The following is a 115,343-nucleotide window of genomic DNA, read 5'->3' on the forward strand; positions in this document are numbered from 1 at the left end:
GAAACATTTTTTAAGTATGTATGAGCAAATAAAAAGACGCTGAGAAATAGGATACCATATAAAATAGGCTTTACTAACTTTTTAGACATAAGCTCCCCCGTAAATATCTTTTTCTCTATGTAAGTAATTTTGTAAGTAGTATAAAAAACTCCTCTCTCCGTTGTATCATGACCGAAAGAGGAGTTCAATCATTATCTTACATTTTGAGGAAACTATATCTCCTATTATTCGATTACACCTGAATTTGTAATATTAACCTCATACTTTACTGTGATAGGTACGTCTTTATACATTTTTTGCCATTCTGCTAATTTAAATGGTCTATAGTGTTGTCTAAATTGAGCTCCTAGCCCAAGGGGATCAACATTTAGAGATTTAAATTTTTTGATAAGTTTTGCGGCTTTAGCATTTAAGCGTTGTTCAACTTCTCGTGATATTTTTTTTGTGTTTTTTTTATTTTCTAGGTTTATTTGTTTCGAAAGTTCTAGAATGCGTGCATCCATTTTTACTTTAATTAAAAAGGAAGGCTTTCCAGCTTTTACATTTACAGTATACGTTGGCTTGGAGCGTATATTATTGATCATTACATATCCATTATTACTTTTAAATTCGTGTGAATCTAACCGATGTTTTTCCGATAATCCCTTAAATACGAACATATCTTGTTGATCAATTTTTCCGACATACTTATCATTTTTTAAAAGTCCAATGCCAGTGATTTTGATTTTGTCTTTACTCTTTTTTAGGATAGGCATATAAGAATCTTGGCCTTCACGATAATAACGAAATGCACCTAAATGTAAATTATCAGTTGGTAAGGGGCCTGTTTGCATGTTATGCTCTAACATTTTTGTTATATAAATAGCAACATTAGCTGAAGTTGTATATTTTCCTTTAAACAGCTCAGGTCCATTTCCTTCTAATAATCCAACATACAATGAGTTTCCGATGCTGACATCACGAACCAATGTGTCAAAGGAGGTCGACAATCCCTTTTTGGCAATTTTTGTAGTAAACAAAGCAATGCGCATTTGTCCGCTTGCAAATGGTTGAGAAGATTCCAAAGAAGTATCAGCTTTTACTTGTTTAACAGCATTTGCTACTCCTTCATAGACCTGTACTTTATTTCCTTTTCGTTGCACCGGACAAACCGATGTCACCTTTATTTTATTGTTTTTTGCTGTATCAAAAACAACCCCTTGAATTAACTGAACATCATCAACAATATTTTTTTGCAAACAGCCTGTTATGGTGAATAAACAAATACATGAAAGAAGAATTAGTTTTCTCTTGATTTTTTCCATTTTCTTTTCACCCACACGATAAGAAATAAGATTGGGATGTAAACATACATAAGCCAAAGACTAATTTTGGAAATATAACTAATAAAATCGTTGATATCGTGCCTGTTTGTTAAAAGTTGTGAAACAATAATGGTAATTAGTATGAAAGAAAGTAAAATGTATTTTTGCTTTACATGAAAGATTTCATGCGTTCCTCTTGTAGCGGCCCATAATGGAAGAATAGAACTTGTAAGAATTACAAGTGCATAGCCAGAGATGGCAATGTATTCTAGTCGTTCGATAAAGGGTAATTTAATAACTTGTGTCATGGAAAGTTGAGACCAAATTGTTTTTGATAACTGTTTTTCGCTAAAAAAAGCGAATGCCAAAATCGTGCTAAATAAATATAAAATGTTAGAGAACAATACACCATATTGTGCAAATTTATGAGATTTTTCGGGATTCTTCACAAATGGGTATATCATAAGCAAGATTTCAAAGCCTGTCATACTATAAATTGAAAATTGAGATGCTTTTAAAATATCTCCGAAAGAATGTGAAAAAACAGGAAGTAAATTTTCCCAATGTGCGTATCGCAACATAAAAAAACTAAGAAAAATATAACCTAATGTTCCCACGATTGAAAGTACACAGATACCGGTCATGACGCGAAATCCTGATGAGATGACGTAGTAACTTAATAAACATAAAAAGATTGTGAACATCCAAGTGGACCCGGTAGGAAACATCCATACTTGAACAATCTCAACATACGTTCGAACAACGGATATACTCAAAGCGAAAAAATACAACATGAATACAATACTAATGCCATTACCGAGCCATTTTCCAAAAGTTTGCTGATGAAGATCTATTAGGTTGCCGTTTGTATTTTTTAATAAGTAATACATCACCCAAACGAGAATATGAATGATGATTCCAGTGATAAGAACGCCAATCCAAGCATCATAGCCTGCAACTTTAGCAATAATGCGTGCAAACCCGAGAACTCCAGCACCGAACTGTGCACTATGAACTAAGAAGAAAACAAAGATGGGAGATATTTGATATTTTGTTTTGACTTTACTCATAGGTGCACCTCGTTTCTTATTCATCAAAATCAGATGTATGTTTTATTGAAATTCCTGTTGCTGATTTTTTTACGTGTTGCGGTCTTGCTTGAATATCCCTTGTATCAATCATAGATAACGGAAATCGGACCCAAGAGTCTTTTATTGATTGCTTCCTTGCTGGATAAAAGAGCGCGAATGGTTTCCGTAAAGAAGAAAGCCTGAATAGATGAGTAAATAAAAAGATAAAACCTAGTGAAATTCCAAATAGTCCACCTAATTCTGCAAATAAAAGGAATGGGAATCGTAGTAAGCGAACTGCGTTCCCCATCTTATAAATCGGTGTGATAAAGGAAGCTAACGCGGATAAGGCGACAATGATTAACAAAATATTACTTGTTAGTCCTGCTTGTACAGATGCTTGTCCGATTACGATACCGCCTACAATACCGAGTGTTTGCCCTACTTTCATTGGCAGCCTAGCCCCGGCCTCTCTAAGTAAATCAATAACTAGTTCTAGAAAGAGCGCTTCTATTAAAGGTGGGAAAGGAACTTGTGCTCTTGATAAAATTAATGTTTCGAGTAAATCGCTTGGAATTAATTCGTAATGATAACTTAAAATGGCAACATATAATGGTGCTGCGCAGATGGAAAATAGAACAGCAATGAGTCGTAAAAGTCTTGAAAACGTAGCGTAAAGCCAAGATACGTTGTAATCCTCTGGTGAAACGAAAAAATCAAAGTATGAAACAGGAGTGAGTAAGACGCTCGGTGAACCATCTACAAAAATAGCGATTTTCCCATCAATTAATGCGGTCGTTACTCGGTCTGTACGTTCTGTATTAATATATAGTGGGAAGATTGATTTTTCTCCCATTAATTCTTGAATATAGGAGCTGTCGTTGATTTGATCGTATTCAATTGTACGAAGTGATTCTTCTAAATAATCAACACTGTCTTTTTCAGCAAGATTCTCTAAATACATCATGACAACTTTTGTTTTAGAGAACGTCCCAATGATAACTTCTTTTGTTTGTAGTGCTAACACCGGAAGGCGTTTACGTACTAAGTTAATATTCGTATCAATATCCTCTACAAATCCCTCTTGTGGACCAATAACTGTAGATTCATTTAAGGGAATAGATGGTGCCCGATAATTATCAATTGTGATATTTGCTAAGATACATTTTTGATCTTGTTTATGTAACTGTACAATCGCATGCCCTTTTAAAACCATATCTTCAATTTTTTGAAGGTCGTTTGTAATCGTAATCCCGCTCATCGGAATATGTTCTTTTAATTCTTCTAATGTAGAGTATGTACGCTCTAGTAATGCTGGCATTAAATATTTTTGTAATTTTTCCCCATCAAGTGATGGCCGATAATAAGAAATCCAGTACGGCATTGTTTCATCATCTGACGTATGATAACTTACAAAATCACTAGATGCTTTTAGGTTTTCTAATAAATCTTGAAGAGAGTGAGCCTTTTCTTTCTCAGGTTTACTGAAATCATAAATGCTATTGCTATTATTATTTTGCTGCGTTTGTGTATCTTGTTTCGTATCTTGAGCAGCTTGCTGTTGTTTATTTTGTGTTTGCTTGTCTTGCTGAGCAGCTTGCTGTTGTTTGTTTTGATCTTGCTTGTCTTGCTGAGCAGCTTGCTGCTGTTTGTTTTGTGTTTGCTTGTCTTGCTGAGCAGCTTGCTGTTGTTTGTTTTGATCTTGCTTGTCTTGCTGAGTAGCTTGAGCTTGCCCTTTTGAATCTGTTTTACTTGATTTTTTTTTCTTGCGAAACCATTTCCATATCATATGTATTCCCTCTTTAATGATGTTAGATAATGTTAGTTTGTGGGTATTTTTGTATATTATGCACTTATTTAAGAGAGTAAGAAGGAATTTCATTTTATATATATAAATTTCCTTTAAGAGAAAGTTTCTCTTTTTATAAGCTGAAAAATATATGAATGAACATGTTGGAAGAAATGTAGCGAAGGAGGGAAAAAATTGTTACATGTGAAAAAAGAAAACTTTTATTTAAAAGAATTCACATTTGAAAACGGCATGAAAATTCCCGTTCAGATTGGATATGAGACATACGGTAAATTAAATCGGGAAAAATCAAATGTGATTTTAGTCTGTCATTATTTTAGTGCAACAAGCCATGCCGCGGGAAAATATACGGAAGAGGATCCATTTCCTGGATGGTGGGATGGACTGATTGGTCCGGGGAAAGCAATTGATACAGATCGCTATTTTGTAATATGTACCGATAATATTTGCAATGTACAAGTGAAGAATCCTTACGTAATGACAACGGGGCCAAAATCAATCAATCCAATAACAGGATTTGAATATGGGATGGAGTTTCCGGTATTTACGTTTTTAGATGTGGCACGTGTGCAATATGAATTAGTGAAAGCCATGGGAATAACAAGATTGCATGCTGTCATAGGGCCTTCAGCTGGTGGAATGATTGCACAGCAATGGGCTGTTCATTATCCGGATGTGGTAGAGCGGATGATTGGTGTAATTACGAACCCGCAAAATCCGGTTGTAACGTCGGTTAATGTTCTGCAAAATGCAATCGAAGCTATTCAGTTAGATCCGAAGTGGAATGATGGAAATTATGGGGAAGAACAGCCAATGAAAGGATTACATGTAGCAGGAAAAATGATGTTTATAAATGCATTTGATGCTCACTATTATGAAACGACATTTCAGCGTAATAGTGCAGAAACAGCACCTTATGAGAATTTCTCGGCATTACTGTCATTTGAACAAAATATAAATGCGTTGACACTTCAAAATATTACTTTTGTTGATGCGAATTCATGGATGTATACAGCAAAGGCCACATTATTACATGATCTTGCCCACGGCTTTTCTTCTTTAGAAGAAGCACTTTTTCAAATCGAGGCAGATGTGCTTATGATTCCATGCAAACAAGATTTGTTGCAACCTTCTCGTTATAATTATCAAATGGTAGACGTGCTTAGGAAGCAAGGGAAGTATGCGGAAGTGTATGAGATTGAAAGTATAAATGGTCATATGGCTGGAGTAATAGATGTTCATTTATTTGAAAAGAAAGTGGATGAGTTTTTAAGGAGAAGAGTGTCTAGCCATGTGTAAAAGAAAAGGTGCAAGTCGTTAAGCAGGCACCTTTTTTTAGATGATTTTTAAACGGAAGAGGTATGTTGCAATGCACAATCCTAAACAAGCAATGCCGATTAATAAATAGAGGAATGATCGTTCTTGAGAAGATTGTGTAGGCTTACTTTTGTTAAATACACCAAGTGAAATGATAGCAAGAGTTAAAAAAATGAGACCTATAATGAAAAGAACAAGTGTCATTTCAAGTGACTCCTTTCGTAAAACAAGTATATTGAGGATACAATGTAAAAGCTATATTTGTAAATAGATTCATTTGCAATTGTGCTGAGAAACAATAAAAAGATAAGAAGTTTCAAGTGTTTGCGTTCGTAATTTTGCATGCTAAAATTGGAGATGAATAGATGAGTAAAGAAAAAGCTGATTACTTAGAGTTACATTGTATATAAGGAGGAATTATGGATATGACGGAAGTAAAAACAATTACAACAGAAGAATTGAAAGAACGTTTAGAAAATGGAGAAACATTATTTTTAGTAGATGTGCGTGAAGATGAGGAAGTAGCACAAGGGAAAATTCCAGAAGCTGTACATATTAAAATGGGTGATATCCCAAATAAAGTTGACTTCTTTGATAAAGAAAATGAATATATTTTTATTTGTAGATCAGGAATGCGTAGTGAAAATGTATGTCACTATTTAAATGAACAAGGGTTTAAAACGGTAAATATGGTCGGCGGTATGCTGCAATATGAAGGTGAAATTCAATAGTTCGTTCTTAAAACTTGAAACGTGTTTGTTTCAAGTTTTTTTTTTTTGCATACAGTGTACAAAAGAATCCTTTTCTTAGAAAGGAGGTTACTTATGAGTGCATTTCTTCGGAAGATTAAAATTATAAATAATCGAGGAGCGGTAAATGTAGGCGATTGTTTTAGTATCGAACCATTTGCTGTAGCGAAAATATATGCTGGTTCTGGGGCTTCAAGCGTTGCCACCTTTTTAAATGGGAAGCGCATGCCAGCAGAGGTGCCGAGGGGGACTGTATTTATTCCTCCGTTAGAAACAAGTGAATTAACATTAGGTTCGTAAAAGAAAGGTTGACTGGTAATGCCGGCAAATATTAAAGAATTTATTATTGTTAATAACTATGGAAATCTATTTACGGGAGATAATTTAAGGGATACTTCATTTAGTGCATCAAAGACGTATAGTGGAGCATCTGGGCCAACTTATATTGATGTTGTGACAGTAATTGGAACAACAACAAAGGTTTGTTTACAGCCAGGAGATACAATAACTACAACGTATACGAAAGGAGCACCTGCAGGAGCAAGTGGAAATACAGATTCCGGTATAAGCGCAACTGGCATCTTACAGGCTGCACCCAATACGGATAATTTTGATTCGGCGCCTGGTCTATAGAAAACCCTCCTGCCAAAAGCGGGGGGTTTTTCACATACTTATAACATATCATCCGTTTTCGTCTGCTCCGTTTACAAGGGAAACAGGGAGAAGAGCAAGGATAATAACATGAGAGGACACTCGCAATGATTCTTATATATTGCGCAAATTTGTTCTAATGTTAGACAACGAGTGGAGTCTTTTCTGTTGCAAACAGGTTGGCAACAAATCGGTGGAGTGTGGTATAAATCCGGTAACAATGATGCTTGGGATTCAAGTGTTGTAAGATAGTAAAAACAACAAACATAGAATATGAATGTAAAAAACAGCACCTATCCTCCTATTATGAGATAGGTGCTATTTTTATTAAATTTTTGCTTTTTCAGATTCAATAGGCTGTCTTTTACGATAAATCACATAACTGCGTTGTAAATATTTCATAGGAACGCTGAAGACATGTACAAGTCTTGTAAATGGCCATGTTGCAAAGAGCCCCATCGCTGCAATGATATGGATTTTAAACCAAATAGGTACTTCTGCCATATATTCTGCTTTCGGCTGGAAAACAAAGAGGCTGCGGAACCATGGGCCGATTGTTGTTCGATAATCAAATCCTTTTGCATCAATATTGAAAAATGTAGAGGATAGTCCTGCTAACATTACGATGAATAAGAGGACAAGGGCCACGTAGTCTCCTTTTGTACTTGTTACGATAATGCGTTTTACTGTAAAGCGGCGGTACATTAAAATGACTAATCCGACGATAGAAGCGATTCCAGCAGGAAGACCGAAGCCGATAGCGACCATATGATACGTATGCTCTGAAATACTGAAAGAGCTGTATACGGATTCTGGAATTAATATTCCCATGATATGTCCACCGATTACGAACATAATGCCAAAGTGGAAGAGCAAGCTTCCGATTCGGAGCATTTTCTTTTCTAATAGTTCGCTAGATTTTGATGTCCAGCCAAATTGATCATAGTTGTATCTGAAAATGTGTCCGCCGATAAAGATTGCGAAAATGATATAGGGAAACAGTACCCATAAAAATTGATTCATCATTTTGACGACACTCCTTTCTAATTCGCTTGTACTCCCCAGGCATCGATAGCGAGGAGAATGGCAGCGATAATTGGTTCGTACATACAATTTGCTTCTTGTAGCTGCTTGTGCAATGCTTGTATATTTTTCGTGTATTTACTCATAATCGGTTCGCTATCTTCTTCATTCGCGTTTGCAAGAAACTCAAGTAGAAGTGGTAAATAATCAGGTAGTTCTTTGTCTGTTGCTGCAAAGCCAGCCTTTTGATAGTGCTGTTTTAACTCTAATAATTCAATTCCTCGTTCTCTTTGTTCACCTGTGTTCATGTAAGTAAGGTACATATTTGTTTTCTTTCCGAAGTCGAATGTATATACGTAAGAATCAATAAGTTGATCGTTTGTTTTTTCTAGTGCTTGTTTTATAAATGTTGTAAGTGATGCGCGGATTTCTTCGTGTTCAATCGTTTGAATCGCTTCCTGTAATTCTAGTAAAGCTTCTCTCCAACCTAGTTCAGGATAGGAGAGAAGAAAGGAAGAACAAGAAAAAGCGGTTTGTAAACTTTGTTTCATATTTGCCTGCCTCCTTTATTTAAGAGATCGTCATACAAGAACCTGGACCACCTGCGAAGGAAAGACCGCAGCTTCCTTGCTCACTATATAAATCTGCAACTTGTTCGCGGTGAGATGTAGGGATAACGAAGCGATCTTTGTATTTTGCGATAGCAAGAAGGCGATACATATCTTCCACATCTTCTTTCGTTAAGCCTAAGTTTGCTAATACAGCTTCATCTGGTTCTTTATTAATTTGCAGTGCTCTCATATGCGTTCGCATAACAGCCATTTTTTTCAATGTAAGACGAATATGTGATTCATCGCCTGCTGTCAGTAAGTTGGCCAAATATTGAATTGGAATACGCATGTTATCAATAGCAGGGAAAATTTCTTCTGCTTTCCAGTTGCTTCCTTTGCCTTCCACCATATTCATAATTGGACTGAGCGGTGGGATATACCAAACCATGGGCATTGTACGATATTCTGGATGAAGAGGAAGGGCGATTTTCCAATCAATGATCATTTTATAAATAGGTGACTCTTGAGCCGCTTTAATCCATTCTTCAGGAATACCTTGTTTTTTCGCTTCAGCTGCTACTTCTGGATCGTTTGGATCTAGGAAAACAGTAAGCTGAGATTCATATAAATCTTTTTCGTCTTCAACAGAAGCAGCTTCTTTTACTTTGTCAGCGTCATATAACATAACTCCGATATAACGAATACGTCCTACACATGTTTCAGAACAAATTGTTGGCATACCAGCTTCAATACGCGGGAAGCACATTGTACATTTCTCTGCTTTATTTGTTTGCCAATTGAAATACACTTTTTTATATGGACAAGAAGATACACAGAATCGCCAAGCACGGCATGCATTTTGGTCGACAAGGACAATCCCATCTTCTTCACGTTTATACATTGCGCCAGATGGACAAGAAGAAACACAAGATGGATTCATACAGTGTTCGCAAATGCGAGGTAAGTACATCATAAAGACGTTCTCAAAATCTGTTTTAATATCTTCTTCCATTTTCTTGACGTTCGGATCTTGTAATCCTGTTATATGTCCACCTGCTAAATCATCTTCCCAGTTTGGTCCCCATTCAATTTTGTCGATAAATTCGCCTGTAATTGCTGACTTCGGACGAGCTACTGGTTGATGTTTTCGCTGCGGGCTGTTTGTTAATGTTTCATAATCATAGTTCCAAGGCTCAAAGTAATCATCGATTGTAGGCTGATCTGGATTATGAAAAATGTTCATAAGACGTTTCATTTTTGAACCAGACTTTAGCTGGATTTCACCGTTTTTTAATTCCCAGCCGCCTTTATATTTTTCTTGATCTTCCCATTGTTTTGGATAACCGATACCTGGTTTTGTTTCCACGTTGTTGAAGTACATATATTCAGCACCTGGACGATTCGTCCAGGTGTTTTTGCATGTTACGCTACAAGTATGGCAGCCGATGCATTTATCTAGGTTCATTACCATTCCGACTTGCGCTTTAATCTTCAAGCCAATCTACCTCCTTCAGTTTGCGGATTACGACGTTTAAGTCACGCTGGTTACCGGTTGGACCATAGTAGTTAAATCCATAGCTTAATTGGCCGTATCCACCAATCATATGTGTTGGTTTGACATGAATGCGGGTTGGACTATTATGCGTTCCTCCGCGGTTGCTTGTTAATTTCGTACCAGGCACGTTAATATGACGATCTTGTGCGTGGTGCATAAAGGCCATTCCTCTTGGTATACGGTGCGTTACGACGGCACGTGCCACAACAACACCGTTACGGTTGAAGCATTCGATCCAGTCATTATCATTAACGCCAGCTTCGGCAGCGTCGTCTTTGTTCATCCAAACAGTTGGACCACCTCTAAATAGCGTTAACATCGGTAATGAATCGAAGTACATACTATGAATTGACCATTTATTATGTGGTGTTAAATAGTTCAGTGTAATTTCTTTCCCTTCTACTTCAGGGCGTGATTTACGGAACGGTTTATGTTGCAAGATTGGTTTAAATGTTGCCATCGTTTCACCAAATTCTTTCATCATATCGTGATCTAAGTAGAAAGATTGTCGCCCTGTTATCGTTCTCCAAGGGATAAGACGCTCGACATTCGTTGTAAATGGTGAGTAACGACGTCCTCCTTTTTCGGAACCAGTAAAAGCAGGGGATGTAATTACCGTTTTTGGCTGCGCTGTAATTTGTTCGAATGTGAAGCATTCTTCTTCGCGTTCTTCAGCTAAATCACGAAGCTGTAAATCTGTTTGTTTTTCAAGAGCTTCCCAAGCTTTTACGGCCATATGACCATTTGTTGTAGAAGAAAGGGTTAACACTGCTTCGGCAGCATTGATTGCCTCTGTTATGTCAGGGCATCCTTTTGCGATAGAATCAGTACGAACAACACCTAATCTACTCTTTAATTGTTCATATTCTTTTTCTGCTGACCAGGAAATTCCTTTCGTACCAATAGGCTGTTTTCCAGCGTTTGGTCCAAGCGCTGTCATCTTGTCATAAATCGTTTTATAATCTCGTTCTACAACATGAATTTGCGGCATTGTCTTTCCTGGTATTGGTTCACACTCACCTTTGCTCCAGTCATTAATCTTGCCAAGTGGTTGTGCTAATTCTTGCGGTGTATCATGAAGAAGTGGTGTTGCAACAACTTCTTTCATTGGTTCAAGGTCAAGTTCTGTTGCTAAATTAGAGACTGCTTTCGAAAGGGAACAGAAAATATCCCAGTCAGAGCGAGCTTCCCACGGAGAACCGATTGCTGGATTAAATGGATGCACGAACGGATGCATATCTGTACTGCTTAAATCGTGTTTTTCATACCAAGTTGAAGCAGGTAAAACGATATCAGAATAAAGTGCTGTTCCAGCCATACGGAAATCTAAGTTGATTAGTAGATCAAGCTTTCCTTCAGGTGCTTCCTCATGCCATTTTATTTCTTCTGGTTGTAATGAATCGCTATCGTCATTCATTAATCCGTTTGTTGTACCTAATAAATGTTTTAAGAAATATTCGTGTCCTTTACCGGAACTTGAAATTAAGTTTGCGCGCCATACGAATAAGTTGCGCGGGAAGTTATTTTTGTTATCAGGGTCTTCAATGGCAAATTTCAATTCTTTATCTTTTAGCTTCTGCGCAACGTATTTCCCGATTTCTTCCTGTGTTGTTGCGCCACTAGCGACAGCTTCTTTATAAATTTCAATTCCGTTTTTCTCGAACGTTGGATACGAAGGTAGCCAGCCAAGGCGAGCAGCTAACACATTGTAATCACCGTGATGTTGATAGCGTGAGTTACCGACAACTGGCGATGCTAAATGTCCGACTGGTGTATCTTCATAACGCCATTGATCTGTTACGAAATAGAAGAAGGATGTACCGTTTTGTAGTTTCGGCGGACCTTGCCAGTCTTTTGCCATTGCGATGGTTTGCCAACCTTCTGCTGGTCGTAGCTTTTCTTGCCCAACATAATGCGCCCAACCACCGCCGTTTACACCTTGTGCACCAACGAGAAGAACAAGATTTAGAACCGCACGGTAAATCGTATCAGAGTTAAACCAATGGTTAATACCAGCGCCGACAATAATCATCGAGCGACCGTTTGTATCAATGGCATTTTGAGCAAACTCGCGAGAGATTTGAATAATAAGTTCTCGCTTTACTCCAGTCATTTTTTCTTGCCATGCTGGTGTAAATGGAACATCATCATTGAAATCTTTCGGTTCCTGCCCGCCAAGTCCGCGATTAACACCGTAGTTTGCTAACGTTAAGTCGTACACGGTTGTAACGAAAACGTCGCCTTCTTCTGTAGTGATTTTTTTCACTGGAATTGTTCGTTCTAATACTTTGTTTCCATCATCAGAGAAGTATGGGATCTGCACAGTTCTCACTGCATCTTCCATACCAAGTAAGGAAAGACGTGGATCAATTTTTTCGCCTGTTTGTTCATCTTCTAAACGCAAGTTCCATTTCTTTTCATTATCCCAACGTGAACCCATTGTGCCATGAGGTGTTGCGAAATCTTTCGTGTTATCGTTCCAAAGAACAGGTTTCCATTCGCCAAGTTTTGTTTCACGGCCGATATCATTCGCATTTAAGAAACGATCTGCAACGAATTGGTCTCCTTGTTGTTTGAGTGTGACAAAGAATGGGAAATCAGTATATTGTTTTGCGTAATTTGTGAAGTATTCCACTTGTTTATCTACGTAAAACTCTTGTAGGATGACGTGCCCCATTGCCATCGCAAGTGCACCGTCTGTACCTTGTTTTACGCTAATCCAGTCATCAGCAAATTTTGTGGATTCCGCAAAGTCAGGGCTTACGGAAACAACTTTCGTTCCTTTATAGCGCACCTCTGCTAAGAAGTGGGCATCTGGTGTTCTTGTCATTGGTACGTTTGAACCCCAAGTCATAATGTAACCTGAGTTATACCAATCACTACTTTCTGGTACGTCGGTTTGATCACCCCAAATTTGCGGGGAAGCTGGTGGCAAATCAGCGTACCAATCGTAGAAGCTAAGCATCGGTCCACCCATAAGCTGCATAAAGCGACTACCAGCAGCATGGCTCAGCATTGACATGGCTGGAATTGGTGAGAAACCAACGTTTCGGTCTGGACCGTACTTGATTACTGTATAAAGTAAAGAAGCGGCAACAAGTTGTAATACTTCATCCCAATTTGCACGGATGAATCCACCTTTACCACGTGCCTGCTTGTAAGTACGTGCTTTTTCAGGGTTTTCTACGATACTTTTCCAAGCGTCTAATGGTGATTTATGATTTTGTAGCTCCTCTTGCCACATATTCCAAAGAACACCGCGTACATATGGATATTTCACGCGAAGCGGACTATAGATGTACCAAGAAAAACTTGCTCCACGCGGACATCCCCTTGGTTCGAAGTCTGGCATATCAGGACCAGTGGATGGGTAGTTAAGTTCTTGACCTTCCCAAGTCACAATTCCATCTTTTACGTAAATATTCCAACTACAAGAGCCAGTACAGTTAACGCCGTGTGTAGAACGGATTACTTTATCGTGTTGCCATCGTTTTCTATACACATTTTCCCATTCGCGATCTTCGTATGTTTCTTGTGTATGATTATCGTTATAGCGATCTATTGGAGAAAAATATTTTAAACGTTTCATTAATGCTGAAGGTTTCTTTTTCATACTGTTCACTCCTTTATTGCGTCTCTTTTGCTTACTTTCACTATAAGAGAGCGTGCAAAATAGAGATGTGATATCTATCACAGTTCAACAGATTGTCAAAAAATCAGATTCGTAACATTTTATGGGAAAGGTGTGATATTTTACACATCACAAAATGTAGGTTTTTTGTAGAATCAAGGAGAAAGAAAAAAGAGTAGCATCTCAAATAGAGAGGCTACTCAATACTACAAATAGAGGCAGGACAATCTTCACAAGCAATTTCACATTTTAAAAATTGCAAATTATGAATCGTAATCTTTCCCTTATGAATAGAAATAATTCCTTGTTTTTTTAAATCATTTAACATACGGTTTACACTTTCACGTGAGGTTGCACAGAAATTCGCAAGCTCTTGGTTTGTTAAAGGTAGATCGATAAGAATGCCATTCTCTTTTAATATGCCATAACTGTTTGTCATGCGAATAAGTGTGGAGTAAAGAGCTCCTTTTTTTCCATGTAACACTAAATCACGAAATTTTGTTTGCATTCTTCGTAAATGTTCACTAATCCATTTCATAAATTCAAATGCGAGAGCAGGTTTTTGAAGCAATGCCTTTTCTAAAGCATCCCGTTTAATGACGCCAACCTCAACATCCTCGAGGCATTTCGAATTCAATAAATATTTTGCATTCTCCGTAAATAATGTTAATTCTCCAATAATATCGTGTTTCGAACAAATGCGAAGTGTTAACTCTTGGCCATCAGCGCTAATTTTACTAATTTGTACTTTTCCAGAGTGAATAATATAGAGTTCTTTCGCTTCCACGCCTTCTTGGAAAATATAATGTCCTTTATTAATCTGTGCTTTATATTCAACAGATGCAAGGAGTTCTTTTAAATCGTTTGATAATGCCGTACGGTTTGTCACAGCAATCACCTTTCTTTTTAAAGCAGTCTACTTCTTATTGTGGATGTAAACATGGTGAAAATGCAAGAAATTTCTTTTTATTTATAAGTGATAAAGTGATTTTTAGCTGTGAACAAGTTTGCTTTTCATGCGGAAAAAAGAGTGTCTTTTGTAGACACTCTTTTACATTACTTAATCCATTCAACAATCGTATCCATTGATTGACGAGTTTTATCATGTTTCTGTTCTTCTGCGCGATAACCGAAAGCAACTAGAACAGAAACACCGAATGATTCATCTGAAAGAATACCTTCTTCCTTTAAAACAGCTTCTACTTTTTCTTTATTGAATCCTTCAATAGGACAAGAATCAATGCCGATTTGGGCAGCGGCAGTCATCATATTTCCGAGAGCGATATAGGTTTGTCTAGAAGCCCAATCAAACATGGCACGGTCGCTTTCTAGTAATTGAAAATCAGACTCTTGAAATTCTTTATAAAAACCACGTTTCATCGTTATCACTTCTTCAGGGAGGTGTTGAATGTTTTTCATAAAGTTAGAAATATAGGATGAGTTATAAATCATCTCTTCTTTTTTACGAGCTAATATAATGACAAAGTGACTTGCTGTTGGTAATTGTTTTTGTGCACCCCATGCTACAGGGAGTAGTTTGTTGCGCAATTCTTGGTTTTGAATGACAACAAATCTCCAAGGCTCGAAGCCGAATGAACTTGGAGAAAGACGACCAGTTTCTAAAATAAAATGAAAATCCTCATCAGAGATTTTTTTATTTACATCAAATTCTTTACATGCATGTCTAAATTGATACGCTTTTAAAATTTCTTCTTTTGTAGGTTTCATTTAAACAACCACCTTTTTTAATTTACTTTTTTATAGTAAGTTGATTACAAAATTGATTCTACAATAGTACAATGGATGATGTAAGTACGCACATTTTTAGCATATAGTATCAATTTGTATACTAATGGAGAGTGAAAATATGGAACAGAAACATATAAATCGTTGTTCAGTAGAAGTAACGCTTGATGTAATCGGTGGAAAATGGAAAGGTGTTATTTTGTTTCATTTGATGAATGCTGAAGAGATACGCTTTAATCAATTTTTAAGATTGATGCCTGGTATTACACAACGCATGTTAACAAGGCAGCTTAGAGAGCTCGAGGCTGCAGGTGTCATTCACCGTGAGGTATATAAAGAAGTTCCACCAAAAGTGGAGTATTCTTTAACGAAATTCGGAAAATCTCTTACACCAATTATTACTCTTATGCGTGAGTGGGGAGAAGAATATCGTACACAAATAAAGTAGTTGTATCTGAAATGTGAATAAAATTTGAACGAATTTGTGAAGAATTTTTGAATGAAGAAGGCGATGTGAGAAATATCACAACGTACCTTCTTCTTCTTTTCTATGATGGAGGCAACTAAAAAACATAGAAAATGAATAAAGAGCTTAAGCAAAAACATCGCAGTTTAAAAATATATTATAATAGAATGAAGACAGATAGAATTTAGCAGAAAAGGAGGGGTGACGATGCACGAGAAGATTACAGATTCTTTAGGGCGTCCACTTCAAGATTTGCGCATCTCTGTCATTGATCGTTGTAATTTTCGGTGTACATATTGTATGCCAGCTGAAGTATTCGGACCTGATTATGCATTTTTGCAAGAAGAATTTTTGCTTACATTTGATGAGATTGAACGATTAGCAAAATTATTTGTAAACCTAGGTGTAAAGAAAATTAGATTAACAGGCGGTGAACCGCTGCTCAGAAAAGATTTACCAAAGCTTATTGAACGGCTTGTGAAGCTTGAAGGTTTAACGGATATTGGACTTACAACAAACGGTATTCATTTAACAAAACAAGCAAAGGCGTTAAAGGAAGCGGGATTACACCGAGTGAATGTTAGTTTAGATGCGATAGAGGACGAGGTATTTCGCAAAATTAACGGCCGGAATATTAGTACAAAACCTGTGCTAAAAGGGATTGCAGCAGCAAAAGAAGCTGGACTTGATGTGAAAGTGAATATGGTTGTGAAAAAAGGAATGAATGATAGTCAAATTCTTCCGATGGCCTCTTATTTTAAAGAGCAGGGAATTCCGCTTCGCTTTATCGAGTTTATGGACGTTGGCAGTACGAACGGATGGAATTTTGAACAGGTCATTACGAAACAAGAATTGATTGAAAAGATTAGCAAGGTATATCCGATTGAACCTGCAGAACCTCATTATTTTGGAGAGGTTGCGAAGCGCTATCGTTATGCCGGAAGTGATGCGGAAGTTGGATTCATTACCTCAGTTTCTGAATCTTTCTGTTCTTCTTGTACAAGAGCACGGATTTCGGCAGAGGGGAAATTTTATACGTGTTTATTTGCAACGAAAGGAAAGGATTTACGGACGCTCCTTCGAACAGGAATTTCTGATTCCGATTTATTAGAGGCAGTGAAAGCTGTATGGGAATACCGGACAGATCGGTATTCTGATGAGCGGACTGAAGAAAGTGCAAATAATCGTCCGAAAATTGAAATGTCTTATATCGGAGGATAAGAAAGGGGGATGCAGCGTGCAGGAGCGTTATTCAAGACAAATATTGTTCTCGGGAATTGGCGGGACAGGACAAAGGAAAATAAGAGAAAAGCATGTACTCATTATTGGTGCCGGTGCACTAGGAGCAGCAAATGCAGAGGCGATTGTGAGGGCGGGAATTGGAAAACTGACGATTGCAGACCGCGATTATGTTGAGTGGAGCAACTTACAAAGGCAACAGTTATATACAGAAGCAGATGCAAAAGAGTATAAGCCAAAAGCAGTTGCAGCGGCTGAACGTTTAAGGCAGATTAATTCTGAAGTAGAAATCGTACCGGTTGTAACGGATGTAGCGGTGCAAGAAATGAAAGAGCTCATTCAGAATGTAGATTTAATATTAGACGCGACTGATAATTTTGAAACACGTCTTCTCATTAATGATATTTCACAAAAATACAATATTCCTTGGATATACGGAGGATGCGTTGGAAGCTACGGCGTCACATATACAATTATTCCGGGGAAAACACCGTGTTTCCGTTGTTTGATGGAGCATCCATCAAGCGGCGTGACATGTGATACGGCTGGAATTATACAGCCAGCTGTACAAATAGTTTCCAGTCATCAAGTGACAGAGGCACTTAAAATATTGGTAGAAGATTTTGGGGCGCTTCGTGAAACGATGCTGTCATTTGATCTTTGGAACAATCAGTATATGGCGTTTAAAGTAAATAGACAGAAAAAAGATACGTGTTTATCTTGTGGAAAACTGCGCACGTATCCAAGTATAGCGTTTGAATCGCAAATGAAAACCGAAGTATTATGTGGACGAAATACGGTGCAAATCCGTCCGGGAGTGCCACAAATTCTTAACCTAGAAGAAATTAAAAAGCGCTTACAAAAAAGTGTGGATGTACAAATGACACCGTACTTATTATCGTTTCTGATTGATGAATATCGTTTTGTGCTATTTACAGATGGTAGAGCGTTTATTCACGGAACGAATGATACGACGGTGGCGAAGGGATTATATGCAAGATATATAGGATGAACCTAAAGGAAAACCTTTAGGTTCAAAGGATTAGGAATGTGGATTTCTCGCGTAGTCTCCACTCTTCCCGCCTGTTTTTTCAAGTAAATATGTCTCGCCGATAATCATACCTTTATCAACAGCTTTACACATATCATACACAGTAAGAGCGGTCGCAGAAGCTGCTGTTAAAGCTTCCATTTCAACGCCAGTACTACCTTCTGTTTTGACCTTTACTTCAATAAGCAGACGATATTGTTCTTTCGCTGTTTCCCAGTCGAAGGAGACATCTACTCCTTTTAGAAGTAAAGGGTGGCACATCGGAATAATATCAGAAGTGCGTTTTGCAGCCATAATACCAGCAATTTGTGCGACGGCTAATACATCGCCTTTACCAATTTCATTACGGGAGATTTTATCATAAATTTCTTTTGTAACTAAGATGCTAGAACGAGCAATTGCTGTTCGCACTGTTACTTTTTTATCGCTAATATCGACCATTTTTGCACGGCCTTGGTCATTAAAGTGAGTGAATGAAGACATGGGATTCCTCCTTGAAGTAATTGCTATTATGATTAGCATTGTACAATATAAAGTGTAATCAAGATGTGATATTTTGCAAATATGGGGTGAAAACAATGTTAGAAAAACGAGTACCAATTCCAGTTGCTGAAGCAGTAGCGAGGGTGATGAGGTATGCTGAGCAAGGTGAAACAGAAAAAGTTTCTATTACCGAAAGCTACGGGAAAATTCTTGGAGAAGATGTTGTAGCAGATCATGATGTCCCTCATTTTGATCGTTCTCCCTATGACGGATTTGCGATTCGAGCAAAAGATACGAAAGAGGCGAGTCAAAATCATTCGATTGAGTTTGAAGTGATAGGAGAAATCGGAGCTGGTTCTGTTTTTACAGATGAAGTAAAGAGCTTCGAGGCAGTTCGGATTATGACCGGGGCAGCGATTCCAAAAGATTGCGACGCAGTTGTTATGTTGGAGCTGACAGAAGGATTTGAAAGAAACGGAAAAACATATATGAAGTTAAAACGTTCTTTTCAAGCTGGTGATAATGTTTCATTTAAAGGTGAAGATGTAAAACAAAATCAAATACTTGTGAAAAAAGGCACGAAGATTAACCCTGGTGTAGCGGCGCTTTTAGCTACATTTGGCTATAGTTCAGTAAACGTGATAAAACAGCCTGTAGTTGGGATTATAACAACTGGAAGTGAATTGTTAGAAGTACATGAACCACTTCAGCCAGGAAAAATTAGAAATAGTAATTCTTATATGATTGCAGCTCAAATCACTAAAGCCGGCGGGAAAGTCAAATATTATGGGCAACTTGCTGACGATTTAGAGGTTTGCTATGAAGCTGTAAAAGCGGCACTGGATGAAGTGGATATATTGATTACAACGGGCGGTGTTTCGGTAGGTGATTATGATTACTTGCCTGAGATTTATGAAAAATTAAATGCCAATGTTCTTTTTAATAAAATTGCGATGCGACCAGGGAGTGTAACGACTGTAGCTGAAGTAACTGGGAAGCTGTTGTTTGGGTTATCCGGTAACCCGGCCGCTTGTTATGTCGGATTTGAATTACTTGTTCATCCGGTTATGCAAACATTCCTTCATGCGAAAGAACCACATGCATATCGTACAGATGCCGTATTACAGAAAGATTTTCCAAAGGCAAATCCGTTTACACGATTTGTAAGGGGAAAGGCAGAGTTTATGAATGGCCAGCTACAAGCTATGCCAGTAGGACTCGACAAATCAAGCGCAATTTCTTCTCTTGCGGAAAGCAACGCTTTAATTGTACTACCAGGAGGAACAAGAGGATTTGAAGCTGGAATGATAGTTTCAGTGTTATTACTAGAATCAAGCCAAGGAAGTGAGTGGCCGTGGGCAGAACCGCTCCAATCTTACAAATAGTCGGCTATCAAAATAGCGGCAAAACGACGCTCACTGAGAAATTGATTGAAGCTTTTTCACATGAAGGTATGAAAGTTGCCACAATTAAGCATCACGGACATGGGGGCTATCCTGAGGTACCGCAAAAGGATAGTGAACGTCATAGGCAAGCGGGTGCGATTGTTAGCAGTGTAGAAGGAGCTGGATTACTATCACTTTCTTCTCTTCGGGATAAGTGGTCTTTGCAGGAAATCATTCGATTATATGAGTTTTTTGAAATAGATCTTATTTTAATTGAAGGATATAAAACAGAAAATTATCCAAAGGTAGTTTTGCTTCGTTCAATTGAGGATATTTCTTTATTAAATCAAGTAGAAAATGTGATGGCGGTTATCACCTGGAATGACGCCATAGAAGGTTTACGAGAAACATATAAAACTTTCCATATAACAGAGGAAGAAACTTATATGAAATGGCTCGTACAAACAGTAAGGGGTGCAAGATGACACATAGGTATTATGAAGTAGTAGATACACCAATTTCAATTGAAGAGGTTACAAATAAAGTCATTCGCCGTGAATGTGGTGCTGTGACAACTTTCACCGGTACTGTAAGAGAATTTACGAAAGGGCGCCGTACGTTATATTTAGAGTACGCAGCCTATAAGACAATGGCTGAAAAAATGCTTGCAAAAATTGGAGATGAAGTGAAAGAGAAGTGGCTTGGGACACACGTTGCGGTTACACATCGCATCGGCACACTTCAAATTTCGGATATCGCCGTTGTTGTTGCTGTATCAACACCGCACCGGAAAGCTGCGTATGAAGCGAATGAATACATCATGGAACGCATTAAACAAATTGTTCCGATTTGGAAAAAAGAGTTTTGGGAAGATGGCGATTCATGGATTGGTGATCAATTAGAAAAAACGCCTTATCCAAATGGAGAACCTGGAAAGGAGATGAGAAAATGATTCAAGTATTATTATTTGCGCATTTACAAGAAGAAGCCGGAACAAACGAGCTAAAAATGGACTGTGAAAATATTACCGTTGCAGAATTAAAGGATATGATTGCAAAAGAACATCATATCGCAGTTTCAGAGCAAATTATGGTTGCTATCAATGAGGAATATGCAAATGAAGATGACAAAATACAATCTGGTGATGTTGTCGCATTGATTCCGCCAGTGAGCGGTGGTTGATTTTTTCCAGTCTAATCACGGAAGTACGTGATTAGACTGGAGGGAATTAACACATATTGTGAAATATTGAACAATATAGGAGGCGGAAAGGATGAAAAGTCCGAATTTTCAGTTAGGTTTACAAACTTCTAATCTTATTATTGGCTTTATGGTATGGGTGATTTTATCTTCGCTAATGCCATTTATTAAAGCAGACATTGCGTTAACAGCAGGACAAATTTCCCTTGTTACAGCAGTACCCGTTATTTTAGGATCGGTGCTTCGAATACCAATTGGTTATTGGACCAATCGTTACGGAGCGAGAAAATTATTCCTTATAAGCTTTATTATTTTACTATTCCCTGTCTTTTATATTAGTATTGCGAATTCGATGATGGATTTAATTATTGGCGGTTTATTTGCAGGGATTGGCGGAGCTGTATTCTCTGTAGGGGTAACGTCCTTACCGAAGTATTATCCAAAAGAGCGTCACGGTTTTGTAAATGGTATTTACGGTGTAGGAAATGCAGGGACAGCAGTTACATCTTTCTTAGCACCTGTTATTGCGACTTCATTTGGATGGAGAGCAACTGTCCAATCCTTTTTAATCTTACTTGCTATTTTCGCACTTCTGAATTTTTTACTAGGTGATCGTAATGAGAGAAAAGTGAACACACCATTAATGGAACAGTTAAAAGGTGTATACAAAAATGAAAAACTTTGGTTCTTATGTATTTTCTATTTCTTAACTTTTGGCTCATTCGTTGCATTTACAGTATACTTACCAAATTTCCTAGTATCTCATTTCGGACTTGAAAAAGTAGATGCAGGTATGCGGACAGCTGGATTCATCGTATTGGCAACGATTATGCGCCCAATTGGTGGTTGGCTCGGTGATAAATTTAATCCATTTAAAATTTTAATCTTCGTATTTATTGGTCTCACATTATCTGGAATTATTTTATCGTTTATGCCAAGTATGAACGTATATACATTTGGTTGCTTACTAGTCGCATTCTGCGCTGGAATTGGAAATGGAACAATCTTCAAACTAGTACCAATGTACTTTTCTGAGCAAGCAGGGGTTGTAAATGGACTTGTCGCAGCTTTAGGGGGGTTAGGAGGATTTTTCCCGCCATTAATATTAACGTTACTATTCCAACTAACAGGTCATTATGCAATTGGATTTATGGCACTGTCAGAAGTGGCGCTTGCATGTTTAATTATTACAGTGTGGATGTACAGTCAAGAGAAGTTGTTAGTGATGTTAAATGGTAAATAATACAAGAAAAAGATGTCTGTAAGTAGACATCTTTTTCTTGTTTAGGCAAAAAAAAATAGCCGAATGCTATTTTAAATTTGTATATTAATGATTGATTGTATCTTGAAGGAAATCAGTTGCTTGATTTTCTGAAAGATCTTGCACAAGTGCAACTTCACTAACTAAAATTCTGCGCGCGTTGTCTAACATTTGCTTCTCACTTGCATTTAACGCTCTTTCTTTATTGCGGTGAATTAAATCACGAACAACTTCAGCGCCGTCTAGGAGATTCCCGTTTTTCATCTTCTCCATGTTTATATTGTATCTTTGTTTCCATGAGAGTGAGTGGTCAGGTTCGCCATTATGAACATCAACTAATACATCGTTTAATGTATCTTTGTCAACAACAAAACGTATACCTGAACTTTTAACTTTATCCACAGGAATCATCACTTGCATATCACTAATAACCATGTGTATTACACAGTACTGACGTGTTTGTCCTAACACTTCTTTATCCTCAATTGCTTCGACTATTCCTGCTCCATGCATAGGGTAAACAATCTTATCACCAATTTGAAACAAATCATCCACCTCCATATGTGGTAACTACTCTTAATGATAACACATGTGTATAAAAATGTCAAATTTTATATAATATCATAAAAATGACATTCGAGTCAATAAGTTTTGTGGCGATTTTTAGGGTGTTTTTTGTAAAAGATAATTGTTCGTAAAAATAAGAGGCATATCCACTCATTTTTAATCATAAAATGCAAAATCGTTAATACAATATACCTAAATCCGTTCTTTTTAAAGGAGGGAGAGAAGGTGGGGCGCACAATTAAAATTGATATTACGAATAGGGTAGTAGCAAGATTTAAATCAAATTATTTAGAATTATATACAAGTAAATTTATGATAGGTAAGTTTTATGTCTATACTGAAGATAAGCAATATGTATTAGAAGACGGATATATATATGAAGATGGTAAGTTTTATCGCATCATAGATACGCACCGTGGCAATAATCGAGCGGCGGAGAGCTGTGATCTAGGATGGTGTTAACATGATCCGCGTTAAGGTGTTTGATGAAAGTCATGAAAAGGACTTAGAAGATTCCGTAAATGTGTTTTTGAAGAAGCTGGATGATGAACAGTTTGTAGATATTAAATATCAGGTTGGTGTATCGATTAATGACGATGAAAATCAAATTTATTGTTTCTCGGCGATGGTAGTCTATAAAACATAAAAAAGAGCTGNNCAGCTCTTTTTTATGTTTTAAGTAGACATTATATGGATTGGTAAAGTGTTTATAATGGATTGTAGGGCCAGTTTTTCTTTTCTAGCTGGAACTGTTTCACTGGTGTTTGTCCTGTTGAAAAAATGTTGAGAATTTCTCAACAGGCAAATGGAGATCTCTTGACGTGAAACTAAAAGGTGTTATATTATAAAGTGAAACCAAAAGGTGTTATATTGTAACAGCCTATATAAAGGAGAAATAGTATGGATCAGCAAAATACATTACAAGATATTAAACAAACAGTTATTTTTGAAGCGCCTATTCAAAAAGTATGGAATGTAGTATCAACTTCAGAAGGGATTACGTCTTGGTTTATGCCAAATGACTTTGAGCCGAAGGTAGGACATGAGTTTCATGTACAATCACCTTTTGGACCATCTCCATGCAAGGTGTTAGAAATTGATGAGCCTTATCGTTTATCTTTTTCATGGGATACAGATGGTTGGATCGTTTCATTTATTTTGAAAGATTTAGGGGATAAAACGGAGTTTACTCTTATTCATGGTGGATGGAAGCAGCCTGATACAATTCTTCCGAAAGCAAACGAGAAAAGTTCTGTTATTCAGGGTAGAATGGCAGGCGGCTGGGTAGCGATTGTAAATGAAAAACTGAAAAGGGTTGTTGAAGGATAAGTGTCCTCATCAGCAGCGAAATATGATGTCTTTCAAGCAATTGCTGATCCAACCCGTAGAGAAGTACTCCGGTTATTAACAGAAAAAGAATTACCAATTTCTAAAATAACAGATCACTTTCCAATGAGTCGTACAGCTGTAGCGAAACACCTTCACATTCTTTCAGAAGCGAAATTAGTAAGCGGAAGAAAAGTTGGGAGAGAAAAGATATATAGGTTGCAACCTGAGCCGTTAGCTGAATTACAAGAATGGCTTTCCTATTATGAACAGTTTTGGAACAATAAATTGTCCATGCTGAAATATGTGGTGGAAAATGAGGAATAAGTGTTGTGAAATATGAACGCTTGATAAATAGAAAAGGATGATCGTTATATGCGATCATCCTTTTTTTTACTGTTCAGCCGTCTGACTGCTAGGCTTTAATAGAAGCCAACCGATAAATAGTGTAAGAAGTGCGAGCACAAATGTACTCATATAAATAACATGGACACTAGAAGCTAATGCTTCTTGTGATTTTGTTACGACATTTGCTGTGCCGTGCCCGCCTGAGATAAGGTCCACGTTTTGTATTCCTTGTTTATGAATCATCGTATTAAAGATTGTTCCGAAGATAGCGGCACCTAATGTTTGGCTAAATGTATTAATAAATGTGTTTAAGCCGACTGCTGTACCGCGTGTATGTGCAGGAACAGCTGCTTGTATGGTTACCATATAAATTGGTGTAATAAGCCCCATTCCTAGGCCGAATAGTCCAACAGCAACATAAATTAGAAATGCTGGTGAATGAATTGATAATGTGAATAATAAGAAGGTAGCGACTGATAAAATGCTAGCTCCAAGTAAAATGATTTGTTTCGTTTGTAACTTACCAACTAAATTCCCAGAGAAAATTGCACCGAATGTCCACATAACAGGAATTGGCATAAGAATAAGTCCTGCTTCTGTTGCATTTTTTCCTAATACACCTTGGCTCCAAATTGGAAGGTACATTGTAATACTAATAATCATAGCGCCAGCAATCAATGTTAGGATGTTTACAGTTGATAACGTACGATTAGAGAAAAGTGTTAACGGAATTAATGGTTCCGGGGATTTTCTCTCAACGAATAAGAAAATAAGGAATGAAACAGCCGCAAAGATTAAAAGACCTATAATTGTAATGTCGCCCCAGTTTTGCTTACTGCTTCCTGTTAAGAGTGCATAGAGTAACGCGATTGTACTTAGTGAGAAGATGATTGCACCAGGATAATCGATATGGTGTTTTGCTGGTTTGATTGACTCTTTGTAAGAAATTGCAATCATCGCACAAGCAAGAATTCCAAATGGAACGTTTAAGAAAAAGATGTAGCGCCAAGAAAGAGAATCAACTAAAAATCCACCTACTAGCGGTCCAACAACACCTGAAACGCCCCAAACAGCACTCATCCAGCCTTGTGCTTTTGCACGGTCTTTCGCTTCACTATATAAGTCTCCGATAATCGTCATTGTAATTGGCATAACAGCGCCGGCACCTATACCTTGAAGAGCGCGAAAGAAGATTAATTGTTCCATCGATGTCACGATTCCGCATAGTGCAGAACCGATTAAAAAGATGGCTGCGCCGATGAGCAGTACTTTTTTACGTCCGAATAAATCGGCTAGTTTTCCGTAGATTGGAGTCGAGACTGCAGTTGCGAGCATATAAATCGCATATACCCAGCTAACAAGTTCAACGCCTGATAAATCACTCGTTATACGAGGGATTGCTGTACTAACAATCGTTCCTTCCACAGCGGAAAGAAACGTCATTAACATTAAAGATATCATGACTTTTTTTCTCATATGTTTTCCCCTTTATAATATTCAACAATATAAAATATAAAGCTACTAAGCTACATAAGGCAACAAAAAAGAAACAGGAGTGGAAAAAATCCCCTCTTGTTTCTTTTTTAGTACTGCACTTTTGCATTTTGCCCAGCAGTTGTTCCGGCAATCCGGCCTGTAACAAGAGCGGAAGTAATATTATAGCCGCCTGTATAGCCATGAATATCAAGAACTTCTCCGCAGAAGTATAAGCCATTCATTAATTTAGAAGCCATTTCTTTCGGGTAAATTTCTTTAACAGAAACGCCGCCGCCTGTTACGAAAGCTTTTTCAAGTGGCTGTGTACCGTTTACTGTTACTTTGAATTCTTTAAAGTCTTTCACAAGTGCGCGAATCTTTTCGTGAGAAACTTGCCCAGCTTGTTCGCTACCGTCAATTCCGTTTCTTTCTAATAAGAATAGGAAATAACGTTCAGGAACATATCCTTTTAACACATTTTTGATTCCCTTTTTCGGTTCTTCTTTCATTTGTTTCATCATGCGCTGGAAGAGCTGTTCACTATTTTCTTCTGGCAGTGCATCGATGCTCATTTCGACCGCACGCATTTTAAATTTTTTCATCGTTTTTACAACGAATTGGCTACAGCGAAGAGCAGCTGGACCAGAAATACCAAAGTGGGTAAAGAGCATGTCCATTTTATGAGAAATGACAATTTTTCCTTTTGGATTTAATACGCTTAAGTTTACATCGCGTAAAGCAAGACCCTGCAGTGTACGGTCACGGATAAATGGTTCATTTGAAGTAATTGGAACTTCTGTTGGGAAAAGCTCAGTAATTGTATGCCCAGCTTTTTCAGCCCAAGCGTAACCATCTCCAGTTGAGCCAGTATGAGGAACGGATTTCCCGCCAACAGCAACTACCACATGATTTGTTTCAAGCACTTCACCTGTTTGGAGTACAACGGCTCTCGTTTGTCCGTTTTCATATTCAACAGTTTCAACGGGTGTATTTGTACGCACCTTAACACCGAGTTCTTTTAGACGTATTAATAACGCATCAACAACAGATTGCGCTTTATTAGATACAGGGAACATGCGGCCATGGTCTTCTTCTTTTAGCTTTACGCCAAGCTTTTCGAAGAATGTAATAATATCTTCATTATTAAAAATAGAGAAAGCGCTGTATAAAAAGCGACCGTTTCCTGGTATATGTTTTACAATTTCATCAAGTGGTAAACGGTTTGTGACATTACAGCGCCCGCCGCCAGAAATTGCAAGTTTACGTCCTAATTTATTTCCTTTATCAAGAAGCAAGACACGCGCGCCTTCTTCCGCAGCACCGATTGCGGCCATTAATCCTGAAGGGCCGCCCCCGATGACAATCACATCATAATGCATAGTATATCGACCTCATTTTCTACATTTCCTGCCTAAAAGAATAGCATGTTTTCGTAGAAAAGAAAAATTCAGTGAGGTACTGTTTCTCTGAAAAATTGTGGTACAATACAAAGGTTAGAGTTCAGCGTTATATATGTAGGAGGATCATCTATGTCCGATTCAAAATTTCTGCGCGGAACGCTTATTGTGACGTTAGGAACTTTTTTAGTTAAGTTCTTAGGCATGATTTACGTCTTTCCATTTCATGCATTAGTTGGCACAGAAGGCGGAACGCTCTATACGTATGGATACATTCCATATACAATCTTTTTAAGTATTGCAACGGCGGGAGTGCCGCTTGCTGTTTCAAAGTTTGTTTCCAAATATAATGCACTTGGAGATTATAAAACGAGCCGGAGAATGTTCCGTTCGGGAATGGTTATGATGATTGCAACAGGGATTCTTTCCTTCCTAGTGCTTTACATGACTGCGCCATTATTTGCACACGCAATGCTCGGGAAACAAAGTGTACACAATAATATAGAAGACGTTACAATGATTATTCGTCTCGTAAGTTTTGCGCTTATTGTTGTACCTGCAGCAAGTTTAATTCGTGGTTTCTTCCAAGGTCATCAATCAATGGGACCGACGACAGTTTCACAAATTATTGAACAAATTATCCGCATTGTCTTTTTACTAGCGGGTAGTTTTATTGTTATTAAAGTGATAGGTGGCTCGGTAGCAACCGCTGTTGGAGTGGCAACTTTTGCAGCATTTGTTTCAGCTGTGGGAGCGCTGGGTGTGTTGATTTGGTACTGGTTAAAACGTAAAAAACATCTCGATCAATATTTAATTGAACAAACTGTACCAGAATCAACAGTAAGTACACTTCAATTATTTAAAGAATTATTTGCATATGCAATTCCTTATGTTGTCATTGGATTAACAATTCCTTTATATCAACAAATTGATACATTAACATTTAACTCTATTATGCAAGCGATTGGACAAGGGGATATTGCAGAGAGAGCACTTGGTATTTTTACGATGTGGACGCATAAGTTAATTATGATTCCTGTGTCGCTTGCAACGGCGTTTAGTTTAACGCTTGTTCCAGCAATCACAAAATCATTTACAGAAAAACAATTTCGTTATTTAAAATTACAAATTACGCAAACATTCCAGGCAAATATGTTTTTAACATTACCAGCGGTAGTTGGTATTTCTACGCTTGCGTATCCAATTTATACAGCGTTTTATGAAAAGGATCCATTAGGTGGACAAATCCTTATGTGGTATGCACCAGTTGCGTTATTATTTGCTTTATTTACAGTGACTGCGGCAATCTTACAAGGGATTAACCAACAAAAACATGCGATTATTGCGCTTGGCATGGGCGTTGTTTTGAAGTTTTTATGTAATGTGATTTTAATCCGTTACTTCGGTACAATTGGAGCTGTTTTAGCAACAGGTATTGGATTCTTAGCTTCTATTTTATATACGAATAAACAAATTCGAAAACATGCACACTATTCATTCGGTGTTGTATATAAACGAACATTCCAAATTGCAATATTAACAATTGTGATGGTCGTTGTCGTAAAACTATCACAAGGACTTCTATCCTTTGTGATTTCACCTGAGACCCGATTTGGTGCACTTATTACCGTTGCAGTTTGTGCAGGGATTGGTGGCCTTACTTACGGACTTTTAGCAACCCGCACAGGAGTACTAGAAAGAGTATTTGGCGGGGAAGCTTTAGAAAAGATACAGCGTAAACTTGGTCGTAGATTGAAATTAAAGATGAAGTCAAAAGGGGCGTAATACACGTCCCCTTTTCTATGATAAATAAAGAAGGTGAAAGAATTGAGATTAGATAAATTGTTAGCAAACATGGGATACGGAAGTAGAAAAGAAGTAAAGAAATTATTAAAGGATGGCGTTGTAAAAATTGATGGAACGCCAGTAAAAGATGCGAAGTTTCATGTGAATGTAGAGGAGCAAGAAGTTACAATTCATGGAGAAGTTGTTGAATACAAAGAATTTGTATATTTAATGATGCATAAACCACAAGGCGTTATTTCTGCAACAGAAGATGACAATCATGAAACAGTTGTTGATTTATTAGAACTTGAAGATGCGATTTTTGAGCCGTTTCCAGTTGGAAGACTTGATATTGATACAGAAGGTTTTCTACTATTAACAAATGACGGTAAATTAGCGCATCAGTTATTATCTCCGAAAAAGCATGTGCCGAAAAAATATTATGCACACGTAGCTGGAGTTGTAACAGAGAAAGATATAGAAGAATTTGCAAAAGGTGTTATTTTAGATGATGGCTATGAAACAAAGCCGGGCGATCTTACCATTTTGAAAAGTGACGATGTTTCTGAAATCGAGCTTGTGATTACAGAAGGGAAATTCCATCAAGTGAAGCGTATGTTTGAAGCGGTTGGGAAAAAAGTTGTCTACTTAAAGAGAACAGAGATGGGACCTTTAGTATTAGATGAAGAATTAGAGCTTGGTCAATACCGTGAATTAACAGATGAAGAAGTAGAAATGTTAAAAACGTATCAAATTCAAACAGAGAGTCAAGAGTGAGACCGATTCCAAAAATAGAAAGAACCCCTTTCTGATTTCACAGAAAGGGGTATGTATTATATTTTAGATACAATTGTTTTCGTTATGAGGTCATTCTCACTTTCTTTCCTGTTGTTGTCCACTTACCGCGGCAAGGGCTATACACGAGTTCATTAAATTGCAACACATTCAGATCACGTTGTATCGTTCGCGGTGTGATCCCGAACTCATCTACAAGGTCTTTCGTCGTTACCGTACCATTCTCATTGATGTACATATAAATTGATTTAATGCGTGTTAGCATACGAGTAGTCGTAGGTTTCAAGAGAAAACCACTCCTCTACTAGTTTTTTTGACCCCATTCAGGAAAGAAGGTCTTTACTTCCATTGTACTCCACTAGACAAATTTCATGCTTAAACCTAGTTAAATTTTACAAAAGTTTAACAAATATGAAAATAGAAAAATATTGGTAGTTGACATTCTATGTCTCTTCTATCAACTATCACATAAATTTCTACGTAAACCGCCAAATTCCTGCAAATTTTTTTAAAAAATAAAAGAAAAATTAATGTGAAATATCTGAAATGTTGTAATTGTTCGTCATTTATTCTTCTCTTATTGGCATATCTGATTTTCGTTTGCTATGATGAAGGGGAGAATATAGAAGAAGGTGAATACGTGATGACAGCAATTAATTGGACAGAAGAAGTTGAAAAAAGAAAAAATGAATTAATTCATGACGCACAACAATTTTTGCAAATTAAAAGTGTATGGGAAGAAGAAACAGCAAAAGAAGGTGCACCGTTTGGAGAAGGTGTAGCGAAAGCACTATCCTTCATGTTACAGAAAGGGGAAGTAGAAGGATTTACTTCTAAAAATTTAGAAGGGTATGCAGGGCATCTTGAAATGGGACAAGGAGAAGAATTGGTTGGTATTCTTTGTCATGTTGATGTTGTTCCAGAAGGAGATGGATGGACAACACCTGCATATAGCGCTGATATTCGTGATGGAAAGATTTTTGCACGTGGTGCAATTGATGATAAAGGGCCAACAATGTCTGCCTACTATGCAATGAAAATTGTAAAAGAATTAGGCTTGCCGCTTTCAAAACGCGTACGCATGATTTTAGGAACAGATGAAGAAAGCAACTGGAAATGTGTCGATCATTATTTTAAAAATGAAGAAATGCCAACGCTTGGGTTTGCACCAGATGCTGATTTTCCTATTATTAATGCGGAAAAAGGGATTTCTGATATACAAGTTGTGCAAAAGAATAGTGAAACACAAGGCGGGGAATATGAACTTGTTTCATTTTCTTCAGGGCGTCGTTTAAATATGGTTCCTGATTTTGCAGAAGCAGTGATTACGACTGAAAAGGTAACGGAACTTCGCGCTGCTTGCGAACAATACTTACAAACTGTTAAGAAAACAGGAAAAGCAAATGTAGAAGGAAATACTGTGAAGTTACAAGTAGAAGGGATTTCAGCTCACGGTTCTACTCCTGAAAAAGGTGAAAATGCAGGTCTCTTATTAGCGAACTTTTTAACAACGCTTGCTCTTGACGGTAAAGGTGCTTCATTTGCGGCATTTGTTACAGAAACATTTACGAATGATACGCTTGGAGAAAAAGCAGGAATCGCTTATAAAGACGAAATTAGCGGACCGTTAACGATCAATGTAGGTCGCCTTTCTTATACAAAAGAAGAAGGTGGAAACTTAGGTTTAAATGTACGCTATCCAGTAACAACTAATTTTGAAGAGACAGTGCAGAAATTAAAAGACTATGTCGGTCAGAAAGGCTTCCAAGTAGCTGATTACTCTAACTCACGTCCACATCACGTTGATAAAGATCACGTTTTAATTCGTACATTGCAACGTGTATATGAAGAACAAACAGGAGAGAAAGCAGAGCTATTAGCAATTGGTGGCGGTACATATGCTCGTTCATTAAAAGCTGGTGTTGCATTCGGTCCACTATTCCCTGGAAAAGAAGAACTTGCGCATCAAAAAGATGAGTATATTGAAATTGAAGATCTATTAAAAGCAACAGCAATTTATGCGCAAGCAATTTATGAATTAGCGAAATAGGCTGATTGTATATTGAGATATGACCGCTCTCCATTCGGAGGGCGGATTCTTTTTTGAATGAGATACAAAAGAAAAGCAACAATAACAAGAAAGGAGAAGATATAAATGGTTCCACATTATTTTTTAGCAGTTACCTTACCGGATCATATAAAAGAAATACTTGCAAATTATAAAGAGGAAGTGAAGGACAAGTTACCATTTCGCTCGTGGGTACATAAGGAAGACTACCATATTACACTTGCTTTTTTAGGGAGTGCGGCGCAGGAACAATTGCAAGGAATAGAGAAAGGGTTACAAATCCTTGTGAATACAGCAGAATTAGATCTGACGCTACAAAATTTTTCTACATTCGGTCTAGTGGAGAGTCCACGTATATTTTGGGCTGGATTAAAAGAAAATCGAGCATTATTTGATTTGCAAAAACAGGTGCATGCTATTTGTGAGAGAAATGGTTTTTCACTTGAAACACGTCCTTATCATCCGCACATTACTGTTGCTCGTAAGTGGGGTGGAGAAGAAAATTTTAATCTTAAGGATCTGAAGCAACTGGATGCAGTGTTGTTTCAGGCGGATACCATTACATTGTACGAGTCTCACGTCCATCAAATTCCAAAGTATAAGCCAATTTATGAAATAAAGTTACAGAAACTTAAAGTATAAAAACGTTTCTTACGAATGTGAATATACTATAGAAAATAGTAAGCTTGTGTGTACATGAATACGAATTGAAAGACCAACATAAAACTATTCCTTATAGGCGGGAGAGAGGATCTGCTTAAGGATAGAAGCGGACAGTGCCTTTTTTAGCCCCCCTGCCATGTGAAAACAGAAGTAGAAAATGAGTGGAAATCTCTTTCTGTTCGACATAGATGCAATTTATCCCCTTTATACGCGGGCGGAAGACCTCTACCTCAAGATTCAGAGAGAAATAAGAAAGACAGGTGGGGGATGAATTCTCCCATCCCCGCTTATGGGAGTTTCATTTTAATTTCGAGAATGATGGTGATTTTTTATGCTGAAAGTAAAGCGTCCATTTGAAGCCTATTTAGATGAAATGAATAAAATTACAATTTTGCTCCCGCATGCGTACGGAATCAGCCGAACATTTTGTATGCAGGAAGGAAATCATGTATGGGAGCTTAAAGTTTCTCAAATCATTTCTCTTCCAGATGCAACGAAGTATGAATGCTGTGTAGAATATCCACTTGATGTGGGAAAGTATTACACAGTGAGAGATGAGCGAAATGAAGAAACAGACTTACAAATTGGAGCGGTTATTCGAACGGCTGTATTTGATGAAAAATACTATTATGCTGGTGGAGACTTAGGAGCTTGTTATAGGAAAGAAGAAACAGCTTTTAAAATGTGGGCACCCACTGCAAGACTTGCGAAGGTAAGGATTTATAAAAATGATAAAGAGTATGCGGATTATGAGATGCAAAGAGGAGAAAATGGTGTTTGGTCTTATATTTTACAAGGAGACTTGGAGCTCGCTAGGTACACATTTCTCGTTTGTATTAATTTAATTTGGAATGAAGCTGTAGATCCATATGCAAAATCCGTATCAGTCAATGGTAAGTATGGAATTGTGATTGATCCTCTAAAGACATATATAAAAGAACAAACTGCATTACCTAAACTGGAATCTTTCGCTGATGCAATCCTTTATGAATTGCATATTCGTGATGCCACTATGCATCCAAATAGTGGCGTAGCAAAAAAGGGGACATATGCAGGGTTAACAGAAGAGAATACGAAAGGAAAACTTGGGACAAAAACGGCCTTCTCCTATATAAAAGAATTAGGAGTTACACATGTTGAAATTTTACCTCTTCATCATTTTGCTGGAGTAGATGAAAAACGGCCGTTTGCGGCGTATAACTGGGGCTATAATCCACTATATTTCAACGTACCAACGGGAGTATATGCAAGCGATCCTATCGATCCTTATAATCGAATCAAAGATTGTAAAAAACTTATTGAAAAATTTCATGAACATGGAATCCGTGTGGTTTTGGACGTTGTATATAATCATGTATATGAACGAGAAACATCATCTTTTGAAAAGCTTGTACCAGGATACTATTTTAGACATGATGAAAATGGCATGCCATCAAATGGAACAGGAGTTGGGAATGATCTAGCATCTGAGCGGAAAATGATGCAGAAGTTTATAATAGACTCTGTTTTATATTGGCTTACTGAATATAATGTTGATGGGTTTCGATTTGATTTAATGGGAATTTTAGATGTAGAAACGATGAATGAAGTAGAAAAGGAAGTAAGAAACATAAAAAAGGATGCGCTGTTATTAGGGGAAGGCTGGGAGCTACAAACACCGCTTCCGGCAGAAGAGAAGGCTACGCTTAACAATGCGAATAAAATGCCACAAATCGCGCAGTTCAATGATCAATTTCGTGATGCGATAAAAGGCAGCACGTTTGATGTAAGTAAACGTGGCTTTGCATTTGGAGGAAGCGTAGACCCTGTGCATTTGCAATATGTGTTAATGGGAAGTCTGGCAAATGAAAAAGGAGATGGGTTATTTTTAGAACCGATTCAAAGTATTAACTATGTGGAATGTCACGACAATATGACGATGTGGGATAAACTCGTGCGCAGCAATCAGGAAACGGAAGAAGTGCAAAAAAGGCGTCATCGTTTAGCCACCGCGATGACATTACTCTCACAAGGAATTCCGTTTTTACATGCAGGACAAGAGTTTTATCGTTCTAAGAAAGGAAATGAAAATAGTTATAATGCGCTTGACGAAATTAATCAACTCGATTGGGATCAAAAAGAGAAAGAAATAGAAACAATTGCTTATATACAAGGGTTAATTGCAATTCGTAAGACGCATGGAGCGTTGCGCTTACAGTCAGCGAATCTTATAAAGAAGCATATGACATTTTTACAAACATCTCCTACTGTTGTTGCTTATCATTTACAAAATGTAGGGGAGTTTGGTCCTTGGAAGGAAATTGTGGTGTTGTTTCATAGTGGTATGCAAATAGAAACGATTTTACTGCCGAAACATGAAATGTGGTGCGTATTAGCAGACAGTGCAAAAGCAAAAGTACAGCCGATTTCTTCATTTCAAGGAAATGAACTTCAAATGGCTCCGATTAGCTCGTATATATTGGCGATAATGTGACAAATCGCTACTTGACGATGCGAATATAATAAATGTAGAATTGACAAAGGTGACGATTTTGATAAGTTGTCATTGTATTATTGGTTTTGTAAAATATAAAAGAATAGACGGTTAGTTTGTCTTGATTTCTTGGCCCATACCAAGTTTTCTTTTATCAAAAAAAGCAGGAAAACTCCATCCTTAAGGAATATGCGTAGTATAGTTTTGGTGGATGAAGATGAATTGCTAGTAACTGTCTTTATATAAAATATTAAAAAAGTAGTTCCAGGGGGCATTTGCCAGTGGAATAGAGGGATTGTGCCATCAGGCAATTAACTCCACTTGTGTTAACCATCTGTTAGTGTAGGTGCACGAGAAATCATCGCTTCAAGATTCAAAGGATCTAGGTCGCGGGAGTTTTCATATGAATCCACAACATGTTCAAAAGGTGTTGCGGTTTTTCATTTTATGACTATAAAAGATAAGGATTTGTTAACGGGTAATGAATATGGAATGGTTGGAACAATTATTAGGAGAAGAGTGGAGTCTTATACCCGCTGGTGGGGCAACGGGCGATGCATATATTGCGCAAAATGGACAACAAAAGCTATTTTTAAAGCGGAATACATCGCCTTTTTTAGCGGTATTGTCGGCAGAAGGAATTGTTCCAAAATTACTTTGGACAAGAAGAGTGACGAACGGTGATGTGATTTCAGCTCAAAAATGGCTTCCAGGACAAAAGCTAGAGCCAGAGGATATGAAACTTGAGCGTGTTGCGAAGCTTTTAAAAAAAATACATTCGTCTAAAGCACTTGTGCAGATGATACAAAGGCTTGGAAAACAGCCCCTGCATGCGCAGGAGTTATTCGAGCAATTGTATTTTGTTTTAAGAGGAGACTTAAGAACGGATGAAACGATTCAGACAGGACTTCGATATTTAAAAGCTACATTGAAAGATGTTGAATATGATGAGTTTGTTGTGTGCCACTGTGACGTCAATCATAACAATTGGTTATTATCGGACGAAGATGAATTATTTTTAATTGATTGGGATGGAGCGCTTATTGCGGATCCTGCTCTCGATCTTGGCATGTTATTATATTGGTATGTTCCGCGTCACGAATGGGACGAATGGTTAGCGTATTATGGAATTGAAATGAATGAATCATTGGTTCATCGTATGAAGTGGTATGTAGTGGCACAAACTATTTTATCTGTTCAATGGCATACAACAAAAAAGCAGCAAGCAGAAGCTGAATATTGGCATCAATATTTACAGCAACTACTTGCTTCAGAGTAAATACTTTAAGAAAAATTGTCCATTCCAGAAATCCATTGCGTAAGTTGTTCTTGATTACTAGAAATATGGTTGTCTAAATCAGGAGAATATTTACCCGATTGACTATAGTAATATACATCATTTAGCATCGCTTTTACGTCGCTGTTCACATTATCGTTTGCAAGCAATGATTGAATGAGCCGTTCTAATTGTTCGCATTCAGAAACCGTTCCACAGCAATCACTTTGGTGATTGACTAGAATATCTTTTAAAATTTCTAATTGATGTTGTTGATTAATCGGCACGATTGGATCATCCTTTCGATTGTTGTTCAATTTGAACAAGTAAGAGAAATTTTCTATTTCGCCAAGGAGTAGCTAATCATTGGCTAACGAAACGTTTCAGCAGGAAAGTTTCGTTCTATGCTCTTTGTAGTTTGTATCAAAATGGAACACCTTATACTTGAAAGAAACGGACCGAGTGCTCGTACGTACTTGGTTTTTTGTTTGATAGAATAATTAAAAAAGAAAGAAGGAAGGAACCTTCTACAAATAGTCTAGTAAAGAGAGGAAGACATCTATGCGTTTAAGACATAAACCATATGCAATGGATCAAATTAATGAGTATTCACAGTTTGTAATTGGAAACCCAGAGGAGCGTTGTGGCAATTGGAAAGAGGTATTTGGAAATGACCATCCAATCCATATTGAAGTAGGAACAGGTCGCGGTCGTTTCGTTTATGAGATGGCAAAAGCAAATCCACATATTAACTATATTGGAATTGAAAAATTCACAAGTGTTATCGTAGATGCGCTTGATAAGTTAATTGAAGAAGAAGTACCAAATTTAAAATTAATTAATAAAGATGCTGAAGATTTAACAATTTTCTTTGCAGAAGGCGAAATTGATCGTGTATATTTAAACTTCTCAGATCCATGGCCAAAAAATCGTCACGAGAAGCGTCGTTTAACGTATAAAACGTTTTTACGTAATTATGAAGAAGTGCTAGTAACGGGCGGGGAAATTCATTTTAAAACAGATAACCAAGGTTTATTTGAATACTCGCTTATGAGCATGGCCGAGTATGGTATGTTGTTAACGTTCTTGAGCCTGGACCTTCATAACAGTGACTTTGAAGGAAATATTATGACCGAATATGAAGAGAAATTTTCTAATAAAGGACATCGTATTTATCGTGTTGAAGCGAAATATCGTACGGAACCTGTGCAATAATGCACAGGTTTTTTGTTGCGGAAAACATTCTGAATTTTGTGTTAAAATTAAAAGGGAAAAAAGGGGGAATAGAAATGGAATGTTTACAAATTGGAGAAATCAAAGTGACATGGCTAAGTGGTGGGAATACCCACTTAGACGGAGGTGCAATGTTTGGTGTTGTACCAAAAGTCTTATGGTCACGTAAATATAAATATGATGATACAAATCATATTTATTTAAGAACAGATCCGTTGCTTGTACAAACGAAGAAAGGAAATATGCTCATTGATTCAGGAATTGGAAATAATAAAATGACTGAAAAAATGAAGCGGAATCAAGGTGTAACAGAAGAATCGTCAGTTGAACATTCTCTAGCGGAGCTCGGTCTAACAGCCGAAGATATTCATTACGTATTAATGACACATCTTCACTTTGATCATGCATCAGGATTAACAAAATGGGAAAGTGATGAGCTTGTTCCGACGTTTCCAAATGCAAAAGTGTATGTGTCAGAGACAGAATGGAATGAAATGAGAAATCCTAATATTCGCTCTCGTAATACATATTGGAAAGAAAATTGGGAGCCGATTGTAGAGCAAGTTGTTACTTTTAAAGAGGAAACGCAAATTACAGATGAAGTAAGCATGGTGCACACAGGTGGGCATAGTGATGGACATGCTGTTATTGTTCTCGAAAGTCAGGGAGAAACAATGCTTCATTTAGCTGATCTACTGCCAACACATGCTCATCAAAACGTATTATGGGTGATGGCATATGATGATTATCCAATGACTTCAATTGAACATAAGCAAAAATGGATGAAGTATGGCGCAGAAAAGAAAGCGTGGTTCACCTTTTATCATGATGCATATTATCGCGCTGTGAAGTGGGATGAGGAAGGGATTATGATTGAGAAGGTAGAACGAATAGAGGAAAAAGTATCAAGTGAAGTGTAAGTGACTGCCTTTCTACTAAAAAATTGAAACTGCTTATGTTCTCTTTCAATTACAAAATACTTTGTTGTAAGAATTTGTCCTGCTATTCAAGAGAAGTAAGGCCCTTATCTCAACGTTCAGCTAGAGCAAAAAAGATAGATAGGGCGGGCTAATAATCAGTGGGAGATGAAAAAACCCACTGATTAAAGTTCCGCGTTATCGAAAGAATTACTTTTAAAATATTCTGAAAATTGATATAATATCTCCGAGTTACTACATTGCTACATGCTCTATATGAGAAGCGTTTTATTTGAAAGGGGGAAATATATTGTATATAACGATTGGAAAATTACTTGAACTGACTACTGGAAAGTATCCGAATCAAGAAGCAATTGTTGAACCGCAAAAAAATATTCGCTGGACGTATACAGAATGGAATGAACAGGTAAATAAGCTAGCTCATGCACTCCAAAAAAGTGGTATACAAAAAGGTGACCGCGTTTCGACATTTCTCTTTAATAGTAGCGAACTAGCAACCACATGTTTCGCTTGTGCGAAAATTGGAGCCGTATTTAACCCAATTAATTTTAGACTAAAACCACAGGAACTTATTTATATATTAGAAGATGCTTCTCCAAAAATCGTACTTTTTGAAAAACAATTATCCTCTCAAGTACAAAGTATTCATAAGCAATTCCCTCATATTCAGTTCTGGTACATTGATCAAAATCGTCCATCGTTTTCTATTTCCTATGAAGAGAAACTATCCAATGCGTTACCGAAATTTGAAGCAGTAGAGGTAAAAGAAGATGATATTTGTTCTATTATGTATACAAGTGGAACAACCGGTTATCCGAAGGGTGTACTTCACCGTCATCGAGAAATTATTGACCACAGTTTGATGGGAATTGCGTATTTACATTACAACGAGAATAGTCGTGGTCTTGTAACAGCACCGATGTTTCATTGTGCGGAGCTGCATTGTTGTTTCGTGCCAAGGGTGCATAGCGGTGGTACAAATATTATTCTGCACCATTTCGATGCCAAGAATGTTCTTGAAACGATTGAAAAAGAAAAGATTACTGTTATGTTTGCAGCACCTACAATGTGGAATATGATGTTGCAGGAAGACTTAATACAGTATGATCTATCATCTCTTCGGTACGGTTTATATGGAGCAGCTTCAATGGCACCGGCACTTGTAAAAGCATGTGATGAAAAATTGAATGTTTCATTAGTACAAGCTTATGGTATGACAGAAATGGGGCCTGCAATTACTTTTTTACGAGAAAATGAGCAGATTACTAAAGTAGGTTCTGCAGGAAAAGCTGCCTATAATCATGAAATTCGCGTTGTTCGTCCAAATGAAGAAGGGCCATCTGAGCCAGATGATATATTACCACCGTATGAAATTGGAGAAATTATTGTGCGAGGTTCCTGTTTGATGAAAGGGTATTACAACAATGAAGAGGCGACAGCAAAAGCGCTCTATAAAGGATGGTACCATTCAGGTGATTTAGGTTATGTAGATACAGATGGTTATTTGTATGTTGCAGATCGTGTTGACGATATGGTTGTTAGTGGCGGAGAAAATATTTATCCGCGTGAAGTCGAGGACTTTTTGTATACGCATGAAAGCATTTTAGATGTTGCAGTGCTCGGCGAGAAAGATGAGCTTTGGGGAGAAAGTGTTCTAGCATACATCGTTTCAAAAGATCAGTCTCTTACCGAAGAGATATTAGATGAGTACTGTAAATCAAGTGATAAGCTTGCTGATTATAAACGTCCACGTCGCTATATATTTGTTGAACAACTGCCCAGAAATGCGAGCGGTAAAATTCAAAAATTTATTTTACGTAGCCAAGTGACAGAAGTGGAATCCAAGGAGAGGATATGATGAAGAATAAGTATTTACAGGAAGAGCATCACATTTTTCGTGATGCTTTTCATAAATTTTTAAAAAAGGAAGCATATCCATACTATAACGAATGGGAAGAAGATGGGATAATTCCTCGTTCTTTCTGGACGAGTATGGGGAGTAAAGGTTTTCTTTGTCCAATGGTAGATGAGCGGTATGGTGGAGCTGGTGCTGATTTTGGGTATTCGGTTATCGTCAACGAGGAACTTGAAAAGGTTGGATCGAGTCTAATCGGAATTGGTTTACACAATGACATTGTCGTTCCATATTTCATGCAGTATGGAACGGAAGAACAGAAGAAGCGCTGGTTACCAAAATGCGTAAGCGGTGAATATATAACTGCAATTGCAATGACGGAGCCAGGAGCAGGTTCGGACTTGGCGAGTATTCGAACAACGGCAAGGAAAGAAGGGGATTATTATGTCGTAAATGGTGAAAAAACATTTATTACAAATGGTATTCATGCAGATTTAGTTATCGTTGTTTGTAAGACAGATATCAACGCTGCTCATAAAGGCATGAGTTTACTCGTTTTAGAAAGAGGAATGGAGGGATTTAAGAGAGGGAAACAGCTTAAAAAGGTTGGCTTACATAGTCAAGATACAGCAGAACTTATTTTTGAAGATGTAAAAGTCCCTGTTTTGAATTTGTTAGGGGAAGAAGGAAAAGGTTTTTATTATCTTATGGAAAAGTTGCAACAAGAACGTCTCATCGTTGCAATCGCCGCGAAAACAGCAGCGGAAGTAATGTTACATATAACGAAAAAATATGTCCAAGAGCGAAAAGCGTTTGGGAAAAGTATAAGTGATTTTCAAGCGGTACAATTTCGATTAGCAGAAATGTATACGGAAATTGAGATTGGTAGAACATTTGTAGATGACTGTATTATAGGTCATATGAATGGTGAGGACATCGTAACGAAAGTATCGATGGCAAAGTGGTGGTTAACAGATCTCGCAAAAAAAGTGTCAGCAGAGTGCATACAACTACACGGTGGATACGGATATATGGAAGAATACGAGATTGCGCGGCGTTATCGTGATATTCCAGTCAGCGCGATTTATGCTGGAACGAATGAGATTATGAAAAATATAATTGCGAAAGGTATGGGCTTATGATGTTGAAAGGAATAACAGGTGCTGATTCTTCTCACTACTTACCAGGCCTATATGCATTGTTTGCTAATATTCAACACTATTTCAAAACATATTGTCTTGTTGTTGGAATGTATGCTGTGGAAACAAAAAGAAAATGATTAAAGGGGGAAAATAATGATTCAAAATATCGCGGTAATTGGTGTAGGAATTATGGGAAGTGGAATTACCCAAGCGTTAGCAATGGGCGGTAAAGATGTGAAAATGTATGATGTATCAGAAGAAAATTTACAAAAGGCTTATGAAACGATCAACAAAAGCCTGAGTCGTTTCGTGCATGCAGGGCGTATGACTGAGGAAGAGAAAAAACACATTCTAAATCATATTACTCCTACAGTTATATTGGAAGAAGCTTGCCAGAATGTAGAACTTGTTATTGAAGCAGTACCAGAAATATTACAGTTAAAGAAGGAGATTTTTCAAAAACTAGATTCGTATACATCACAATCTACTATTTTAGCAACGAATACATCTGAGTTAAGTGTAACTGCGATTGCAAGTGTGACAAGTCGTCCAGAGAAAGTAATAGGGATGCATTGGTTTAATCCCGCTCCTGTTATGAAGCTCATTGAAATTGTACGAGGAGTAGTTACGGCGGAAAGTACGATACAAGCAGTAAGAGCAATCTCAGAAGAAATAGGGAAAGAAACAGTTGTTGTAAAAGATACGCAAGGATTTGTGACCACGCGGGCAATTGCTATTCATATGTTAGAGTGCATGCGTATGTATGAAGAGGGAATTACAAGTAAAGAAGACATTGATAAGGCGATTAAGCTTGGTTTGAACTATCCAATGGGGCCATTTGAATTAGCGGATTATATAGGACTCGATACGCTGTTATTTGCGAGCGAAGGGCTAATAGAAGCATTTGGTGAGAGGTTTAGAGCGCCACAAATACTTGTGAAACTTGTAGAGGCGGGGTATCTTGGAAGGAAGACTGGGAAAGGTTTTTATGATTATTCAAAAGGGAAAGTGAGGGAGAAAATATGAAGCGAGACGTTGTTATTGTTGAAGCTGTACGTACGCCAGTTGGGAAAAGAAATGGTGCGTTTCGTGAGTTACACCCAGTACAGCTTGCGGCAGTTGCGCTGGATGCAGTAACAAAACGGGGGAATATAGAAAAAGGTCTCATAGAAGATATTGTTATGGGGTGTGTAACGCCAATTCACGAGCAAGCATTTAATATTGGAAGACTTTCAGCACTTGAAGCAGGTTTTCCTATAACAGTTCCAGCGGTAACGATTAATCGACTTTGTGGTTCTGGACAACAGGCTATTCACTTTGCGGCGCAAGAAATTAAATCAGGCGATATGGACATTACGATTGCAGCTGGTGTTGAACATATGACAAAAGTTCCTATTTTAACTGATGGAAATGAGCGAACCATCCCAAGTAGTCTTCATGAAAAATATCAAATTGTACATCAAGGTGTATCTGCTGAGATGATTGCCGAAAAATATGGAATTACCCGTGAACAGTTAGATACTTACGCGCTAGAAAGTCATAGACGAGCAATTCAAGCGATTGAATCTAGACGCTTTCAGCGAGAAATCGTACCACTGAGTGGTGTAGATAAAGAAGGCAACGAAATATTAGTTGAAAGTGATGAGGGACCAAGAAGAGATACTTCGTATGAAGCATTAGCAAATTTAAAAACAGTGTTTAAAGAAAATGGAGTGATTACAGCAGGGAATGCAAGCCAAATTAGCGATGGTGCTGCAGCAATTTTGCTGATGGATAGTGAAAAGGCGAAAGAACTAGGTTGTAAAGCACGTGCTCGTATTGTGAATCAAGTAGTTGTTGGTTCTGATCCAACGACAATGCTTGACGGCGTTATCCCTGCAACGAAAAAAGTACTGCAAAAATCCAATTTAACAATTCAGGATATAGATGTTATAGAGATTAATGAAGCATTTGCATCGGTTGTTTTAGCATGGCAAAAGGAGATGGAAGCAGATTTACAAAAGGTAAATGTTAATGGTGGTGCGATTGCACTAGGTCATCCACTTGGGGCAACGGGTGCAAAATTAATGACTTCTCTTCTTCATGAATTGGAGCGGAGGCAGGGAAGGTACGGTCTGCTGACAATTTGCATTGGACATGGGATGTCAACAGCGACGATAATTGAAAGAATATGAAAAGGCGTGCAGAAATTCATCTGCACGCTGTTATCCTTCTACTGTCTGTAAATACCCCGATGGGTGAGGCGTACTAATCATCAAATGATATGGAAAACCACTACTAATCAAAGTTTCGCTTTATTTAATACTGTCTCTTCGGATTAGCCGAGTTCCTTTACGCCGCCGTTACTTCTAAAACAGTACCTGTTTTTGCATCTACTAAAAATTCAAATCGTTCTTGTATATCATTTAAAATTGTTGTAAGACCGCCGCGATATACTTCGTATGCGACATCATATTTTTCAAACGTCTCTGGAACCATATGTACCCAAGAGCCAGTAATTTCGCCTTTATGACTGAGTGCTTGTTTCACCATTTTCAATGCTTTTTCTGAAGAAATATGGGATTGTTCTTGAACTTTGTTTGCAACAAGATAACCAGCCGCAAAACCAATGCCAACCCCAGCTAGTAAACCTTTCCAGTTCATATATTCACCTCAATTCTATAAAATAGTGTATCGATGATAATTATAATGCAATTTTAACTAAAAAAGAAGAAACTAGAAACATTTCGAAAATTTCGTTACAATAAAAGAGGAATTCTACTAAGGTTTGAAAGAAGGGAACTTCGTGAATAAAGAGACATTAGAATTATTTCGTACGTTAACAGAACTACAAGGTACATCAGGATTTGAACATGATGTACGCCGTTTTATGAAACAAGAACTAAGTAAATATGCAGATGAAATTGTTCAAGATGGTTTAGGTAGCGTGTTCGGTCTTAAAAAAGGGGATGAAAATGCCCCGCGCGTACTTGTAGCTGGTCATATGGATGAAGTCGGCTTTATGGTTACGCAAATTACGAAAAACGGAATGATTCGTTTTCAAACGCTAGGCGGTTGGTGGAGTCAGGTACTATTAGCACAGCGTGTACAAATTATGACGAAGAATGGCCCGGTTATTGGGGTTGTTGGATCTATCCCCCCTCATTTATTAAGTGATGCGCAACGTGCAAAACCGATGGATATAAAAAATATGTTAATTGATATTGGTGCAGATAGTTACGAGCAAGCACTTGAAATTGGTGTGAAACCAGGACAACAAATCGTTCCAATTTGCCCATTTACACCAATGGCAAATGAAAAGAAAATTATGGCGAAAGCTTGGGACAACCGTTACGGCTGTGGCCTTGCGATTGAATTATTAAAAGAATTAAAAGATGAAACTCTGCCGAATACATTATATTCTGGTGCAACTGTACAAGAAGAAGTTGGTCTTCGCGGGGCACAAACGGCTGCAAACATGATTCAGCCAGATATTTTCTATGCGCTTGATGCAAGTCCAGCAAATGATGCATCTGGAGATAAAACGCAGTTCGGTCAATTAGGAAAAGGGGCGCTTCTTCGTATTTATGATCGTACAATGGTAACACATAGAGGAATGCGTGAATTTATTTTAGATACAGCAGAAACACATAACATCCCGTACCAATATTTTGTTTCACAAGGTGGTACAGATGCGGGCCGGGTACATACGAGTAACTCTGGTATTCCGTCAGCAGTAATTGGTGTTTGCGCTCGTTATATTCATACACATGCTTCTATTTTACATGTTGATGATTATGCTGCAGCGAAAGAATTGATTACGAAACTCGTGAAAGCAACGGATAAAACAACATTAGAAACAATTAAAAATAACGCTTAAAAGAAAGGGCCAGTTTTGGCCTTTTCTTTTCGTATAAATATAAAACCCCTTTTTTTAGGTGGAAGAGAGTGTCCGTTCATGCATAGTAGCGGTTTAGTCTCAGGGCATGTGAATCTAAAAAGAGGAAACGAGATGGGATTTCTTTTGTTTTCATAGTCGCAAATTATATGTTGTGAAAACGAAGAGGATATATCATGAAGGGCGGAGATAAAGTCATCCTTTTTCCTACATACAGAGTTAAAATCAAAGAAAGAACAAGAATGTTAATTACCCTTTGTTCTTTGTAGCGCTGATTTATATAGAGGTGAAGAATATGAAAGTAGTAGTTGGATCGAAAAACCAAACAAAAGTAGGTGCCGTAAAAGAAGTATGGAAAGAGGCGAACATTACAGCCATTTCTGCTTCTTCAGGAGTAGCGGCACAACCATTTTCTGATGAAGAAACGATGCAAGGGGCAATCAATAGAGCCAAGCGAGCACTGGAGAAAGAACAAGCTGACATCGGTATCGGTCTAGAGGGCGGCGTCATGAAAACAGAGCATGGCTTGTTTATGTGTAACTGGGGCGCTTTAGCAACAAGTACAGGTAAAATATTTGTAGCGGGCGGGGCACGTATTAAGTTGCCAGATGATTTTGTTGCTCCTCTTGAAAGTGGGAAAGAGCTAAGTGAAGTTATGGAGGAATTTGTAAACCGAAAAGACATCCGTAGTCATGAAGGTGCAATTGGAATCTTCACAGATCATTATGTGGATCGTACAGGATTATTTGTCCATGTTGTAAAGTTGTTAGTTGGGCAATATAAGTATGACGAAAAACAAGCATAAATCTTGCAGCATACGTGATGTATGGTAGTATAAAAGAAAGATTACATATGAAAAGATACACTTCGTTAGAGGAGGAAATATAGATGAAATCATTAGAAAGCATGGAGCAATTCCAAGAACTAAAAAATGAAGGGAACGTTATTTTTATGTTCTCAGCAGAATGGTGTCCAGATTGCCGTTTTGTTGACCCATTTATGCCAGAAGTAGAAGAGAAATATAGCGATTTCTCATTCTACTATGTAGATCGTGATGAATTTATTGATCTATGTGTAAATTTAGACGTATTTGGCATTCCGAGCTTTGTAGCGTACAATAAAGGAGAAGAAACTGGGCGCTATGTAAACAAAGATCGTAAAACACAAGAACAAATCGAAGCGTTTATTGAAGGTTTAAAATAAGGCGATCAGCCAATTAAATTGTAAAAACAACCTCTACCTTCGCGGGGGAGGTTGTTTTTTTGGAAGGGAGGCAAACGAGATGAAAATGACAAGCAAAAAAATGAAAGAAGCACTAATGAACAGGCTAGCTCGTCCAGAATGGGACTTTCATTATGATAGCGAAAAAGATGTGCTTCGTATTGAACAAAAGGATACGAAGAAGGGAATTAATGTATCGCTTCCAGGAGTTGTAGCAAAATGGGAAGTCAAAAAAGAAGTAGCGATTGAAGATGTCGTCTATTACGTACAAGAGGCATTAGTTGCGATGCATAAAGAAGAAAGTAGCACAGCAAAAATTCTGCCGGTAATTCGCTCTACATCTTTCCAGAAACAAGCGGAAGAAGGCAATCCCTTTATCATGACAGATCATACAGCAGAAACGCGCATTTATTATGCATTAGACTCTAATAAAACATATCGATTAATTGATGAGCGTTTATTACAAAAGCTAGGACTTACTGAGCAGCAAGTACGTGAAATGGCATTGTTTAATGTCCGCTCATTAAGCTATACATTTAAACAAGATGAAGTGGCTGGGAATACATTTTATTTTTTAAACACAAATGATGGCTATGATGCGAGTCGTATTTTAAATGAATCGCTATTACAATCGATGCGCGAGAAGATTTCAGGTGACATGGTGGTGGCTGTTCCGCATCAAGATGTATTAATTGTTGCTGATATCGTCAACGAAATCGGTTATGATATTATTGCACAAATGACAATGAAGTTTTTTGCCGAAGGTCATGTTCCGATCACATCACTTTCATTCGTATATGAAGATGGCAACTTTGAACCAATCTTTATTTTAGCGAAGAATCGGAAGAAGACAAATGGAAAAGAGAAAGGATGAACATAGTGAACGTTTTTTATAACCTTGAAGGAATTGGCGACACATTAATCGTTGCCTTACAAGATATTACATTAGAAAACCGTACATTTGACCGCAAAGGAGATGTTGCTCGCGTTTATGATCGTGAAAGCAACGTAACAGGAGGATTTAACATCTTTAATGCTTCTTCTTATGTAGAAGTAAAAGAAACTGGGAATATTACTTTAACAACTGAGCTTGTAGAAAAAATCAATGACATTTTAGTGAAAAACGGCTTTGAAGAAAAAGTAGAAGCAGACCTTACGCCAAAATTTGTTGTTGGCTATGTAGCTGAAAAAGAAAAACATCCAAATGCAGATAAATTAAACATTTGTAAGGTAGAAATCGGTACAGATACATTACAAATCGTATGTGGTGCACCAAACGTTGATGCGGGACAAAAAGTTGTTGTTGCAAAAATCGGCGCTGTAATGCCAAGTGGTATGTTAATTAAACCAGCCGAGCTTCGCGGTGTTCCATCTTCTGGAATGATTTGCTCTGCACGTGAATTAGAGCTTCCAGATGCTCCTCAGGAAAAAGGGATTCTTGTACTAGAAGATAGCTATGAAGTTGGACAAGAGTTTAAATTTTAATTGATATAGAAAAAGTGGCCTCATTATAAAATGAGGCTATTTTTTTTGGGCTTAAATATTCTTATATTGTAACGCTTTTCCTAAAAATCCATGTTGTATTTCAAAAACAAATTAGTTAAAATTTAGAAAAAATAGAAGGTAAGAATATATGAAACAACATCCAAAAGTGAAAGAACTTCTGGGGCTTTATGTTGAAAAATTGGTAGAGTATGCACAAAATAGATGGGAGAGAAACGATGAAATATATAAAAATGATGTGTGCAGTTATATTACTTGGAATATATATGAGCGCATGCTCGAAGGAACAAGAACAGAAAACATCATCTCCTGTACAAGAAGAGAATAAAAAAGTTGTAGAACAAAAGAAAGAAGCACCAATAGAGAAGCAACCTGAGGAAAAAGAGAAGAAAGCAGAAACAGAATTACCGGTGGGACAAAATGGAGACCAAGAGAAAAAAGTTGAACAAGAGGCACCTGTGGAGCAAAGTAAAGAACAATTGCCGCCAGCTGAACAAACTGAAGCAAAAACAGATGCTGAGAAAAAACAAGGAAAGTTTCTTATTGTGATTGATCCAGGGCATCAAGAGAAAGCAAATTTAAATTTAGAACCAATTGGTCCAGGTGCAACTGAGAAAAAATATAAAGTGACTGATGGAACGACAGGTGTTGTGACGAAAAAGAGAGAATCCGCTCTTACACTTGAAGCTGCTTTTATATTAAAAGAGAAGCTTGAAGCAAAAGGCATGCAAGTACTTATGACAAGGACAACACATGATGTTGATATAAGTAACAAAGAGCGAGCTACATTCGCGAATGATCATCAAGCAAATGTATTTTTACGCCTTCATGCAGATGGATCTGAAAACCAGGCACAAAAGGGTTTTGCTGTGTTGACGCCAGCCGAAGGAAATCAATATACAAAAGATATTTATGCAGAAAGCTTACAAGTTTCTCAGATTATCGTGGAGAAAATGAAAGAAAATAGTCAGGTGAAAGTAAATGGGATTAAGTTTCGTGATGATCTTTCTGGTTTCAACTGGTCAAAGGTTCCAGGAGTTTTACTTGAGCTAGGGTTTATGTCGAATCCTGAAGAAGATCAAAAACTATCAGATAAGCAATATTTAGAAGCTTTACTGCAAAGTGTAACGGAGAGTATAGAAGAATATCGGAAGAGTAAAGTTTAGGTATATATTAAGCAGTTCAGATAACATAGAGAAACTGTATAAAATAAAGAGTTAAATTGTTTTTTGAATTCTACGGTGAGGATATGGAAGAAGAGTATTTGGAGATAGTATTGCTACGATTAGAAGGGGTATGTAAATACATGAAAAGAAAAGCAAAAGAAGGCGATATAAATTTTCAAAAGATGATAGATGAAGGGCACCTTGAACATTATTAAAATGATATTAAATTCATTCGTGAACATGGAAAAGAGTGGATTTAATGAAATAAGTCTTATACAAAAGTAAAGCTCAGAGTCATATAGGGACTTTGAGCTTTTTTTGCGTGTTATTTACTACGCCAATTAACCCGTGAATGAATATGTTATGTAGCTCGTTATTTTAGATTTTCTCCACAATAACTGAACTACTTATATATAAATATAGATGAAAACATTTCTTTTTGTTTAGAAGAGGTTAGTATCTTGTTTTGCTCCATGCCGAGTGAAACCAAAAGGAGAAAACAAGTGTAGGTCTTCTTTTATCCTGCATTAAAGAGCAGCAAGACCTCTGCCTCAGGATTCAAAGAGAAACAAGGAGGATAGGTCTGGGATGAAGAAAATCCTCACTGATTAAAGTATCACTTTATATTGTACTTACTGAAAACTGGAATATGATGGACAAAAGGCAAGGGCGTAATTTTACCTGCACTTTTTGCTGAATGCTGATACAATAAAGGATGTTACTATTTAGTAGAAAGAGTGGTAAGCATGTTAGATTGGATGAAAAAGCTGTTTAACAAAGAGGAACATCAAGAAGAAAAAACAGCGGTGAATAAAGAAGTACCGAAGAACACTGAAAGTAAGTCGAAACGTCCTCGTGTAAACCACTACACTGAAGCAAGAGAAGCGCAAATGGCTAGTCGGAATTCAGGTGTGAAATGTCGATTTCCGTTAGTGCCTGATGATGGATTTGATGAGGAGAATGTGGAAGAATCAACACATGTTGAAGAATCAGCATATGTTGAAGAGCAGCCACTGCCGAGAGTAATAAACGTGGAGAGGCGCGGGCCGAGATATGTAGAAGAACCAATCCATACATTTGCCCCTCAACAAGTTGAACAAGAAATTGAGCCAAAGCCTTTCATACCAAAAAAATCTGTGCCAACACAAGAAAGCAATCGAAGACCATTTCGCCCAACAGAGATGATTTCACCGATCTTTGGATATAAACGTCCGTCTATGGAGAAAGAAGAGGTGAAGACGGAAGAAAAAAGGCAGGAAGATCTTGAAATATCGGTTGAAGGAAAATCGGTCGTCGATGCATGGCTAGAGAAAAAAGGATACTCACTGGCGAATTTATCAGACGAATCTTTTATTCCTTCAAAGGAACGAGAGCAAAGCTTTGATGATGATCGACAACAAGAAAGTAAAAAAGAAGAAAAATCCGTTGTTGATCAGTGGCTAGAGAAAAATGGTTATGATTCTGAACGTTCATTTATTGCGGTAGAGGAGAAAGAAAAGACCGATGTTTCTCCAGACTCTCGTCCATTTGCAACGGATGGCTCGTTACATAAAGCAGTTGGACAGGATAACAAGAAGGAAGAACATGCTCTTCATAACGGACAGGTAGTTGGACAAGAGCCAGATGTAGTGGTGTTATCACAAGATGATATCGGAGAAAATGAAGAATCTCTACAAAATCAATTACAAGACTCTATTGTCAAGAACATCGATACAACGTCAATGGAAGAGATTGAATATAAGAAAGAAACAGAAGAACAGCTAGTAGAGAACACTGTTTTAACAGAATGTGTTATTGAGGAAGCAGAACCAGCGGCTGAAGTAGAAGAAGAGGAAGAAGCAGAACCAGCAGCTGAAGTAGAAGAAGTGAAAGAAGCAGAACCAGCGGCTGAAGTAGAAGAAGAGGAAGAAGCAGAACCAGCGACTGAAGTAGAAGAAGTGAAAGAAGCAGAACCAGCAGCTGAAGTAGAAGTAGAAGAAGAGGAAGAAGTTGAACCAGCACTGGAAGTTAAAGCAGAGGAAGAAGCTGACATAGCAGAAGCAACTGCTCAAGTAGTAGTTGAAGAACCAGCAGAACCACAGAAGGTTGTTTCTAAAGTAGAAAATGATATTTGTGAAACATCTTTAGCAGCAGACGAGCACACGAAGGAAACTGTTCAAAGTTTTGCAAATGTATTAATTGAAGAAGCAGAAGAAAAGCAAGAAGTGACTGTAGAAAAGCCCGTTGAGAAAACTGTAGAACCAAAACGTGAGAAAAAGCGTCATGTGCCGTTTAATGTTGTGATGTTAAAACAAGATAGAAGAAAGTTGATGGAGAGACAGGTGGCAGGAATGAAAACGCCGCAGACTCCTGTACAACAAGTAGAAGAAGCATCACAAAGAAAAGAACAACTAATGCAGCAAGTTGTAGCGGAACCGCAAGCGGAAGAGAGACCAATACAGCAAGTTGTAGCGGAACCGCAAGCGGAAGAGAGACCAATACAGCAGGTTGTAGTGGAACCGCAAATGGAAGAGAGACCAACGCAGCAAGTTGTAGTGGAACCGCAAATGGAAGAGAGACCAACGCAGCAAGTTGTAGCGGAACCGCAAATGGAAGAGAGAGCAATGCAGCAGGTTGTAGCGGGACCAGAAGTAGAAGAGAGACCAACGCAGCAAGTTGTAGCGGAACCGCAAATGGAAGAGAGAGCAATGCAGCAGGTTGTAGCGGGACCACAAGTAACAGAGAAGCCAGTTCAGCAACCGGAAGTGAAGGTACCTGTTGCAAATGCAGGAGTACAAGAAAAAGCATATGTTGTAGCTAAAAGAGAAAATGATATGCGTAATGTGCTGCAAACACCGCCTGAATATACAATGCCACCATTAACCTTGTTGACGATTCCAACTCAAGCAACATTGGATAATACAGAATGGTTAGACGAACAGAAAGAATTATTGGATACGACGTTTAATAATTTCCATGTTGGGGCTCAGGTTATCAATGTTTCACAAGGACCGGCTGTAACTCGCTTTGAAGTACAACCAGACCCAGGTGTGAAAGTAAATAAAATTACAAACTTAAGCGATGATATTAAGTTAAGTTTAGCAGCAAAAGATATTCGAATTGAAGCGCCGATTCCAGGGAAAAGTGCAATTGGAATTGAGGTTCCAAATAAAGAGAGTAAGCCAGTATTTCTAAGAGAAATCTTGAGAAGTCCTGTGTTCACGAAGAGTGAATCACCGCTTACAGTTGCACTTGGACTTGATATTTCTGGAGCGCCGATTGTAACGGATATTAGGAAGATGCCACATGGACTGATTGCTGGTGCGACTGGTTCAGGAAAAAGTGTGTGCATTAACGCGATTTTAACAAGTATTTTATATAAAGCGAAACCGCATGAAGTGAAATTGATGTTGATTGATCCGAAAATGGTTGAGCTTGCGCCATATAATTCTGTTCCACATCTTGTGGCACCTGTTATTACAGATGTAAAAGCAGCTACAGGGGCGTTAAAATGGGCTGTAGAAGAAATGGAGCGCCGTTATGAATTGTTTGCCCATGCTGGTGCACGTGATTTAACTCGTTATAATACAATTGTGAGTGAGCGAGAAGTTCCAGGGGAGACATTGCCATATATCGTCATTGTAATTGATGAGTTAGCGGATTTAATGATGGTTGCACCTGGTGATGTTGAGGAAGCGATTTGTCGTATCGCTCAAAAAGCGCGTGCTTGTGGTATTCACTTATTAGTTGCAACGCAGCGTCCGTCTGTGGATGTTATTACAGGGTTAATTAAATCAAACATTCCAACGCGTATTGCGTTTACAGTATCATCTCAAGTAGATTCCCGTACAATTATTGATATTGGGGGCGCGGAAAAATTACTTGGCCGCGGTGATATGTTATTTTTAGGAAACGGTACGTCTAAACCAGTTCGTGTGCAAGGGGTATACGTATCGGATGATGAAATTGAAAAAACGGTTGACCATGTGAAAAAGCAAATGAAGCCGAACTATTTATTTAAGCAAGAAGATTTATTGGCGAAAACAGAGCAACATGAGGCCGAAGATGAACTGTTTTTTGATGCATGTCAGTTTGTTGTAGAACAAGGGGGAGCGTCCACATCTTCTGTACAGAGAAAATTCCGCATCGGCTATAATCGCGCGGCACGTCTTATTGAAGAGATGGAAGCACAAGGAATTATTTCCGAAGCAAGGGGAACAAAACCGAGAGATGTCCTTATTTCAGAGGATGAGTTTGCTGCGATGCAGGAAACGAATGTATAGGAAGTGGTTTTGCTGTATACTAAGAGAAAATGTTGGATAGTAAAGTAGGGAGTAAACGAAATGAAAGAAATTGAATTAAAATTAAAAGGTGAAATCAATCGACTAACAAATAAAACATTTAAATTTGATGAACGAGTTGGAGAAGGCTGGTTTTCTGCCGTTTACTTTTTAAAAACTCGTGATATTATTCAAGAATTTCGCCCAAAAAGTATTGTAACAATGCAATTTTTCCAGAAAGAGCATGCGGTACTTTGCGGAACAGATGAAGTAATCGCATTGTTACAAACGTTTGCTACACATCCTGAAGAACTTGAAATTCATTCTTTAAAGGATGGTGACAATATTAATCCATTTGAAACAGTTTTAACAATTACAGGGCCTTATGAATATTTCGGGTTTTTAGAAGGTGTAATTGATGGGATTTTAGCTCGTCGTACATCTGTTGCAACAAATGTGTATAATGTTGTACAGGCTGCTCGCAGCGGTGAAAAAGAAAAACCTGTTATTTTCATGGGAGACCGTGATGATCATTATACACAGCAAGCTGGTGATGGGTATGCTGCGTATATTGGTGGTATGAGCGCACAAGCAACGCATGCAATGAATGAATGGTGGGGCAAAAGTGGAATGGGGACAATGCCTCACGCGTTAATTCAAATGTTTAATGGAGACGTTGTAGAAGCTGCAAAGGCGTATCATAAAAAGTTTCCAGAGGATGATTTAGTTGTACTGATTGACTACAACAATGATGTTATTACAGATGGGCTTCGCGTTGCACGCGAATTTGGTTCAGAATTAAAAGGTGTACGCATCGATACATCACGTACAATGATTGATCAATATTTCATTCGTCATCCAGAAGTGCTTGGAACATTTGACCCACGTGGTGTCAATCCATCACTTGTTTTCGCTCTTCGTAAAGCGCTTGATGAGGAAGGATTCCAGCATGTAGATATTGTTGTAACTGGTGGATTTGATGAAAAGCGTATTCGTGAATTTGAAGCGCAAAATGTTCCTGTGGATCTATACGGAGTAGGGAGCAGTTTATTAAAAATGAACATTGGTTTTACAGGTGATAATGTAGAATTAAATGGAAAACCAGAAGCAAAAGCTGGACGCAAATATCGTCCAAACCCACGTTTAGAACGTGTTCAATTAGAAAAAAGATAAGATATGTAAGAAACAGAAAAACTGATAGGTGATTGACCCTATCAGTTTTTCTGTTATCATAGTATAACGGATTGTTTTTTGCTATAATAAGTTTGTTGTGGACATATAAGAAGTACGTACGTGTTTATCCTGATTGGCGAGAGCTGATGAAAGTTCCGCTGTATCAAAAATGTATGATGATTACCAAAATAAGAAAAGATTCATATACTGTCTTATAGATAGGCCGTTGTATTAGTTCGAAATGTTGGAGGTTCTTTAAGATGACAGTTTACCATTTTGTAGGAATTAAAGGAACAGGAATGAGTTCATTAGCACAAATTCTTCATGATATGAAGCATACTGTTCAGGGTTCTGATTTTGAAAAACGTTTCTTTACACAAGTTGCTTTGGAAAAGCGTGGTATCTCCATCCTTCCTTTTGATAATAATAATGTAAAAGAAGGACAAGTGATTATCGCAGGAAACGCGTTCCCTGATACGCATGAAGAGATTGTAGCAGCGAAAGAATTAAATATTCCAGTACATCGTTACCATCACTTTTTAGGGGATCTTATGAGTAAGTATACAAGTGTTGCTGTAACAGGTGCACATGGAAAAACATCAACAACTGGTTTGTTAGCCCATGTAATGCAAGGTGCACACCCGACGTCTTACCTTATTGGAGATGGAACAGGGCATGGGGTAGAAAATAGTAAGTATTTTGTGTTTGAGGCATGTGAATATCGTCGCCATTTCTTGTCGTACTATCCAGACTATGCAATTATGACAAATATTGATTTTGACCATCCAGACTACTTTACAGACATCAATGATGTATTTAGTGCATTCCAAGAGATGGCACTTCAAGTGAAAAAAGGAATTATTGCATGTGGTGATGATGAAGAACTTCAAAAAATTCAAGCGAAAGTACCTGTTATTTTCTATGGATTTGGTGAAGATAATGATTTCCAAGCTCGTAACATTCAAAAGAGAACAGATGGCACTGTATTTGATGTGTTTGTTCGTAATACGTATTATGAAACATTCAAAATTACAGGATACGGCAATCACAGCGTATTAAATGCATTAGCAGTTATTGCGCTTTGTCATTATGAAAATGTTGATGTAGAAGCAGTGAAACATCAATTAACAACCTTTGAAGGTGTAAAACGTCGCTTTAATGAAAAGCCGATGGGAGAACAAGTCATCATTGATGATTATGCGCACCATCCAACAGAAATTAACGCAACGATTGAAGCGGCTCGTCAAAAACATCCAGAGCGTGAAATTGTCGCTGTATTCCAGCCGCACACATTCTCACGTACAGAAAAGTTCTTAGATGAGTTCGCAGAAAGTCTAAGCAAGGCTGATCAAGTATACTTATGTGATATTTTCGGATCAGCACGTGAAAACAAAGGTGAATTAACGATTCAAGACCTGCAACAACGCATTGATGGTGCAGAATTGATTACAGATACAACAACGGATGTATTAAAGAAACATAAAAACGGCGTTCTTATTTTCATGGGCGCAGGCGACATCCAAAAATTCGAAGCAGCTTACGTGAAAGAAGTGCAAGTTGCAGAGAAGTAATAAGGAGGAGACGTGCAGCGGTGGTTGCACGTCTTTTTTTGTTTCTATAGCGAATGTGGGTTAACAGATTCTTCGGAAAAATGTTAGAATAATAAGAAAATAAAAAGGGGATGGAGAAATGTTCACACTTCGAGTCGATGATGAAATTGAACTTCAATTACTAGAAAAACATCATAAAGAGGAACTATATCAATTAATTGATGAAAACCGTAATCATTTAAGAAGGTGGCTTCCATGGGTGGATGGGACAAAATCTGCTGATGCGTATGATGAAATTTTTCCAATGTGGCTAAAGAAATTTGCAGAGGGAGACGGTTTTGAGAGCGGTATACGTTATAAAGGAAAGCTTGTTGGGATGGTAGGTATTCATCCAGTGACCTGGAGCAAGAAAGCGACGAGCCTTGGATATTACCTTGCAGAAGATGCAGGAGGAAAAGGGATTATGACGCGAAGTGTAAAGGCTGTACTTCGCTATGCGTTTGAAGAATTAAAATTGAATAAAATAGAAATACGTTGTGGGGTAGAGAATCAAAAAAGTCGTGCGATTCCAGAACGTCTTGCTTTTCAATTAGACGGCATTCTGCGTGAGGAAGAATGGCTGTATGACCATTTTCATGACATTGCTGTATACAGTGTACTAGCTTCAGAATGGGAGAAAATCCGATGAACGATTCGATTTGTATTACTCCGTATGAGAGTAAGTTTCAAAGTGAAGTAGTGGGTCTCATTGTTCACATTCAGCAAAAAGAGTACAATGTGCCAATTACGAAAGAAGAGCAACCTGATTTATTAGAAATAGAAAAGTTTTATCAAAGGGATAATGGGGATTTTTGGGTAGCGACGTATAAAGGGAAAGTTGTGGGAACAATAGCCTTATTAGATATTGGAAACAATCAAGTAGCTTTAAGAAAAATGTTTGTGAAGAAAGAATTTCGCGGGAAGATGTGGAAGACAGCAAGTTTGTTATTACAAACAGCAATTTCTTGGGCAAAGGAAAAGAACTTAGAAACTATCTATTTAGGAACAACAGTCCAGTTTTTAGCGGCGCATCGCTTCTACGAAAAAAATGGATTCCAAAGTGTGAGTGTGGAAGAGTTACCGAGGAATTTCCCAATACTTGCAGTGGATAAAATATTTTACAAATATCCCCTTTAATTAATAGGATAATTAGGAAAGGGGTGATGATATGAGCTTTCCTATCCAAAGAAGCAAGCCTATAATGATTTTTGTAAGTGTGATGTTGATTCTTATGGTTGCTTTGCCAGTTGGAATGCTCATTGTAAACAAAGAAAACTGGGGATCAGCACGAATTGGGATGGCCTTTGCATTTGTCGATAGCAGTAGGCATTTTAGCAGTTGTACTTTTGTTTTATTACCATTTTCGTCAAATTTGAAGCAAAGGGTAGGAAGTAGAGAAATAATATCGCTTTTTTTAATATATCGACCATCTCTCGCAATATATCGATAACATGGACTATTCGACAAAACAAGTGAAAAAAGCTCCTCCCGTCAAAGGAAGAGCTCTTTTTCACTTATTTTAAGTTCTCAGGATTTAAAGCTTCTAATTCAGATACAACGAAGCGTCCGTCTTTACGGATTAATACATCGTCGAAGTAAATTTCACCGCCGCCGTATTCAGGGCGTTGGATACATACTAAATCCCAGTGGATGTTAGAGTTGTTGCCGTTCCATGCATCGTCGTAAGCTTGTCCAGGAGTGAAGTGGAAGCTACCATCAATTTTTTCATCGAATAGGATGTCGCCCATTGGATGTAAGATGTATGGGTTTACGCCGATTGCAAATTCACCAACGTAGCGTGCGCCTTCATCTGTATCAAAAATTTTGTTAATGCGTTCTGTATCGTTTGCAGTTGCTTCAACGATCTGTCCATTTTTAAATGTAAGTTGTACGTTTTCAAATGTATAGCCGTTATATGGTGACGGTGTGTTGTAAGAAACTGTACCGTTAACAGAATCGCGAACTGGTGCAGAGTATACTTCACCGTCTGGAATATTTAAATGACCAGAGCATTTAATAGCTGGAATGTCTTTAATAGAGAATGTTAAGTCAGTTCCAGGACCAACAAGGTGAACTTTATCTGTTTTGTTCATAAGTTCAACAAGGTTATCCATTGCTTTGTCCATTTTACCGTAATCTAAGTTACATACTTCAAAGTAGAAGTCTTCGAATGCTTCTGTGCTCATTTTTGCAAGCTGTGCCATAGATGCATTTGGATAGCGAAGAACGACCCAGCGAGTTTTCGGAACGCGAATGTCTCTATGAACTTTTTTGCCAACTGTTTGACCGTGGATTTTCATGCGTTCACTTGGAACGTCAGCTTGTTCATTAATGTTATCACCAGAGCGAAGGCCGATGTAAGCGTCCATATCTTTCATTACGCTTGCTTCATAGGCAGCGATTTGCTCGAAGTGTTCTTCAGTGGCACCCATTAATAAAGAGCGATCAACTTGATGGTCTTTCAATGAAACGAATGGGAAACCACCAGCTGCATATGCTTCTTTCACAAGTGCAGTTACAAGTTCTTTTTGCAAGCCAAAGTTTTCAATCAATACTTTTTCGCCTTTTTGTAGGCGAATGGAGTAGTTAATTAAATTATACGCTAACTTTTCAATACGTGGGTCTTTCATATGTAAAAGCCTCCCTACTAATTATGTATCCTTTCTTATTGTAACCTACTTAGTGGAATTTGTTGAATAATTTATGTTACAGTTAACAAACAAGTATGAAAATTCTAATGAAAATGTAAGGGTTAGAACGAAACGGAAAATGATTGTATAATAGGAGAAAGTATGAAAAATATAAAGGAAGTGATGAAATGCAAGTTCTTTTATATGTAAGTGCAGCTATTATCGCAGTTGCTTTTGCTATATTAGTGGTATATGTATGTAGAACACTACTATCAGTTCAGAAGACATTAGAAAACGTTGCAGGTACACTAGAAGGCTTAGAAAAGCAAATGCAAGGAATAAGCGTAGAGACGGAGCAATTATTACATAAGACGAACGCGTTAGCTGATGATATTCAGCAGAAATCTCAGTCGTTAAATAAAGTAGTAGAAGGCGTAGATGGAATTGGAACGACAATTCATTCTTTAAATACGAAACTTCGCAATGTATCAGATTCTGTAACAAATGAAATTGAGAATAATGCAGACAAAGTTGCGCAAGTTGTACAATGGAGTAGCGCAGCGATTGAAGTGTATAATCATTTTCGAGCTACTAGACAAGAAAAAAAACTAGAAAAAGCAGAGAAGAAGTTAGAGAAGGTAGAGAAAAAAGAGAAGCGCTCTAGACTCCCAATTCGTATGAGAGGTGAATAACATGGACATGACAAAAATCGAAACAATGGAAGAGTTTGAAGCATTAGTAGAAACAGCGGAACCATATATTCTTTTTAAACATAGTATAACGTGTCCAATTAGCCAAGGAGCGTATGCTGAATTTGAGGCATATTGTCATGATGAAAAAGAAACGCCTGCTTACTATTTATACGTGCAAGATGCAAGAGATGTTTCGAATCGTATCGCAGAGCATTTTGGTGTTAAACATGAGTCACCACAAGTATTATACATAAAAGATGGTATGGCGGTATGGCATACATCCCATTGGAATATTAAGAAGCAAACTTTAGAAGAGAATGTGAAGTAGGAAGAAGGAAGAAGCAAGCGTAGATGCTTGTTTCTTTTTTTAGGATTTATAATTAGCAATCATAAACTTGATGTATCTAACGATAAATTCGACTTTAGGAATCAATAATGAAGTTATATAAAAGCCATATAAAAAAGTTGTGGAGCATATTTTCTTTAAGTGAAAGAGAACGATTTTACCTGTAGTGTATATCATGTGACAACCTAACATCTATCGGATATAATAAATTATCTTAACTACGATAATAAGGTAATTTCATATATATACAACTTTGAAAGAGGTGGCTATCTTATGGCATCACAAGAATTAGATCTTTTACGTTCTCAAATTGATCAAATAAACCTACAAATTTTAGAATTACTAAACGAGAGAGGTCGTCTTGTTCAAGAGGTCGGTAAATTAAAAGAAGTGCAAGGTGTGAAACGATTTGATCCTGTACGTGAGCGTAATATGCTTGATTTAATCGCTGAGAAGAATGATGGGCCGTTTGAAACATCGACTCTTCAACATATTTTCAAACAAATTTTTCAAACAGGTTTAGAATTACAAGAAGATGATCACCGTAAAGCGCTTCTTGTTTCACGTAAGAGAAAATCAGAAGATACAATTGTTGATATAAAAGGTGAAAAAATTGGTGATGGCAATCCGCATTTTATTATGGGACCATGTGCGGTGGAAAGTTACGAGCAAGTGCGCCTAGTTGCTGAAGCAATGAAGGAGCACGGATTAAAGCTAATGCGCGGCGGTGCATTCAAGCCTCGTACATCTCCTTATGATTTCCAAGGTCTTGGCTTAGAGGGCTTGAAGATTTTACGTCAAGTGGCGGATGAATATGATTTAGCGGTTATTAGTGAAATTTTAAATCCAAATGATATTGAAATGGCATTAGATTATGTTGATGTGATTCAAATTGGAGCTCGTAATATGCAAAACTTTGAATTACTTAAAGCGGCAGGATCGGTGAACAAACCAGTATTATTAAAGCGTGGTTTATCAGCAACGATTGAAGAGTTTATGTATGCAGCAGAATATATTATCGCACAAGGTAACGGAGAGATTATTTTATGTGAGCGCGGCATCCGAACTTATGAAAAGGCAACACGTAATACGCTAGATATTTCCGCTGTGCCTATTTTGAAGAAAGAAACACATTTACCTGTCGTAGTGGATGTAACACACTCTACAGGGCGACGTGACCTCTTATTACCAACTGCAAAAGCAGCGATGGCAATTGGTGCTGATGCGGTTATGGCTGAAGTACACCCAGACCCAGCTGTTGCATTATCAGATTCAGCGCAGCAAATGGATATTCCAGAATTCAATGAGTTTATGAAAGAGCTAAAAGCATTTCGTGCTAGATAATCAGAAGTGCTTATAAGGTCTATGCGATACTTGTTGCATAGACTTTTTTGCGGGAAATATCCTTTTTTACATGAAAAATACGAAAATAGGAGAAAAGAAGCGAATTTTTTCGAAACTTTTGCGGGAAAATATTGTATGAGCCTGTATTTTTATCGTATCATTAGTAAAAGGACTCGGGAGTGACATCTTCAAATAGAGTTGATGTCTTTTTTTCATTTAAGTGAACCGATACATAAGGATAGATAATATATATAGAAGGAGTGTGTGAAGAGATGAACGTAACAATCTATGATGTAGCGCGCGAAGCAAACGTTTCGATGGCAACCGTATCACGTGTTGTAAACGGTAATCCGAATGTAAAGCCTACAACAAGAAAGAAAGTATTAGAAGCAATTGATCGTTTAGGGTATCGCCCAAATGCAGTAGCACGTGGACTAGCAAGTAAAAAGACAACAACAGTAGGTGTTATTATTCCAGATATCTCTAATACGTTTTATGCAGAACTTGCACGTGGAATCGAAGATATCGCAACAATGTACAAATATAACATCATTTTAAGTAACTCTGACCAAAATAGAGAAAAAGAATTTCATTTATTAAATACAATGCTTGGTAAACAAGTGGATGGTATTGTATTCATGGGTGAAGATATTACAGATACGCATGTAGAAGAATTTAAAAAGTCTCCAGTACCAATCGTCTTAGCAGCATCATTTGATGAGGAAAATGAAACATCATCAGTAAATATTGATTATACACAAGCTGCTTATGATGCAATGAAGCATTTCCTAGAACAAGGCCATAAGCGTATCGGTTTCGTATCAGGTCCTTACATTGATAAAGCGGGAAGTGCAAAGAAATTACAAGGTTACAAAAAAGCTTTAGAAGAAGTAGGTATCGCTTATGATGAAAATCTTGTAATTGATGGAGATTACACATACGATTCAGGTCTAGAAGCATTTGAAAAGCTTTGGGAACTTGATGAAAAACCAACAGCAATCTTTGTATCTTCAGATGAAATGGCACTAGGTGTAATTCATGCAGCACAAGACGTTGGTTTAAACGTCCCAGAAGATGTAGAAGTACTTGGTTTTGACAACACACGTCTTGCGTTAATGGTACGCCCGCAACTTTCAACAGTTGTACAACCAATGTATGACATCGGTGCAGTAGCAATGCGTCTGTTAACAAAATATATGAATAAAGAAAAAGTAGAAGATCATACAGTTATCTTACCTCATCGTATTCAATTTAGAGATTCAACGAAGTAAGAATAGGAAAACTCACAGCGTGGTGCTGTGAGTTTTTTTATTATCCATGCTTCCTTTTATAAATGATACTAGCTTACGATGGAAGTCGATATGTAATCGATGAGACCATTGATAATGGAGATATGTTGGAATTCTGCGTAGGACATGTTTTCATACATTTCAGGTTGAAAAACATTCATTTTGTTCTTTTAACGTTTTATTGTATTAGATTGGATTGGGGTCACAAGTGAAAAGTATATTACAACAATGATTAGTAAAATCCATGCCTTTTGGAACGATTCTCTCACGGGTGAAATGATATCTTAATATAATACTGAAAAGAAAACTTGGAAATAAAAATGCTATCGTATCTATTTTTTGTAAGGTTTTTATTAGAATATTTTAGTTTACACGTGCTTTGTCAATATTTGTTCTATTGAGAAAAGTCGTATTTTCCATTTTTAGAAAAAAATCACAAATTTTGAAATTATGTTATATTGAGTGCGGGGAAAAGGGACAATAAATATAGGGGTGGATACGATGAAAAAAATGAATCGAGTTATCATTGCGTTTTTAACAATCATTACGTTTGCAATCCCGGTAGGAATTGTTTCGGCAGCATCAGTAGCGAATGGGGAGTTAATTTATAAAGGCGGACAAACAGATTCAAAAGTATACTCTGATATTAGAGATGCGATACCTACTAATAGTAATAAATATATGGTATGGGCAGCTGTAAAAGTTTGTGGCAACACATATTCATCTGGATGGAAAGCAGATCAAGCCTATAAAGATGCGGACAGAAAATGGTATTGTGATGAAACTTCACATTACGATTATTATAAAAGATAATATTTAAAAATTTTTGCCCTTTTCCCTTCCTAACAATACTTTCGGATTGAATATGATGTGCAGGAGGATAGTATGAAAAAATTATTGTTTATCTTTCTAATTGGGCAGCTATTTCTGCTATCTTATATATTTAATAAATCTGTTTATGATATATATGAGTTGAATAATTTAGGAGATTCATCTCTTGATGGTTACATTGTAGAAGATGTTTCAGGGCATAAATTGAACGAGTTATATGAGAAAATGAATTCGGCATGCTTGTCGAATAATACGTGTCAATTACAACTCGTTAAAACACCTGTATCTAAGCATAATGAGTTTATTTATGATATATATCATAGTCAAGAAAAAGATATAAATAAGCCGAAATCAATTTCATCTGATACAGTTTTAAATTATCACCCATTAACAAAAGAAGATTTTGTTGATAGTAATGGCGTGTTTTATACGAATTTATCATTGGATCGATTAAATGATTTATCAAAGGCAATAGGAATTACTATTAACCCGTATCATAATGATATTGCTTATAGTCAAATTGTTACATACAATATTTTAAACTTTGTCATTCTCTTTATACTGACACAATTGGTTTTAGTGATTTACACATTTACAAGAATCAAAGTAAATGCGATTAAAAAGATGCTCGGTTATTCGAAATTTAAAATGGTACAAGCGTCATTAAAAGATTTTATAGTGATGGAAAGCGTGATACTTGTTATTACGTTAGGTGTTCATTTTCTATATTATGTATTCGTTGGTAGCGTTGTATCACGTTATTTTTATTTATTGTTAGTGTTTTTAGTACTAGTGATCGTAATAAATGTTGTCATGTTACTATTTACGCAAATTAGTTTAAGATTTATCGATATAAATTTGATGATAAAGAACAAAGTATATTCGAACAGATTAAATTATATTTTATATGTAATTAAAATCCTGCTAATATTATCTATCACAGTTTCGGTTTCCTCGTTTATCTCGAATTACAGAGAATATAAAGCTAAGTCGAGAGATTTAGAGCGCTATACGAAATTAGAGGGGTATTTTACATCGAATGGCTTTAACTCTAATGAGGATGAAAAAGCACGCAAAAATCCGAAAATAATCGCAGAATATGGTGATGCTGTTCAGAAAATGTATCGTCATTTTGATGAACAAGAAAAGTTATACGTGAGTGATGCTTACATTCTCGAATTATTAAAACCAACATATTTAGAAATGAACGGATTAACAAAAGAGGATTTATATACTTCTATAAAAGATAATTACATAGTAGTTAATGAAAGATATATAAATGATTTTATGAAAATTAAGAATGAAACAGGAGCGAAAATAACAAATTTCCATGTAACAAAACCTACTATCCTGGTGCCAACTAAGTATAAGTCCGAGGAATCAAAAATTAAAAAGATGTATATTGAACAATACAATCAGTTGCTGAACTATAATGAAAATTTTGGAATTCCTAAATCCGACTCGAAGAACATTGATAATGTAGAAGTTATCTACATTGCTAATAATCAAGAACATGAATTGTTAGGTAAAAATATGTCTGAAGATGATTCTGATATGAAACTTAAAGATACAATTATTATGATCGATCAAGGAAACTTTGGTAGCTTATATTATTATGATCAGTTAAGTTCGGGTAACGTTTATTTTCATTTAAACCAAAGAGATGAATTTAACCAAATACTTGCGAAGCATCATTTGAATAAACTCGTAAATGTTGGCACGCTGTTAACGCCTTATATGGATAAAGTGCATTTTGTAGAATTTATTATGTACAATTCTTTAGTCTTTACGTCACTATTCTTATTCACATTAATCTTTGTAATTTGTATTTCAAATTATGTGGATATCATATCGAATAGTAAAAGGTACGCAATTCAATATATGTATGGCTATAGTATAATGAAAACATTTAAATTACATTTGATCGTATATGCGATGTTGCTAAGTATGATCGTTATGAATATATTTATAGAATTTAACGTTCCTTTCTATATTTGCATACTCGTAATAGATTTTATTGTTTTATTATATTTATACAAAAAGATTATTAAAAACGATATTCACAAAATCGTTAAAGGTGGATAAAGATGGAGATTATAAAACTCGTGAACGTGTCTAAAACATATGAGAAAGAAGAAGTACTCTCAAATGTTAATTTAACGGTAGAGAATGGTGAAATGATTGCAATTACTGGAGAAAGTGGAAAAGGAAAAACGACACTCTTAAATATTATTGGCTTAATTACGAAAAAAGACAAAGGGGATTTATTGTTATTTGATACAAAAAATCCGTCGATTCATTCGAAAGAAGCGATGATGTTCAGAAGAGAAAAGATAGGTTATTTATTTCAAAATTATGGGTTAGTGGATGATGAAACGGTAAAATGGAATTTAAATTTAGCCCTAGAATACAAGAAGTTAAGCAAAAAGGAGAAAATCGAAAAAATCGATGTGCTTTTGAATGAATTTAAACTATCTCATTTGAAAGAAAAAATGGTCTATCAATTAAGTGGTGGAGAGCAGCAACGAATTGCACTCATACGATTAATCCTACAAGAAAGCGATTTAATACTAGCAGACGAACCAACTGCTAGCTTAGATGCCGAAAATGAAAAAGTAATATTGCAGTATTTGGAACAATTAAATAAAAAAGGAAAAACAATCGTGGTTGTGACACATAATCAAGATATCTTACCTTATTTTTCGCGTGTCATTCGTTTACATGAATTGTCTTAAAGAAAGAAAAAAGTGCAGAGTTATGAGTGGAAACCTCCAAAACTCTGCACTTTTCTATTGCCCAACATAACTGGTTCTTTTATTTGTGTAAATAAAAATAAAGTCTTAATTATTTTCAATAAATGCCCATAATTCATCCGTATTACACAGATTATTATCCCCTGTATTGTACATGATCCAAAATCAAATTTCCCTATAATTACGCAATGTCATGTATAATAGAAAGAAAAGGCTTGTGGGGGGGAAGAGATGATTATTCTTTGGATAATTACGCTTTGTATGACCGCTTTTTTTGCATATATGACGTTAAAACAAAATGGCCTAAAGCGCTTTGTTCCAGGAAGTATTCTTGCAGGAATTGCCCTTATCACGTATGTAGCTTCTATTTTTATTGAAAGTATTTCAGTCAATGTAAGCACGGGCCTCGTATTTGTTGCGATTACACTATTTGCAGGTTCGATTATGGTACTCGTGGTTGCTGGTATTATTTTATTCATTCATATGAATTCGGAAACGTTATAAAATATAAAGAAAGGCATGTCCCACGAGGGGCATGCCTTTTGTCCGTTCAATTATGCGTTGTCTTTTGAAGCATTTTGTTGTTTCAATAAGTCGCGAATTTCGCCAAGAAGTACTTCTTCTTTTGTTGGTTCTGGAATTTTTTCTACTTTTTCTTCTTCTTTTTTGAATGCTAGTTTATTAAATAGCTTAATGAATAAGAAGATAGAGAATGCGATGATTAAGAAATCAACAACCGTTTGAATAAACGCACCATATTTTACAACAGCGCCTCCAAATTTAAAGGAAAGCCCTGTGAAGTTTATTCCTCCAAGTAGTAATCCAACTAATGGCATGATAACATCTGCTACTAATGAAGAAACAATTTTACCAAATGCACCACCAATTACAACCCCGACAGCTAAATCCATAACATTCCCTTTTAAAGCGAACTTTTTGAATTCGTTCAACATGTGTAATACCCATCCTTTCCACGATTCAGTATAAAATTTATAATTCCTATCAACATATTCTATAGAAGTTTTTGTTAGAAATAAAGAGAAAATGGGAATGAAAGTAAATTCTGAAAAATGTATCCGTTTTATTTTATACCTTAAAATATAAATATTAATTTTTCATAAACTGCTGCTAAAATAACTATAAAATCGCTTGAGTATTCGGAAATATCTTCTTATGCTTATGAATAACATAGGAAAGTTTATAAAGTGAGGAATTGAGTCATGTCTATTAAAACAAGGTTTCTGTTGTCTTATATTGCAGTTATTTTTGTTTCAATTACTCTGTTGTTAGTTATGGGTTTTTTGATTATTTTTTCTATAACAGGGAATTTGGAGTCAGTGAAAAATTTCTATAAGAGTTCGTATATTCAAAGGCCACTGACACCAGAGGAAGAAAATGCTTTTCTTGAATTGAAATCAGCAGCTAAGCAGAATCAATCACAACTATTAGATGAAGCCATGATGCCGTCATTAGAGAAAGAAGATGTGAAAATAGTTGTAAGAAAAGGAGACGCAATTTCATATGCGTCAAAAGCAATTGGAAGTTCTAATTTAAAAGAAGCTCTTCCGAAATTTGAAGCAACGAATATTAATAGTCGTGGTACGGTTGAATTAAATGACACATTTTATCGCTACGTAAAGTTTGATTTTTATTTTCCTCATAATGAAGAAGGAAGTATATTTGTATTGAATAAGCAAAGTTCGTATGTGGAACTAACCGAAAAGCTATTTCCCATATTATTTATATCGTTATTACTGTTGGCTATTTTCATCATTGGATTATTAAGTTATTTCGTTTCAAGAAGTGTAATAAAGCCTATTCTTATATTGAAGGATGCAACTGGAAGAATTAAAGAAGGGGATTTACATTTTCAAATTCCAGTTACGTCTCATGATGAAATTGGTCAATTAAACCAAGCATTTGAAGAAATGAGGCAGAAACTAAAAGAATCAATTGAAGTGCAAGCACAATATGAAGAGAATCGAAAAGAACTTATTTCGAATATTTCCCATGATTTAAAAACACCCATTACATCTATTATTGGATATGTAGAAGGAATAAAAGATGGAGTTGCAAATACACCCGAGAAGATGAACAAATACTTAACAACAATTTATACAAAAGCAACACATATGGATACACTTATTGATGAACTCTTTTTATTTTCAAAATTAGATTTGAATCGTGTGCCATTTCAATTTGAAACGATAGAACTGTATACGTTTATGGAAGATTTAATAGAGGAAATGCGAATGGACTTGAGTAAGTATGGAATTAACTTGCACTTACAATCACTTAAAGCTTCGCAATTCTATGTAATAGCTGATCGTGAGAAAGTAAAACGAGTTATATCCAACTTAATTCATAATAGTGTGAAGTACATGGATAAACCGCAGAAAGAAATTACGGTTACATTATTAGATGAAGAGAATGCGGTAATTGTGAGAGTTACAGATAATGGATTGGGTATAGAATCTGATAAACTTCCATATATTTTTGAACGTTTTTATCGTGCAGAACAATCCCGTAATTCTAGTACAGGTGGAAGTGGACTTGGTTTAGCCATTGCAAAGCAAATTGTTGAAGAACACGGCGGAAAGATTTGGGCGGAAAGTAAATTAGGAGAAAGCACAAGTATTTTCTTCTCATTGAAAAAAGTACAGGAATGTGGTGAGTAGAGTGAAGAGGATTTTACTAATTGAAGATGAGGTAAGTATTGCAGAATTACAGCGAGATTATTTAGAGATTCATGATTTTCACGTGGATGTACAACATTCAGGTGAAACAGGATTGCAATGCGCTTTACAGGAACAATATGATCTAATTATTTTAGATATCATGCTTCCAAAAATGAATGGATTTGAAATTTGTAAACAAATACGTGCTGTGAAAGATATTCCTATTTTGCTTGTTTCAGCTAAAAAAGAAGACATCGATAAAATCCGTGGGCTTGGACTAGGGGCTGATGATTATATTACAAAGCCGTTCAGTCCAAGCGAATTAGTTGCAAGAGTAAAAGCACATATTGCCCGTTATGAAAGATTGTCTGGAAATATGATCAAGCAGAGAGATATGTTACACATACATGGGATTTCTATTGATCAACGAGCGAGAAAAGTATTCATAAACAATGAAGAAGTTGCTTTTACAACAAAAGAATTTGATTTACTTACATTTTTTGTGCTGAACCCGAATCAAGTGTTAAATAAGGAACAGTTATTTGAACGTATTTGGGGATTAGATTCAGCTGGAGATTTAGCTACAGTTGTTGTTCATGTGCGGAAGTTACGTGAAAAAATTGAAAGAGATCCTGCTAATCCGCAATATATTGAAACGGTGTGGGGAGCTGGATATCGCTTTAACGTATAGTGAACCTGTCAAAGTATTGACAGGTTTTTTATGTTTAAGGGAAGTAAGGTCAACAGAATTAAAAATATATTACCTTTATTTAATCTTTTTTTAAGAATTTATTTATTGGCAATTTATACTTGCCATCTACTATAGGTATCACAGGAACAAAGTGAACAGATAAGAAGATATGAGGAAACAGGTATCTGTTATATGTGCACGAGGTGGTTGAATATGAAATGAAAATAATTATTTGGAGGTTTGATGAGGATGAAAACAATAAAATTTTTAGTACCAGCTATGATTGGCTTTACAGTAATGGTAACAGGATGTGCGCAAGGGGAAACGAAAGCAGAAGCAAAACAGGAGACAAAACAAGAAGCGAAAAAAGAAAAGAAGAAGCAAGAAGCGCAGATTACAAAATTACAGCCATTAAACGCGATGACATTGCAACTGACATTTTCTAAACCTTTATCAAAAGAAGAGGTGAAATTAGAAAATTTAGAGGCAATTAAGAAAAATTTTGTTTTTGATAATGGTTTAGAAATTGTGAATGTACCACGATTAAAAACAGGTGCCACAAGTACATATATTGTACCTGTTACAGTTCAAAAACCCGGTACAGCATATAAGGTGAGTTATAAAGGTGGAAAAAAAGAGAAATTCGAGGCGAGTACTGAAAAAATTAATGTTCGCCAAGCGAAACAAGTGACAAATGATACGTTTGAAATTGAATCATTTTTAGAAGATGGCGTGACAGATTATGCAAACATTATTGAGGCATACAAAGCTGGAAGAGGAGATCAAGCGTTTCAATTAGATGAAGAAAATAAAGATAAAGAAGGAAAACAATATCAAATTATTTCTTCACTACGTGATCGAAAACTAACCATTACATCAAGTGCAGGAGAACAAATTGTAGTAGGGTATGTTCCGTTTACACAAGCCGCAGATGGCAGACAAGCACCTAAGTTTCGTCTACCTGCTGGCCAAACGTTACAACCAGGTGTGACGTATACAATAACATCGGATTGGGCGACGATTAAGAATCCGACTTTTACTGCGGAAACTATTGAGCCACTTGCGATTCAAAGCGCTGAAGCGATAGATAATAAGTCAATCCAAATTACATTAGGGAAAGATCCAAGTATGGAACTGTTTGCTGGCCGAAAAGTAGAATTACAAGGTGAAGATGGAAATCGAGTAGAAGCACAATATCGTTTTTCTTCTCGGAAAGGAGCAGTAGGAATCTTTGATTTACAAAATGGTGCAACGTTGCAGCCAGGTAAGAAATATACAGTTGTACCGATGAATGGCTGGGCAACTGCAAATCAGGTGGCGTTTGTAGCGAAATAAAGAAAAGTTTTAAACCAGCAGCAAGTGATTTAGTACTTGCTGCTTTCGTGCTGTAATGATTTATAGAAGGTTTTAATGATAGATGCAAAACGATTGCTTTCTTCTAAAAAAGGATAATGGTTACTATACTCAAATGGAATAAATATAGAATTTGGTATACTTTCGTGCATCTCTATTGAATATTGCAAGGGGCACTGAACATCGTGTTTCCCACAAATAATTAATGTGTTTACTATGATAGATGAAAGCTGATCTTTCAAATCAAAGTGTAGATATTCTTTAGCAAAAGCATTCATTCGACTTACTGCCATTATTTTATAAATAGGTTTTGAAAAATATATTTTGTAGTGTTCGGGTTCATATAAAGATAACTTTGTTCGCTTGGTTGATAATGCACTTCGCTCTTCTTGTGTAAGATGAGAGAGTTTCAGTTCTTCGATAATGTCTTGCATATATTGAAATTGTGGATGGTCTGGATGATAAATACAATCTGGTGTTTTTGTGTAGTTACTAGCAGCGGCACCGACAACAACTAAGGATTGCAAGGAGTCTGGGAAAGTAATAGCGTATAGCAGTCCAAGCATCCCTCCTGTAGAATGACCAGCGAAATGCCATGATGAAAATTGTAATGTTTCTTTTATAGCCTCTAAGTCTTTAATTGTCTCACTCATGCTTAATTCATTTTCCCTTGTAGCTTTCGTAGAACGACCAGCATCTCGCAAGTTGATAAGAAAAACACGGTGAGTAAGAGTAAAGCTCTCCGCAAAATAATCACCGGTTTCGTTAAATTGTGAGTAATGATGAGTAATACAAAGTGGTTCTCCGCTGCCTTTTATAAAGATTTCAAAAGTACCGCGTTTCGTATGTATGAGTTGTCCTTTCCACATAAGATATCACCTTTCATGAAAAAGAATAGGAGAAAACCTCCTATTCTTGTAAATTAATATAAAGCCTTTTTCGTATTATTCCGAATAATCTCGAGGCATTTTGCCACTGTTAATGCATTTTTTTCTTCAATTTCTGGTTTTCGAGGGATGGGGTTATACATGTTGTTAGGGTCTTCCCATGTAAGCGGAAGTCGGGTAGGTGCTTGTCCTTTCCAAGTTTCAATCCATTCTGGAGGGAGATAACCTGAGATGTTTTGGATGTTGTTCATTTCGAGCCAAATGAGTGCCCATGCTCTTGGAACGACGCGCCATATGTCGTAGCCGCCACCGCCAACCGCAATCCAGCGTCCATCGCAGTACTCATTGGCGATTTCATGAGCAAGCTTTGGAATTTCATGATAAATTTGCATTGTTGCACAAAGGTGAGTAAGGGGATCATAATAATGTGCATCGGCTCCGTTTTGCGTTAAAATGATATCTGGTTTAAAGTAAGCTGCGACTTCTTTTACAACAGTGCGATAAGAATGTAAAAAAGATTCGTCTTCTGTAAAGGCATCGAGTGGAACGTTAAAAGAATAACCGTAGCCCATGCCTTGGCCGCGTTCATTTACAGCACCGGTTCCAGGAAATAAATAGCGCCCGGTTTCATGTAGTGAAATGGTGCAGACGTTAGGGTCATCATAAAAGGACCATTGTACACCATCACCGTGATGGGCATCTGTATCAATGTATAAAACGCGCAAGCCATATTTTTTCTGCATATATTTTATAGCGATAGAGCTATCGTTATAAATACAAAAACCGGATGCTTTACCTCGGAATCCGTGGTGCAGTCCACCGCCTAAATTTAATGCATGCTTTACTTGACCTGAAAGTACGGCATCTACAGCTGTTAATGTCCCACCAACAAGTAAGGCACTTGCTTCATGCATATTGGGAAACATTGGTGTATCTTCTGTCCCAAGACCATATGAAATTGCGACTGATTGTTCTAATTTTCCTTCTCCAGCACGTTTTACCGCATTTATGTATTCCTCTGTATGAATGAAAGCAATCTCCTCATCTGTTGCCATTCGCGGTGGAATGACTTGAGAAGGATGAATAAGCCCGCTTTTTTCTAATAAATCGTAAGTGAGTGTAACGCGGAGCTGATTAAAGGGATGTTCAGGGCTAAAGGAATAGCCCCGAAAATCATCTGAATAAATGAAGGCGCTCGTCATGCTTGCATCCCCATTATATTTGGCCATAAAACATGGTAGCCTTTTTTCTCTAACGCTTCAATCACTCTTAGCGGATTCATTGTTTGGATGCGGAAAACGAGTACTTTCTCATTCTCATCTTTTGCTGGATAGACGAGAACGCTCACAATATTAATGTGTAATTCACTAAAAATCGCAACGACTTTTCCAAGAATACCAGGTTCATTTTTTACTTGAATTTCAATTTGTGAACTTGGTTGATGAGCACCTGTTAGCTTGACGAGTGTATGCAATACTGTGGATTCCGATATGATTCCAACAAGTTTACCACCCTTTGTAACAGGAAGACAGCCGATTTTATTTTCAAAAAATAGCGTTGCAATTTCCTCAACAAAATCGAGAGGATGGCATGTCATAACAGGTTGTTTCATAATTAATTGAATCGGTTGCTTAAGCATATCCTTTGAAACTTCTTCATCGAGAATTGAGGGACTTGCATCACGTACGTCGCGGTCGGAAATAATGCCGACTACGTTGTTGTTATGACCAACAATTGGAATGTGACGAATGCCCTTTGTACGTATTGTTCGGATTGCGGTTTCAATTGTGTCATCTGGTTGCAGTGTAATTACATCATGATTCATAATTTCTTCTACAATCATTCCATATGCCCCCTTTCTTAGTACATAAACCGATTTTGAAAGCGTAAGCGGTCAAATGCTTGGATGGAGTTTGTATCAACACGGTTGCCAATGCGGACCATTAAGCAGTTAGCAGGGTGAGAACAAATTTCTGGGTCATCCGTTGCCATCCATTGTAAGCCACCAGCATTCATCATTTTCTCCATCACTTTTCGGTATTCCCAAACATTTAAACCAGTTTGTTTTAAATCCCAGTGCCAATAATATTCAGTCGTTAATATAATATAATCTTCCATATGATCATCCATCATAGAAACTTCTAATAGATTTTTTCCAACAGAGCATCCGCGAAATGCTGGAACGACCTCAATTGCTCCAAGTTCAATTAAATCGTCCATTTTTCCTTCTGACCATCGTTCTAATGGATCCGGATATAGGTATGTAACATAGCCAACAATCGTTTGATCATGTCTAGCAATAATGAGACGAGCTTCTGGTAATTTAGAAATTTCGACAATTGCTTTATATTGTTGTTCGGCAGGACGGAATGCAACTAAATCTGGATGAAATTCATACATTTCAAGATTATGGGTGGACACAGGACCTTCGATAATTAAGGTTCCTTTTGCTGTTTTTAAGTTTCTTGCATTATATATTTTTTTATGAATCAATGTTTTGCTCACCACCTTGAGGGTTTGTGAATCTACTTTATATCGTATCTTACAGTATATGCGATGTGAATCGAATTTTGTCAGTAAAAATTTGTCTAAAAATCAACAAAAATACTGAAAATTTTAAATAATGTTATTATAATAGATAATAGAATACATAGGAGGGGGATGTAAAGTATGAAAGTAGAAACACTTCCTGTTATTAAAGGAAAAAATAATTTGCTTGATTATAAAGAAGCATATGCAAATTTCAACTGGGAAGAGGTTAATAAAAACTTTTCTTGGTTTGAAACAGGCCGAGTAAACATGGCATATGAGGCAATTGATAGACATGCGAAATCTGATCGAAAAAATAAAGTGGCCCTGTATTATCAAGACGGATCGCGTAAAGAGAAATATACGTTTAAAGAAATGAAGGAGTTCTCCAACAAAGCGGGAAATGTCCTGAAAAACTATGGTGATGTAGAAAAAGGCGATCGCGTCTTTATTTTTATGCCGCGTTCACCAGAATTATATTTTGCACTTCTCGGTGCAGTGAAATTAGGAGCGATTGTTGGCCCGTTATTTGAAGCATTTATGGAAGGGGCAGTACGAGATCGCTTAGAAGATAGCGAAGCAAAAGTGCTAATTACAACACCTGAATTGTTAGAGCGTGTTCCGCTTAATGATTTACCAGCGTTAAAAACAGTCTTTCTTGTTGGAGAGAATGTAGAAGAAGGCGGAAAACTTGTTGCGTTTAATCCATTATTTGAACAAGCTTCTAATAAATTGCAAATTGAATGGTTAGACCGCGAAGATGGATTAATTCTTCATTATACGTCCGGTTCTACAGGGAAGCCAAAGGGCGTTCTCCATGCGCAAAATGCGATGGTGCAGCATTATCAAACGGCAAAATGGGTGCTCGATTTAAAAGAAGACGATGTATACTGGTGCACAGCTGACCCAGGCTGGGTGACAGGAACTGCCTACGGCATTTTTGCACCGTGGTTAGTAGGTGGATCAAATGTCGTTTTAGGAGGTCGCTTTAGCCCAGCGGCATGGTACGAAGCGTTGCAAGATTACGGTGTAACAGTTTGGTACAGTGCACCAACAGCATTCCGCATGTTAATGGGAGCTGGCGACGGAGAAATTAAGAAGTACGATTTATCAGCACTACGTCACGTACTAAGTGTTGGTGAACCATTAAACCCAGAAGTAATTCGCTGGGGAATGAACGCATTCGGCCTTCGAATTCATGATACATGGTGGATGACAGAAACAGGAGGACAAGTAATCTGTAACTATCCTTGTATGGAAATTCGCCCTGGTTCAATGGGGAAACCAATTCCAGGTGTGAAGGCAGCAATTGTTGATAATGAAGGGAATGAAGTGCCGCCATATACAATGGGGAACTTAGCGATTGCTAAGGGATGGCCATCAATGATGCGCGCTGTTTGGAACAATCCGCAAAAATATGAGTCTTACTTTATGCCAGGAGATTGGTATGTATCGGGTGACTCTGCTTATATGGATGAAGATGGCTACTTCTGGTTCCAAGGACGTATTGATGATGTAATCATGACGTCTGGTGAGCGCGTTGGCCCATTTGAAGTAGAAAGTAAATTAATTGAACACTCTGCAGTAGCAGAAGCGGGTGTAATTGGTATTCCAGACCCAGTGCGCGGTGAAATTATTAAAGCATTTATCGCGCTACGCGCAGGATATGAAGCATCTGATGAATTAAAAGAAGAGATTCGTCAATTTGTGAAAAAAGGCTTAGCAGCTCATGCAGCGCCGAGACAAATTGAATTCCGCGATAAATTACCGAAAACGAGAAGTGGTAAAATTATGCGACGCGTGTTAAAAGCGTGGGAGTTAAACTTACCGACAGGTGATTTATCAACGATGGAAGATTAAGAAGGAAAGGTCTGAATGTATTATTTCGTTCAGACCTTTCTTTTTTTGTGTTATCATAAGGAAAATAACTTATATATACGTGTTTGGGGGAAGGGAATCATGAAACCGGAAAAAGAAAAGATGATCCAAGGTGAAATGTACGTACCAGCTGATCCAGTATTAGTACAAGACAGGGAACTGGCTCGTATATTAACAAGAAAATTAAATGAAACACCGGAAACAAAGTCTGAAGAACGTAGTTTGCTAGTAAAAGAATTGTTTGGATCCACAGGTGACAACATTCACATTGAATCTTCTTTCAAATGTGATTACGGCTATAACATTCATGTTGGTGAAAATTTTTACGCGAACTTTGATTGTGTCATTTTAGATGTATGTCCAGTTACTATTGGTGATAACTGTATGTTAGCTCCTGGTGTACATATTTATACGGCTACACATCCGCTTGATCCAATCGAGCGCATAAGCGGTGCTGAATTTGGTAAACCAGTTACAATAGGAAATAACGTATGGATTGGCGGACGAGCGATTATTAATCCTGGTGTCACAATTGGTGACAATGCCGTTATTGCTTCTGGTGCAGTTGTAACGAAGGATGTTCCTGAAAATGTTGTAGTTGGTGGGAATCCTGCGAAAATCATTAAAAAAATAAATTGAATTTTGAACCAGTTGTCTCCTTTGTTTGTATAAGTTTATGATTGTCTTTCATGTTTCACTATTAGCTGGTGTTCCAATTCTTTCTCTTATTACGATATTAATCGCGAGTTTGTAAAGGAATGGAAGACTAAGAAACTTCCACCTCTATTTGACACGCCTATACAAATAATGATATAAAGAAAAGTATATAAATAATTGAGCGTGGAAAGGGAGAAGTAGTGATCATTTCCCTGTTTTAGAGAGCTGATGGTCGGTGAAAATCAGCACATAGATGATCGCGAATTACGCCCCTAGAGCATCTTTTTTCGATTGAATCGTATTCAAAAGGGAAAAGACGGTGCTGAGCCGTTATGTGAATGAGGTGGTAGGCTTTTGCCTGCAACTAGGGTGGTAACGCGATAATCAAAATCGTCCCTTATTTGAGGGGCGATTTTTTTATGTTTTCAAATTTCGCGCTCGATTAATTTAAAGGAGAGTATGTAGGATATGGGTATTTTACAAGATCTTGAATTTCGCGGACTAATTAATCAGCAAACAGATGCTGAAGGTTTACAACAATTATTAGAAAAAGAAAGTGTAAAATTATACTGTGGCTTTGACCCAACAGCGGACAGCTTACACATCGGTCATATGCTACCAGTATTAATGTTACGTCGTTTCCAATTAGCTGGTCATCAACCAATCGCACTTGTTGGTGGCGGTACAGGAATGATCGGAGACCCAAGTGGTAAAAAAGCAGAACGTACATTAAATACGAAAGATACCGTTGCTTACTACACAGAAAGCATTAAAAATCAGCTTTCAAACTTCTTAGAGTTTGAAAATGTAGAAAACCCAGCAACAATGGCAAATAACTATGACTGGCTTGGGAATTTAGACGTAATTACATTCTTACGTGACATCGGTAAAAACTTCGGTTTAAACTACATGTTAGCAAAAGATACAGTTGCATCTCGTTTAGAAACAGGTATTTCATTTACTGAATTTAGTTATATGATTTTACAATCATACGACTTCTTAAATCTATATCAACAACAAGGTTGCCGTCTGCAAATTGGTGGTAGTGACCAATGGGGTAACATTACAGCGGGTCTTGAATTAATTCGTAAATCAGAAGAAGATGCGAAAGCATTCGGTTTAACAATTCCACTTGTTACAAAATCTGATGGTACGAAGTTTGGTAAAACAGAAGGCGGCGCGATTTGGTTAGACCCAGAAAAAACAACGCCTTACGAGTTCTACCAATTCTGGATTAACACAGATGATCGCGATGTTGTAAAATACTTGAAATACTTCACGTTCTTATCTCATGAAGAAATTCTTGAGCTAGAAAAACAAGTAGCTGAAGCACCAGAAAAACGTGCAGCGCAAAAAGCTTTAGGTTCTGAAATGACAAAACTTGTTCACGGTGCAGAAGCATTAGAACAAGCTATTAAAATTTCTGCAGCTTTATTTAGCGGTTCTGTAGCTGAATTAACTGCAAGCGAAATTGAGCAAGGTTTCAAAGATGTACCATCTGTAGAGCGTAGTGCAGAAGATACAGTATTAATCGATTTGCTTGTTGAAAGCAAAATTTCACCATCAAAGCGTCAAGCACGTGAAGATGTGACAAATGGTGCAATTTACGTAAACGGTGAGCGTACACAAGCATTGGATTATGTTGTAACAGAAAAAGACCGCATCGAAGGTAGATTTACAATTATCCGCCGCGGTAAAAAGAAATATTTCTTAATTCGTTACTAATAAAAAGCTTTGAGGAGATTTATCCTCAAAGCTTTTTTGTTTTAATCTCCTTTTCATGTTCATACGAAAATCACATGTAAGGAGTATCATAAGAGTATAAGTAAAAAGAAAGGAGTGGTAAAACAAAATGTCACTAGAAGCGCTCATCATCTTTTCTTTGCTAAATGTGGGGCAGCTTGCTGAGAATACAAAAGGTGATATACATACAAGTCCAAAGGATGCCTATGTGTATGTGGAGAAACAAGAAGAAAATAAATAATATTATTATATATATAAGGAAATTCAAAAAGGAGGATAAAGATAGNNCTATCTTTATCCTCCTTTTTAAACAGCACTATAAGAACGAAAAAAGCCGATCCAAAGATCGGCTTTTTGTCATTAACGAGAGTAGAACTCTACGATTAATGCTTCGTTGATTTCAGCAGCTAATTCAGCGCGCTCTGCATGGCGAGTGAAAGTAGCTTCTAATTTGTCAGCATCGAAAGTTAAGTACTCAGGTACGAAGTTGTTAACTTCGATTGCTTCTTTGATTACAGCTAGGCTGCGAGATTTTTCGCGAACGCTAATTGTTTGACCTGGTTTAACACGGAAAGATGGGATGTCTACGCGAGCGCCATCTACCATGATGTGACCGTGGTTTACTAATTGACGAGCAGCGCGACGAGTGCGAGCTAAGCCCATGCGGTAAACTAGGTTGTCAAGACGAGCTTCAAGAAGGATCATGAAGTTTTCACCGTGTTTACCTGACATTTTACCTGCTTGGTCAAATGTGCGACGGAATTGACGCTCAGTCATGCCGTACATGTGACGAAGTTTTTGTTTCTCTTGTAATTGTAAACCGTATTCAGAAAGTTTCTTACGTTGGTTAGGACCGTGAGGACCTGGTGCGTAAGGGCGTTTTTCTAATTCTTTACCTGTGCCGCTTAGAGAGATTCCAAGACGACGAGACAGTTTCCAAGCTGGACCTGTATAACGAGCCATAGTTGACTCCTCCTTTAGTGTTTTTATTTTCGTAAAATAAAAACAGGCGTAATTGATATTTACGGGTATTTTGTTTTCATGTACCTTCGCTCCAGCAGCTGGGAGTTACGAGATACACCTCACAACAGAGGAACAAAATACAAACGATAAACTCATATTACAAGGCTGCCTTTTTATTTTACACAAACGCTATTATATCTTTTTGCTGGAATTTCGTCAAGCGAGTTCTTTTTTGTTTTATTCATGGAAATTGTGGAAATTGCAAGAAGGAATTCGAAGCCGTATGAAAGAAAGGATAGCAACATAGAGAAAACGCTTACATAAAATAGAGCATAAGGGGGATTTTTGTATGAAAAAGAAACATATAGAAACAGCGCTTATTCATCACGGGTATGATTCCAAGCTGCATAAAGGGAGTTTAACGCCACCACTATTTCAAACTTCAACGTATACATTTGAAACAGCGCAGCAAGGAGAAGCGAGTTTCGCTGGGCAGGATCCATCTTATATTTATTCGAGACTTGGAAATCCGACTGTGGAATTGTTCGAGGATCGCATGGCTGTTTTAGAAGGGGGAGAATCGGCGCTAGCGTTCGGTTCTGGAATGGCAGCGATTTCGGCGACACTTCTTGCGTTTTTACGTGCTGGAGATCATATCATTTGCTCGAATGGATTATATGGGTGTACGTACGGGTTTTTAGAAGTACTAGAAGAGAAATTTATGATTACCCATTCACTATGTGATATGGAAACAGAAGAAGAGATTGAGTCAAGCATACGTCCGAATACGAAAATAATATTTGTTGAAACACCAATTAATCCAACAATGAGACTGATCGATTTAGAGAAGGTTATTAAAGTGGCAAAACAAAATGAATTGCTTGTCATTGTCGATAATACATTTTGCTCACCTTATTTACAAACACCTCTTACACTTGGCTGTGATGTTGTTCTTCATAGTGCTACAAAATATATTGGTGGCCATGGGGATGTTGTTGCAGGTGTGACGGTTTGTAAAACAAGGGAACTAGCTGAACAAATTCGCCCGATTCGAAAAGATATTGGGGGGATTATGGCACCTTTTGATGCGTGGCTCTTGCTACGTGGGTTAAAGACGCTAGCTGTACGAATGGATCGACACTGTGAGAATGCAGAAAAAGTAGTAGAGTTTTTGCGGAATCACGAAAGTGTTGCATCAGTTTGGTATCCAGAAGGAGAACTAGCATCTCACCAAATGAAACGCGGGGGCGGTGTGATTTCATTTACGATTAAAGGTGGAAAAGAAGAAGCACAGGCGTTCATGAATGAGTTGCAATTCATTACAATTGCAGTGAGTCTCGGTGACACAGAGACGTTAGTGCAACATCCAGCAACGATGACGCACGCTGTTATTCCAGCGGCAGTACGACATGAAATGGGGATTTTTGATAATTTAATACGCTTGTCTGTCGGATTAGAATCATGGGAGGATATTGTTTCTGATTTAGCGTACGCGTTACAGAAGCTATCGAATACATTTTCTCATGTGAATGGAGAATGAAAAATGAGCCATCGATTTACGGAATCGATGGCTCTTCTCTTTTACATATGTTTTAGGAGCGTTTCCACAAATTTCTCTAAATAGTGTTGATCTACTTCATCGAAACGGTTTTTTTCGGGACTATCAATATCTAGTACGCCGATGACGTTGCCTTCTTGTATAATCGGTACAACAATTTCGGAATTAGAGGCGCTATCACATGCGATATGCCCTGGGAATTGATGAACATCTGCAACAAGCTGTGTTGTTTTTGTTTCAGCTGCTACGCCGCAAACACCGCGCCCAAATGGGATGCGAACGCATGCTGGCATTCCTTGAAATGGTCCAAGTACAAGCCCTGTTCCTTCTGTTACATAAAAGCCAACCCAGTTAATACGCTCTAAGAATTGATTTAAAAGAGCTGAAGCATTTGCTAAGTTAGCAACTACATTTGATTCACCAGTTAACAATGCATCAAGTTGCTTAATTACCGTTTCGTATTGCTCTTCACGTGAGCCTGTATAACTTTCTTTTGTAAACATGGAAACGTCACCCTTTCTATCGAGAAATGTAAAATCATAGCAAAATACGCTGTATTTCATATGACTTTGTCGATAGAAAATTAAAGGAATTTGTCTTAAAAGTCAAGAAATTTAAACTATGGCTGTTCAGAGTGAGAGGAAGTGAGCACGTGAAGCAGACGAAACAAAAAGTAATTGATGCGGCAATTTCGTTGTTTTACACGAAAGGGTATGATGGGACATCGGTGCGCGATATTGCAAAGCGGGCGAATGTGAATGTGGCTAATATTTCATATTATTTTGCTGGAAAGAAAGGTTTATTAGAACAGCTTATAACGGATTTTTTAGAAGGATATATCGGAGTAATTGAGAGGGCTTTTGAACAAAGAGAGTACTTACCAGCTAAAGAAGTGTTGAATCAAATTGTACGAGGCATTTTGCGCTATCAGTTTGAACATCGGGAACTTACTCGATTCTTTTACCGTGAGCTTTCACTTGATACAACGTTAATCCGGGAAGTGATGACTGTTTATTTTTCTAAAGAAAGATATTATATAGAGCAAATCATTAAGCAGGGACAAATGCAGCAGGAGTTTCAGAAAGTGTCTTTTACAATGTTTATGACGCAATTAAAGGGTATGATAAACATGCCATATTTATATCCGCAATATATAACAGAAGTCTTGCATTCGTTTCCGTCAGAAACATTCTTTTTGGAAATGTATACGAAAGAAGTAGAGCAATGGATGGAACAAACATTATGTAGACTACATATGTATTATCCTCTGCCGCGAGCAGTTCATATGTAGAATACCCCCGCCATATTGTAGGTGGGGGTATTTTGTGGCGTGTGTTTCAAGGCTTAATTTCCTCTTGTATACGTTCTTGTTTTCGTTGCCATAAGTTGTTGCATAGTAAAGCGATAATTGTAATTATCGCTCCAATTATTTCAATTCTTTCAATTTGATAGCCCCGAAAAATGGAACCTATAAGTGCGAGCACAGGGACTAAGTTCATAAATAAGATGCCGTTAATAGATGAAATAAGGCGATTTCCCATGTTCCAGCAAAAGACGGCGACAACACCAGCGATAATGGACATATACAATAGTTCAAATCGAACTGTAGCGATTGTATAAAATGTAGGTATGGAAATGAATTTCATATATGTTAGTACAATGACAGTACAAACTAACGAAATGGATCCAAATAAACATGTGAGTGTTGTATAGCGAAGTGGCGACCAAGTTGGAAAATGAGAACCGCCGTTTGTGTAAATAACCCAACAAATAACGCCAGAGAGCATAAGTATATTTGTTGAAACATGTCCTGCTGCTCCAAATAACATATGAATATTACCTTTGGAAATAACAAGTAGCACACCTATCAGTGCACAAAACATACAAAGGAATGTATAGTTTTGTGGTTTTTTCTTCTTTAAGACCCATTGTAATAATAAAGCGAGTATTGGCATAAGAGACTGAATCATGGCTGCGTGAATAGCCCCAGAAGGTCCTGCCAATTGCTGTCCGTAGAAAACAAGAAATCCGTATCCAGCAAAACCGACTGTACCATAGAATAATAAATAGAAAGCTTGTTTTTCTAAGTGAAAGGCGCTTTTTCCTTCAATTATGAAGAGAAGAATAATAAAAATGATAGCTGCTGATCCGTAACGAAAAGTAGTGAAAAAGAATGGATCAATAAATTGCAGAGCGCTGGCCATAACTGGAAACATAAATCCCCAAGCTGTTACAGCGAGTAAGCATAAAAGAGAGCCAAATAGTATTTGTTTTTTATTCAAGAGTATCTTTCTCCTTCTTATTTCGATATAGTGAGTTCATAAAAATAAGCATGAGATGAGTATAGCGCTCACTTTCTATGGACAGGAAATATTGATTTGTTATAGCGGTTATAACTTTTGGTTAGAGGTGTATATCAGATGGATTTTGAAGCAGTGCAATCGTTTATTGAAGTGAAACATACGAGAAGTTTATCGAAAGCGAGTAAACGTCTGCATATTTCACAGCCAGCCCTTAGTAAACAAATTCAAAGATTAGAGGCGGATTTAGAAGTTAAATTATTAAAACGTTCTACACAAGGAGTGGAGTTAACAGATGCTGGAGAGCTATTTATAAAACGTATTGAGCCAATTATAGAACAAATAAATGAAGTGAAGGGAGAGCTGAAAGAGTATCAAGAAAAGAAAAAGATTTCAATTGGAGTATTGCCAAGTTTAGCTGCTCATTACATATCAAAATGTAAGAGTATATTAGAAACATACGAAGTAGAGTGGCAAATTGAACATACGAAAGTGTTAATGGAGTTATTCCGTGAGAGAAAGATTGATGCAATGTTAATTGATTCGGAAGTGGAGGGAGCCAAGTTTGCAAAAGAAGTAAAAAGAGAAAGTATTGTTTGCGTGGTTTCAAATGAACATGCGTATAAAGACGAACATACGATTCAAATAAAGAATTTACAGCATGAAAAACTTATTATTTATCCGGAAATTTGTGATATCAGAAAAATGATTATGACAACATTCAAAGGAATGGGTGTTAAACCTACTATTGCTGTAGAAACATCATACGCAGAGCCGATGCTTGCGATGGTTCGGGCTGGCCTTGGTATTACGTTATTACCAGAAATTGCAGTGAAGCAAGCTATGCAAGCTGGGATTCGTGTTATGCATGTGGAACCAACGTTAACGAGAGTAATTTATTTTATATCACATAGGGAAGAGATGTCCTTATTAAAGGCGTTACAGTAAATATTTGAAAAAGAGATACAGAAATTTTTAGGAAGTAATATTACAAACGGATCAAAAGAAACATGAAATTTTAAAAAAAACTAGGTCAAAAACACGTCATTACATGATATGATTAGTACATTGTTAGTTGTTAAATATAGGGGATTCCCCTTTTTGTACATAATGCCTTCCATTTCATAAACGGAACGGACAAAAAAAGAGATATAATAGGAGGCTAATTTACATGGATTCTATCCTGACGATCGTTATCATCGTAGTAAGCTCTATTCTAGTGCTGCTCATGATAGAGCTCGTGATAAGAAATCGTTTATATAAAGATATTGAAGCACTTGAGCAGTGGAAACAAGAAATAAAAGATAAACCTGTTGCAGATGAGTTGAAACGGGTTAAGGATTTAAATATGACTGGCCAAACAGAAGAACTGTTTGGGAAATGGCGTGAAGAATGGGATGAAATTGTTACAAACCTTCTACCAAAAGCTGATAAAACATTAGAAAGCGCCCAAAAGTCAGCCTCACAATTTTCCTTCCGAAAAGCAAAGCGTTTGATGAGTGAATCCATTCGTGATTTAGATGAAGCGGATAACCGCATTACGGAGATTTTAAATGAGTTGCAACAATTGTTAGAGAGCTATGAGAAAAATAGTTCGGAGATTGAAGAGTTACGTGATACATATCGTAGTATGAAAAAAAGTGTACTTGCTCATCGTCATATGTTTGGAAAATCTGAACAGAAAATTGAAGAGTTACTTGATATAGAACTGGCGAAATTTCAAGAATTTGATGAGACAACAGAAAACGGTGATTATTTAAAGGCGCGTGACATTGTAAAAAGTTTGGAAGATGGATTAGCGAGCTTAGAAGTTATCATTCATGAAGTTCCTGATCTATTAGTCGAGTGTCAAGCGACATTACCAGTACAATTAGATGATTTATTACAAGGTCATGATGATATGAAGCGTCAAGGATATGTATTAAATCATTTAGAAATCCCTAAAGAATTACGAGATATGAACAAACAACTACAAACATGTCTGATTGATTTGGAAGAACTTCATATAACAGAAGCTAATGAGAAAATAGAGGGATTAAAAAAGCGTCTGGATACGTTGTATGATCAATTAGAACAAGAAGTGCATGCGAAGCATTATGTAGAGAAAAAATCAGTTACAGTTTATGAAGATTTAGAGGAAATTCATGAAAAAGCAATTGAAACAAAATCCGAAACGCAATTTGTGAAACAAAGCTATCAGTTGCAAGATAAAGATATTGAGTCACAAAAATTGATTGAAAAACAAATGCATATTTTAATGAAGCGCTTTGAGGTATTGCAATTACGTATTGCTGAGCAAGATATTGCTTTCTCTGTCATTCGTGAAGAACTGGAAGAGATTTATGAGCAATGTGAAACATTAAAGGTCCTTCATGTAGAATATAAAGAGATGTTGCAAACGATGCGTAAAGAAGAATTTGAGGCGCGTGAAAAGTTACAAGAAATGCGTCATATGATTGTAGAAGCAAAACGCTTTATGCAAAAGTCTAACTTACCAGGTCTTCCAGAAAGCATTATGGAAGATTTACAAAGAGGGCAAGAGGCAATGCAAGGTGTTTATGGACAGTTAGAATTAAAGCCGCTGAATATGCAGGTTGTAAATAGCATGTTAGAAGAAGCATATGCAATCGTAAATGGTGTATATGAAAAAACGCAGGAGTTAATTGGACAGGCGTATTTAGTAGAAAAGCTAATCCAGTATGGTAATCGTTATCGTAGTCATGATACGGATTTATCCCAAAGCTTAGAGAATGCAGAGAGATTGTTCCGTGAATATGAATATGATGCTGCATTAGAACAAGCAGCTTCTGTTTTAGAACAACTTGAACCTGGTGTTGTTCAAAAGATTGCTGAATTTGTAGACAGCGAACAAACCCCTTGATGAAAAAGGGGTTTGTTTTTTTGTGCTGGATTTGTGTAAATTCTAGAGTGATATTGCTATAATGAATAGCGGAATACAGCAGTGTTTTTCGTTTCAAAATATAAAATTATGCTTGTATATTAAAAAATGAAACCTTTGAGTATGTTTAGCGTAATTACACGTGTTTGTGATATGATTATATGATGTGACAGCGCTGAAAGGAGAAGAACGATGATCTATTTTGATAATAGTGCGACAACGAAACCATATCCAGAAGTCCTTCAATCGTATGTAACGGTTGCAGGAAAATACTTTGGGAATCCTTCTTCTATTCATTCGCTCGGGGGAGAAGCAGAGCGTTTATTAACACAATCAAGAACGATTGCAGCGCAGCTTCTTCATGTTAAACCTTCCGAAATTATTTTTACATCGGGTGGAACGGAAGGAAATAACCTTGCGATTAAAGGAATAGCGATGAGGAATCGCTCTCGTGGTAAACATATTATTACAACAAATATTGAACACGCGTCTGTGTTTGAAGCATATAAACAATTAGAAGGGCTCGGTTTTGATGTAACATACTTACCTGTAAATGAACATGGTATTGTATCAGTAGAAAATGTAAAACGAGCGCTTCGTGAGGATACAATTCTTGTTTCAATGATTCATGTTAATAATGAAACAGGAGCGATTCAGCCTATTTCTGAAGTTGGTAAATTGCTAGCGAACTATCCGAAAATAAGATTCCATGTAGATCACGTGCAAGGGATCGGAAAAGTACCACTTGATCTATATGCTTCGTATATTGATCTTTGTTCGATATCGGGACATAAATTTCATAGCGTAAAGGGAACTGGACTTTTATATGTACGCGATGGAGTAAGATTAGATCCGATTTTATCAGGTGGTCAGCAGGAGTTCCGTTATCGTTCTGGTACAGAGAATTTACCTGGTATTGTGGCAATGGTAAAAGCATTGCGTATGACAATGGAACATATGAAAGAAAAAAGTGACCGTTTACAGAAGTTACAAGCAGAGCTTGTCCGTTTCTTCGAGGGCATGGAAGATGTAACGATTAATACATCCCTTCAATATGCAGCACCGCATATTTTAAATGTATCATTCGTTGGTTTAAAACCAGAAGTAGTGGTTCATGCTCTAGAAGAACGAGACGTATATGTATCAACAAAATCAGCTTGTTCTTCAAAAGTAAATGAAGTAAGCCGCGTGTTAGAGTCAATGGGCGTGCCGCGTGCAGCAGCAGCAAGTGCAATTCGCATTAGTTTAGCATCTGAAAATACGATGGAAGAAGTAATGCAATTCGAAGAAATTATAAAAGAAACATTACCAAAATTATACGAAGTGATGAGGTAAAGAAACATGATGAAATATGAATATATTTTAGTGCGTTACGGTGAAATGACGACAAAAGGAAAAAACCGTTCTAAGTTTGTAAACACGTTAAAAGAGAACGTGAAATTTAAATTGAAGAAATTCCCAAATATCAAAATCGATGCAACACATGATCGCATGTACATTCAATTAAATGGTGAAGATCATGAGGCGATTGCAGAAAGATTACAAGACGTATTTGGTATTCATAAGTTTAATTTAGCGATGAAAGTACCATCAGAACTAGAAGAGATTAAAAAAGGTGCGCTAGCGGCTTTCTTACAAGTAAAAGGCGATGTGAAAACATTTAAAATTACAGTGCACCGTTCTTATAAACATTTCCCAATGCGAACGATGGAATTACTTCCTGAGATTGGCGGGTATATTTTAGATAATACAGAAGACATCACAGTGGACGTTCACAATCCAGATGTAAATGTTCGCGTAGAAATTCGCAGTGGTTATAGCTACATTATGTGTGATGAGCGCATGGGCGCAGGTGGATTACCAGTTGGTGTTGGAGGAAAAGTTATGGTGCTTCTTTCTGGCGGAATCGATAGTCCAGTAGCTGCGTTCTTAACAATGAAGCGCGGTGTATCAGTGGAGGCTGTTCACTTCCATAGTCCACCTTTTACAAGTGAGCGTGCGAAGCAAAAAGTAATTGATTTAGCCCAAGAGTTAACGAAATACTGCAAACGTTTGACGCTTCACCTTGTTCCGTTTACGGAAGTGCAAAAAACAATTAATAAAGAAATTCCATCTAGTTATTCTATGACAGTAATGCGCCGTATGATGATGCGTATTACAGAGCGCATTGCAGAAGAGCGTAATGCACTTGCAATTACAACGGGTGAAAGTCTTGGACAAGTAGCGAGCCAAACGTTAGATAGTATGCATACAATTAATGAAGTGACAAACTATCCAGTAATTCGTCCGCTTATTACGATGGACAAACTAGAAATTATTAAAATTGCAAATCAAATTGGAACATATGATATTTCGATTCGTCCGTATGAAGACTGCTGTACAGTATTCACACCAGCGAGCCCAGCGACAAAACCGAAGCGTGAAAAGGCAAATCGCTTTGAATCAAAATATGACTTTACACCACTTATTGAAGCTGCTGTTGCTAATACAGAAAAAATAGTATTACAAACAGTAGAAGTGGCTGAAGAAGAACAATTTGAAGATCTTTTCTAAAAGTGCTTGTTCAAAAGGAGGATAAAGAGAGCTGAGCAGTTCGAGACGCGGAGGTCAGGAGGATGCGGCGTGTAGAGTGAACTACATGAGTACTGGACTGGCGACGAAGGGGAAGAAATACGGCAGTTATCTTTACCGGACTTTTTGAATATCTTTTGAAACCATAAATTACCATATCTGAAAATGTATGAAGTCCTATGGTTTATCACACTCTATACTCACAAGGAGGTGATACCATATGGCACGAAGCACAAATAAATTAGCGGTTCCTGGTGCTGAATCAGCATTAGACCAAATGAAATACGAAATCGCTCAAGAGTTCGGTGTTCAACTTGGAGCTGATTCAACATCTCGCGCTAACGGATCTGTTGGTGGCGAAATTACAAAACGTCTAGTTTCACTAGCTGAGCAACAATTAGGCGGTTTCCACAAATAATCCCATATATGATGGCTTAGAAGGAGCGGATTTTCCCGCTCCTTCTTTTTTGTCGAAATACCATTAAAAAATTTGTCAAAAGAAGAGGGTTCAAAATTTACTGAAAATTCTTTATTATATAAGGGAGACATAGAGATTAAGGAGGATGATTGTTATGAAGAGAGAGGAATTATTAGCGCCGCCGTCTTACAATTTAGTTGCGGAGATAGAAAAATATACAAATGAAAAAGAGAAACTTGCTTTAATTTGGCAGGATGACAAAGGGAATAGACGAGAGGTTACATACTTTGAATTAATAAAAGGTGCGAATAAAATTGGAAACGCTTTTATAAAGAGTGGCTTACAAAAAGGGGACAAGCTTCTCATTATGATGCCACGGCTAATTGAAGCGTATATGACATACATTGCCGCAATTAAAGCCGGATTTGTAGTTATTCCAAGTTCAGAAATGCTTCGCAAAAAAGATATTGAATATCGCATTCAGCACGGAGAAGTAAAGGCAATTGTCAGTTATGGGCCGTATATCGAACAATTTGACGGTGTAGAGATGGTGGAGTCTCTTCAAAAGTTTGCGCTGAGCGAGCAGTCAGTAGATGGCTGGATCAATTTAAAAGACGTATTAGAAATAGAAAGTGACGAATTAGAGATGGCTAAGACAGACCGAGAAGATATGGTCTTTTTATCTTACACATCAGGAACAACAGGAAATCCAAAGGGCGTCGTTCATACACATGCTTGGGGCTACGCGCATTTACGTACAAGCGCTCCAAATTGGCTCGGAATAGAAGAGAATGATGTTGTATGGGCAACGGCTAGTCCAGGTTGGCAAAAGTGGATTTGGAGCCCGTTTTTAGCAACGCTCGGTTCTGGAGCAACAGGATTTGTATATCACGGTAAATTTGAACCGAAGACATATCTACAGTTATTAGATGATAATAAAGTGAACGTGCTTTGTTGTACGCCGACAGAGTATCGCTTAATGGCAAAAGTAGAGAACCTGCAGCAATATAATCTATCAGCGTTACATAGTGCTGTATCGGCAGGAGAGCCGCTGAACCGAGAGGTAATAGAAACATTCCAAAATCATTTTCATGTTACCGTCAGGGATGGCTATGGCCAAACAGAAAATACATTACTTGTTGGCGTTATGAAAGGAATGGAGATTAAGCCAGGGTCGATGGGGAAACCGACGCCAGGTAATCATGTAGATATTGTAGATGAAGAAGGAAAACCTGTATCCATTGGAGAAGTAGGAGATATTGCTGTTCATATTGAAACGCCAGCACTTTTTAAGCAATATTATAAAGATGATGAGCGGACAGCGATGCAATTCCGTGGTGATTATTATATTACAGGTGATAAAGCGAAAAAAGACGAAGAAGGTTATTTTTGGTTTGAGGGACGCGGTGATGATATTATCATTAGCTCTGGTTATACAATTGGGCCATTTGAAGTCGAAGATGCACTTGTGAAACACCCGTATGTAAGAGAGTGTGCTGTTGTGGCAAGTCCGGATGAAATCCGCGGAAGTGTCGTAAAGGCATTTATCGTTTTAAGAGAAAATGTACAAGAAAAAGAAGATACACTGATTCCTTTACTTCAAGAACATGTTAAAGAATTAACTGCACCATATAAATACCCTCGCAAAATTGAATTTGTAGACGAACTACCAAAAACAATTTCCGGAAAAATTAGACGCGTCGAACTTAGAAAACAAGAAATGGGATTAGGGCTAAAGTAAGAAAAAATGGATTTAGATTGTTGCAAGTGCATGTAAAGTTATGATATCATTTGATAGAACGTATGTTCTTGTTTGGGTTTAAAATGACTACTGAAAAATTGAAAAAAGAGGTGTTTTTTATGATTTTAGGTATTAATCCGTATTTAGTTTTGGATGGTAATGGACAAGAAGCAGTGAAGTTTTATGAACATGCATTGGATGCAAAAGTTGAAGTCATTCAAACTTTTGGAGAAATGCCTGAAACTCCAGGATTTACTGTTCCAGATGAGGTGAAGGAACGCGTTTTACATGCGCATTTAAAAGTAGGTAATACAGACCTTATGATTTCAGATACATTCCCAGGTAAACCACACGAAATTGGATCGCAAGTAACGATAGCGATTAGATTAAGCGATGCAGAAAAGGCAAAAGAAGTATTTGGAAAATTACAAGATGGCGGTCAAGTAATTATGCCAATTCAAGAAACTTTCTGGAGCCCGGCGTATGGACAAGTAAAAGATAAATTTAACGTAGAATGGCAAGTAACAACAATCCCGGCTAATTAAAATTCATTTTTGGAAAAGCACCATGTTTGTAAAGTGGTGCTTTTTTTCTACACTTAAATTTCGTAGACTAAAAGAAAAAGGGGGGAGAAGATGGGGGAGATTTGGTTCGGTGGACATATTTATACAATGAGTGAAGAGAACGAAATGGTTGAAGCTGTGTATGTAGAAGATGGGATGATTATAGATACGGGGAATAAAAAAGAGTTAGAAAGTCGTTATGAGCCTGAGCGGGTGCATAATCTAGAAGGAAGAACGATGATTCCGGGCCTTGTGGATAGTCATATGCACCTTATTGGGCATGGAGAAAGGTTACTTCGATTAGATTTATCTGCATGCACGTCGTATCAGGAAATGCTTTTGCTCGTTAGAGAGCGGGTTAACGAAGTGGCAGAGGATATTTGGGTTATTGGTGAGGGCTGGAACGAAAATAATTTCACAGATACTAAAAACGTCCATGTCCGTGATTTAGATGCGATTTCGAAAGAACATCCTATCTTATTAAAACGTGTTTGTCGACATGTTACATGGGTGAACTCTTACATACTTGACAAAGCAAATATAACGGTTGAGACGAAGGACCCAAAAGGCGGGAAAATTGGCCGGGATTCATCAAATGAATTAACAGGTCTTTTATATGAACAAGGCCAAGAATTAATTAAGCATCTTCAGCCTGAAATAGATGAAACATATTTACGAAGAGCACTAGAAACAGCTATTCGAGATTGTTGGAAGTACGGATTAGTGGGTGGACATACAGAGGATTTAAATTATTACGGCAGTTTTCGAAAAACGTACAATGCGTTTCCATACGTTATAAAAGAAACGCCTTTTAAAGCACATTTACTCGTTCATCATGAAGTGGCGGAAGAACGAAAAGAATATGAAAATGAGCATTATATTGAATTTGGGGCCATGAAGATTTTTTCTGATGGTTCTTTTGGCGGAAGAACGGCTTTATTAAGTGAACCGTATGAAGATGAGAAGGAAACAAATGGAGTAGCTATTTTTTCTCGTGAAGAGCTCGCGGAATTAGTGAAGAAAGCACGTAATCTACGGATGCCAGTTGCGATTCATACAATCGGTGATTTATCCCTTGAATATGTAATTGATGCACTGGAGTTATATCCTCCCGGAGAGGGGCTGCGTGATCGTATTATTCATTGTCAACTTGCTCGTGAAGATTTAATTGAACGTATGAAGAACTTACAAGCAATCATTGATATTCAGCCTGTATTCGTCTCGTCTGATTTCCCATCTGTTATTGAAAAATTAGGAGAGCATCGTCTTCGTTATGCGTATGCTTGGAAAACATTGCTCCGTGCAGGTTTGCATTGCGGCGGTGGATCAGATGCCCCAATCGAGCAAGTAAATCCGTTTTTAGGGATGTATAGTGCCGTAACGCGCCGAAGTTTTATGGATGGAACATGTTATATACCAGAAGAGCGTCTATCGGTATTTGAAGCTGTTTCACTCTTTACGACCGGAAGTGCATATACGATTGGAAAAGAAAACGAGCGTGGTAAAATCGCCCAAGGGTATGAAGCGGATTTCACCATAATGGATCGTAATGTATTTGAAATTAAAGTAGAAGATATAAAAAATATACAAGTTACGGCAACTGTAATAGATGGTCAGATTGTGTATCAAAAATAATAGCGACCGTTCGAAAATATGTGACGCAAAAATGAGTGCTAGGGAATCTCCTAGCACTCATTTTTCATCTTATAAAAACGTTCTCTGTACTTTTTCCCAGAACGAATTATTTTTTAGTTTTACTGTTTTAATTTGTTTATCACTTAAACGAACAACTGCTTTCTCGACTTGTTTAATGCTAAGCGCTTCATTATCCATTCCGATAACAGGGTAATCATTACCGTCTGGAGCAAGCTTTAACGTTAATGTACGTTCATGATTTAAGATGAACGGTGATCCAAGTGTACGGTATGTGTTGTTATTTAAAGAAGCAAGTTCGCTTATTTGGAAGCATGGAATCAATGGATCAACAACTGCGCCGTGCAATGATTTATTATAAGCTGTACTTCCTGTCGGTGTAGAGATGACTAAACCGTCTCCTCTAAATGTTTCGAAATATAAATCATCAACATGTACATCAACTACAAATGTTTTAATGATGCTAGAGCGTAAAGAAAACTCGTTTAAACAATGGAAAGATGTGTCATGATCAACATCTATTTGAATTGTTGGATATTTTCGCACTTCAATTTCATTTTGTGTAATTTCTTGAAGGGCTGTATCGACATGGTCAATATGGAAATCACAGTAGAAAGAAATTTCATCTTTCGTAGAAACCCCTGCATATAAGCAATCTTCTCTAAAACCTGTTTTACGAACGGCTTGTAAGAAGGTGCCGTCATCTCCAACACTGACGATAGCGTTTGCATTTTTTGGATGATCTAATATGGTAAATCCATTTTCCTCTAAAATACGACATATTGGCTTCATTTTTTCGACAAGCGTTGCTTTGTCATCACCATAAAAGAAAAATAAATTGCGGCGATCTGTCATTGTGTATCCCTCCATTGCAGTCAAATTTAACGTGGTGCTCCATTAGAAAAATTCTGATGGTATGCTCAAATAATATATTTCGATATAAAATGTCAAAATCCCTCTTTGTTTTTAGAAAAATTTTTATATTCAATTTTATAACTACTTGTTTAATCCTGTTTGAACCTGTCGATAATGGATGTGGAGTGAAAGGATGATACAAATGAAGTGGTTTGTGATTGGAATTGGAATTCTTCTCTTGCTCGTTTTACTTATACTATTGTCGAAACTATCGCTTAAAGTGACGTTTTTATATTCAGAAATGGAGAAACAATGTTTATTTCAAGTGAAAATATGGATGATTCGATATACATTTGATGTGCTGGAAAGAATTGAAAAACAACAAAAAAAGACCGAACAAAAAATTGAAAAGGCAGAGAAAGATGGCGGTATAGAAAATAAAATTATGGCGCAACTTGATAGTGTCGGGGAACTGATAAAAAAGCTTCAAGAAATCCATACTATCATTAAAGGTTTTCTTAAAAAAGTGAAAATCAATAAGTGGAGATGGCATTCGCAAATTGGAACTGGGGATGCAGCTAGTACTGGAATTGTTACTGGATATGCATGGGGAATAAAAGGAATGACTGCGGGGGCCTTGGGACAATATACACATGTTATCGATGTACCGGAGTTTGAGATTACACCTGTGTTTCAAGGGAAGGGATTTGCATCGAAAGGTGAATTAACAGCATCCTTTCATATATATCGTGCCCTAGTAGCAGGGGTGAAGTTACTCTTGTTTATGAGAAAACAAAGATCTGGTATAACAGAAAAATCTGTACAAGCATAGGGGGATAAAATGGATCATCCAATTCAAGGTTTAATGACAACTGCAATGCAGCATTTAAAACAAATGACGGATGTAAATACAATTATCGGCGATCCAATTAAAGCGGCTGATGGGAGCGTCATTTTAACGGTTTCTAAAGTGAGCTTTGGGTTTGCTGCTGGCGGGAGCGAGTTTGGAAAAGTAGAAAGCTCCGGTCGTCATCCATTTGGAGGAGGGAGTGGTGGTGGTGTCTCCATTAACCCAGTCGCTTTTCTCGTTATAAATGGACAAGGCGTAAAAGTATTACACTTAGATCAACAGACACATGTGATTGATAAAATCCTTGAGTTAGCACCGCAAGCTGTTGATAAAGTGAAGGAAATGATGGAGAAGCGAAAAGGCGACGAACCAGAATTTGAAATATAGAGGATGAATTTCTGAGAAGAAGGGCTAAATAAAGGCCCTTCTTTTTTGTGCTGAATTATGAAAGTGGCATCTTTTTTGAAAAAATATATAAGTTGAGTTAGTTTCATTTGTATTTTAGAATCATTATGACTATTATTAACACTATACATACTTTGTTTTATTAAAAGGAGGATTTTCAAGTGACAAACGTAACTTTTAAAGGTAACCCAATCACTTTAGTTGGAACAGAAGTTAAAGTTGGCGATCAAGCGTCAAACTTCCAAGTGCTAGCAAACGACTTATCTCCAGTAAGTTTAGAAACATACAAAGGTCAAGTGAAATTAATTAGTGTTGTACCATCTATCGACACAGGTGTATGCGATGCGCAAACTCGTCGTTTTAACCAAGATGCAGCTGGTATTGAAAACACAAAAGTATTAACAATTAGTGTAGACCTACCATTCGCTCAAAAACGCTGGTGTGCAGCGAACGGATTAGAAAATGTAGCAACACTTTCTGATCACCGTGACCTTTCATTCGGTGAAGCTTACGGTGTAGTAATGAAAGAACTTCGTTTACTTGCTCGTGCAGTATTCGTAGTAGACAGCAACGACAAAGTAGTTTACGTAGAATACGTAAGCGAAGGTACAAGCCATCCAAATTACGAAGCAGCATTAGAAGCAGCAAAAGCTGCTAAGTAATGTAAATGAAGGCGACCTCTATGTAAGAGGTCGTTTTTTCTCATATAGTGCCGAACGCGGATGTACTGAAAAAGCGCTGATATATAAGAAGAAACAGTCGATATAAAATTAAAATCTGAAAAGGGAGCTCTTAAAAAGGGGTCGCTTTTTCTTTTGGCAAAAAATTAGATTGTGGTATGATATAAGTTATGTGTAATTGACAGAAGGAGGAATGTACGTGAGTCAGGCAGTAGAAACATTATTTTCTATTTTTGATTCTTCTACCGTAATTTTACGTAAAGAATTGGATGTAACCTATTTAGAAGCGCTTGTGGAAACAGGGGATAATCTGTTTGAAGGAACGGTTCTACAAGAAGAATTATCTGAATCAACAATTGAACGGTTGAATCGTGAATATAGTAAGTTTAATGAAGAAAAATATAAAAGCGAGGAAATTCGCAAATCATTTCAACTTGCGATTCTAAAAGGAATGAAAGAAGGCGTGCAAGCCAATCACGAAATGACGCCTGATGCAGTTGGAATGTTTATGAGCTACTTATTCCATAAATTTATGAAAGATCAAAAAGAAATCGTTGTTTTAGATCCTGCGATTGGGACAGGGAACTTAATGACGACAATTTTTAATGGTGCTCAAGAAGGTGCAACGATAAGTGGATTTGGTGTAGATGTGGATGATTTACTTGTTAGACTTGCTTTAGCGAATGCGAATTTACAAAAGCAAGCAATCGAGTTCTTCAATCAAGATGGACTAGCACCGCTTTATATTGACCCAGTAGATGCAGTTGTTTGTGATTTACCAGTTGGATTTTATCCAAACGAAATTGGCGCAAGTGAATATACTCTTAAAGCAGATGAAGGAATGTCTTATGCACATCACTTATTTATTGAACAAAGTGTGAAACATACAAAAGAAGGTGGCTATTTATTCTTCTTAGTACCAAACTTTATCTTTGAAAGTGATCAAGCGCCAAAATTACATGCATTTATTAAAGAAACAAGCTTTATTCAAGGACTATTACAGCTTCCTGTTTCCATGTTTAAAAACGAGAAAAATGCAAAAAGTATATTTGTTCTCCAAAAGAAAGGTCCAAATGTAACAATGCCGAAACAAGCTTTGTTAGTAGAGTTGCCTAAATTTTCCAACATGAAGGCGATGGAGAATATTATGGATCAATTAAATACTTGGTTTGCAACGTATAAATAGTAATATATGTAACAGGAGTACTCTTAGATATAGTACAGTTTTGTATTGTATGTAATAATTTTTAATATATACAAGATAAAACTGAATTTTTTTGAAATCTGTAATATATATTTTTTCTTGGTGTTACAATTTTTTCACTTGAAATATATGTCGTACGATGTTTAAATTAAATTCGTGAGTATAAAATTTACTGGGGATGAAACGTTTTCATCTTTGGTATATTTAAACAGATAAAATCGAGCGGTTTGTGGTCTCATCCACACAACTACCAAGAGAAAAAAGGGGCGAAAGACTAGATGTCAAAAATCATCGCGATTAATGCAGGAAGCTCTTCCTTGAAATTCCAATTATTTGAAATGCCAAGTGAAACAGTATTAACAAAAGGTTTAGTAGAACGTATCGGTTTAGAAGATAGTATCTTCACAATTACTGTGAACGGTGAAAAACAAACAGAAGTAACAAGTATACCAGACCATGGAGTAGCAGTTAATATGTTACTTAACAAATTAACTGAAAACGGAATCGTGAAATCTCTTGATGAGATTAGCGGTATCGGTCACCGCGTTGTACACGGCGGCGAAAAGTTTGATGATTCTGCTTTAATTACTGACGAAGTATTAGCGGAAATCGAAAATTTAAGCGAATTAGCACCACTTCATAATCCAGCACACGTTGTTGGTATTAAAGCATTCCAAGCGGTACTTCCAAACGTACCAGCAGTTGCAGTATTCGATACAGCATTCCATCAAACAATGCCGGAAGAATCTTTCTTATACAGCTTACCATATGAATACTATGAGAAATATGGTGTTCGTAAATACGGTTTCCACGGAACGTCTCATAAATATGTAACACAGCGTGCAGCTGAATTATTAGGTCGTCCACTTGAAAGCTTACGTTTACTTTCTTGCCACTTAGGTAACGGTGCAAGTATCGCAGCTGTAGAAGGCGGAAAGTCTATCGATACTTCTATGGGCTTCACTCCACTTGCTGGTGTAACAATGGGTACACGTTCTGGTAACCTTGATCCTGCGTTAATTCCATACCTAATGGAAAAAACAGGACAATCTGTAGAAGAAGTTCTAAACGTATTAAACAAGAAAAGTGGTATGCTAGGTCTTTCTGGATTCTCTAGTGACTTACGTGACATCGAACAAGCGGAAAAAGAAGGAAATCACCGTGCAGAGGTAGCGTTAGATATATTCGTAGAGCGTATTCATAAATATATCGGTTCTTATGCAGCTCGTATGAAAGGTGTAGACGCAATCATCTTTACAGCTGGTATTGGAGAAAACAGTTCTCTAATTCGTGAGCGTGTATTAGAAGGCCTTGAGTTTATGGGAGTATACTTCGATCCGAAACGTAACAATGTTCGTGGCGAAGAAGCATTCATCAGCTTCCCTCACTCTCCAGTGAAAATTATTATAATTCCAACTGACGAAGAAGTTATGATTGCTCGTGACGTATTACGTCTTGGAAATATTGGTTAATATATGAATAAAAGACGGGATCCTATAGGATTCCGTCTTTTATTTTTGTTGCGAGAAAATGCATGATTCCATTTGGATACAAAGTTTTTTCTTGCCCGAGAAATGCTGTAATGGGAATCCACTTTGCATATGCACTTCGTTCGTTATCTTGCATAGGTATCATTTCACTTCCATATAATGATGTATCTGTAAAATGAAGCGAGTACAATTGAATAATCTCATGTCCGGCTTCCTCATCTACATAAAAGATATTTTCAAGACATCCTAAGTAAGTTGTAATTTCTACTTGTGCATTAATTTCTTCCTTAAATTCACGAATCACTGTTTGATCTGATTTCTCTCCAAATTCAATAGAACCGCCGAGTGGCCTGTAATATGTTTGAATTTCTGTTTGATATTCTTGAACAAGAATACGCTTGTTATGGAGGAGGATTCCAAATGCCTTTGCGCGTGGGTACATATTATAACCTCCTATATATTGGATAAATATATGTTTAGCCTATCAGATTTGTAAAGAAAAATCTGAAATATGTTACAATAGAACAAAATTGAGCGAGGTGGTTGTTACGATGCAATCGAAGCGAGAACAAGCCATTTTACAAGAAGTTAAAAATTGGGAAGGACAGCTATTGGAACAGGAGTCAACCGATTTTCAAAAGATGTTTGATAAGTGGTTGCATACTTCAGTCGCAAAGGTTCCGGAGAAAAAGCGAAAAGAATTTTTTGCGAAAGCAGACGGATGGTTATTTCATCTTCATGCATTGATTCAGAGTTCACAATCGCAGCTTGATGCGCGAAATCGTATTTTAGGAACAGCGCGGTTGTTTGATGAATCGATTGAACAGCTGGGAGAATTGAAAGCATTATCCATTGATCAACTAACATACATAGCAGAGCAACAGACCGCGCGTCATCGTTTATATTCTTTTGTACAGGGAGGAGCAACTGGAGTCGGTGGTTTATTATTGTTGACAGCTGATTTTCCGGTCATGATTGCGTTAAATGTAAAGGCAGTTCAACTTATTGCAACATCATTTGGTCATGATGTGAACAAGCCATATGAAATGATGCTCGCTTTAAAAGTATTCCATGCTGCCTTACTGCCAGCAAGGCTTCAGCAATATGCTTGGTATAACTTGCTTCAGGAGCTAGAACAAGAGGATTCGTTCTTTTATGAAGGGGAAGAAGAAGTATTAAAACCAGCTTCTACAGAAATTTTGTTAAAACAAATTTTGAAGACTTTTTCTATTTATGCGCTTCGACGTAAACTATTTCAAGGTATTCCTGTATTAGGGATGGCGATTGGTTCTACGGTGAATTACCGTCTAACAAGGAATGTAACAGAATTTGCAACCAGGTTCTACCAAGTGCGTTACATAGTAGAAAAAGAAAAAAGAGCATAAAAAAAGCGAGAGGCCAAGGCCTTTCGCTTTTAGTTTGTTGCATGTTGTTTTGATATTGGAATAGATACTGTTTTCTTTTCTTCTGCTGGATAATAAATTAAATCAAGCGTCTTTGCCTGCACAGCAATTGAAAGAATAGTAAAAGCAATTTCTGTCCAAGTTAAATAATATAATGAAAGTGTAAGTACAATCGCATCAAAGACGAAGAAAATCTGACCAATTGTAAATCGAGTTTTTTTACTTAGTACAATTGTTAAAATATCGTCTCCACCGGTTGAACCACCAAATCGCAATATAAAACCGAGTCCAATCCCAGCCAGCGCACCACCTAGTACTGCAGCTATCCATAAATGATTTGATAAATCTACTGTAAATGGAGAATAGTTTTCCATTAAAGAATAAAATACTCCGAATGAAATCGATCCTATAAATGAATAACCAACCATCTTTTTACCTAAAAATGTAGCACATAGCAAAATAATCGGGATATCCATTATTACAGTTGAAATTGACGGTGAAATATCAAAAAAGTTTTGGATAAATAGTGCAATTCCTACAAAGCCACCTTCAGTTAAGTGGTTTTGAAAATGAATGTGATATAGTGCTGCTGATAAAATAAATGAACCGATTAAAAGCATAAAAATTTCTTTAATAATTTGTCGACTTTGGATGTTCCTCATCGTTATTCCTTCTTTCCGTAGTTAGTAGTTCTTTTCATCTTGTAAACTAACTACGAGCTCATATAGCCTTCAGTTAGTTTACATCAAACTAACTACGCTATATATCGCTGAAGAAATAACGAATAATCCTCTCGTCCATCAATTCTCCCTACTTTCGTTTTAGTTTAAGTCTAAAAACGACTAAACAAAACTTTGAGTAGGATTGGTTATTTAGCAATCCTGCCTTCTTCTTCGTTTTGTTTAGTAATTATCAATAAAGGCCTAAACAAAACGCTATGTGTAAGAAGAGTCTTTTCGTTGCCAAATTATCCTTCGGGCAATCATAATTTCCCCACTCTCGTATTTTTTTTCGCTAGACTAAAGTATCTGAGCAAAAAAATACGCTACGTGTAAGATTCGTCAATTCGATGCCACATGCTCCTTCGAGCGATCATGATATCAAAATCCTTTCTGTAAAAGATTTTATATTATTATATCATACTTTCAAAAAATGTATGCGGATGGAAACCGACAATAACCGGAGAAAAATTACAGAATTTGTAATTTTATAGGAAGTATGCTGCTATTTTTAAATATTTTTGCAAAATAGTCCTATTTGTTTAGGAGTTGGGAGAGGATGTCCAATAAGTAATAAGAAAGAAGTACTGAAATTTACTCACTTGTTTCCTGTTTGTCACTTTTTTCTTTGAAAAAAGCATCCCAGTTAATGGGGGATAAAAATTAAACTTCCTGTAGAGTCATGTTTCTGTACAAATTCTTTTCGTTAGTATATGACGCGGGGAATGTATATTGTGTTATTTTTTTACAAAAATAAGTTTGTATGAGAGTATATTTGTATAGATGGATGAATGGTAAGGGAGGAGATAGTATGTTCAAAGATATGTTCAAAAGAAAAGAATTAGTATGTTCTCTTTGTCAAAAAAAAATTCAATATGAAGAAGAATTGGTTGCCTTTGTAAAGTTACCAAAAGAAAGGAATCTGTTAGTAGGTCCTTTTGATGTATGCTTAGCGAAATCAGCGGAAAATATATATTGCAAGCCTTGTTATGAAAAAAGCATGACCCACAGTAAATGAGGGCATGCTTCTTTTATTGATGCGCTTTTCCCTCAGACACATGTTGAGTAAGACGATACCATAGCCATAAATCGTTAATGATAGAGGCAAGATCGGCAATCTCAGAATTGAGTTTACAAGAAATCTCAAAATTTTCCTCGTTATTTAAACGCTGTTGTTTTTGGTTAATATGATATTCCAGTTCTTTTATACGATCAGGTATTTTTCCACGAATTTGTTCCCATTTTAATAAAATTGCATGCTGCATGTTTTCAGGGATATCTTCCCATTCTTCTTGTAGTTCAGGTACTTCTATTCCTAGGTGTTCATCGTATATAAAATATTGTTCCATATAGACACCCCCATTTTCTGTTTCCATTGTACCGAAAAAAAGAAAGAAGTTCGATGAAATTGTTAGAATTTTTTTTGTTAATATCCCTTGATTCATTTTATAAAAGGTGTTAAAGTTTGAATTATTATTAATTATAATGAATATTTATTCTTTAGGGGGATATAAAATGGAGAAGAAAAAAGTTGTGTTAGCATATTCCGGAGGTCTTGATACTTCCGTTGCAATTAAATGGTTACAAGATAAAAATTATGATGTTATTGCGCTTTGCTTAGATTTAGGGGAAGGTAAAGATTTGGATTTTGTAAAAGAAAAAGCACTTTCAGTAGGCGCAGTTAAATCTTACATGATTGATGTTCAAGAAGAATTTGCGAATGAATATGCATTGATGGCTCTACAAGGTCATACGTTATACGAAGGGAAATATCCACTTATTTCTGCATTATCTCGTCCGTTAATTGCAAAAAAACTTGTAGAAATTGCGGAGCAGGAAGGAGCAAGTGCTGTCGCACATGGATGTACAGGAAAAGGGAATGACCAAGTTCGTTTTGAAGTTTCTATTCAAGCATTAAATCCGTATTTAGAAGTAATTGCGCCAGTACGTGAATGGAAATGGTCACGTGAAGAAGAGATTGCGTACGCGAAAGAAAATGATGTCCCGATCCCAATCAATTTAGATAGCCCGTTCTCAATTGACCAAAACTTATGGGGACGCAGTAATGAATGTGGAATTTTAGAAGATCCGTGGGCAGCGCCTCCAGAAGATGCATATGAAATGACATTAGCATTAGAAGATACACCGAATAAACCAGAGTTTGTGGAAATTGGATTTGAAGCAGGGGTACCAACAACATTAAATGGCATTTCTTATTCACTTTCAGAACTAATCAAAACGTTAAACACTCTTGCTGGAAAACATGGGGTTGGGCGTATTGATCATGTGGAAAACCGCCTTGTTGGGATTAAATCACGTGAAGTATATGAATGCCCAGCAGCAATGACGTTACTTACAGCACATAAAGAGTTAGAAGATTTAACGCTTGTAAAAGAAGTAGCTCATTTTAAACCAATGATTGAGCAAAAATTAACGGAATTAATTTATAACGGTTTATGGTTCTCGCCTTTAAAACAAGCGCTTGTTGCTTTCTTACAAGAAACACAAAAAACAGTAACAGGTACTGTACGTGTGAAATTATTTAAAGGTCATGCAATTGTAGAAGGACGTAAATCAGAATACTCTCTATATGATGAAAAATTAGCAACATATACAGTGGATGATGAATTTAACCATGATGCTGCAGTTGGCTTTATTTCTTTATTTGGTCTTCCAACAAAAGTATACAGCCAAGTAAATCAGAAGAAGGTGGAAGCGTGAGCAAACTTTGGGGAGGCCGTTTTACAGCAGAAGCAGAAGAGTGGGTCGAGGAGTTTGGAGCTTCCATCTCCTTTGACCAAAAATTAGTGGTAGAAGATATAGAAGGAAGTATCGCTCACGTTACGATGCTTGCGAAGCAGGGGATTGTGACAAAAGAAGAAGCAGAGAAAATTAAAGAAGGCCTTCAACATTTATTAGAAAAAGCGAAAATAAATGAGTTAACTTTTTCAGTAGATGCTGAGGATATTCATTTAAACATTGAAAAAATGTTAATTGAACAAATTGGTGACGTTGGTGGAAAGCTTCATACAGGAAGAAGTCGTAATGATCAAGTTGCGACAGATATGCATTTATATTTACGTAATAAAGTGAAAGATATTATAAAGGCAACGAAACAACTGCAATCGGTTCTTGTTCATCAAGCAGAGAAGAATATTGAAACAATTATGCCGGGGTATACACATTTGCAACGTGCACAGCCAATTTCGTTTGCTCATCATGTACTTGCATATTTTTGGATGTTAGAGCGCGATGTAAATCGTTATGAGGATTCAGTGGGGCGCATTAATATTTCTCCGCTTGGTGCGGGTGCTCTTGCGGGAACTACATTTCCGATTGACCGTTCGTATAGCGCAGAGTTGCTCGGTTTTGAAGGAATCTATGAAAATAGTTTAGATGCAGTGAGTGATCGTGATTTCATACTAGAATTTCTTAGCAATTCGTCCATACTAATGATGCATTTATCACGCTTTTGTGAAGAACTCATTTTATGGAGCAGTCAGGAATTTCAATTTATTGAAATGAGCGACCAGTACGCAACGGGAAGCAGCATTATGCCGCAAAAGAAAAACCCTGATATGGCTGAACTCATTCGTGGTAAAACAGGGAGAGTATACGGCAATCTATTTAGCTTGTTAACGGTAATGAAAGGATTGCCGCTTGCTTATAATAAAGACTTGCAAGAAGACAAAGAAGGTATGTTTGATACGGTGAAAACAGTAGAAGGCTGCCTGCACATTATGGCGGGCATGCTAGAAACGATGACTGTAAACAAAGAAAAAATGGGGCAAGCCGTAACACAAGACTTCTCCAATGCAACAGAAATTGCTGATTACTTAGCAAACAAAGGACTTCCATTCCGTCAGGCGCATGAAATTGTTGGAAAGCTCGTTCTTCATTGTACGCAAAAAGGAATCTATTTATTAGATGTACCGCTAGAAACATATCAAGAAATGAGTTCGTTATTTGAAGAAGATTTATATGAAGTTCTTTCGCCATATGCAGCGGTAAAACGTCGTAATAGTGCAGGTGGAACAGGATTCGAACAAATTCAAAATGCACTGGAAAAAGCGAAGGTGTTAGTGGGAGAGACTGTAAATTTATAAGGATGAGAGGATACTCCGCTCTATATAGGAGCGGGGTATCCTCTTTTTTTACTAGAAAAAATAATAAGTGTGTTAAAGGAGAAAGGAGTTTCGCAATCTTAAGTTGAAATTTGGGTAGGTGGAAGATTTAGTAATGTAAGGAGCGTCTATTATGCCAACTTATTAAAGAGTTTACTTCAAATGAAATTCAAAAAGAATAGGGAGGTAATGCCCTGTGTTATCTATAAAAGATATTGAATCGCATATAGAACAACAAGTACAGAACAAAACAGTACCGGGGTTTGCACTATCAATCATAAATGAAACAGAAATTTTGTATGAAAAGGCATTCGGTCTCATGAACTGGGAAGAATCGAATCAGAAGGTTACGACCGATACATTGTTCCGCGTTGGATCAGTTAGTAAAAGTTTAACAGGGACTTTAATAATGAAGCTCGTAGAAGAGGGGATTTTAGATTTAGATGTTCCAATTTGTACGTATATAGAAGAGTTTACCCTGCAGAATCAAGAATACGCTCGCACCATAACTCTTCGTATGTTGCTAAGTCATACCGCGGGTTTACCTGATGGAGGAGATATAGAGGGACCTCGTGATCAGGCAGGATGGGTATCTTATATAGAGGAAATAGTTCCTAATTTGAAACTAGTAACTCCACCTGGCATCCTATATTCATACGGAAATCATGCTTATAATCTTGCAGGATATGTAGCTCAATCTGTATGTAAAAAGCCGTTTGCAGAGCTCATGAAGGAATATGTATTAGATCCACTTGGAATGACTAGAACAATGTATGATCCGCTTGAAGCGATGACGTATCCTCTTGCTTTAGCCCATGAAAAAACAGAACAAGGCGATTGGAAGGTACAACATAAATTTGCAGAAAATGTAACGAATTATCCTTCCTTTTTTGGAATGTCGACCATAACAGATTTATCTCGCTTTGCGATGATGCATTTAAATAAAGGGATTTTAGATGGTAAGACCTTTTTAAGGTCAGAAATAATTGAGGAAATGCATAAGAAGCAAGTTGATAACTACACTTTAAACGAGTTTGGTAGCTGTTTAGGTTTGATAATAGAGAAAGAGCGAGGCTGCGAAATGCTTTGGCATAGCGGAGCGATAAGCACATATAAATGTTTTTTAGTATTGTTCCCAGAGAAAAAGCTAGGATTTGTGACGATGGCGACGCAGGATTATGGGTGGGAAATTATAGAGATGTTAATGAACCAATTCATAGGACAAACTGTTAAACCTAAAATCACTCCTGTTCAAGTTGATTCGGATTGTTGGAGAAACTATGAAGGGGCGTATTTAGGTGCAAAAAGAGGATTTGTCAGTATAACAATTGAAGATACTGCTCTTATGATGGAGTGGAATGGAGAAAAAATGCAATTAGAACCTGTTCGAAAGGATTTCTATATAGCGCGTCATAATGGTGAGGTAGTATCGATAGGGTTTCGAGTAATGGATTTAAGAACAAAGTATATCGTTATTAATGGAAGCCCTTGTAAGTATACAGATTTACAAAGAAAGCATGTTCAGGCAGTAGAATGGAAGGATTATGAGGGAACATATTCAGCAGGCGTATTTGAGTTTAGCTTCTTAAAAAAAGAAGGTAAACCAGTATTTGTAGATGAAGACCAGCACTATCCTTGTTTTCCAATCAACGCTTCTATATTTTACGCAGGAGAATATGGACTTCTTCGATTTGCAAAGAATACAAGCGGATCTCCAGTATTATCTATTCAAGATGCATGGCATTTGGAATATGTAGGAGAAGAAGTAAAGATAAAGTGAAACTTAAATCAGTGAGGGATTCAGGTCTCACTGATTTAGTGTTTTTATACTTCTAGACTACGTGCATGCATCGTTTTATAGATATTTTCAATGATTAAAAAATGATGTTTCTCATGTATCGCTAAAAGTTGAATGGCTTGAATTAGGTTGGGATACTTAGCGAGTGGATCCAAAAATACAATGTGCCCCGCGATATTTTCTTCTATATTTTGAACGCATATTTTGATTGCATTTGTTTCGTTAACTAGCAATCGTTCCAGTTCTTTACCATCCATAGAATAATAGATTTTTTTGGATGGTACTAAAATCCAAGGAGCTTTCATTCCTTTCCCATTTTTTTCTTTGTATACTGCATAGATGTCATGTATTTCAGTTGCAAACGGGGCATTTCTTCTTATTTTGGCATAGGGAAGAAGTGTGAAAGAAAACTTAATTGCAACTTTTAGCATTTTTGCAATTAAGTACAGGTGGTAGAGATGTTCCCCAATTGACCATTTCCCATTTTTATTTCGATGCCATAGTTCTTCTTGCGGAAGTGATTGTAGTTTAGGGAGAAATTGAGATCTTTGTTGATTTAATGTGTGAAAATGTTTTGATATACTTTCAGATTTCATGTACCAGAACCCCTTAGTTCATTTTCCTAATTATACCATCATTATAATTGTTTTGTATTTTGGAAGGGGAATCCATGCTAAAACAACTCTTCATCTGGAATAGTATGTTTAGAAATCTAAGTTTACCGCATTGCCATCAACGTAAAGAAGGAGAGCACACTATATGATGTGCTTTCTTTTTTAGAAAACGTGTTCACATAAAGTTGGCTTGTCAATCTGAAAATACTATGGCAGTATATAAGGAACATCCCTATTTTTCGTGAGTTTCCAGTTCGTAATTGTTAAGTTTACGTAAGTATGAAAAAGGGAATTGAGAGTAATTTTTATAATGGAGGAAATAAAAAATATGCAAAACTTACCGAACTGTCCGAAATGTAATTCAGAATATACGTATGAAGATGGAAGTCTATTTGTTTGCCCAGAGTGTGCGCATGAGTGGGCTCTAGGGTCAGAAACTGAAAATAGTGAAGACAAAAAGGTTGTTAAAGATGCAAATGGAAATATCTTAAACGATGGTGATGCTGTAACAGTAATCAAAGATCTTAAAGTAAAAGGAACTTCATCCGTTATAAAGATAGGTACAAAAGTAAAGAGTATCCGTTTAGTTGATGGAGATCATGATATTGATTGCAAAATTGACGGATTTGGAGCTATGAAATTAAAATCTGAATTTGTTAAAAAGGCATAAAAAGAATCGTATATAAATGATTAAAAAGACGTTCAGTAAGGTGGTTTTGCCAATTACTGAACGTCTTTTCTTATTCGTATTTATGCCGATTTTCTGTAATACGAATATATTCAATATCCATTAAATCACGGAGGAGTGCACCATGACTCAGCTCAACACCATGCTTTTCTTTAAAATGAGAGCAGATTGTGTCGAGCATTTCAATTTCTTCATCATTTACATCTAAAATAATTCGTTCGGAATCGCCCATGTAGCATCCCTCGTTTCTTTTTTTCTTAGCGTAACCGAACAGATATATTCTATCCTTCGATTTTTAAGTTAATCGAATGGGAGCAAAGATATATTTTGTTATTTGATATTTGAATACACAAAAAAGCATCAAGCCTACATGAGCTTGATGCTTTTATATTTTGATAAATTATAGTTCACCTTGCTCTTCTTCACCACGGACAACAAGGACATCGCATTTCGCATAGCGAATAATATGTTCAGAGACGCTACCGATTAAGAAGCGTTCTACAGCGTTTAAACCAGTTGCACCACACATAATTAAATCTACTTTATGTTTTGGAGCAATTTCTTTTGAAATTTTAGATTTTGGATTACCGAATTCTAATACAGTATCTACTTTTTCAAGACCAGCTTCAGTTGCAGTCTTTTTGTAGTCTTCTAATAAATCTTCTGCAAAGAGATTTGCACGCTCAGCAATTGCTCGGCTATATGCTTCTACAGCAGAGTATGCTTTTACATCAACGATATGAGCGATTGTTAATGTTGCGTTGTTGCGCTTTGCAACTTGAATTGCTTTTTTAAAGGCTTTTTCTGCTTCTTTGGAACCGTCCACTGCAATTAAAATATTTGTATATGTATTATTCATAGTAGATTCCTCCCAATTCTTTTTTATAACCTTTTTACAACTTAATTATAAAGCAAAATATGGTAATGTGCTTGTCGAAAACGTTACAGAATTTTGAAAAATTTATTTCGATTCTTTTTAGTTGTAATTGATGGGATAACTTGTTACATATTGAGTATAGGAATAAAAAGGAGGCTATTTTTGTGAGACACGCGCTCATTACAGCCGGTACGAAAGGTTTAGGAAAGCAAGTAACAGAAAAATTATTGACTGAAGGATATTCAGTAACCGTAACATATCGCAGCGATATAAGAGCTGCCAAAGCAATGAGGGAAAAATATGAACATATAGCAGAACGACTGCAGTTTGTGCAAGCAGATGTCACGAAAAAAGAGGATTTACATAAAATGGTAGAAGGAGCAATTGACCGTTTTGGCAAAATTGATTTTTTAATCAATAATGCAGGTCCTTACGTATTTGAACGTAAAAATTTAATTGATTATGAAGAAGATGAATGGAATGAAATGATACAAGGGAATTTAACAGCAGTGTTTCGTTTATTAAAACTTGTCGTTCCGATCATGAGAAAAGAGCGTTTTGGCCGTATTATCAATTATGGGTTTCAAGGAGCGGATAGTGCACCTGGTTGGATGAACCGTTCCGCATTTGCTGCAGCAAAGGTAGGACTGGTCTCATTAACAAAGACAATTGCTTATGAGGAAGCAGAATACGGAATTACATCAAATATGATTTGTCCAGGAGATATTATTGGTGAAATGAAAGAGGCAACGATTCAAGAGGCACGTATGATGAAAGATGCCAAGACACCAATTGGTAGATCTGGAACAGGTGAAGATATCGCTCGCACAATTGCATTTCTATGCGAGGAAGATTCTGATATGATTACGGGCACAATCATTGAAGTAACAGGGGCCGTTGATGTTATTCACAGACATCGATAAAAATAGATAAAATCTATAGGAAAACTCGAGATATTTTTTGTCAAATATTGAGATATTATGTTAAAATATAAGAGCATAGAAAGCGCTTTAAAAAAATGATTCAGGGGTCATTTCATAACTCAAGGGGGAATTAAGAATGCGTATCGGTATTCCAACAGAAATTAAAAACAATGAAAACCGCGTGGCAATGACGCCAGCTGGTGCTGTGCATTTAGTACACAATGGTCATGATGTTTTTGTTCAAAAGGGTGCAGGTTTAGGATCTGGCTTTACAGATGAAGAATACGTACAAGCTGGGGCAAAACTTGTTGAAACTGCTGAAGAAGCATGGAATCAAGAGATGGTTATGAAGGTAAAAGAGCCAATTGAAAGTGAGTATGGTTATTTCCGTGAAGGTTTAATTTTATTCACATACTTACACTTAGCTCCAGAACCAGAATTAACAAAAGCTTTAATCGATAATAAAGTAGTAGCAATTGCTTATGAAACAGTACAATTAGACAACCGTTCTTTACCACTACTTGCACCTATGAGTGAAGTAGCTGGTCGTATGTCTGCACAAATTGGTGCACAATTCCTTGAGAAAAACAAGGGCGGTAAAGGCATTTTACTTGCAGGCGTTCCGGGAGTAAAACGTGGTAAAGTAACAGTTATCGGCGGTGGTCAAGCTGGTACAAACGCGGCGAAAATTGCGGTAGGTTTAGGTGCTGATGTAACGATTATCGACTTAAGTGCAGAACGCCTTCGTCAATTAGATGATATTTTCGGTAACCAAGTAAAAACTTTAATGTCTAACCCTTATAACATTGCAGAAGCTGTAAAAGAATCTGATCTTGTAATCGGTGCAGTATTAATTCCAGGTGCAAAAGCGCCAAAACTTGTAACAGAAGAAATGATTAAATCAATGGAAACAGGTTCTGTTGTAGTAGATATCGCAATTGACCAAGGTGGTATTTTCGAAACAACTGATCGTATTACAACTCATGACAACCCAACTTATGAAAAACACGGCGTTGTTCACTATGCAGTTGCAAACATGCCTGGTGCGGTTCCGCGTACATCAACTCTTGCGTTAACAAACGTAACAGTACCATATGCAGTACAAATTGCAAACAAAGGTTACAAAGAAGCTTGCTTAAGTAACTCTGCATTATTAAAAGGTATTAACACGTTAGACGGCTATGTAACATTTGAAGCAGTTGCAGAAGCACACAGCTTACAATACGCTGATGCGAAAGAGCTTCTTGATAAAGCTCCTGCTTTATCATAATAAAAAAATTGTGAGACCTTCCTTAGATAAGGAGGGTCTTTTTGTATGTAGTAACTCAAGTGTCTTCTACAAAAAGTTAGACCTCGATTTAACAAAATATTCAATATGTTTTTATAACGTATGATAGACAAAAAAATTTTAAGAATGATACGATAGGATTTGGGGAATTATGTTTATTTCATATGTGATTTATAATAAGTAACGAGAATTATAGAATAAAGTAAATTGGTCTAGGGGGGGATCCAATGGGGAGGAAAAGTAGTAAGAAAAAACAGAAGAGACAACCTAAACAACAGCATGTATTGCAACAAAAGGAAGTAGTTATAGAGCAACATGAGAAACCAATTGCCATTATACTTAAAGTACTTAGAATCATTACTATTTTTCTGTATTTAGGATTCTGTGTTTACATCTATTTTAAAATGAGTCAGTCACATCTAACTAAGGGGTTTTTTGGGGAGTTATTAAAGATATTTGTAGGAATAGTAGAAATGGTGTTGTATGGCTTTTTATTTCTATATATATGGACACCAAGTGATAAAGGTGAACAGGATAAGAGCAAGGCGAGAAGGAGAAAAGGTTCATCAAATTCATCAAGTGGATTTGTAAACTATAGCGATAACGATTGTAGTAGTTCAGGTGATAGTGGAGGAGGAGATTGCGGAGGCGGTGGAGATTAAAAAAGTAGTCCGCCTTAAAATGTTTCATTATTTGGAATGGTACGAGGCGATTTTGAAAGAAGTTGCCAATAAAATGAAACATTCAGCGGTGGAGCTTTCTCCATCCACCGCTGAATATTAGCCTTCACCAACTGGACTTTGACAAGCAGTCCATCTCTTACTAATTTTTTCTGTCAGGGAGCTTTGAGACGAGGGGTATTACTGCTCGTAAATATTAGGATAAAAGGGATGCTCTTTAATTTTTACTCGTAATACGAGATAGAGAGCATCTTTTTGTTTTGAAAATCTAAAAATTGGAATTTTTTCTTGTTAATGAGATTCCTCTTATGGTAGTTTGGGATTATATAAATAAGTAGATTTAAAGAGGGGATGTCATGGGGAGAAAGAGTAGGAAGAAAAAACAGATAAAACGGCAGAAATATATAAAGAAAAAGCAGGAACAGAATATACCATTTCAACAGAAGCTGGCTTTTCGTATAGAGGGAATTGCTAGGTATATTAGTATGGTTTTATATGTGATTTTGTGTATGTATTTGTTAGGTGTATTTTATCAAATCGAGATAAGACCTGAATTTTTGGAAGACATCTTTCAGGGGATTGTTTTTTTGGCACCATTCGGTATGTTTTTTGTATTGTTTGACAAAGTATGGCCAAGCCGTGAAAGTAAAAATGATAAGAAAAGGCAGCAGAAAAGAAAACGATCTTCCTATGCTTCAAACTCGTCAAGTGGATTTGTAAACTACAGCGATAATAATTGTAGTAGTTCAAGTGATAGTGGTGGTGGAGATTGCGGGGGCGGTGGAGATTAAAAAAGTAATCTATCTTAAAATGTTTCATTATTCAGAATGAAACGTTAGAACTTGAAAGAGATTACTAGGATGGAATAGTGTATCGCAGAAAGGAAGCGCAGTAATAAATTTAACAAAAGAGCCAGAAGAAAGAATACAAAAGAGAAATGATTTGAACGAGAGGAGAAGCTATCGTTAGTTTAGAGCAAACTGTACGAGAATTAAAAGAAGAAGTGAAAAAAGTAAGGAAACAGAAATAGAAATGTTTTTTGATCTTTGCAATTGTAATTGTACTTGGCTGGTTTTTGCGGAAATAATAAATAACTTAGGGGATGGGAAGAATGATGGAGAAAGTAAATCTTTTAGAACTCACAAAAGAGATTACAGAGCAGCACAAAAATTTTGTTGTCTCGAATATAAATAATCATTGTTTGCGGATTGCTGTGTTTATGGGAGAATATGATTGGCACTTTCACTCGAATTCGGATGAATTATTTATAGTACTCGAGGGAGAATTGCTGATCGATTTTCAGGATAAGGATACAGTTGTTCTAAAACCGAATGATTCTATTTTAATTCCAGCAGGTACTATCCACCGCACAAGAGCACTACAGCGAACCGTTAACCTCTGTTTTGAAAATTTAGAAGCGGATACTGTTATTGTGGAGAATGTATGAGAAAGTTAGTGTTACCAGAGTATCATAAGATTCTTCCGGTTTTAGAAGAGAACAAACAGACAGCTACTTTTGCCTATGCAGTATGTGATCAAACGATAGATGGTGAAATCTTTGTAAATGATAGATTAACAGCAGGAATGATTGCGACTGCTAATGGTATTTACTATTTGTTTGGAGATACATATGATCAGGAATTTCAATGTACTTTGTTTTCTCACATTGAAAGTAATGTTTTAACAACAGAGAAACGATTCACATTATTTGTGTCTAGCTTAGATTGGGAAAACATTATTGAAAATCATTTCAAGGATGTATTTCGGAAAATCCCTCGAAAAAAATTTCTATTTCAAAGAGAGTGCTTTGAAGATGGAAAAAGAGAAGTAGATGATTTTACGTACCAGGTCATACGTGTCGATAAAAATGTAATAGAAAAAAGTACGGAATTTACGGAGCAGTATTATAAAGAGTATTGGGGATCAAAAGAAACGTTTTTGAAGCGTGGTTTTGGTTTTTGTATTGTACAAGGTCAAAAGGTAGTGGCGGAGTGTATTTCAATTTTTAGAGGTGATGATTTTGCGGAAATTGATATTGCAACACATCCAGACCATCAACGGAAAGGGCTTGCTGGATTAGTCGCAACTTCTTTCATAGAACATTGCATACAAAATGGAATTACACCGTGTTGGGATTGTAATAGCGATAACATTTCTTCACAAAATTTAGCTGGTAAATTAGGTTTTTGTCATCCAATAGAATATGTTTTATATGTACGAAAAAAGATGAGGGAATAAACATGAAGGTCGAATTAACAAGATTTAAAGTGAAACCAGGAAAAAGTCATCGTGTGGATGAGTGGATGAAACTTCTCAATAATCATATGAAAGAAGTACTTTTGACATTAAACGACGAAAAAATGTATGTAGAGACAATTTTCCGGGAAATAAGGGATGAGAAAGAGTATTTGTATTGGTATTCGGTACAAGGAGAAGGCGGAATAGATGTCGAAAGTTCTCAGCATGAAATTGATAAAAAGCATTTAGAGTTTTGGTATGAATGTATCGATGAAGAATCGCCTGTTTCCCATATGAAAACAGAAGTTGTTATGATTCAAGATGTTGTTAAAGAAGCGATGAAATAATATTTTTGTAAGTAATAGGAAAAGTTCATCAGAGGAGATGGGTTTTTTGCTTGTAGAAAATTACATATTTCAAGCCTTTCTACTCATATAAGAAATATTGTTAGAGCGCTCAACATGGTGATTCCAACTACATGAATTTGAAGGAATAAAAAGCCCCTCTATTAATTTTCTGCTATAATAAACACTTATTATTATAATTCTTAATATAGAGAATTATAAATACAACTACAAATGATTATTCAAGTAGAATTAAAGAATAATTGAAATTAGTTGTGGGGAGTACCATATATAAGAGGGGGAACAGTTGAGAAATATCTATTTCGAAACATTAGTGAGAATAGTTAGAAAATTTATGTTATAATATGGAAAAAGGGGGCCTATATGAAGCAAATACATGGAGCAATTTATATCTACATAACAATGTTTTTTGTTGGAGCGTCTTATGGTTTAGGACATTCATACTCGCACCCAATTTTAACTTTTTTGAGCGGGACATGTATGGCCATCGCGATTTGTGTACACTTTTTCTCAGTTTGGATTGTTAAATTTCAATTAAATATTAGTGAAATGG

Annotated in this window: 118 protein-coding genes, 1 pseudogene and 1 other annotated feature (1 of these 120 running past the window's edge); of the genes and pseudogenes, 86 read left to right on the plus strand and 33 right to left on the minus strand. The window is 37.0% G+C overall.

Annotated elements, in window-relative coordinates; all coding sequences use genetic code 11:
* Positions 1 to 224 precede the first annotated feature (224 nt).
* From CN288_RS11055 to CN288_RS11065, 3 genes are read right to left on the minus strand one after another with little or no spacing between them, the layout of a single operon-like run.
* Positions 225 to 1,304, minus strand: coding sequence for a Ger(x)C family spore germination protein (locus CN288_RS11055; RefSeq protein WP_098302274.1), 1,080 nt, complete (start codon positions 1,302 to 1,304; stop codon positions 225 to 227).
* Positions 1,280 to 2,374, minus strand: a complete 1,095-nt coding sequence (locus tag CN288_RS11060; RefSeq protein WP_026593765.1) for a spore germination protein — start codon at positions 2,372 to 2,374, stop codon at positions 1,280 to 1,282. The genes CN288_RS11055 and CN288_RS11060 overlap by 25 nt, the downstream gene beginning before the upstream one ends.
* A 16-nt stretch (positions 2,375 to 2,390) precedes the next feature.
* Complete coding sequence (locus CN288_RS11065) at positions 2,391 to 4,163, minus strand: spore germination protein (protein WP_098302275.1); 1,773 nt, start codon at positions 4,161 to 4,163, stop codon at positions 2,391 to 2,393.
* Positions 4,164 to 4,415: 252 nt separating this feature from the next.
* Here CN288_RS11065 and CN288_RS11070 point away from each other — a divergent pair, with 252 nt between their 5' ends.
* Positions 4,416 to 5,483 (plus strand): alpha/beta fold hydrolase, encoded by a 1,068-nt coding sequence (locus CN288_RS11070; protein WP_441296556.1) that lies wholly within the window; start codon positions 4,416 to 4,418, stop codon positions 5,481 to 5,483.
* A gap of 36 nt (positions 5,484 to 5,519) precedes the next feature.
* On the opposite strand, the gene CN288_RS11075 is transcribed toward CN288_RS11070, so the two are convergent.
* On the minus strand, positions 5,520 to 5,705 hold the full coding sequence (locus CN288_RS11075) for a hypothetical protein (RefSeq protein ID WP_026593762.1): 186 nt from the start codon (positions 5,703 to 5,705) through the stop codon (positions 5,520 to 5,522).
* A gap of 221 nt (positions 5,706 to 5,926) precedes the next feature.
* Here CN288_RS11075 and CN288_RS11080 point away from each other — a divergent pair, with 221 nt between their 5' ends.
* The 3 genes from CN288_RS11080 to CN288_RS11090 all read left to right on the plus strand — a co-directional run bounded on the left by CN288_RS11080 (position 5,927) and on the right by CN288_RS11090 (position 6,883).
* Positions 5,927 to 6,232 carry a rhodanese-like domain-containing protein gene (locus tag CN288_RS11080; protein ID WP_098302365.1) on the plus strand — a complete coding sequence of 102 codons (306 nt, stop codon included), beginning with the start codon at positions 5,927 to 5,929 and terminating at the stop codon, positions 6,230 to 6,232.
* Between the two features lie 93 nt (positions 6,233 to 6,325).
* Positions 6,326 to 6,550: a spore germination protein gene (locus CN288_RS11085; RefSeq protein WP_026593760.1), complete on the plus strand. Its 225-nt coding sequence runs from the start codon at positions 6,326 to 6,328 to the stop codon at positions 6,548 to 6,550.
* Positions 6,551 to 6,568: 18 nt separating this feature from the next.
* Complete coding sequence (locus tag CN288_RS11090; protein ID WP_026593759.1) at positions 6,569 to 6,883, plus strand: hypothetical protein; 315 nt, start codon at positions 6,569 to 6,571, stop codon at positions 6,881 to 6,883.
* Between the two features lie 345 nt (positions 6,884 to 7,228).
* On the opposite strand, the gene narI is transcribed toward CN288_RS11090, so the two are convergent.
* The 6 genes from narI to CN288_RS11120 all read right to left on the minus strand — a co-directional run bounded on the left by narI (position 7,229) and on the right by CN288_RS11120 (position 15,389).
* A complete protein-coding gene (narI, locus tag CN288_RS11095; RefSeq protein ID WP_026593758.1) occupies positions 7,229 to 7,927 on the minus strand; it encodes a respiratory nitrate reductase subunit gamma in 699 nt (232 codons plus the stop codon).
* 17 nt (positions 7,928 to 7,944) lie between these two features.
* Positions 7,945 to 8,475: a nitrate reductase molybdenum cofactor assembly chaperone gene (gene narJ / locus CN288_RS11100; protein ID WP_026593757.1), complete on the minus strand. Its 531-nt coding sequence runs from the start codon at positions 8,473 to 8,475 to the stop codon at positions 7,945 to 7,947.
* A 19-nt stretch (positions 8,476 to 8,494) separates the two neighbouring features.
* Positions 8,495 to 9,970 (minus strand): nitrate reductase subunit beta, encoded by a 1,476-nt coding sequence (gene narH / locus CN288_RS11105; protein WP_026593756.1) that lies wholly within the window; start codon positions 9,968 to 9,970, stop codon positions 8,495 to 8,497.
* Complete coding sequence (locus CN288_RS11110; RefSeq protein WP_098302277.1) at positions 9,960 to 13,643, minus strand: nitrate reductase subunit alpha; 3,684 nt, start codon at positions 13,641 to 13,643, stop codon at positions 9,960 to 9,962. Before CN288_RS11110 ends, narH begins: the two co-directional genes overlap by 11 nt.
* Before the next feature lie 214 nt (positions 13,644 to 13,857).
* Positions 13,858 to 14,550, minus strand: coding sequence for a Crp/Fnr family transcriptional regulator (locus CN288_RS11115; protein WP_026593754.1), 693 nt, complete (start codon positions 14,548 to 14,550; stop codon positions 13,858 to 13,860).
* A 167-nt stretch (positions 14,551 to 14,717) separates the two neighbouring features.
* Positions 14,718 to 15,389, minus strand: coding sequence for an NAD(P)H-dependent oxidoreductase (locus CN288_RS11120; RefSeq protein ID WP_098302278.1), 672 nt, complete (start codon positions 15,387 to 15,389; stop codon positions 14,718 to 14,720).
* A gap of 139 nt (positions 15,390 to 15,528) precedes the next feature.
* Between CN288_RS11120 and CN288_RS11125 the strand changes: the two genes are divergently transcribed.
* The 3 genes from CN288_RS11125 to CN288_RS11135 all read left to right on the plus strand — a co-directional run bounded on the left by CN288_RS11125 (position 15,529) and on the right by CN288_RS11135 (position 18,124).
* Positions 15,529 to 15,855, plus strand: coding sequence for a winged helix-turn-helix transcriptional regulator (locus CN288_RS11125; protein ID WP_026593752.1), 327 nt, complete (start codon positions 15,529 to 15,531; stop codon positions 15,853 to 15,855).
* A 225-nt stretch (positions 15,856 to 16,080) separates the two neighbouring features.
* On the plus strand, positions 16,081 to 17,094 hold the full coding sequence (gene moaA, locus CN288_RS11130; RefSeq protein WP_090688022.1) for a GTP 3',8-cyclase MoaA: 1,014 nt from the start codon (positions 16,081 to 16,083) through the stop codon (positions 17,092 to 17,094).
* A 16-nt stretch (positions 17,095 to 17,110) separates the two neighbouring features.
* Positions 17,111 to 18,124, plus strand: coding sequence for a molybdopterin-synthase adenylyltransferase MoeB (locus CN288_RS11135; protein ID WP_090688019.1), 1,014 nt, complete (start codon positions 17,111 to 17,113; stop codon positions 18,122 to 18,124).
* A gap of 30 nt (positions 18,125 to 18,154) precedes the next feature.
* Here the strand turns inward: CN288_RS11135 and moaC are convergent, their stop codons facing one another.
* On the minus strand, positions 18,155 to 18,646 hold the full coding sequence (gene moaC / locus CN288_RS11140; protein ID WP_026593749.1) for a cyclic pyranopterin monophosphate synthase MoaC: 492 nt from the start codon (positions 18,644 to 18,646) through the stop codon (positions 18,155 to 18,157).
* A 95-nt stretch (positions 18,647 to 18,741) separates the two neighbouring features.
* On the opposite strand from moaC, the gene CN288_RS11145 reads away from it, so the two are divergent.
* The 5 genes from CN288_RS11145 to CN288_RS11165 all read left to right on the plus strand — a co-directional run bounded on the left by CN288_RS11145 (position 18,742) and on the right by CN288_RS11165 (position 22,474).
* Positions 18,742 to 20,031: a molybdopterin molybdotransferase MoeA gene (locus tag CN288_RS11145; protein WP_098302279.1), complete on the plus strand. Its 1,290-nt coding sequence runs from the start codon at positions 18,742 to 18,744 to the stop codon at positions 20,029 to 20,031.
* Entirely contained in the window at positions 19,995 to 20,516 is a 522-nt protein-coding gene (gene mobB, locus CN288_RS11150; protein ID WP_026593747.1) for a molybdopterin-guanine dinucleotide biosynthesis protein B, read from the plus strand. The genes CN288_RS11145 and mobB overlap by 37 nt, the downstream gene beginning before the upstream one ends.
* Positions 20,513 to 20,983, plus strand: coding sequence for a molybdenum cofactor biosynthesis protein MoaE (locus tag CN288_RS11155; RefSeq protein WP_026593746.1), 471 nt, complete (start codon positions 20,513 to 20,515; stop codon positions 20,981 to 20,983). Before mobB ends, CN288_RS11155 begins: the two co-directional genes overlap by 4 nt.
* The gene (moaD, locus tag CN288_RS11160) at positions 20,980 to 21,213 is read left to right on the plus strand and encodes a molybdopterin converting factor subunit 1 (RefSeq protein WP_026593745.1); all 234 of its coding nucleotides are present in this window, start codon (positions 20,980 to 20,982) and stop codon (positions 21,211 to 21,213) included. The genes CN288_RS11155 and moaD overlap by 4 nt, the downstream gene beginning before the upstream one ends.
* A 91-nt stretch (positions 21,214 to 21,304) precedes the next feature.
* Positions 21,305 to 22,474: a nitrate/nitrite transporter gene (locus CN288_RS11165; RefSeq protein ID WP_098302280.1), complete on the plus strand. Its 1,170-nt coding sequence runs from the start codon at positions 21,305 to 21,307 to the stop codon at positions 22,472 to 22,474.
* Between the two features lie 84 nt (positions 22,475 to 22,558).
* On the opposite strand, the gene CN288_RS11170 is transcribed toward CN288_RS11165, so the two are convergent.
* Positions 22,559 to 23,053 carry a CarD family transcriptional regulator gene (locus CN288_RS11170; protein ID WP_170833606.1) on the minus strand — a complete coding sequence of 165 codons (495 nt, stop codon included), beginning with the start codon at positions 23,051 to 23,053 and terminating at the stop codon, positions 22,559 to 22,561.
* 231 nt (positions 23,054 to 23,284) lie between these two features.
* On the opposite strand from CN288_RS11170, the gene CN288_RS11175 reads away from it, so the two are divergent.
* The 4 genes from CN288_RS11175 to CN288_RS11190 all read left to right on the plus strand — a co-directional run bounded on the left by CN288_RS11175 (position 23,285) and on the right by CN288_RS11190 (position 24,712).
* Complete coding sequence (locus CN288_RS11175; RefSeq protein ID WP_090688015.1) at positions 23,285 to 23,521, plus strand: DUF2553 family protein; 237 nt, start codon at positions 23,285 to 23,287, stop codon at positions 23,519 to 23,521.
* A gap of 1 nt (position 23,522) precedes the next feature.
* Entirely contained in the window at positions 23,523 to 23,705 is a 183-nt protein-coding gene (locus tag CN288_RS11180; RefSeq protein ID WP_026593741.1) for a sporulation protein Cse60, read from the plus strand.
* Between the two features lie 254 nt (positions 23,706 to 23,959).
* Positions 23,960 to 24,388 carry an SRPBCC family protein gene (locus CN288_RS11185; protein WP_090688013.1) on the plus strand — a complete coding sequence of 143 codons (429 nt, stop codon included), beginning with the start codon at positions 23,960 to 23,962 and terminating at the stop codon, positions 24,386 to 24,388.
* On the plus strand, positions 24,389 to 24,712 hold the full coding sequence (locus CN288_RS11190; protein ID WP_090688010.1) for an ArsR/SmtB family transcription factor: 324 nt from the start codon (positions 24,389 to 24,391) through the stop codon (positions 24,710 to 24,712).
* A gap of 66 nt (positions 24,713 to 24,778) precedes the next feature.
* Here CN288_RS11190 and CN288_RS11195 read toward each other — a convergent pair whose 3' ends face one another.
* Positions 24,779 to 26,209, minus strand: a complete 1,431-nt coding sequence (locus CN288_RS11195; RefSeq protein ID WP_026593738.1) for an MDR family MFS transporter — start codon at positions 26,207 to 26,209, stop codon at positions 24,779 to 24,781.
* A gap of 107 nt (positions 26,210 to 26,316) precedes the next feature.
* Positions 26,317 to 27,588: an NAD(P)/FAD-dependent oxidoreductase gene (locus CN288_RS11200; protein ID WP_098302281.1), complete on the minus strand. Its 1,272-nt coding sequence runs from the start codon at positions 27,586 to 27,588 to the stop codon at positions 26,317 to 26,319.
* Positions 27,589 to 27,738: 150 nt separating this feature from the next.
* On the opposite strand from CN288_RS11200, the gene CN288_RS11205 reads away from it, so the two are divergent.
* Both CN288_RS11205 and CN288_RS11210 read left to right on the plus strand, forming a co-directional pair.
* Positions 27,739 to 29,391, plus strand: a complete 1,653-nt coding sequence (locus CN288_RS11205; protein ID WP_098302282.1) for a putative polysaccharide biosynthesis protein — start codon at positions 27,739 to 27,741, stop codon at positions 29,389 to 29,391.
* 42 nt (positions 29,392 to 29,433) lie between these two features.
* Complete coding sequence (locus tag CN288_RS11210; RefSeq protein WP_090688000.1) at positions 29,434 to 30,168, plus strand: pseudouridine synthase; 735 nt, start codon at positions 29,434 to 29,436, stop codon at positions 30,166 to 30,168.
* Positions 30,169 to 30,250: 82 nt separating this feature from the next.
* Here CN288_RS11210 and CN288_RS11215 read toward each other — a convergent pair whose 3' ends face one another.
* Positions 30,251 to 30,472, minus strand: coding sequence for a DeoR family transcriptional regulator (locus CN288_RS11215; RefSeq protein ID WP_000805512.1), 222 nt, complete (start codon positions 30,470 to 30,472; stop codon positions 30,251 to 30,253).
* A gap of 357 nt (positions 30,473 to 30,829) precedes the next feature.
* Between CN288_RS11215 and pepV the strand changes: the two genes are divergently transcribed.
* The 4 genes from pepV to CN288_RS11235 all read left to right on the plus strand — a co-directional run bounded on the left by pepV (position 30,830) and on the right by CN288_RS11235 (position 36,669).
* On the plus strand, positions 30,830 to 32,236 hold the full coding sequence (gene pepV, locus CN288_RS11220) for a dipeptidase PepV (protein ID WP_098302283.1): 1,407 nt from the start codon (positions 30,830 to 30,832) through the stop codon (positions 32,234 to 32,236).
* Between the two features lie 105 nt (positions 32,237 to 32,341).
* Positions 32,342 to 32,896 carry an RNA 2',3'-cyclic phosphodiesterase gene (thpR, locus tag CN288_RS11225; RefSeq protein WP_026593733.1) on the plus strand — a complete coding sequence of 185 codons (555 nt, stop codon included), beginning with the start codon at positions 32,342 to 32,344 and terminating at the stop codon, positions 32,894 to 32,896.
* 352 nt (positions 32,897 to 33,248) lie between these two features.
* Positions 33,249 to 35,390 (plus strand): type I pullulanase, encoded by a 2,142-nt coding sequence (gene pulA, locus CN288_RS11230; protein ID WP_098302284.1) that lies wholly within the window; start codon positions 33,249 to 33,251, stop codon positions 35,388 to 35,390.
* Positions 35,391 to 35,871: 481 nt separating this feature from the next.
* Positions 35,872 to 36,669, plus strand: a complete 798-nt coding sequence (locus CN288_RS11235) for a phosphotransferase family protein (protein WP_026593731.1) — start codon at positions 35,872 to 35,874, stop codon at positions 36,667 to 36,669.
* A 5-nt stretch (positions 36,670 to 36,674) separates the two neighbouring features.
* Here the strand turns inward: CN288_RS11235 and CN288_RS11240 are convergent, their stop codons facing one another.
* Complete coding sequence (locus CN288_RS11240) at positions 36,675 to 36,953, minus strand: YtzH-like family protein (RefSeq protein ID WP_026593730.1); 279 nt, start codon at positions 36,951 to 36,953, stop codon at positions 36,675 to 36,677.
* A 274-nt stretch (positions 36,954 to 37,227) separates the two neighbouring features.
* Here CN288_RS11240 and trmB point away from each other — a divergent pair, with 274 nt between their 5' ends.
* From trmB to CN288_RS11270, 7 genes are all read left to right on the plus strand, one after another.
* Positions 37,228 to 37,881: a tRNA (guanosine(46)-N7)-methyltransferase TrmB gene (gene trmB / locus CN288_RS11245; protein WP_026593729.1), complete on the plus strand. Its 654-nt coding sequence runs from the start codon at positions 37,228 to 37,230 to the stop codon at positions 37,879 to 37,881.
* A gap of 74 nt (positions 37,882 to 37,955) precedes the next feature.
* On the plus strand, positions 37,956 to 38,819 hold the full coding sequence (locus CN288_RS11250) for a YtnP family quorum-quenching lactonase (RefSeq protein WP_098302285.1): 864 nt from the start codon (positions 37,956 to 37,958) through the stop codon (positions 38,817 to 38,819).
* 307 nt (positions 38,820 to 39,126) lie between these two features.
* A complete protein-coding gene (locus CN288_RS11255; protein WP_026593727.1) occupies positions 39,127 to 40,695 on the plus strand; it encodes a fatty acid--CoA ligase in 1,569 nt (522 codons plus the stop codon).
* Positions 40,695 to 41,834 (plus strand): acyl-CoA dehydrogenase family protein, encoded by a 1,140-nt coding sequence (locus tag CN288_RS11260; protein ID WP_098302286.1) that lies wholly within the window; start codon positions 40,695 to 40,697, stop codon positions 41,832 to 41,834. The genes CN288_RS11255 and CN288_RS11260 overlap by 1 nt, the downstream gene beginning before the upstream one ends.
* Entirely contained in the window at positions 41,831 to 41,971 is a 141-nt protein-coding gene (locus tag CN288_RS28730) for a hypothetical protein (protein ID WP_155924361.1), read from the plus strand. The genes CN288_RS11260 and CN288_RS28730 overlap by 4 nt, the downstream gene beginning before the upstream one ends.
* A gap of 16 nt (positions 41,972 to 41,987) precedes the next feature.
* A complete protein-coding gene (locus tag CN288_RS11265; protein ID WP_098302287.1) occupies positions 41,988 to 42,860 on the plus strand; it encodes a 3-hydroxyacyl-CoA dehydrogenase family protein in 873 nt (290 codons plus the stop codon).
* The gene (locus tag CN288_RS11270) at positions 42,857 to 44,008 is read left to right on the plus strand and encodes a thiolase family protein (protein WP_026593724.1); all 1,152 of its coding nucleotides are present in this window, start codon (positions 42,857 to 42,859) and stop codon (positions 44,006 to 44,008) included. Before CN288_RS11265 ends, CN288_RS11270 begins: the two co-directional genes overlap by 4 nt.
* Before the next feature lie 157 nt (positions 44,009 to 44,165).
* Here CN288_RS11270 and CN288_RS11275 read toward each other — a convergent pair whose 3' ends face one another.
* Complete coding sequence (locus CN288_RS11275) at positions 44,166 to 44,477, minus strand: PepSY domain-containing protein (RefSeq protein WP_026593723.1); 312 nt, start codon at positions 44,475 to 44,477, stop codon at positions 44,166 to 44,168.
* Positions 44,478 to 44,619: 142 nt separating this feature from the next.
* On the opposite strand from CN288_RS11275, the gene CN288_RS11280 reads away from it, so the two are divergent.
* The 13 genes and pseudogenes from CN288_RS11280 (at position 44,620) to CN288_RS28270 (ending at position 58,072) form a co-directional block, all read left to right on the plus strand.
* Positions 44,620 to 45,693 (plus strand): M42 family metallopeptidase, encoded by a 1,074-nt coding sequence (locus tag CN288_RS11280; RefSeq protein ID WP_098302288.1) that lies wholly within the window; start codon positions 44,620 to 44,622, stop codon positions 45,691 to 45,693.
* Between the two features lie 313 nt (positions 45,694 to 46,006).
* Entirely contained in the window at positions 46,007 to 46,516 is a 510-nt protein-coding gene (locus CN288_RS11285; protein WP_026593721.1) for a DUF84 family protein, read from the plus strand.
* A gap of 83 nt (positions 46,517 to 46,599) precedes the next feature.
* Positions 46,600 to 46,914, plus strand: a complete 315-nt coding sequence (locus CN288_RS11290) for a thioredoxin family protein (RefSeq protein ID WP_098302289.1) — start codon at positions 46,600 to 46,602, stop codon at positions 46,912 to 46,914.
* A 79-nt stretch (positions 46,915 to 46,993) separates the two neighbouring features.
* Positions 46,994 to 47,806: a DUF1444 domain-containing protein gene (locus CN288_RS11295; RefSeq protein WP_090687973.1), complete on the plus strand. Its 813-nt coding sequence runs from the start codon at positions 46,994 to 46,996 to the stop codon at positions 47,804 to 47,806.
* Positions 47,803 to 48,417: a YtpR family tRNA-binding protein gene (ytpR, locus tag CN288_RS11300; RefSeq protein WP_090687970.1), complete on the plus strand. Its 615-nt coding sequence runs from the start codon at positions 47,803 to 47,805 to the stop codon at positions 48,415 to 48,417. Before CN288_RS11295 ends, ytpR begins: the two co-directional genes overlap by 4 nt.
* A 236-nt stretch (positions 48,418 to 48,653) precedes the next feature.
* Complete coding sequence (locus tag CN288_RS11305) at positions 48,654 to 49,601, plus strand: N-acetylmuramoyl-L-alanine amidase (RefSeq protein ID WP_098302290.1); 948 nt, start codon at positions 48,654 to 48,656, stop codon at positions 49,599 to 49,601.
* A gap of 47 nt (positions 49,602 to 49,648) precedes the next feature.
* Positions 49,649 to 49,816, plus strand: a pseudogene (locus CN288_RS11310) (aminoglycoside phosphotransferase); the annotation flags it as partial.
* 531 nt (positions 49,817 to 50,347) lie between these two features.
* A complete protein-coding gene (locus CN288_RS29965; protein ID WP_098302291.1) occupies positions 50,348 to 53,863 on the plus strand; it encodes a DNA translocase FtsK in 3,516 nt (1,171 codons plus the stop codon).
* 60 nt (positions 53,864 to 53,923) lie between these two features.
* Complete coding sequence (locus tag CN288_RS11320) at positions 53,924 to 55,033, plus strand: nicotinate phosphoribosyltransferase (protein WP_098302292.1); 1,110 nt, start codon at positions 53,924 to 53,926, stop codon at positions 55,031 to 55,033.
* A 260-nt stretch (positions 55,034 to 55,293) separates the two neighbouring features.
* Complete coding sequence (gene murC / locus CN288_RS11325) at positions 55,294 to 56,604, plus strand: UDP-N-acetylmuramate--L-alanine ligase (protein ID WP_026593714.1); 1,311 nt, start codon at positions 55,294 to 55,296, stop codon at positions 56,602 to 56,604.
* 118 nt (positions 56,605 to 56,722) lie between these two features.
* Positions 56,723 to 57,271: a GNAT family N-acetyltransferase gene (locus tag CN288_RS11330; RefSeq protein ID WP_026593713.1), complete on the plus strand. Its 549-nt coding sequence runs from the start codon at positions 56,723 to 56,725 to the stop codon at positions 57,269 to 57,271.
* Positions 57,268 to 57,759, plus strand: coding sequence for a GNAT family N-acetyltransferase (locus tag CN288_RS11335; RefSeq protein ID WP_098302293.1), 492 nt, complete (start codon positions 57,268 to 57,270; stop codon positions 57,757 to 57,759). The genes CN288_RS11330 and CN288_RS11335 overlap by 4 nt, the downstream gene beginning before the upstream one ends.
* 31 nt (positions 57,760 to 57,790) lie before the next feature.
* Positions 57,791 to 58,072: a hypothetical protein gene (locus tag CN288_RS28270; RefSeq protein ID WP_141527953.1), complete on the plus strand. Its 282-nt coding sequence runs from the start codon at positions 57,791 to 57,793 to the stop codon at positions 58,070 to 58,072.
* 64 nt (positions 58,073 to 58,136) lie between these two features.
* Here the strand turns inward: CN288_RS28270 and CN288_RS11345 are convergent, their stop codons facing one another.
* Positions 58,137 to 59,252, minus strand: a complete 1,116-nt coding sequence (locus CN288_RS11345) for an aminopeptidase (protein WP_026593711.1) — start codon at positions 59,250 to 59,252, stop codon at positions 58,137 to 58,139.
* A gap of 143 nt (positions 59,253 to 59,395) precedes the next feature.
* Here CN288_RS11345 and CN288_RS11350 point away from each other — a divergent pair, with 143 nt between their 5' ends.
* The 8 genes from CN288_RS11350 (at position 59,396) to CN288_RS11390 (ending at position 67,011) form a co-directional block, all read left to right on the plus strand.
* Complete coding sequence (locus CN288_RS11350; RefSeq protein ID WP_035415657.1) at positions 59,396 to 59,944, plus strand: DUF948 domain-containing protein; 549 nt, start codon at positions 59,396 to 59,398, stop codon at positions 59,942 to 59,944.
* Between the two features lies 1 nt (position 59,945).
* Positions 59,946 to 60,272 (plus strand): bacillithiol system redox-active protein YtxJ, encoded by a 327-nt coding sequence (gene ytxJ, locus CN288_RS11355; RefSeq protein ID WP_026593709.1) that lies wholly within the window; start codon positions 59,946 to 59,948, stop codon positions 60,270 to 60,272.
* A 291-nt stretch (positions 60,273 to 60,563) separates the two neighbouring features.
* On the plus strand, positions 60,564 to 61,634 hold the full coding sequence (locus CN288_RS11360) for a bifunctional 3-deoxy-7-phosphoheptulonate synthase/chorismate mutase (protein ID WP_026593708.1): 1,071 nt from the start codon (positions 60,564 to 60,566) through the stop codon (positions 61,632 to 61,634).
* A 272-nt stretch (positions 61,635 to 61,906) separates the two neighbouring features.
* The gene (gene ccpA, locus CN288_RS11370) at positions 61,907 to 62,905 is read left to right on the plus strand and encodes a catabolite control protein A (RefSeq protein ID WP_026593707.1); all 999 of its coding nucleotides are present in this window, start codon (positions 61,907 to 61,909) and stop codon (positions 62,903 to 62,905) included.
* Positions 62,906 to 63,424: 519 nt separating this feature from the next.
* A complete protein-coding gene (locus CN288_RS11375; protein ID WP_098302294.1) occupies positions 63,425 to 63,736 on the plus strand; it encodes a hypothetical protein in 312 nt (103 codons plus the stop codon).
* Between the two features lie 72 nt (positions 63,737 to 63,808).
* Positions 63,809 to 65,839: a hypothetical protein gene (locus CN288_RS11380; RefSeq protein WP_098302295.1), complete on the plus strand. Its 2,031-nt coding sequence runs from the start codon at positions 63,809 to 63,811 to the stop codon at positions 65,837 to 65,839.
* 2 nt (positions 65,840 to 65,841) lie between these two features.
* Positions 65,842 to 66,489 (plus strand): putative bacteriocin export ABC transporter, encoded by a 648-nt coding sequence (locus CN288_RS11385; protein ID WP_098302296.1) that lies wholly within the window; start codon positions 65,842 to 65,844, stop codon positions 66,487 to 66,489.
* A 249-nt stretch (positions 66,490 to 66,738) separates the two neighbouring features.
* On the plus strand, positions 66,739 to 67,011 hold the full coding sequence (locus tag CN288_RS11390; protein ID WP_026593703.1) for a DUF3917 domain-containing protein: 273 nt from the start codon (positions 66,739 to 66,741) through the stop codon (positions 67,009 to 67,011).
* Between the two features lie 50 nt (positions 67,012 to 67,061).
* On the opposite strand, the gene mscL is transcribed toward CN288_RS11390, so the two are convergent.
* Entirely contained in the window at positions 67,062 to 67,460 is a 399-nt protein-coding gene (gene mscL / locus CN288_RS11395; protein ID WP_026593702.1) for a large conductance mechanosensitive channel protein MscL, read from the minus strand.
* A gap of 267 nt (positions 67,461 to 67,727) precedes the next feature.
* Between mscL and CN288_RS11400 the strand changes: the two genes are divergently transcribed.
* The 3 genes from CN288_RS11400 (at position 67,728) to CN288_RS11410 (ending at position 71,211) form a co-directional block, all read left to right on the plus strand.
* Positions 67,728 to 69,185 carry a sensor histidine kinase gene (locus CN288_RS11400; protein WP_090687945.1) on the plus strand — a complete coding sequence of 486 codons (1,458 nt, stop codon included), beginning with the start codon at positions 67,728 to 67,730 and terminating at the stop codon, positions 69,183 to 69,185.
* A 1-nt stretch (position 69,186) separates the two neighbouring features.
* Positions 69,187 to 69,876: a response regulator transcription factor gene (locus tag CN288_RS11405; protein ID WP_035415654.1), complete on the plus strand. Its 690-nt coding sequence runs from the start codon at positions 69,187 to 69,189 to the stop codon at positions 69,874 to 69,876.
* A 249-nt stretch (positions 69,877 to 70,125) separates the two neighbouring features.
* Positions 70,126 to 71,211 (plus strand): hypothetical protein, encoded by a 1,086-nt coding sequence (locus CN288_RS11410; RefSeq protein ID WP_098302298.1) that lies wholly within the window; start codon positions 70,126 to 70,128, stop codon positions 71,209 to 71,211.
* Between the two features lie 29 nt (positions 71,212 to 71,240).
* Here the strand turns inward: CN288_RS11410 and CN288_RS11415 are convergent, their stop codons facing one another.
* The 4 genes from CN288_RS11415 to acuA are packed head-to-tail and all read right to left on the minus strand — an operon-like array spanning position 71,241 to position 74,609.
* Positions 71,241 to 72,098, minus strand: coding sequence for an alpha/beta fold hydrolase (locus tag CN288_RS11415; RefSeq protein WP_026593698.1), 858 nt, complete (start codon positions 72,096 to 72,098; stop codon positions 71,241 to 71,243).
* 53 nt (positions 72,099 to 72,151) lie between these two features.
* Positions 72,152 to 73,318, minus strand: coding sequence for an acetoin utilization protein AcuC (locus CN288_RS11420; RefSeq protein ID WP_081811109.1), 1,167 nt, complete (start codon positions 73,316 to 73,318; stop codon positions 72,152 to 72,154).
* Complete coding sequence (locus CN288_RS11425) at positions 73,315 to 73,959, minus strand: acetoin utilization AcuB family protein (RefSeq protein WP_026593696.1); 645 nt, start codon at positions 73,957 to 73,959, stop codon at positions 73,315 to 73,317. The genes CN288_RS11420 and CN288_RS11425 overlap by 4 nt, the downstream gene beginning before the upstream one ends.
* Positions 73,960 to 73,976: 17 nt before the next feature.
* Positions 73,977 to 74,609 carry an acetoin utilization protein acetyltransferase AcuA gene (gene acuA, locus CN288_RS11430; protein ID WP_026593695.1) on the minus strand — a complete coding sequence of 211 codons (633 nt, stop codon included), beginning with the start codon at positions 74,607 to 74,609 and terminating at the stop codon, positions 73,977 to 73,979.
* 177 nt (positions 74,610 to 74,786) lie between these two features.
* Here acuA and acsA point away from each other — a divergent pair, with 177 nt between their 5' ends.
* The 4 genes from acsA (at position 74,787) to CN288_RS11455 (ending at position 79,164) form a co-directional block, all read left to right on the plus strand.
* The gene (acsA, locus tag CN288_RS11435) at positions 74,787 to 76,505 is read left to right on the plus strand and encodes an acetate--CoA ligase (RefSeq protein ID WP_026593694.1); all 1,719 of its coding nucleotides are present in this window, start codon (positions 74,787 to 74,789) and stop codon (positions 76,503 to 76,505) included.
* A gap of 99 nt (positions 76,506 to 76,604) precedes the next feature.
* Positions 76,605 to 77,162, plus strand: coding sequence for a maltose acetyltransferase domain-containing protein (locus CN288_RS11440; RefSeq protein WP_026593693.1), 558 nt, complete (start codon positions 76,605 to 76,607; stop codon positions 77,160 to 77,162).
* Positions 77,163 to 77,355: 193 nt separating this feature from the next.
* Positions 77,356 to 77,581: a binding site (T-box leader), on the plus strand.
* A 67-nt stretch (positions 77,582 to 77,648) separates the two neighbouring features.
* Positions 77,649 to 78,905, plus strand: coding sequence for a tyrosine--tRNA ligase (gene tyrS / locus CN288_RS11450; protein ID WP_026593692.1), 1,257 nt, complete (start codon positions 77,649 to 77,651; stop codon positions 78,903 to 78,905).
* Between the two features lie 127 nt (positions 78,906 to 79,032).
* On the plus strand, positions 79,033 to 79,164 hold the full coding sequence (locus tag CN288_RS11455) for a transporter (RefSeq protein WP_098302299.1): 132 nt from the start codon (positions 79,033 to 79,035) through the stop codon (positions 79,162 to 79,164).
* Positions 79,165 to 79,283: 119 nt separating this feature from the next.
* Here the strand turns inward: CN288_RS11455 and rpsD are convergent, their stop codons facing one another.
* Positions 79,284 to 79,886: a 30S ribosomal protein S4 gene (rpsD, locus tag CN288_RS11460; RefSeq protein ID WP_026593690.1), complete on the minus strand. Its 603-nt coding sequence runs from the start codon at positions 79,884 to 79,886 to the stop codon at positions 79,284 to 79,286.
* A gap of 349 nt (positions 79,887 to 80,235) precedes the next feature.
* Between rpsD and megL the strand changes: the two genes are divergently transcribed.
* Positions 80,236 to 81,426, plus strand: coding sequence for a methionine gamma-lyase (gene megL, locus CN288_RS11470; protein ID WP_090687926.1), 1,191 nt, complete (start codon positions 80,236 to 80,238; stop codon positions 81,424 to 81,426).
* 41 nt (positions 81,427 to 81,467) lie between these two features.
* Here the strand turns inward: megL and CN288_RS11475 are convergent, their stop codons facing one another.
* A complete protein-coding gene (locus CN288_RS11475; protein ID WP_026593688.1) occupies positions 81,468 to 81,947 on the minus strand; it encodes a GAF domain-containing protein in 480 nt (159 codons plus the stop codon).
* Positions 81,948 to 82,096: 149 nt separating this feature from the next.
* Between CN288_RS11475 and refZ the strand changes: the two genes are divergently transcribed.
* A complete protein-coding gene (gene refZ / locus CN288_RS11480) occupies positions 82,097 to 82,735 on the plus strand; it encodes a forespore capture DNA-binding protein RefZ (protein WP_026593687.1) in 639 nt (212 codons plus the stop codon).
* 46 nt (positions 82,736 to 82,781) lie between these two features.
* Here the strand turns inward: refZ and CN288_RS11485 are convergent, their stop codons facing one another.
* Complete coding sequence (locus tag CN288_RS11485) at positions 82,782 to 83,726, minus strand: DMT family transporter (RefSeq protein ID WP_026593686.1); 945 nt, start codon at positions 83,724 to 83,726, stop codon at positions 82,782 to 82,784.
* Between the two features lie 138 nt (positions 83,727 to 83,864).
* Between CN288_RS11485 and CN288_RS11490 the strand changes: the two genes are divergently transcribed.
* From CN288_RS11490 to CN288_RS11525, 8 genes are all read left to right on the plus strand, one after another.
* Complete coding sequence (locus CN288_RS11490; protein ID WP_026593685.1) at positions 83,865 to 84,692, plus strand: LysR family transcriptional regulator; 828 nt, start codon at positions 83,865 to 83,867, stop codon at positions 84,690 to 84,692.
* A 223-nt stretch (positions 84,693 to 84,915) separates the two neighbouring features.
* Complete coding sequence (gene ezrA, locus CN288_RS11495) at positions 84,916 to 86,625, plus strand: septation ring formation regulator EzrA (protein WP_026593684.1); 1,710 nt, start codon at positions 84,916 to 84,918, stop codon at positions 86,623 to 86,625.
* Positions 86,626 to 86,835: 210 nt separating this feature from the next.
* Complete coding sequence (locus CN288_RS11500; RefSeq protein ID WP_098302300.1) at positions 86,836 to 87,978, plus strand: cysteine desulfurase family protein; 1,143 nt, start codon at positions 86,836 to 86,838, stop codon at positions 87,976 to 87,978.
* Between the two features lie 6 nt (positions 87,979 to 87,984).
* Entirely contained in the window at positions 87,985 to 89,196 is a 1,212-nt protein-coding gene (gene thiI, locus CN288_RS11505; RefSeq protein ID WP_026593682.1) for a tRNA uracil 4-sulfurtransferase ThiI, read from the plus strand.
* A gap of 238 nt (positions 89,197 to 89,434) precedes the next feature.
* The gene (locus CN288_RS11510) at positions 89,435 to 89,632 is read left to right on the plus strand and encodes an alpha/beta-type small acid-soluble spore protein (protein ID WP_017153881.1); all 198 of its coding nucleotides are present in this window, start codon (positions 89,435 to 89,437) and stop codon (positions 89,630 to 89,632) included.
* Between the two features lie 154 nt (positions 89,633 to 89,786).
* On the plus strand, positions 89,787 to 91,373 hold the full coding sequence (gene mbcS / locus CN288_RS11515; protein ID WP_026593681.1) for an acyl-CoA synthetase MbcS: 1,587 nt from the start codon (positions 89,787 to 89,789) through the stop codon (positions 91,371 to 91,373).
* A 119-nt stretch (positions 91,374 to 91,492) separates the two neighbouring features.
* Complete coding sequence (locus tag CN288_RS11520) at positions 91,493 to 91,918, plus strand: VOC family protein (protein ID WP_026593680.1); 426 nt, start codon at positions 91,493 to 91,495, stop codon at positions 91,916 to 91,918.
* 90 nt (positions 91,919 to 92,008) lie between these two features.
* Complete coding sequence (locus CN288_RS11525; RefSeq protein ID WP_098302301.1) at positions 92,009 to 93,571, plus strand: amidohydrolase; 1,563 nt, start codon at positions 92,009 to 92,011, stop codon at positions 93,569 to 93,571.
* A 69-nt stretch (positions 93,572 to 93,640) separates the two neighbouring features.
* Here the strand turns inward: CN288_RS11525 and CN288_RS11530 are convergent, their stop codons facing one another.
* Positions 93,641 to 94,444: an NAD kinase gene (locus CN288_RS11530; protein ID WP_026593678.1), complete on the minus strand. Its 804-nt coding sequence runs from the start codon at positions 94,442 to 94,444 to the stop codon at positions 93,641 to 93,643.
* Positions 94,445 to 94,637: 193 nt separating this feature from the next.
* Between CN288_RS11530 and CN288_RS11535 the strand changes: the two genes are divergently transcribed.
* From CN288_RS11535 to CN288_RS11555, 5 genes are all read left to right on the plus strand, one after another.
* A complete protein-coding gene (locus CN288_RS11535) occupies positions 94,638 to 95,276 on the plus strand; it encodes a DUF2953 domain-containing protein (RefSeq protein ID WP_098302302.1) in 639 nt (212 codons plus the stop codon).
* Positions 95,277 to 95,285: 9 nt separating this feature from the next.
* Positions 95,286 to 95,681: a GerW family sporulation protein gene (gene ytfJ / locus CN288_RS11540; protein ID WP_026593676.1), complete on the plus strand. Its 396-nt coding sequence runs from the start codon at positions 95,286 to 95,288 to the stop codon at positions 95,679 to 95,681.
* 179 nt (positions 95,682 to 95,860) lie between these two features.
* Positions 95,861 to 96,361, plus strand: a complete 501-nt coding sequence (gene tpx / locus CN288_RS11545; protein ID WP_026593675.1) for a thiol peroxidase — start codon at positions 95,861 to 95,863, stop codon at positions 96,359 to 96,361.
* A 217-nt stretch (positions 96,362 to 96,578) separates the two neighbouring features.
* Positions 96,579 to 97,565, plus strand: a complete 987-nt coding sequence (locus CN288_RS11550; RefSeq protein ID WP_141527954.1) for a class I SAM-dependent methyltransferase — start codon at positions 96,579 to 96,581, stop codon at positions 97,563 to 97,565.
* A 296-nt stretch (positions 97,566 to 97,861) separates the two neighbouring features.
* A complete protein-coding gene (locus tag CN288_RS11555; RefSeq protein WP_090687899.1) occupies positions 97,862 to 99,055 on the plus strand; it encodes an acetate kinase in 1,194 nt (397 codons plus the stop codon).
* Positions 99,056 to 99,077: 22 nt separating this feature from the next.
* Here CN288_RS11555 and CN288_RS11560 read toward each other — a convergent pair whose 3' ends face one another.
* Positions 99,078 to 99,515 carry an NUDIX hydrolase gene (locus tag CN288_RS11560; protein ID WP_026593672.1) on the minus strand — a complete coding sequence of 146 codons (438 nt, stop codon included), beginning with the start codon at positions 99,513 to 99,515 and terminating at the stop codon, positions 99,078 to 99,080.
* Positions 99,516 to 99,624: 109 nt separating this feature from the next.
* Between CN288_RS11560 and CN288_RS11565 the strand changes: the two genes are divergently transcribed.
* Positions 99,625 to 100,458 carry an EcsC family protein gene (locus CN288_RS11565; protein WP_026593671.1) on the plus strand — a complete coding sequence of 278 codons (834 nt, stop codon included), beginning with the start codon at positions 99,625 to 99,627 and terminating at the stop codon, positions 100,456 to 100,458.
* A gap of 29 nt (positions 100,459 to 100,487) precedes the next feature.
* Here the strand turns inward: CN288_RS11565 and CN288_RS11570 are convergent, their stop codons facing one another.
* The gene (locus CN288_RS11570) at positions 100,488 to 101,138 is read right to left on the minus strand and encodes a YitT family protein (RefSeq protein ID WP_026593670.1); all 651 of its coding nucleotides are present in this window, start codon (positions 101,136 to 101,138) and stop codon (positions 100,488 to 100,490) included.
* Positions 101,139 to 102,006: 868 nt separating this feature from the next.
* Between CN288_RS11570 and CN288_RS11580 the strand changes: the two genes are divergently transcribed.
* Positions 102,007 to 102,213 carry a hypothetical protein gene (locus CN288_RS11580; RefSeq protein ID WP_026593669.1) on the plus strand — a complete coding sequence of 69 codons (207 nt, stop codon included), beginning with the start codon at positions 102,007 to 102,009 and terminating at the stop codon, positions 102,211 to 102,213.
* Between the two features lie 13 nt (positions 102,214 to 102,226).
* On the opposite strand, the gene CN288_RS11585 is transcribed toward CN288_RS11580, so the two are convergent.
* The gene (locus CN288_RS11585; protein WP_026593668.1) at positions 102,227 to 102,544 is read right to left on the minus strand and encodes a radical SAM protein; all 318 of its coding nucleotides are present in this window, start codon (positions 102,542 to 102,544) and stop codon (positions 102,227 to 102,229) included.
* Between the two features lie 166 nt (positions 102,545 to 102,710).
* Between CN288_RS11585 and CN288_RS11590 the strand changes: the two genes are divergently transcribed.
* From CN288_RS11590 to CN288_RS11600, 3 genes are all read left to right on the plus strand, one after another.
* Positions 102,711 to 103,916 carry an argininosuccinate synthase gene (locus CN288_RS11590; protein WP_026593667.1) on the plus strand — a complete coding sequence of 402 codons (1,206 nt, stop codon included), beginning with the start codon at positions 102,711 to 102,713 and terminating at the stop codon, positions 103,914 to 103,916.
* Entirely contained in the window at positions 103,913 to 105,301 is a 1,389-nt protein-coding gene (gene argH / locus CN288_RS11595; protein ID WP_026593666.1) for an argininosuccinate lyase, read from the plus strand. The genes CN288_RS11590 and argH overlap by 4 nt, the downstream gene beginning before the upstream one ends.
* A gap of 214 nt (positions 105,302 to 105,515) precedes the next feature.
* Entirely contained in the window at positions 105,516 to 107,099 is a 1,584-nt protein-coding gene (locus CN288_RS11600) for a serine hydrolase domain-containing protein (protein ID WP_098302304.1), read from the plus strand.
* 44 nt (positions 107,100 to 107,143) lie between these two features.
* Here CN288_RS11600 and CN288_RS11605 read toward each other — a convergent pair whose 3' ends face one another.
* On the minus strand, positions 107,144 to 107,713 hold the full coding sequence (locus CN288_RS11605) for a DinB family protein (RefSeq protein ID WP_098302305.1): 570 nt from the start codon (positions 107,711 to 107,713) through the stop codon (positions 107,144 to 107,146).
* Between the two features lie 346 nt (positions 107,714 to 108,059).
* Between CN288_RS11605 and CN288_RS11610 the strand changes: the two genes are divergently transcribed.
* A complete protein-coding gene (locus CN288_RS11610) occupies positions 108,060 to 108,401 on the plus strand; it encodes a zinc ribbon domain-containing protein YjdM (protein WP_026593663.1) in 342 nt (113 codons plus the stop codon).
* Between the two features lie 70 nt (positions 108,402 to 108,471).
* Here the strand turns inward: CN288_RS11610 and CN288_RS11615 are convergent, their stop codons facing one another.
* Both CN288_RS11615 and CN288_RS11620 read right to left on the minus strand, forming a co-directional pair.
* On the minus strand, positions 108,472 to 108,651 hold the full coding sequence (locus tag CN288_RS11615; RefSeq protein WP_026593662.1) for a hypothetical protein: 180 nt from the start codon (positions 108,649 to 108,651) through the stop codon (positions 108,472 to 108,474).
* 168 nt (positions 108,652 to 108,819) lie between these two features.
* Positions 108,820 to 109,278: a universal stress protein gene (locus tag CN288_RS11620; protein WP_098302306.1), complete on the minus strand. Its 459-nt coding sequence runs from the start codon at positions 109,276 to 109,278 to the stop codon at positions 108,820 to 108,822.
* A gap of 149 nt (positions 109,279 to 109,427) precedes the next feature.
* Here CN288_RS11620 and CN288_RS11625 point away from each other — a divergent pair, with 149 nt between their 5' ends.
* From CN288_RS11625 to CN288_RS11660, 8 genes are all read left to right on the plus strand, one after another.
* The gene (locus tag CN288_RS11625) at positions 109,428 to 110,219 is read left to right on the plus strand and encodes an SDR family oxidoreductase (protein WP_081811117.1); all 792 of its coding nucleotides are present in this window, start codon (positions 109,428 to 109,430) and stop codon (positions 110,217 to 110,219) included.
* Between the two features lie 136 nt (positions 110,220 to 110,355).
* Entirely contained in the window at positions 110,356 to 111,489 is a 1,134-nt protein-coding gene (gene ald / locus CN288_RS11630) for an alanine dehydrogenase (protein WP_026593659.1), read from the plus strand.
* Between the two features lie 245 nt (positions 111,490 to 111,734).
* On the plus strand, positions 111,735 to 112,169 hold the full coding sequence (locus tag CN288_RS11635; RefSeq protein WP_026593658.1) for a hypothetical protein: 435 nt from the start codon (positions 111,735 to 111,737) through the stop codon (positions 112,167 to 112,169).
* Between the two features lie 374 nt (positions 112,170 to 112,543).
* Positions 112,544 to 112,978: a hypothetical protein gene (locus tag CN288_RS11640; protein ID WP_026593657.1), complete on the plus strand. Its 435-nt coding sequence runs from the start codon at positions 112,544 to 112,546 to the stop codon at positions 112,976 to 112,978.
* 323 nt (positions 112,979 to 113,301) lie between these two features.
* Positions 113,302 to 113,634 carry a cupin domain-containing protein gene (locus tag CN288_RS11645; RefSeq protein WP_026593656.1) on the plus strand — a complete coding sequence of 111 codons (333 nt, stop codon included), beginning with the start codon at positions 113,302 to 113,304 and terminating at the stop codon, positions 113,632 to 113,634.
* Entirely contained in the window at positions 113,631 to 114,425 is a 795-nt protein-coding gene (locus CN288_RS11650) for a GNAT family N-acetyltransferase (protein ID WP_026593655.1), read from the plus strand. Before CN288_RS11645 ends, CN288_RS11650 begins: the two co-directional genes overlap by 4 nt.
* Positions 114,426 to 114,427: 2 nt before the next feature.
* Positions 114,428 to 114,772 (plus strand): DUF6176 family protein, encoded by a 345-nt coding sequence (locus CN288_RS11655; protein WP_026593654.1) that lies wholly within the window; start codon positions 114,428 to 114,430, stop codon positions 114,770 to 114,772.
* A 381-nt stretch (positions 114,773 to 115,153) separates the two neighbouring features.
* Positions 115,154 to 115,343, plus strand: partial view of a hypothetical protein gene (locus CN288_RS11660; protein ID WP_026593653.1) — the 5' portion only. Its footprint extends 17 nt past the window's final position; the window shows 190 of its 207 coding nt (coding positions 1–190); the start codon lies at positions 115,154 to 115,156; its stop codon lies off the right edge, out of view.

It is taken from the genome of Bacillus sp. AFS023182 (genome assembly GCF_002560575.1).
GTDB classification, from domain to species: domain Bacteria; phylum Bacillota; class Bacilli; order Bacillales; family Bacillaceae_G; genus Bacillus_A; species Bacillus_A arachidis.

Bases quoted from the DNA above. Each gene is read 5' to 3' on its own strand.
- CN288_RS11055 (WP_098302274.1), bottom strand. From the start codon at position 1,304: ATGGAAAAAATCAAGAGAAAACTAATTCTTCTTTCATGTATTTGTTTA.
- CN288_RS11060 (WP_026593765.1), bottom strand. From the start codon at position 2,374: ATGAGTAAAGTCAAAACAAAATATCAAATATCTCCCATCTTTGTTTTC.
- CN288_RS11065 (WP_098302275.1), bottom strand. From the start codon at position 4,163: ATGATATGGAAATGGTTTCGCAAGAAAAAAAAATCAAGTAAAACAGAT.
- CN288_RS11070 (WP_441296556.1), top strand. From the start codon at position 4,416: ATGAAAATTCCCGTTCAGATTGGATATGAGACATACGGTAAATTAAAT.
- CN288_RS11075 (WP_026593762.1), bottom strand. From the start codon at position 5,705: ATGACACTTGTTCTTTTCATTATAGGTCTCATTTTTTTAACTCTTGCT.
- CN288_RS11080 (WP_098302365.1), top strand. From the start codon at position 5,927: ATGACGGAAGTAAAAACAATTACAACAGAAGAATTGAAAGAACGTTTA.
- CN288_RS11085 (WP_026593760.1), top strand. From the start codon at position 6,326: ATGAGTGCATTTCTTCGGAAGATTAAAATTATAAATAATCGAGGAGCG.
- CN288_RS11090 (WP_026593759.1), top strand. From the start codon at position 6,569: ATGCCGGCAAATATTAAAGAATTTATTATTGTTAATAACTATGGAAAT.
- narI (WP_026593758.1), bottom strand. From the start codon at position 7,927: ATGATGAATCAATTTTTATGGGTACTGTTTCCCTATATCATTTTCGCA.
- narJ (WP_026593757.1), bottom strand. From the start codon at position 8,475: ATGAAACAAAGTTTACAAACCGCTTTTTCTTGTTCTTCCTTTCTTCTC.
- CN288_RS11110 (WP_098302277.1), bottom strand. From the start codon at position 13,643: ATGAAAAAGAAACCTTCAGCATTAATGAAACGTTTAAAATATTTTTCT.
- CN288_RS11120 (WP_098302278.1), bottom strand. From the start codon at position 15,389: ATGAAACCTACAAAAGAAGAAATTTTAAAAGCGTATCAATTTAGACAT.
- CN288_RS11125 (WP_026593752.1), top strand. From the start codon at position 15,529: ATGGAACAGAAACATATAAATCGTTGTTCAGTAGAAGTAACGCTTGAT.
- moaA (WP_090688022.1), top strand. From the start codon at position 16,081: ATGCACGAGAAGATTACAGATTCTTTAGGGCGTCCACTTCAAGATTTG.
- moaC (WP_026593749.1), bottom strand. From the start codon at position 18,646: ATGTCTTCATTCACTCACTTTAATGACCAAGGCCGTGCAAAAATGGTC.
- CN288_RS11145 (WP_098302279.1), top strand. From the start codon at position 18,742: ATGTTAGAAAAACGAGTACCAATTCCAGTTGCTGAAGCAGTAGCGAGG.
- CN288_RS11155 (WP_026593746.1), top strand. From the start codon at position 20,513: ATGACACATAGGTATTATGAAGTAGTAGATACACCAATTTCAATTGAA.
- moaD (WP_026593745.1), top strand. From the start codon at position 20,980: ATGATTCAAGTATTATTATTTGCGCATTTACAAGAAGAAGCCGGAACA.
- CN288_RS11165 (WP_098302280.1), top strand. From the start codon at position 21,305: ATGAAAAGTCCGAATTTTCAGTTAGGTTTACAAACTTCTAATCTTATT.
- CN288_RS11170 (WP_170833606.1), bottom strand. From the start codon at position 23,053: ATGGAGGTGGATGATTTGTTTCAAATTGGTGATAAGATTGTTTACCCT.
- CN288_RS11180 (WP_026593741.1), top strand. From the start codon at position 23,523: ATGATCCGCGTTAAGGTGTTTGATGAAAGTCATGAAAAGGACTTAGAA.
- CN288_RS11185 (WP_090688013.1), top strand. From the start codon at position 23,960: ATGGATCAGCAAAATACATTACAAGATATTAAACAAACAGTTATTTTT.
- CN288_RS11195 (WP_026593738.1), bottom strand. From the start codon at position 26,209: ATGAGAAAAAAAGTCATGATATCTTTAATGTTAATGACGTTTCTTTCC.
- CN288_RS11200 (WP_098302281.1), bottom strand. From the start codon at position 27,588: ATGCATTATGATGTGATTGTCATCGGGGGCGGCCCTTCAGGATTAATG.
- CN288_RS11205 (WP_098302282.1), top strand. From the start codon at position 27,739: ATGTCCGATTCAAAATTTCTGCGCGGAACGCTTATTGTGACGTTAGGA.
- pepV (WP_098302283.1), top strand. From the start codon at position 30,830: ATGACAGCAATTAATTGGACAGAAGAAGTTGAAAAAAGAAAAAATGAA.
- thpR (WP_026593733.1), top strand. From the start codon at position 32,342: ATGGTTCCACATTATTTTTTAGCAGTTACCTTACCGGATCATATAAAA.
- pulA (WP_098302284.1), top strand. From the start codon at position 33,249: ATGCTGAAAGTAAAGCGTCCATTTGAAGCCTATTTAGATGAAATGAAT.
- CN288_RS11235 (WP_026593731.1), top strand. From the start codon at position 35,872: ATGAATATGGAATGGTTGGAACAATTATTAGGAGAAGAGTGGAGTCTT.
- trmB (WP_026593729.1), top strand. From the start codon at position 37,228: ATGCGTTTAAGACATAAACCATATGCAATGGATCAAATTAATGAGTAT.
- CN288_RS11250 (WP_098302285.1), top strand. From the start codon at position 37,956: ATGGAATGTTTACAAATTGGAGAAATCAAAGTGACATGGCTAAGTGGT.
- CN288_RS11260 (WP_098302286.1), top strand. From the start codon at position 40,695: ATGAAGAATAAGTATTTACAGGAAGAGCATCACATTTTTCGTGATGCT.
- CN288_RS28730 (WP_155924361.1), top strand. From the start codon at position 41,831: ATGATGTTGAAAGGAATAACAGGTGCTGATTCTTCTCACTACTTACCA.
- CN288_RS11265 (WP_098302287.1), top strand. From the start codon at position 41,988: ATGATTCAAAATATCGCGGTAATTGGTGTAGGAATTATGGGAAGTGGA.
- CN288_RS11270 (WP_026593724.1), top strand. From the start codon at position 42,857: ATGAAGCGAGACGTTGTTATTGTTGAAGCTGTACGTACGCCAGTTGGG.
- CN288_RS11275 (WP_026593723.1), bottom strand. From the start codon at position 44,477: ATGAACTGGAAAGGTTTACTAGCTGGGGTTGGCATTGGTTTTGCGGCT.
- CN288_RS11285 (WP_026593721.1), top strand. From the start codon at position 46,007: ATGAAAGTAGTAGTTGGATCGAAAAACCAAACAAAAGTAGGTGCCGTA.
- CN288_RS11290 (WP_098302289.1), top strand. From the start codon at position 46,600: ATGAAATCATTAGAAAGCATGGAGCAATTCCAAGAACTAAAAAATGAA.
- CN288_RS11295 (WP_090687973.1), top strand. From the start codon at position 46,994: ATGAAAATGACAAGCAAAAAAATGAAAGAAGCACTAATGAACAGGCTA.
- ytpR (WP_090687970.1), top strand. From the start codon at position 47,803: ATGAACATAGTGAACGTTTTTTATAACCTTGAAGGAATTGGCGACACA.
- CN288_RS11305 (WP_098302290.1), top strand. From the start codon at position 48,654: ATGAAATATATAAAAATGATGTGTGCAGTTATATTACTTGGAATATAT.
- CN288_RS29965 (WP_098302291.1), top strand. From the start codon at position 50,348: ATGTTAGATTGGATGAAAAAGCTGTTTAACAAAGAGGAACATCAAGAA.
- CN288_RS11320 (WP_098302292.1), top strand. From the start codon at position 53,924: ATGAAAGAAATTGAATTAAAATTAAAAGGTGAAATCAATCGACTAACA.
- murC (WP_026593714.1), top strand. From the start codon at position 55,294: ATGACAGTTTACCATTTTGTAGGAATTAAAGGAACAGGAATGAGTTCA.
- CN288_RS11330 (WP_026593713.1), top strand. From the start codon at position 56,723: ATGTTCACACTTCGAGTCGATGATGAAATTGAACTTCAATTACTAGAA.
- CN288_RS11335 (WP_098302293.1), top strand. From the start codon at position 57,268: ATGAACGATTCGATTTGTATTACTCCGTATGAGAGTAAGTTTCAAAGT.
- CN288_RS28270 (WP_141527953.1), top strand. From the start codon at position 57,791: ATGAGCTTTCCTATCCAAAGAAGCAAGCCTATAATGATTTTTGTAAGT.
- CN288_RS11345 (WP_026593711.1), bottom strand. From the start codon at position 59,252: ATGAAAGACCCACGTATTGAAAAGTTAGCGTATAATTTAATTAACTAC.
- ytxJ (WP_026593709.1), top strand. From the start codon at position 59,946: ATGGACATGACAAAAATCGAAACAATGGAAGAGTTTGAAGCATTAGTA.
- CN288_RS11360 (WP_026593708.1), top strand. From the start codon at position 60,564: ATGGCATCACAAGAATTAGATCTTTTACGTTCTCAAATTGATCAAATA.
- ccpA (WP_026593707.1), top strand. From the start codon at position 61,907: ATGAACGTAACAATCTATGATGTAGCGCGCGAAGCAAACGTTTCGATG.
- CN288_RS11375 (WP_098302294.1), top strand. From the start codon at position 63,425: ATGAAAAAAATGAATCGAGTTATCATTGCGTTTTTAACAATCATTACG.
- CN288_RS11380 (WP_098302295.1), top strand. From the start codon at position 63,809: ATGAAAAAATTATTGTTTATCTTTCTAATTGGGCAGCTATTTCTGCTA.
- CN288_RS11385 (WP_098302296.1), top strand. From the start codon at position 65,842: ATGGAGATTATAAAACTCGTGAACGTGTCTAAAACATATGAGAAAGAA.
- CN288_RS11390 (WP_026593703.1), top strand. From the start codon at position 66,739: ATGATTATTCTTTGGATAATTACGCTTTGTATGACCGCTTTTTTTGCA.
- mscL (WP_026593702.1), bottom strand. From the start codon at position 67,460: ATGTTGAACGAATTCAAAAAGTTCGCTTTAAAAGGGAATGTTATGGAT.
- CN288_RS11400 (WP_090687945.1), top strand. From the start codon at position 67,728: ATGTCTATTAAAACAAGGTTTCTGTTGTCTTATATTGCAGTTATTTTT.
- CN288_RS11410 (WP_098302298.1), top strand. From the start codon at position 70,126: ATGAAAACAATAAAATTTTTAGTACCAGCTATGATTGGCTTTACAGTA.
- CN288_RS11415 (WP_026593698.1), bottom strand. From the start codon at position 72,098: ATGTGGAAAGGACAACTCATACATACGAAACGCGGTACTTTTGAAATC.
- CN288_RS11420 (WP_081811109.1), bottom strand. From the start codon at position 73,318: ATGACGAGCGCCTTCATTTATTCAGATGATTTTCGGGGCTATTCCTTT.
- CN288_RS11425 (WP_026593696.1), bottom strand. From the start codon at position 73,959: ATGATTGTAGAAGAAATTATGAATCATGATGTAATTACACTGCAACCA.
- acsA (WP_026593694.1), top strand. From the start codon at position 74,787: ATGAAAGTAGAAACACTTCCTGTTATTAAAGGAAAAAATAATTTGCTT.
- CN288_RS11440 (WP_026593693.1), top strand. From the start codon at position 76,605: ATGAAACCGGAAAAAGAAAAGATGATCCAAGGTGAAATGTACGTACCA.
- tyrS (WP_026593692.1), top strand. From the start codon at position 77,649: ATGGGTATTTTACAAGATCTTGAATTTCGCGGACTAATTAATCAGCAA.
- CN288_RS11455 (WP_098302299.1), top strand. From the start codon at position 79,033: ATGTCACTAGAAGCGCTCATCATCTTTTCTTTGCTAAATGTGGGGCAG.
- rpsD (WP_026593690.1), bottom strand. From the start codon at position 79,886: ATGGCTCGTTATACAGGTCCAGCTTGGAAACTGTCTCGTCGTCTTGGA.
- megL (WP_090687926.1), top strand. From the start codon at position 80,236: ATGAAAAAGAAACATATAGAAACAGCGCTTATTCATCACGGGTATGAT.
- CN288_RS11475 (WP_026593688.1), bottom strand. From the start codon at position 81,947: ATGTTTACAAAAGAAAGTTATACAGGCTCACGTGAAGAGCAATACGAA.
- CN288_RS11490 (WP_026593685.1), top strand. From the start codon at position 83,865: ATGGATTTTGAAGCAGTGCAATCGTTTATTGAAGTGAAACATACGAGA.
- ezrA (WP_026593684.1), top strand. From the start codon at position 84,916: ATGGATTCTATCCTGACGATCGTTATCATCGTAGTAAGCTCTATTCTA.
- CN288_RS11500 (WP_098302300.1), top strand. From the start codon at position 86,836: ATGATCTATTTTGATAATAGTGCGACAACGAAACCATATCCAGAAGTC.
- thiI (WP_026593682.1), top strand. From the start codon at position 87,985: ATGATGAAATATGAATATATTTTAGTGCGTTACGGTGAAATGACGACA.
- CN288_RS11510 (WP_017153881.1), top strand. From the start codon at position 89,435: ATGGCACGAAGCACAAATAAATTAGCGGTTCCTGGTGCTGAATCAGCA.
- mbcS (WP_026593681.1), top strand. From the start codon at position 89,787: ATGAAGAGAGAGGAATTATTAGCGCCGCCGTCTTACAATTTAGTTGCG.
- CN288_RS11520 (WP_026593680.1), top strand. From the start codon at position 91,493: ATGATTTTAGGTATTAATCCGTATTTAGTTTTGGATGGTAATGGACAA.
- CN288_RS11525 (WP_098302301.1), top strand. From the start codon at position 92,009: ATGGGGGAGATTTGGTTCGGTGGACATATTTATACAATGAGTGAAGAG.
- CN288_RS11530 (WP_026593678.1), bottom strand. From the start codon at position 94,444: ATGACAGATCGCCGCAATTTATTTTTCTTTTATGGTGATGACAAAGCA.
- CN288_RS11535 (WP_098302302.1), top strand. From the start codon at position 94,638: ATGATACAAATGAAGTGGTTTGTGATTGGAATTGGAATTCTTCTCTTG.
- ytfJ (WP_026593676.1), top strand. From the start codon at position 95,286: ATGGATCATCCAATTCAAGGTTTAATGACAACTGCAATGCAGCATTTA.
- CN288_RS11555 (WP_090687899.1), top strand. From the start codon at position 97,862: ATGTCAAAAATCATCGCGATTAATGCAGGAAGCTCTTCCTTGAAATTC.
- CN288_RS11560 (WP_026593672.1), bottom strand. From the start codon at position 99,515: ATGTACCCACGCGCAAAGGCATTTGGAATCCTCCTCCATAACAAGCGT.
- CN288_RS11565 (WP_026593671.1), top strand. From the start codon at position 99,625: ATGCAATCGAAGCGAGAACAAGCCATTTTACAAGAAGTTAAAAATTGG.
- CN288_RS11570 (WP_026593670.1), bottom strand. From the start codon at position 101,138: ATGAGGAACATCCAAAGTCGACAAATTATTAAAGAAATTTTTATGCTT.
- CN288_RS11580 (WP_026593669.1), top strand. From the start codon at position 102,007: ATGTTCAAAGATATGTTCAAAAGAAAAGAATTAGTATGTTCTCTTTGT.
- CN288_RS11585 (WP_026593668.1), bottom strand. From the start codon at position 102,544: ATGGAACAATATTTTATATACGATGAACACCTAGGAATAGAAGTACCT.
- CN288_RS11590 (WP_026593667.1), top strand. From the start codon at position 102,711: ATGGAGAAGAAAAAAGTTGTGTTAGCATATTCCGGAGGTCTTGATACT.
- CN288_RS11605 (WP_098302305.1), bottom strand. From the start codon at position 107,713: ATGAAATCTGAAAGTATATCAAAACATTTTCACACATTAAATCAACAA.
- CN288_RS11610 (WP_026593663.1), top strand. From the start codon at position 108,060: ATGCAAAACTTACCGAACTGTCCGAAATGTAATTCAGAATATACGTAT.
- CN288_RS11615 (WP_026593662.1), bottom strand. From the start codon at position 108,651: ATGGGCGATTCCGAACGAATTATTTTAGATGTAAATGATGAAGAAATT.
- CN288_RS11620 (WP_098302306.1), bottom strand. From the start codon at position 109,278: ATGAATAATACATATACAAATATTTTAATTGCAGTGGACGGTTCCAAA.
- ald (WP_026593659.1), top strand. From the start codon at position 110,356: ATGCGTATCGGTATTCCAACAGAAATTAAAAACAATGAAAACCGCGTG.
- CN288_RS11635 (WP_026593658.1), top strand. From the start codon at position 111,735: ATGGGGAGGAAAAGTAGTAAGAAAAAACAGAAGAGACAACCTAAACAA.
- CN288_RS11640 (WP_026593657.1), top strand. From the start codon at position 112,544: ATGGGGAGAAAGAGTAGGAAGAAAAAACAGATAAAACGGCAGAAATAT.
- CN288_RS11645 (WP_026593656.1), top strand. From the start codon at position 113,302: ATGGAGAAAGTAAATCTTTTAGAACTCACAAAAGAGATTACAGAGCAG.
- CN288_RS11650 (WP_026593655.1), top strand. From the start codon at position 113,631: ATGAGAAAGTTAGTGTTACCAGAGTATCATAAGATTCTTCCGGTTTTA.
- CN288_RS11655 (WP_026593654.1), top strand. From the start codon at position 114,428: ATGAAGGTCGAATTAACAAGATTTAAAGTGAAACCAGGAAAAAGTCAT.